This window comes from Noviherbaspirillum sp., from assembly GCF_035627455.1.
GTDB lineage: Bacteria > Pseudomonadota > Gammaproteobacteria > Burkholderiales > Burkholderiaceae_D > Noviherbaspirillum.
In genome coordinates this window covers 1-109,057 of sequence record NZ_DASPLS010000086.1, presented here as the reverse complement: position 1 = coordinate 109,057, position 109,057 = coordinate 1, and the positions used below count along the sequence as shown (strand labels likewise).

The window sequence follows — 109,057 nt, the reverse complement described above, 5'->3', positions numbered from 1 at the left end:
ATTCCGGCGCATCGAGCATGAACTTCGAGATCGGGTCGCCGCGATAGGTATCGACGCCGAGCGACACCACCAGCGCGTCCGGCGCGTAGCCGCGTATGCGCGCGCAGGCCGCCTCCAGCGCGTCGAACCACTGCGCATTGCTGCTGCCCTGCAGTCATAAGGAGAAGAAACTAATGAGCTTCACGAGAGCACTTTACTACCCATGGATTGAGATTCGTGATGAGCGCTGGCTTCGCTCGGCGTGCCTATATTGGGACAAGATTCACACAATAGTTCCCGCCAGCATCTCCAGTCCGTACTCAAAAAAGTTCTCTCGGGAACTTGAAGATGCAGGCGTTCTTGAGCCGTTAAGGGTCAATTCAAGACAACCGGAAATTGCCGCACTGACGAACGATGTGCTTGCCTTTCTTGAATCTCAAGAGGCCAGCGAACTACTGATCGGCAGAATTCCAGGTGCTTCAACGCCCATTCATCTTGACAAGCTCCCTCACGCGCTACGCGGGCTCTCCCGCATACATAACGAGAAATTTTCTTGGGAGCTAAGACATCGTCTCGAAGAACTTTGCCGCTCCGACGGTGAATGGCTCGAAATGAATGATGTGTTTTCTGACTACTACATGACGCTTTTAGCCAATCGATTGGCAGAGAGGAAGGGGCTTGGGTTACTAACCTCTTCATTCGCGGCGGACCGGCTCGTAAATTCCGCACGCTCTGGTAATAGAGCATGGGCGCGGGAACGCGGCTTTCGAGCAGCAAACTCTGCAAGCCTTCCGAGAACCCTAACTGAGGGAGCCGTCGTTGATTTACTGATCGGTGATCTATCGATCGCGCCGTCCGTTTCGCTGAAAACCTTGCTTGCCTTCCGTGAGAAGTATTCCGATGAGTTAGGACGCTTCCGGGCGAAGATTGGAGAACTAACATCTTCGATTCCAGACTCAGAGTCTTTCGAAGCTGCCAGGCAACATGCAAATGACTTGGTGGTAAACGAAATTCAACCTGCTCTAGCTGATTTGAAATCGGCGCTTAAAAGCAATCGCATAAGGACCATGACCGATGGGTTGCTCAAGGTGTCGTTTCTTTCGGCAGCGCCAACTTCGGCATTGGTTGCTGCTGGTTTGGCGCTTCCGACCGCACTTCTGGTCGGGGCTGGCATCTCTCTAACGGCAGCAACGGTGCTTCATTCGGAAGAGAGGAAGAAATTAAAGCGTGAGAATGCGTTCACCTATCTTCTGGCGCTTGAGCAAAATTTTTCATAGAGCTAGCCGTCGATGGCTAGCAATTATTTCACCAGACGGCCTCCAGCCACCGGTGGATTTCGCCGCTGAATCGCACGGCGAATGATCGCTATCGGCAAAGCTGATTGACCGGTTTGGGTCGGTATGGGACTCACCAGTGAATGTCACCAACGTCCGGTTGTCGGCCGCTTCCAGCCGTTGATACGAAAACTCAAAAATGCACCTCTTTTAGTAACGAAGGGCCAATTCGATGAACTGGCCCTTCGTTCTTCTTGGTGACCGGTTCCTTTTGGTAGGTTAGTCGCACGGACTATGTACTTCCAGTCACGGAACTTCGGCGTCAGTCACAGTTAATTTGGCGCCCTATGCCTGCATAAACAAAAAGCCCCTTTCGGGGCTTTTTGCGTTTATCACTTTCTGTGAAATTTAATTTTCACGTAAGTGACACATTTTGCATCTTCCATGAAACCCTACAGCGACGACAAGTTACACGTCAATATTCCCCGCCTGCAACGCATTACTCTCAATAAACGCCCGACGCGGTTCCACATCATCCCCCATCAGCGTCGTGAAAATCTGATCCGCCGCAATCGCATCCTCAATCTGCACCTTCAGCAGGCGCCGCACCGTCGGATCCATCGTGGTTTCCCACAGCTGCTCCGGATTCATCTCACCCAGCCCCTTGTAGCGCTGCTTGGAAACACCGCGCTCGGCTTCGTCGCGCAGCCAGCTCATCGCTTCGTGGAAGTCCTTGATCGCGATTTCCTTGGCCTTGTCGCCCTGGCCGCGGCGCACCAGCGCGCCCGGGCCGATCAGGCCCTTGAAGGTGGCGGCGGCGGCCGACAGCACCTGGTAGTCGGGGCCGTGGATGAAGTCGGCGTCGATGGTGCTGATCTTCATGTTGCCGAAGTGGCGGCGCTCCACGCGCAGCATGTGCTTGGCGGAGAGTTCGTCCGACTTGACGACGACTTCGACCGCCGGGTCGTTGATCGCCGTGGCCAGCGCCTGCGCGGAGGCGTCGGCGTTCTCGGCGTTGTCGAGGTTGAGCGTGACGCCGGTCATGATGGCCGACAGCGCCGCTTCGTCCATCGCGCGCGACAGGCGCATGATGATCGCGTTGGCGGTGTTGTACTGGCGGACCAGCTCGGCCAGCGCGTCGCCGACGATCGGTTGCGCATTCTCGGTCGGGATGATGGCGGCGTCGTTCAGCGCAACCTTCATCATGTAGCTGGCTTCCTCGACGTCGTCCTTCAGGTAGCGCTCGTCCTTGCCGTGCTTGACCTTGTACAGCGGCGGCTGCGCGATGTACACATGGCCGCGCTCGACCAGCGCCGGCATCTGGCGGTACAGCAGCGTGAGCAGCAGCGTGCGGATGTGCGCGCCGTCGACGTCCGCGTCGGTCATGATGATGATGCGGTGGTAGCGCAGCTTCTCGACGTTGAATTCGTCCGGGCCGATACTCGTTCCCAGCGTCGCGATCAGCGTAGTGATCTGCTCGGAGGACAGCATCTTTTCGAAGCGCGCCTTTTCGACGTTGAGCACCTTGCCGCGCAGCGGCAGGATCGCCTGGAACTTGCGGTCGCGGCCCTGCTTGGCGGAGCCGCCTGCGGAGTCACCCTCGACGATGTAGAGTTCGCACAGCGCCGGGTCCTTTTCCTGGCAGTCGGCCAGCTTGGCCGACAGGCCGAGGCCGTCCATCACGCCCTTGCGGCGCGTCAGTTCGCGCGCCTTGCGAGCGGCTTCCCGTGCGCGGGCGGCTTCGACGATCTTGCCGCAGATGATCTTGGCGTCGTTCGGCTTTTCCATCAGGAAGTCGGTGAGCGTCTTGGCGACGATTTCCTCGACCGGGCCGCGCACTTCGGAGGACACCAGCTTGTCCTTGGTCTGCGAGCTGAACTTCGGCTCGGGCACCTTCACCGACAGCACGCAGGTCAGGCCTTCGCGCATGTCGTCGCCGGAGATTTCGACTTTGGCTTTCTTGGCGAAGTCGTTTTCTTCAATGTACTTGTTGATGACGCGGGTCATCGCGGCGCGCAGGCCGGTCAGGTGGGTGCCGCCGTCGCGCTGCGGGATGTTGTTGGTGAAGCACAGCACCTGTTCGTTGAACGCGTCGTTCCACTGCATCGAGACGTCGACGCCGATCATCGTGCCCTGTTCGGAGACCTTCTCGCCGGTGGCCTGGAAGACGGTCGGGTGCAGCACGTTCTTGTTCTTGTTGATGTATTCGACGAAGCCGCGGGTGCCGCCTTCGAACGCGAAATCCTCTTCCTTGCCGGTGCGCTGGTCGGTCAGCTTGATGTGCACGCCGTTGTTCAGGAAGGAGAGTTCGCGGATGCGCTTGGCGAGGATGTCGTAGTGGAATTCGATGTGCGTGAAGATTTCTTCGTCGGCCCAGAAATGGACTTCGGTGCCGCGCTTGTCGGTTTCGCCGGTGACCTTGATCGGCGATACCTGCACGCCGTCCTGGAGTTCCAGTTCGCGGTTCTGCACCACGCCCTTGGCGAATTCCATCTGGTGCACCTTGCCGTCGCGGCGGATGGTCAGGCGCAGCAGCTTGGAGAGCGCGTTCACGCAGGACACGCCGACGCCGTGCAGGCCGCCGGAGACTTTGTAGGAGTTCTGGTCGAACTTTCCGCCCGCGTGCAGCTCTGTCATCACGATCTCGGCGGCGCTGCGCTTGGGGTCGTGCTTGTCGTCCCACTTGATGCCGGTGGGGATGCCGCGGCCGTTGTCGGTGATCGAGATCGAGTTGTCGGAGTGGATCGTGACGTGGATTTCGGTGCAGTGGCCGGCGAGAGCTTCGTCGATGGAGTTGTCGAGCACTTCGAACACGAGGTGGTGCAGGCCGGTGCCGTCAGACGTGTCGCCGATGTACATGCCGGGCCGCTTGCGGACTGCTTCGAGGCCTTCGAGGATCTGGATCGAGGATGCGCTGTAGCTGCTGGCTTGCTGCTCGCGGGGGGCTTCTTGAGGGAGTGCGGACATGGCTACCTTCTTAAAACGAAATGCGGCGAAAGAACGACTTGGCTGGCGGTCCCTTCCGTGTTGCGGAGAGGGTGGTGCGGATCTGCCGGATGGTTCGAGGACGTAGGGTGGGTAGCGTAGCGAAACGCACCAGACGCTCAACAGGCCGTGTTCGGTGGGTTTCGCTGCGCTCTACCCACCCTACAGTCCTTTATGCATCGCGGTTTTCCGGCCTATTCAGCGACCCTTCGGGCCGTTTGCCAAGAATTTTCAAATTCCCATAAATGCAGCAAAGGGGCTCGCCTTGACCACGGCTGCCCCCTTGCGGTTTCTGTTATCTGTTTAATCAAATACGCATCGGCATCACGACATACTTGAAGTCGGTGTTGTCCGGTACGGTGATCAACGCCGATGAGTTGGCGTCGCCAAGCGCGACGTTCACGCTGTCGCCCTTGAGGTTGTTCAGCACGTCGAGCAGGTAGGAGACGTTGAAGCCGATGTCGATGGAGTCGCCACCGTAGTCGATTTCGAGTTCTTCCACCGCCTCTTCCTGGTCGGCGTTGGTGGAGCTGATCTTCAGGCTGCCCGGGCTGATGATGCAGCGGACGCCCTTGAATTTATCGCTGGTCATGATCGCCGCGCGCTGCAGCGCGTGCAGCAGCGTCTGGCGGTCGATCGTGAAGTTGTTCTTGTAGCCCTTCGGGACCACCCGCGTGTAGTCCGGGAACTTGCCCTCGACCAGCTTGGAAATCAGTTCGATGTCGGCGAACGTGAGCTTGACCTGGTTGCTGGCGATCTCGACCTCGACCGGGTTGTCCTGGTCTTCCAGCAGGCGCTGCAGTTCGAGGATGGTCTTGCGCGGGATGATCACTTCCTGGCGCTGGAAATTCTGGTCGGTCTCGACCTGGCAGAACGCCAGGCGGTGGCCGTCGGTGGCGACCGCGATCACGTTCTTGCCGTCGACGACCAGCAAGAGGCCGTTCAGGTAGTAGCGGATGTCCTGCTGCGCCATCGCGAAGTGCACCATGTTGAACAGATGCTTGAGCGTCTTCTGCGGCAGCGTGACCTTCGCGTTGAAGTGCTCGGCCTGCGCGACCGTCGGGAATTCCTCGGCGGCCAGCGTCTGCAGCGCGAAGCGCGACTTGCCGGACTGGACCGTCATGCGCTTGTTCGCCAGCGACAGCGCGACGTCGCCGGAATCCGGCAGCGCGCGCAGGATGTCGAGCAGCTTGCGCGCGGCGACCGTGGTGGCGGCGACTTCGCCGCCGCTGCCGACATTGGCCGTCGTGGTGATCTGCACTTCGATGTCGGTGGACAGGAAGGAGACCTTTTCACCGTCCTTGCGAATGAGGATATTGGCCAGAATCGGCAGCGTGTGCCGACGCTCGACAATACCACTCACGATCTGCAGCGGTCGGAGAAGCGTGTCTCTTTGGGTTTTGACCAATTGCATGCTGTTGTCCTTATCGTGATCTGGTTTGAGACAGTGCTGAATCTGGTGAACAGGCAGGCCCCGGAAAGGTCGGAATCCGCCCTGGTCAAACTAAAAGCAAAACAACCTCTATTTTGACAGAAAAGGGGGGTTCCCAAGAAACCAAAGTGCAGGTTTTTTGCCTTCCTTGCAATCGACTGGGGGCGCCGCATTTATCCCTATGAATAATAGGGCCTTTCCGGCGCGCAAGCTTTGCTTGTTATTTGTGCAAACCCGCCTGCCGGGTTATCCACAAGCCGCTAGGCAGCTGTGGATTAGCGCGGATCAGCCCTTCAGGGTTTGCTCGAGCACGTGCAGCTCGTGGTTCACTTCCGGATTCTTGGAACGGTCGGCGGCGATCTTGCGCACCGCGTGCAGCACCGTGGTGTGGTCGCGGCCGCCGAACAGTTCGCCGATTTCCGGCAGGCTCTTCTGGGTCAGTTCCTTGGCCAGGTACATCGCGATCTGGCGCGGCCGGGCGATGTTGGCCGGGCGCTTCTTCGAGTACATGTCGGCGACCTTGATGTTGAAGAAGTCGGCGACGGTCTTCTGGATGTTCTCCACCGAGATCTGGCGGTTCTGCACCGACAGCAAGTCTTTCAGTGCTTCCTTGACAACATCGATCGTGATGTCCTTGCCGTGGAAACGCGAGTACGCAAGGATCTTGCGCAGCGCGCCTTCCAGTTCGCGCACGTTCGACCTTAAATGTTTGGCGACGAAGAATGCGACGTCGTCGTTCAGCACCACGCCTTCCGACGCCGCTTTTTTCAGCAGGATCGCGACCCGCATTTCCAGTTCCGGCGGCTCGACCGCGACCGTCAGGCCGGAGTCGAAACGGGAAATTAGGCGGTCGTCCATGCCGGTGATTTCCTTCGGATAGGTGTCGCTGGTGATGATGATCTGCTTCTTGGCGGCGATCAGCGCTTCGAACGCATAGAAGAATTCTTCCTGCGTGCGGCTCTTGCCGGCGAAGAACTGGATATCGTCGATCAGCAGCATGTCGAGCGAATGGTAGTAGCGCTTGAAGTCGTCGAAACCTTTGCGCTGGTAAGCGGTCACTACGTCGCGAACATACTGTTCAGCGTGGATGTAGCGGATGCGCACGCTTGGATTATCCTGCAGCAACTGGTTGCCGATCGCGTGGATCAGGTGCGTCTTGCCCAGGCCGACGCCGCCGTACAGGAACAGCGGGTTGTACGACACGCCGGGGTTGTTCGCGACCTGGATCGCGGCCGCGCGCGCCAGCTGGTTGGCTTTACCGGTGACGAAACTGTCGAAGGTCAGCGCCGGGTTGACCTTGCTGTGGTCGCGCTTCTTGGTTTCCTCGATGACGATATCGACGCGCTCGATCGGGTCCGGCATGTCGGCGAAGTCGTTGCCGCCGGCGGTCGCCAGCGCGGGCGCGGGCATGGCGGACGCGGCTGGCCGCTTCACCGCGTTGGTGCGCGGATCGAGCACGAACTGGACATCGATCGGTTCTTCCCAGTACTGGGAGGCGAGGGCGGTGATGCGGCTGGCAAACTGGGTCTTGACCCAGTCAAGCTTGAAGCGGTTGGGCGCTGCGATCCGCAGGCGTCCGTCCTCGAAGTCGAGCGGAACGAGCGGCTTGATCCAGGCACTGTACTGCTGAGGCGTGAGTTCCTGCTCCAGCATTGCGGAGCAAGTCTGCCAAAAATTTTCCATGAATTTTTCTATGTTTGATGTGTGGAAAATAACAAGCCCTGCGTCCTGCTCTCCTCCGGCAGTGCGCTGCGCAGCGAGCCCTCTTTGGCTTCGCGACTGCGCAGTGGGGTGCGGGAGCGGCATGCCGACGTCCAGGGCACATCCACACGGGACGGGTATTCTAACGCCGGGTCCGCCAGTTATCCACAGCCTTCGTCATTTTTCAGACATAAAAAAATGCTTGCAAATGTGGATAATTTGGGCTTAGGGAAGGATGCCGGGCTGGGTGATTACGGCGGGGAATTCTCGGACGCGGAAGCAAGCGGGCGCGGATGCGGCGCGGCATGAAGGCGGGCACTGACTTGCACCTCGTTAAGCCAATTTTCCCCGTCGTCCGCGCGCAGGCGGTGCCCATAATCCGGTAATGCAACCGGCAGAGTTGCCAGCGAAAAAGGATGTTTACGTTCAGCATGGATCCCCGCCTGCGCGGGGACGACGGGGCGAGGCTGGACTCAGCGCGGGCATTTCGGCCCGCCGGCGAGCAACACACCGCCTGCATCGGGTAGCGCTACGCGATGGCACGCCGAATTGCCGGGTTATGGGTCCCCGCCTGCGCGGGGACGAGGGGGTAAGGGTGGACGCATCGCGGGCATTCCCGCCCGCCGGCAAGCAGCACACCGCTTGCATCTGGTACCGCTACGCGATGGCACGCGACATTGCCGGGTTATGGGTCCCCGCCTGCGCGGGGACGACGGGGTGACGCCGGCAGGTATCGCGGCCATTCGCCGCCCGCCTGCGCCAGCCGCGGCAAACGCATCCGAACCACGACGCGACGGCGCGCGGCCGCATTGCCATTCCCGCACGCCTCTAAGTGATTGACATACAAGCAGAAATTAAGGTTTAATTGCGGGTTCACTGCCTGTCACGTTTTGTGGCCAAAACACGAAACAAGAATGGGCTGCGTGATGATCCCACCCATTTTTGCCGAATAAGCGAGACCAAAATGAAACGTACTTACCAACCTTCCGTCGTCCGCCGCAAGCGCACCCATGGCTTCCGCGTTCGCATGGCTACCCGCGGTGGCCGCGCCGTGCTGAATGCCCGTCGCGCCAAGGGCCGCAAGCGCCTGGCTGTCTAAGCCAAGCCTGCCCCTGAAGCTGCCGGCGTGAGCGAAGAACGTTCACACAACTACGCACGCACCCGGCGCATCGTGAAAACGGATGATTTTTCATCCGTTTTTCGTTTGCGGCCCGTGCAGCGGTCGGCGCATTTTGTGCTCTACGCGCGCCGCAACGAGTTGAGCCACGCCCGGCTGGGCATCGTCGCCGCCAAGCGCTTCGCGCCGCGCGCGGTGACCCGCAACACGATCAAGCGCGTCGCGCGCGAACTGTTCCGCCAATCCGTGCTGCCGCCAATCGACTGCATCGTCCGCCTGTCGCGTCCGGTCAATTCCCGGAGCGGTCCGGCGACCGGGGCCCGGCTCAAGGCGGAACTGCGCCAGGAGCTGGCGCAACTCATCGGCTCCCAAGCCGCACGCGCGGCCCCATCCACTCCGGAATCCCGCTGATGAAATCGCTTTTGCTGCTACTATTGCGCGCGTACCAGCTGGGCATCAGTCCTTTCCTCGGCCAGAACTGCCGTTTTTATCCGAGCTGCTCCACCTATGCCGCCGAAGCGATCCGCGAACACGGCGCGGCCAGGGGCGGCCTGCTCGCGGCGAAGCGGCTGTGCAAATGCCATCCCTGGCATCCGGGAGGGCTGGATCCGGTACCGAAAAAAGCGGCGGGCGGACAGCAGGATGCGGACTGCGCCTGCCAGCACCATTGAATTTCTGATTACTCAAGCACAATAAAGAGCTATGGATATCCAACGTACCATCCTGTGGGTCGTGTTCTCCCTGTCCCTGCTACTGCTGTGGGACAACTGGATGCGCTATAACGGCAAACAGTCGATGTTCTTCCCGACCCCGACCCAGCAGGAAGCCAGGCCGGGCGCCGCGGGCGCTTCGCCGGCGGCGAAGTCGGACGTGCCGCAGGCCACTGCCGGTGCGCAGGCGCCTGCCGCGGTTCCGGGGGCGGCCGCAGCGGTCAAGGGCGAAGTCGTGACCATCACCACCGACGTGGTGAAGGCGGAGATCGACACCGCCGGCGGCGAGCTCAAGCGCCTCGAGCTGCTCAAGCACAAGGACACCGTCGACCAGAGCAAGAACATGGTGCTGTTCGACGCCGGCACCAAGCATGTGTACCTCGCGCAGAGCGGCCTGATCGGCGGCAATTTCCCGAACCACAAGTCGCCGTTCGTCGCCAAGCCGGGTCCGCGCACGCTGGACGGCAAGGACGAGCTGCAACTGGTGCTGGAATCGGAGCAGGGCGGCGTCAAGCTGGTCAAGACCTATACCTTCCGCAAGGGCGACTACGCGATCGGCGTCAAGCATGACGTGGTCAACAACAGCGGCGCGCCGATCGCGCCGTCGGTGTACATGCAGCTGGTCCGCGACGGCAACAAGCCGGAAGGCGAGTCGCAGTTCTACAGCACCTTCACCGGCCCGGTGGTGTACACCGATGCCGAGAAGTACCAGAAGATGGAATTCGAGGACATCGAGGAAGGCAAGAACAAGCACGTGACCAAGGCCGCCGACGGCTGGGTGGCGCTGGTGCAGCACTACTTCGTGTCGGCGCTGCTGCCGCCGCAGAACGCGCAGCGCGAAATCTACACGAAGAAGGTCGACAACAACCTGTACTCGGTCGGCACCATCCTGCCGATGGGGACGGTGGCGCCGGGCGCGACCGGGTCGATGGCGGCGCAGCTGTACGCCGGCCCGCAGGAAACCGACCGCCTGGAAAAGCTGGCGCCGGGCCTGGACCTGGTGAAGGACTACGGCTGGCTGACCATTCTCGCCAAGCCGATCTTCTGGCTGATGGACCAGATCCACAAGGTGCTGGGCAACTGGGGCTGGACCATCATCGTGCTGACCATCCTGATCAAGCTGGCGTTCTTCCCGCTGTCGGCCGCGAGCTACCGCAGCATGGCGAAGATGAAGACGGTCACCCCGAAGATGCAGTCGATCCGCGAGCGCTACAAGAGCGATCCGCAGAAGATGAACCAGGCGATGATGGAGCTGTACCGCACCGAAAAGATCAATCCGCTCGGCGGCTGCCTGCCGATCCTGGTGCAGATCCCGGTGTTCATCGCGCTGTACTGGGTGCTGCTGGCATCGGTTGAAATGCGCAACGCGCCGTGGCTGGGCTGGATCCAGGATCTGGCGTCGCCCGACCCGTGGTACATCCTGCCGGTCGTGATGGCGATCTCGATGTTCATCCAGACCAAGCTGAACCCGACGCCGCCGGATCCGATCCAGGCCAAGGTGATGATGTTCATGCCGATCATCTTCTCGGTGATGTTCTTCTTCTTCCCTGCCGGCCTGGTGCTGTACTGGGTGGTGAACAACATCCTGTCGATCGCGCAGCAGTGGGTGATCACGAAGAATATCGAAGCCGGCAAGACGGCTTGATCTGCCTGAGAGTTCCGGGAAAGCCCGCGCGGTGCGCGGGCTTTTTTGTTTGTGGGCACATGCCCCGACGATAAGACCGTCCAGCGAATTCCGTCGATGTTGCAATTGCATCCGTGCCGCTAGTTTTCATTGCTCAGCAACCCTACCCAACCCTAGAATCCCCCCATGAACTACGACTCTTCCCCCATCGCCGCGATCGCCACCGCACCCGGGCGCGGCGGCATCGGCGTGGTGCGCGTGTCCGGCAAGGACATCAAGGCGGTGATGCAGGCGGTCTGCGGCAACGCCGGCCTGAAGCCGCGCTATGCGACCTACCTGCCCTTCCTGAACGCCGACGGCAGCGCGATCGACCAGGGCATCGCGCTCTACTTCAAGGCGCCGCATTCGTATACCGGCGAGGATGTGCTCGAGCTGCAGGGCCACGGCGGCCCGGTGGTGCTGCAGATGCTGCTGGCGCGCTGCCTGGAGGCGGGCCGGGAGATCGGCCTGCGCGTCGCGCAGCCGGGTGAATTCACGCACCGCGCATTCCTGAACGACAAGCTCGACCTCGCGCAGGCGGAGGCGGTGGCCGACCTGATCGAGGCATCGACCGAGGCGGCGGCGAAATCCGCATCGCAATCGCTGTCAGGCGTGTTTTCAAAAACCATCCATGACCTGGTCGACCAGGTGATCCACCTGCGCATGCTGGTGGAGGCGACGCTGGACTTCCCGGAGGAAGAGATCGACTTCCTCGAGAAGTCCGACGCGCGCGGCCAGCTCGCGCGCATCCGCGCCAAGCTGGAGGAAGTGTTCGCGCAGGCGTCGCAGGGCGCGCTGCTGCGCGAGGGCCTGAACGTGGTGCTGGCCGGGCAGCCGAACGTCGGCAAGTCGTCGCTGCTCAACGCGCTGGCCGGCGCCGAGGTCGCGATCGTGACGCCGATCGCCGGCACCACGCGCGACAAGGTGACCGAGACGATCCAGATGGAAGGCATCCCGCTGCACATCATCGACACCGCCGGCATCCGCGACGCCGGCGACGAGGTGGAACGCATCGGCATCGAGCGCACCTGGGGCGAAGTGTCGAAGGCGGACGTGATCGTGCACCTGCTTGACGCCAGCCGCGGACCGACGCGGGAGGATGAAGAGATCATTGAACGCTTCCCGCCGAACGTGCCGGTGCTGCGGATCTGGAACAAGATCGACCTGTCGGGCCACAGGCCGGCGGTGGACCGCATGCCGGATGCGACGCACATCTACCTGTCGGCGACCGACCGCCGCGGCATCGACCTGCTGCGCGCCGAGCTGTTGCGTGCGGCCGGCTGGCAACAGACCGGCGAGTCGCGCTTCCTGGCGCGCGAGCGGCACCTGCTGGCGCTGAAAGCGGCGCGCAACCACCTCGAGGTGGCCGCCGAACACATCGCGACCGACAGCGGCACCAGCGATCACGCGCTCGACCTGCTGGCCGAGGAATTACGAATTACGCAGGAGCGTCTGAACAGCATTACCGGAGAATTTTCGTCGGATGATCTTCTTGGCGTAATTTTCAGCCGTTTTTGCATCGGAAAATGAAGAATATTCGGACGCGTGCCGACTTCCAGTCTTTTGTTTTTTAAAAAAGCCGTGTAGTATTCGGCCACGAAATAAAGAAATCCTCTTCAGGATGATCGAAGGAGACACGAAAGCCCGCCTCGCGCAAGCCTGGCGGGCTTTTTATTTTCTGTTGTTATAACTTTCGTGAATGGTTGTCATCACGAGAATAAAGAGGAAATATTTGTTGCGGCGCGGTACTATTCTTCCTGTCTCCTCCAACTCTTCTTGAATTGGATTCGCCCGCTAACCGCAAGGTCAGCGGGCTTTTTTTTGCCCGTCGCCGGCGGACCCCTTCATCGCGTGCCGCCTCCATCCTGCCTTGCGCTTAATCAAACGCAACTTTCCCTGAAAATTCATCGACTTACGGTTGCCGGCCGGTGCTTGTCCACAGATTTAGCCACAGCAATTGTGGGTAAGGCGCAAGCGACCGCTGTCGCGCGCCGGCGTTCGCATCCCCGCCTTGCGCGCGGGCAGAAGCGCCGCCGCAGCTGCTTGAGGTGACACAAGATAGCAAAAAGACAATGGGATATACCTGTTACATCGCTACTACAGGAGTCCCACATGCACAGCCCGCTGCCTGATTTCGATGTATTGCTGGCGCTACACCGGCACGATCCCGAAGCGCTGGAGGATTTCCGCCGCCATGTGCTGCGCGAAGCGGTCGACTACGCGCCGCTGGAGCACCGCGCTTCGCTCGAACAACTGCTGGTGCGCATCGAGGAAGCGCGCAACGCGGCGGCAAGCCCGATGGAAGCGGCGGTTACCGCATTCCAGATGATGCAGGAATCGGTGACGAAGCTGCAGGGCGGCTGGGAACAGGCGCTGGAAGCCGTGGCCGGCCTGCAGACGACGCTGCTGCTGGAACGCCTGCGCGGTGCGGCCTGACCCGGCCTGCCTTGCGTTTCATCAAAGGAAAAATTCCTTTTTGAATCATTGAGTTGACGCGGCTTATACCGGGTTGTCCACAGTTTTGTCCACGGCAGATGTGGGCAAGTGGCGGCAGGCGGAAGGCAAGCGCCGGCGCTACTGCCGGCGCCGCTGTCACGCAGCGTCGGGATGACTGGCCGTGAACTGCGCTTCTTCTTCCGGCGTCATCGCATGGACCAGGAATACGCTGTCGGTCCAGACGGTTTCTGCATGGCCGCAGTGGGGACAGATAATGCTTTCCGCGTTGCCGCTGGATCGCCCGCCGAATTCGTTCACCTGGTACGGGCGGCGGCAGTCGGGATTGATGCAACGTTGGAAACGCATGGTCTTGCTCGCTAAGTGTTACCTGCGCGTCATGAATGCGGGGCGCAGGTATTGTAGGAGCAGTTTCTTCACGTGCACAGTCTTGGTGCGCGCATCCGCAATGGATGTTGAGAATTATCAATCCTGATACCGGCCGGTGGCGGCCTGGCATCGCGTGCGCCGGTCAGATGCGCTGCGCGCAGCGGCAGGAGAGCGCGCGCAAGGACCGGCAGCGCGCAGCCCGCACCTCCGTGCCGGCGGGCTCAGCGCACGTCGGCCAGGATGCGGTGCGCAAGCGCGACCGCCTGCTCCAGCGCCTGTTCCGGACTGTCCGATGGCGCGTCCACCGTATGCTGGCGGTCTTCGCTGCCGGCGCCGTTCTGGTGGCTGATCAGTACCACGCCGCGGAATTTGCCGTCTGCTTCTTCCTGGATGTCCGCCTGCGCGACCCAGTCTGCCTTGGTGTACTTGATGGCTGCCATGTTTCGCCCTCCTTCAGGCTGGTATGACTGCCGGACCCCGGGGATGTTCGCCCGCGCCTTGATTTTCATCAAGGCAAAAATGTCCTTGAGAATCATACAGATAGCCATGCTTTTCCCGGCTTGTCCACAGACTTGGGCACAGGAATTGTGGGCAATCCGGGCTAGGCTGCCGCCCGCCGCGCGTGGCCCAGCTGCGCGGCGACCCGCTCGAGCACGGCAGGCGGGCTGATCGGCTTGGTGATGTAATCGGCCGCGCCCAGCGCCCGGCCCAGTTGCATATCCTCCTCGCTGGCGCGGGAAGTCAGGAAGATCACCGGAATTGCCGCGGTGTGCGGCGCCGCCTTCAGGCGCCGGCAGGCTTCGTGGCCATCCATTTCCGGCATCACGACATCAAGCAGGATCAGGTCGGGCGGCGGCGAGGCCGATGCAATCTGCAGTGCCTTCGCGCCGCTGGTCGCGACCTTCACCCGGTAGCGTTCCTTGAGCAGGGCCGACAGCAGCGCGATGTTGTCCGGCGTGTCGTCCACCAGCAGGATCGTCGGCTTGCCCGGCGCCCGGTTTGCGTCAGTCATCAAAGCTCCTCTCCGGTTTCATATCCGGCTTCGGCGGCGCCGGCGCGCAGCAGCGCCAGCGCCGCGTCGAAGTCGTACTGGCGCGCGGCATGCGCGATCTCGGCAAAGACCGCCGCATCGAGCGCGCCGCTCAGCAGCTGTTCCGCCTGCCCGAGCAGGTCGGTGGCCTCGCTGTCGCTGTCGCGCAGCAGGAAGGCGAAGCGGCGGATCACCTCCTGCACCTGTTCGCGGCCTGCCTCGGGCGCAGCCGGCAGCTCGGGGGCCGCCGGCCGCTGCGCCGCCAGTGTGCGGTCGACTGCGCCAAGCACGATGGCCAGCGCGCCATCGAGTTCATCCACCAGCGGCTGCAATTGTTCCGGCGGCCGGCCCTCGTGCACGCCGGCTTCGACCTGTCCCGCCAGCGCCTGCACCGTCTTCGCACCGAGCAGGCCGGCGACGCCCTTGAGCGTATGCGCGAGGCGTTCGGCCAGCACCGCGTCCGACGCCAGCGCGGCGCGGATCGCCGCCGTGGTGTCGCGCTGGCCGTCGCGGAACCGATCCAGCATCTGCAGGTAGAAATCGCGGTTGCCGAGCGCCCGCGCCAGGCCGTCGCGCACGTCGATGCCTTCGATCTCGAGGTCCGGATGCGCCGGCGCCGCCGCTTCGGCGGGCTGCGCATCGTGCGCCAGGTACTGCGAACACCAGCGCGCGAGCGCCTCGTACAGTTCGCCCGGGTCGATCGGCTTGGCCAGGTGGTCGTTCATGCCGGAGGCGAAGCAGCGCTCGCGCTCTTCGACCAGCGCATGCGCGGTCATCGCCAGCACCGGCAGCACGTCGAAGCGTGCATTGGCGCGGATGCGGCGGGTCGCTTCATGGCCGTCCATTTCCGGCATCTGCACATCCATGAACACCAGGCCGTAGCGTTCCGGCCCGGCAAGCATCAGCTTGTCGAGCGCGATGCGGCCGTTGCCCGCGATGTCGACCTCGATCCCGGCCGCCTGCATCATTTCCTTTGCGATCTGCTGGTTGATTTCATTGTCCTCGACCAGCAACACCGTCAGGCCGCGGAAGCGCGGAATCTGCTCCGTTGCCGCCACGCGCGGGCTGCGGTGGCGCGGCATGAACAGCTCGACCAGCGCATCGACCAGCACCGAGGCGTTGACCGGCTTCATCAGGAAACTGTCGGGCCGCGCGCGCTCGATGCGGAAGCGCGCTTCCTCGCGGCCGTGCGAGCTGAGCAGCACCATGCGCGGCGGCGCGTTGAGCGCGGCGTCCGCCTTGACCGCGGCGATCAGGTCGACGCCGTCCATGCCCGGCATGTCGAGGTCGGTAAACACCACGCCGTAGGGACGCAACGCGTCCGCGCCGTGGATCATGTCGAGCGCCTCGCCCGCGCCGCACGCCAGGTCGACCTGCAGCGGCAGCGCGGCCAGGCTGTCGGCCAGCACCGCGCGCGCGCTCGGATTGTCGTCGACCACCAGCACCCGCATGCCGTTGATCGCATTGGGCGCAACCCGGCGCCGGTCCTGCCCTTCGGCCAGTCCGAACCAGGCGGTGAAGCGGATCACCGTGCCCACCCCGGGTTCGCTTTCCAGCCAGATGGTGCCGCCCATCAGTTCGACCAGGCGCTTGGCGATCGACAGGCCGAGTCCGGTGCCGCCGTATTTGCGCGTCGTCGATTCATCGGCCTGGCTGAAGGCGCGGAACAGTTTCGCGGTCTGCCCGGGCGTCATGCCGATGCCGGTATCGCGCACCACGAACTGCAGCAGCACGCGCTCGCCGGCCAGCTCGAGCCGGCGGCAGGCGACGTGCACTTCGCCGCGCTCGGTGAACTTGATCGCATTGTTGATCAGGTTGATCAGCACCTGCCCCAGGCGCAGCGGGTCGCCGACCAGTCCGCGCGGAATGTCGAGCGGCACCTGGAACAGGTATTCCAGCCGCTTTTCATGCGCGCGCGCGCCGGTGACGGCGGCGACGTTGTTCAGCACGTCGTCGAGGCTGAAGCTGACCTGCTCGATGTCGAGCTTGCCGGCCTCGATCTTGGAAAAGTCGAGAATGTCGTTGATGATGCCCAACAGCGACATCGCGGCGCTGCGGATCTTTTCGATGTAGTCGCGCTGCTTGGGATCGAGTCCGGTGCGCAGCGCGAGGTGGGCCATGCCGATGATCGCGTTCATCGGGGTGCGGATTTCATGGCTCATGTTGGCCAGGAACATCGACTTGGCACGCGTGGTTTCTTCCGCATGGCGGCGCGCCAGCTCGGCTTCCTTCAGCTCGGCCTGGATCTGCAGCGTCTCCAGCCGGATGCGCTCCGCCATGCTCTGCCTGAGGCTGTCTTCGAGGCGCTTGCGCTCGGTGACGTCGGTCATGAAGGACAGCGTCGCCGGCCGGCCTTCCCATTCGATCATCACCGCCGACAGCTGCACCCAGATCACCGCGAGGGTCTGCGCATTGACGATGCGGAACTGGTAGTACTGCTCGACCTGTTCGCCGCGCAGGCGGCGCATGTGGTGGTCGATCACCAGCGGCCGGTCGTCCGGATGGATCGGGGCCACGAACGGCAGCCGGGACAATTCTTCCTGCGAATACCCGGTCAGCTGCCGCAGGCGCGGATTGGAAAACACGATATGGCCGTTCTGCACCACGAAGATGCACTCGGTCACGTTGTCGACCACCTGGCGGTGGTGTTCTTCCGACTTGTTGAGCGCGATTTCCAGCTCGCGCCGCTTGGTGATGTCCATCACCACCCACACCGTGCCGCATGACAGGTCCTTCGGGTTCACCGCGCGGCCCGACAGGTAGGCCCAGAACAGGCTGCCGTCGCTGCGCCGCATCTGCAGCTCGCATTCGAAGGTCTCGCCGCGGCTGACCGCCGCTGCGACGGTCGCTCCCGTTTCCAGGTAGGCTTCGCGCGACGGATAGAGGAATTCGAGCGACATGCCGGCGGCGGTTGCGCGGTCGACGCCGAAGATCTGGTACATCGCGCGGTTGCCCCAGATCGCGCGGCCCTCGGCATTCAGGAACACGATGCCGACGATTGAGTTTTCCAGCACCGTTTCGCGTTCGGCCAGCGTCTGCTTGAGCTTGTCCTCGAGCGCCTTGCGCTCGGTAATGTCGGTGATGAAGGCGAGCGCCGCGGGACGGCCCTCCCACTCGATGGTGACGGACGCGATCTCGACCCAGATCGTATTGCCACTGTTCATGTTGATGACACGGAAGACAGCATTCTGGTCGACGTCCTCGCCGCGCATGCGCCGCTGGTAGCGCTCCATCACGCGCTCGCGGTCGTCCGGATGGAGGTCCTGGCCGAGCGGCCGTCCGATCATCTGCTCGCGCGTGTAGCCGGTCATCTTCAGCACCTGCCGGTTGGCGAACACGACGCAGCCGTCCTGCAGGACCAGGATGCCCTCGGTCGCATTGTCGACCACCTGGCGGTGGTGCTCCTCGGACTTGATCAGCGCTTCCTGCTGGCGGCGCCGCTCGGTCTGGTCCGACAAAAAGGCAAGCATCGCCGGCTGGCCTTCCCAGTCGATGCGCACCGCGCTCGACTCCACCCACACCACCTGTCCGCCGCGCTGCAGCACGCGGAACTGCGCGTACTGCCCGAGCGGCGCCGCACCGGTCAGGCGCCGTTCCAGGCGCTGCCGCAACGCGCCGATGTCTTCCGGGTGCACCAGCGCAGCAAACGGCAGCTGCAGCAGCTGGTCGAGCGCATAACCGGACAGCGTGACCGCGCGCGGGTTGCCGTAAATGATGCGCTCGCCCTGCAGCACGATGATCGCCTCGCTGACGTTTTCCACCACGTTGCGGTACAGGTCCTGGGACCGGCGCAGCGCGGTTTCCTGCGCCGCCTTGCGCGAATCGATGTCGGTGAAGGTCACCACCACGCGGCGCTGGCCGTCCTTGACGGTGATCGCCTTGAAGCTGATCAGCGCGGTCAGCAGGGTGCCGTTGCGCCGGCGCACGCGCCATTCATCGGGAAGGGCGGCATGTTCGGCGAACAGGGCGTCGATGAAACGCTGGCCGTACGCCGCCACTTCCGGCGGCGCCGTCATCGTCCACGGGCGGCCCAGGATTTCGCCGGCGGAATAGCCGAGCATGTCGCAGAATGCGCGGTTGACGCGCTGGTACACGCCGTGCTCGTCGAGGAAGCAGATCCCCAGTCCGGTGGCGTCGAATGCCGTGCTCAGCAGTTCGTAGTCGTCCTGCTCCGGCGGGGTTGTTATTGGATTGCCCGTCATCGTGCCGCCTGCTTGTTTGTTGTCTCCCGTGATTCCCGCAGCCGGCTTGCGACCGGCTGTTGAAACCAGGAAAAACAATAGCAGATTCGGCGCCGGCTGGCACCTAGAGGGTGTGATGGGCTAGGGAGGGGGGCGCGTTCGCTCGAGAAGGGCCCGACGCCCCGGGTGCAATGCGGCCGGGGGCGCCCCTCAACAGCTTATTGCGTGGTGAACGACCAGTTCCGGCTGACCGGGACGCCATCCACCGCCCCGGAGAACTGCACGTCGTAGACGGTGGTTGGGCGCAGCGGTTCGAGCGGGATGATTGCGGCGGCCGAGGACGGCGTGAGCGGGTCGGCGGTGCTCTGCAGCAGGCGCACCTGCAGCTGGCCGCCGCCGCGCGGCCGGATCGTGAAGCTCTGCACCTCGACTGTCGAGGTGATGTCGGCGTGGATGCTGACCGGGTAGCCGACTTCGTCGCGCGACGGCACCGGATCGGGGACCTCGTGGTCGCTGAAGAAGTTGCGCTGCACGCCCTGCTGGTTATCGAACGGGTAGACCACATACCGGCCTTTTCCGAGCCCGCTGTCGAGGCGTTGCGTGACGAAATTGGCGCTGAAGTAGGTCGCGCCGCGCGGCACCGTGGCGGCGCCGCCGCCGACCTGTTCGAAGATCGGATCGAAGATCACGAAGCGGTGGTAGATCGCGCCGATCAGGTCTTCCGCCGCGTTGAAGCCGGACGGATCGCCGGTGGCCGACAGGACCTCGCCGTACGCATAGCGGGTGACAAGCTGGTAGCCGGCGGCGACCAGCCGGTCGCGCACGTCCACGCCGGTGAAGCCGGGCGCGTCCGGATCCTGCTCGTGCGTGATGACGTCGTTGAGTTTCTCGTATTCCGAATGGCCTTGCGCGGCGGCGTCGGCGGCGGCGGTACGGGTCAGCACGCGCAGGCCGAGCTGCTGGCGGCGGAAATTGAACCAGTTCACGCCGTCGGTCGCCGTGTTGCCGGTCGCGGCCGGGCCGGTGGGCGCGGCCGCGACGACCGATGCGGTTTCCGGCCGGGATTCCGAACTGCTGCCGCCGCCCCCGCCGCCGCAGGCGGCAAGCGCCAGCGCGGCGATCAGCGCAAGCAAGGCCGAGCGAGAATGTCGCTCCATGTTGTGTCCTTTCGAGAATGGGCGGTGGCCGGGAAGCAACCGTGACGCCGAAAGCCGGTTTAGAGCCGGGCGGCGGCATTAGGTTGCAAGGCCAACACGGAAAGTTTCCGGGCGGTTGCAGGGCGCCCCGTTACGGAAACCTTACCCGGACTCGAGGCGCGCAGTCTTGCGCGCCGTCCAACAACACGATGCAATCAGATGCACAACCGCAATAACCAATGTAAGAACCGGGCGTCGTGAAGAGGGGCATCGCGATGGCAACCGGCAGAACAGGGCGCATGCGAAAAAAAAGGAGTGGCGTCGCCCGACACCACTCCAACCCCAGGAGCGGCCGGGGTGGAAGAGACGTTTCGACCCCAGCCGGCACTGCACCTGCATCGTAGGCGATTTACCCGGGGTCAATCCAATGCCATGTATGCATCGTTCCATGCATCGGCAGCATAACCGTGCGGGCGCTCGCCGGGACCTGCGTTAGTAGCCGACGGTGAAGCGGCGCCGCGCATGGGCCGGCTTTTCCAGTTCGTCGACCATTGCCACCGCATAGTCTTCCACCGAAATCCGGCTCTCTCCGGCGGCGTCGACCAACAGCTGGTCCAGGCCCAGCCGGAACCTGCCGGTGCGTTGGCCCGGCGCGATCGACGCCGAGGGGCTGAGCATGGTCCAGTTCAGCCACGCCTGTTCCCGCAGCAGCGCGAGCGCGTCGCGCGCGCCCTCCGCGGTCTGCCGCCACATCGCGGGAAAGCCGGGGCTGTCGAGGACCTGCACGCCGGGCGACACTTCCAGGCTGCCGGCGCCGCCTACAACCAGCAGGCGCGGCACGTCGGCCTGTTCGGTGGCGGCGATGATGCTGCGGATGCCGCGCATGTAGTAGTCGTAGGTGTCTTTCTGCGCGTGGCCGCTGAAGGCGGAAATCACGGCGTCGTGGCCTCTGAGCTGCGCCGCCAGCCGTTCGCGGTCGAGTACGTCGGCCGCGACGGCGACGAGATTGGGTGACGCCGCCAGCTTCTCCGGATGCCCGGCAAGGGCGGTGACGCGATGGCCGCGCGCGAGCGCTTCCTTCAGGATGGCGGAACCGATGAAACCGGTGGCGCCGACGAGTGCGATGTGCATGAGATCCTCCTTGGTCGTTGAATGGCACGCTTGCATCATCGCGAAATCGATTGATCAGATAAACAGCACAAGCAATAATTGATTGTTTTCCATTCCTAAACAATCGACATGCCCGTGCCAGAGATCGACCTGAACAGCCTGCTGGTGTTCGACGCGGTGGCGGAGGCCGGCAGCTTCACCGCGGCGGCGGAACGCCTCGGCACCGCCAAGGCCAGGGTCAGCATCCAGGTCAGCCGCCTCGAAGCGCAGCTCGGCGCGATGCTGTTTTCGCGCACCACGCGGCGCGTCGCGCTGACAGACGCCGGACGCCAGCTGCATGAGGAATGCAAGCCCTTGCTGCTCGGCCTGCGGGACGCGCTCGACCAGGTCGGGCAGGAGAACGGGAAGGATGGACTGACCGGCGTGCTGCGCGTGACCACCAGCGTCGACCACGCGGTGCAGTCGCTGGCGCCGGCGCTTGCGGCATTTGCGGGGCTGCATCCGCTGCTGCAGATCGACCTGCGCACCGGCGACCGGGTGGCCGACCTGGTGGGCGAAGGCATCGACCTGGCGATCCGGCTCGGCTGGCTGCGTGACTCGTCGCTGCGCGCGGTGAAGCTGGGTGAATTCGAACAGCTGCTGGTGGCCTCGCCCGCCTACCTGGAGCGCGCGGGCCGGCCGAAGCGCCCGGAAGACCTCGCGCGGCACGATTGGGTGGCGCTCACGCTGCTGCCCACGCCGCTTACCTGGAAATTCATGCGGCGCGGCGACACCCGCACGGTGCAGGTGAAGTCGCGCATGCGCGTCGATGCGCCCGGCGCGTTGCGCGTAATGCTGGGCGGCGGCGCCGGCATCTCGGTACTCGACCAGTACAGCGTCGAGGCGGACCTGAAGGGGGGACGTCTGGTGCGGCTGCTGCCGGACTGGTCGCTGCCGCGCGCCGGCATCCATGCGGTCTATCCGCCGGGACGGCACGTGGCGCCGAAGGTCAGGGCCTTCATCGATTTCTACCGGGACTGGCTGCGCCAGCGCTGACGGCCTCAGGAGAAGGACAGGCGCGCGCAGGCCCAGGCATCCGGTTCGGCGCGGCGGTGGCCGCGCGCGGCGGGTGCCCGCAGCGTCAGCCGGTCGAGGGAAAACTGGCGCAGGTGCCGCAACACGCTCTGGTTGATTCCCATCGCGGCCTGCATCACCAGCAGGTCGACGTCCCGCCGCGGCGCGTCCGGCATCGCCGGTTTCGCCGTGGCGCGCCGCCCGCGGGCCGCCTGCTCGGCGAGCACGCAGCGAAACGCATCTTCCAGCGTCAGGGTGCCAGCGGGGCATGCGAGCAGCCAGCTCTGCGCAAGGCCGGGCGCGGGGCGCAGCAACTGCTCGCGGCACAGCATCGCGCACAGGCGGAACAGTTCGCGCGCCGTGCGCCCGGTATGCCTTTCCAGCTGCGCGATGTCGACCGCGCGCGGCGAGCAGGAGACGAACTTGCCGAGGACCTCGGCCACCACGCACAAGCGTTCGTACAAGGGCCCGTTGCCGAGAATAGCGTCGGTCATGCCATCCCTCCGACAGCCGCGCGGGCAGCGCTGCCTGCGGCACGGCGCGCCGCGCCGCGCACAGGGGAAGGAATGGTGTCGGCGTCCAGCCTGGCGGTATCGTGCATGAGCAATCCTCGGTAAGGGTTAAATGCATCGGCGCCTGCGGGTAGAAAGCGGATGCATGCGCACGCAAACAGTGCGCCTCACCGCGCTTGCAATTTGCAGGCCAGCAATGTCCGCAGCGTCGCAGCATGACGACGCCGCAGTGCGTAGCGATTGCACTCGAACGCATCAAGCTGCGGGCCCCGCACGCGGCGAAGAAGACGTGGCGCGCCCGCACCTTTTTAGTGCTCGGCAGAAAGAGCTTGCGCACAGCTGGTGCGCGCAGGTGACGGGATGACGTTGAACAAATTGCCCTGGCGCTTGTCCCACTCGCTCGACAGGGAGCGCTTTCACAATGCCGGCGCCGTAAACGAGAATTCGTCACAGGCGGCGAGCGGCTTCTCATGCACCACCTTGCCTGCTGTTGTTCGCACCGGTGGAGTCATGCAGGTTTTCTTGTCGCCCTGTAACAGACAGGGAAAAGGCCTTCACAAAGACATCGCTGTCAAGACGTGATTTGTCCTCGTGAATGGTTTACAGTGTGTTGAACGCCTTGCGCACTGCCCTCCATAGAAGAGTGGCGGGAGCCTTTGCGTTCCGTGTCTTGAACCGGATAGTTTTACAGCCTGAAGTCTTGCCCATGAAACCCGTCGCACCCGGCACCGTCATCTTCCATCGCCATCGCGGCTATGGCGTCATCACCTCGGTCAATCTGCTCACCGGCTGGGTGTCGGCGCGCTTCGGCGACGAAGTGCGCACGCTGGACCTGAACCTGTCGCATGACGAACTGCAGCATGCCGACGGCGAGCCGATCCGGTTTCGCCGCGATGCGCCGGACCGCATGCCGCACGCGCGCCTGATGGCGATGGTGCGCGAACTGCACCGTGCCGGCTACGAGCGCCTGTATCTGTATTCCTGGCCCAAGCCCTCCGGGCTGCACTGGCGCTGGCATCTGTTTACCGGACAGCGCAACTGGATCGATCGCGCATGGCGCGAAGGCTGGTACGGCTCCGGCGCGGATTACAACTTCAATCCGGTACTGGGCTGGGGCGACCAGCCGGGCGCGAGCGCGCAGGAGCTGGCGAGCGCCTTCGCGCGCTTCGACCCGCATGGGCTGGCGCAGGCATTGCGCCGCGATGAAGACCATACCGCATGGTTCGACGCGGTGTGCGAAGCCTTGCTGCCGAACTATGCGTACACGCTGGGATGGGATCTGCGCGACGGCCCGGTGCCCGACCATCTGCCGGTGATTCCGGTGCGGCGCGGCGTGCCCGCGTATGCCGGTCCGCCGCTTCCCTGGCCGCCGGGCTGGACCAGGATCTGGACCGGCGGACGCGCGCTGGTGAAAACCAGTTTCAGAACAGGTCGCGCTGACGCCCCGTCCGGCGTCGTTCGTTGATCTGCGCGATCGACGTCTGGCGCGGGCCGGGCAACAGCACCACCGCATCGCCGGCCTGCAGCATCCCCGTTTCCACCACGCGCAGGTAGAAACCGCTGCAGCCCGCCTGCAGCATCATCTTCGCCGCGTGGGAAAAGCCCATCTTCGCATTGAACTTGAAGCAGGGCTGGCGCGGCTCCGTCACTTCGAGCAGCACGCCGCCCGGGCCGCCGATCTGCAGGCGGTCGCCGACCCACACCGCGCTCTCCGCAATGCCCTGCAGCGTCAGGTTCTCGCCCATCATGCCCCAGGGCAGCGGCTCCTCGCGCTTCAATGCGGCCAGCCGCTGCGTTGCCCAGAATGCATAGTGTTCCGACGGATACGCATAGACCGCCTTGTTCAGCCCGCCGTGCACGGTGAGGTCGGCCTGTTCATCGCCGTCGAGCCCGAGCCTGTTCACCTGTACCGGCCCCGGCACCGGCTGCTTGTGGATCCCGGTGACGATGCGGCGCGCGCGCCCGGATTGCGGGATGAACAGCTCTCCCGCCGTGGCGACGTTGACGCTCACGAGCTTCATGCCGCCTCCGCAAGACGGCGGCGGTTGGCCAGGCTGGACGCATACAGCGACACCGCGATCGCCGCGGCGATCGGCACCGCGCCGTAGAAGGACAGGTGCGCGGTGCCGGCGGTGGAAACGATCAGGCCGCCGATGAAGGCGCCGGCCGCCTGCCCGAGATAGATCGCGGAAGAATTGAGCGACACCGACGCGGACGCCAGCTGCGGCGCCATCGCCACCAGCCGCGCCTGCTGCGAGCCGTTCACCGCGAAACAGCCGAGGCCCCATACCAGCGTGAGGATCACGGTTGCCGGCAGCGAGCCGCGCGTCAGCGGCCACAGCGCGACCGCCACCAGCATGCAGCCCATCGCCGCCACGCCCACCCGCATCGGCCCGACGCGGTCCATCACGCGCGCGCCGATCACGTTGCCGAGCACGCCGGTGATGCCGAAGCAGAGGAACATCATGGAGATCACCGCCGGACTGGCGCCGATGAAATCCTTGAGCAGCAACGCCATGTACGAAAAGACGGTGAACATGCCGAGCGCCTGAATCGCGGTCACCGAGATCGCCAGCAGCAGCGGCGTGTCGGCGAACAGTACCTTCCACGCCGCGCGGTCCATCGGCGCGACGAACAGCTTCGGCGGGATCTGCAGCCATACCCCGGCGGCGAACAGGGCGGAGAGCAAGCCAACCAGCGCCAGCGTCGGGCGCCAGCCGATATGCGCGCCGAGGTAGGCGCCGAGCGGCGTGCCGACCACCGCGGCGATCGACCAGCCGAGGAAGACCAGGTTGATCGCCTTGCCGCGCGTCTCCGGCGGCACCATCAGTCCGGCGGTGGCGGCGGCCTGCGCGGTGAAGACCGCGGCGCCGATCGCGGTCAGCATGCGCGCCGCCAGCAGCACGTCATAGCCGGGCGCGAGCGCGGCAAGCAGATGCATGATCCCGTACAGCAGCAGCGACGCGGTGAGCAGCTTGCGGCGGTCGACCGCACTGGTCCATCCGGCAAGCAGGGGCCCGGTGACGCAGATCGTCATCGCGAACGCGGAAATCAGCAGGCCCACCCGGGCCGGCGACACCGCGAGATCGGCGCTGAGCTCGTTGAGCATGCCGGGGACGATCATCACCCCGGTGCCGATGGCGAAATTGCCGAGGGTCAGGGTCCAGAGTCTGGATTGCATGGAGGCTCACAGGATGGGCGAGCCTCTAGTGTAGCGAAAGTCGAACGGCTGTGCCGTGAACGGCGAGCCCACGGCGCACATGCCGCCGGGAATGCGTGATACCACCCCAAGCATTGGTGTATGTCCGTGCGCGCGACCCCAGCCGGGCAATGCATCCTACCCGCGCTGCAATACTTCCGGATTGAGCACGTTCCTCGGCGTGCCGTTGGCGAAGTCAGCGACGTTCTGGAACGCCGCGCGGAAATACAGCTCGTAGCTGTCCTTTTCCACATAGCCAAGGTGCGGCGTGGCAAGCACGGTCGGCATGCGCAACAGCGGAGCATCGGCCGGCAAGGGCTCGGTGTCGAACACATCGAGCGCGGCAAAGCCCGGCCTGCCGCGTCGCAGCGCCGCTTCCAGCGCGCCTTCGGCCACCAGCTCCGCGCGGCTGGTATTGACGATCAGCGCGTCCGGCTTCATGCGGCCGAGGTCTTCCGCCGTCACCGCGCCGCGCGTGGCATCGCTCAGGCGCAGGTGCAGCGACAGCACATCGGCCTGTTCGAACAATGCTTGCTTGCTGTCGGCGGCGCGGCAGCCGTCCTGCTGTGCGGCGGCGCGGCTGGCGTCGCTCCCCCAGACCAGCACGTCCATGCCGAACGCCTTGCCGTAGCCCGCCACCAGGCGGCCGATGCGGCCGTAGCCCCAGATGCCGAGCGTCCTGCCTTTCAGCACCCGGCCCAGCGTATTCAGCTCCGGGTTGATCGAGGCCATCTGCCACAGGCCGTCGCGCAGGTTCGCCGCATATTGGGGAATCTTGCGCGACGCCGCCATTACCAGCGCCCAGGTCAGCTCGGCCGGCGCGGTCGGGTCGCCGACGCCTTCGACGATCGCGATCCCCCGTTCCGAGGCCGCGGCGACGTCGATGTGACCACTCACCTTGCCGGTTTGCGAGATCAGCCTGAGGTTTGGCAGTTTGCCAAGCAGCTGGCGGCTGAACGCGGTGCGCTCGCGGATCAGGACCAGCGCGTCGAACTCCTTTAGACGCAGCGCAAGCTGTACTACACCTTTTGCGCCAGTCGTGAACACTTTGACATCATGCCCATCTAAAATGTGAAAGCAGTCGAGGTGACGCACGCGGTCCTGGTAGTCGTCGAGAATGGCGATTTTCATGCGAAATATGCTGGGGTCGTGGGAATTGCGTAGCAAAGATACGGATCTTCAGAGAAACCTGAAAGCCTTACTACATTACTCAACAAATATTCCTACAATTTTGTTGTAAATCATTGAGCGAAGGTATGGCGGGCGTGTACAATCTGAACCTATTTTTCACAACTCCCCCTCGGAGTTTGCAATCCCACCGACCCGAGCATTATTCCATTTTTCGGGACGCGCGGTCACACCAAGACGACCGCCTTCGACAAGACCGCCGTACCGCTAGACCACCACGCACTAGCCGAGCCAAAAGCTGACGACGATCCTGCCGTGCCGCCGGGACAAGACAGAATTCTTTATTGGCATTGGAGGTAGTTTTTATGAACCAGCCCGTTATGGGAGGCATTGCAGCATTGAATGCACCAACTTACGTCAAGCACCAGAAGCTGATCAGCTGGGTATCGGAAATCGCTGCGCTGACCAAGCCGGACCGCATCTACTGGTGCGACGGGTCGCAGGAAGAGTATGACCGCCTGTGCGCCGACATGGTCGCCGCCGGCACGATGAAGAAGCTGAACGAGGCCAGGCGCCCGAACAGCTACCTGGCCTGCTCCGATCCGTCGGACGTGGCGCGCGTCGAAGACCGCACCTTCATCTGCTCGGCGAAGCAGGAAGACGCCGGCCCTACCAACAACTGGGTCGCCCCGGCGGAAATGCGCGTGACGCTCAACGGCCTGTTCGATGGCTGCATGCGCGGGCGCACCATGTATGTCGTGCCGTTCTCGATGGGCCCGCTCGGCTCGCCGATCGCGCACATCGGCATCGAGCTGTCCGACTCCCCGTACGTGGCGGTCAACATGCGCATCATGACCCGCATGGGCAAGGCGGTGTATGACGTGCTGGGCGCCGACGGCGAGTTCGTGCCCTGCGTGCACACCGTCGGCAAGCCGCTGCAGCCGGGCGAGAAGGATGTGCCGTGGCCGTGCAACCCGACCAAGTACATCGTGCATTATCCGGAAACCCGCGAAATCTGGTCCTACGGTTCCGGCTACGGCGGCAACGCGCTGCTCGGCAAGAAGTGCTTCGCGCTGCGCATCGCGTCGACCATGGGCCGCGACCAGGGCTGGCTGGCCGAGCACATGCTGATCCTCGGCGTGGAATCGCCGGAAGGCAAGAAGCACTATGTCGCCGCGGCCTTCCCGTCCGCCTGCGGCAAGACCAACTTCGCGATGCTGATCCCGCCGAAGGCATTCAACGGCTGGAAGGTCACCACCATCGGCGACGACATCGCCTGGATCAAGCCGGGCGCCGATGGCCGCCTGTACGCAATCAATCCGGAAGCCGGCTATTTCGGCGTGGCGCCGGGCACCAATACCGCGACCAATTCCAACTGCATGGCGTCGCTGACGGCCAACACCATCTTCACCAATGTCGCGCTGACCGATGACGGCGATGTCTGGTGGGAAGGCATGACCAAGGAACCGCCGGCGCATGCGATCGACTGGCAGGGCAAGGACTGGACACCGGAAATCGCGAAGGAAACCGGCCGCAAGGCTGCGCACCCGAACGCGCGCTTCACGGTTGCCGCCACCCAGAACCCGGTGATCGACCCTGCGTGGGACGATCCGGCCGGCGTGCCGATCTCGGCCTTCATCTTCGGCGGCCGCCGTTCCACCACGGTGCCGCTGGTGACCGAGGCCCGCAACTGGGTTGAAGGCGTGTACATGGCCGCGACCATGGGTTCGGAAACCACCGCTGCGGCTGCCGGCCAGCAGGGCGTGGTGCGCCGCGACCCGTTCGCGATGCTGCCGTTCATGGGTTACAACATGAGCGACTACTTCCAGCACTGGCTCAACATGGGCAAGAAGATTGCGGCATCGCCGGCCGAGCTGCCGAAGATCTTCTGCGTGAACTGGTTCCGTACCGACGAGAACGGCAAGTTCGTGTGGCCGGGATTCGGCGACAACATGCGCGTCTTGAAGTGGATGCTCGACCGTATCGAAGGCAAGGCCGGCGGCACCGAAAACATTTTCGGCGTCACCCCGCGCTACGAAGACCTGCAGTGGGACGGCCTGGAATTCACGCAGGAGCAGTTCGACCGGATCACCTCCATCGACAAGGCGGCCTGGGAAGCGGAATTGGCGCTGCACGCGGAGCTGTTCGACAAGCTGAAGTATCACTTGCCGACGGAGCTGGAGTCGACCAAGGCGCAGCTGGAGAAGCGGCTGGCAGCATAAGCGGCACATCATGGTCCCGCTTTGGCGGGACGCCAGCAAAAAGCGCGGCAGGGCGACCTGGCCGCGCTTTTTTTGTTACGTGGTGCAAACGCCACATTGTGCGCAACCGTTTTTTTCACGATGTAAAAACGGAAAGACCTGATAACGCGCACTCCTTGCGCCTGAAGCGGGCGCTTACCGTATCCCCCGGCTTATCAATATTGCCAGAAGGAAAGTAACCTTTCCTTACAATTCGCTAGTTGCCGTACGGCAATATCCTGCCACAATACCTGCATGCCTGTGATTTACTGAGGGCAAATCTCTTTACGCGACATGTGGCAACGCCATGGACTCCATTTCACATCACGACGACGCCCCAGGCGCCAACCCGATCCCGCCCTCGTTGCGGATCGAGGTGCTGCAGGCGCTCGCCGATACGGCGGGGAACCTGGCCAACAAGCAGATTGACAGCTTCATCACCCGGCTGTCCGATGCCTTGTTCGAAGCATCGAAAAAGGCGGCCGATCCGCAGGAAGCGAAGCTGTGCGCCGCCTCCGCCGCCCTGCTCAAGCGCAATCGCTATCCCTTTTACTACGTGGTGTCCGAAAAGCTCGGCACGCTGCTGCACAACGAAGTGCTGGCCGCCGAATATCCTGGAACCGAACAGGAGAGCGACGCCGCGCCGGCGTCCCTGCCGCCGGATCTGGAAGTCGACAAGAAGCTATGCCTGATCAAGGCGTCGCGCGCGATCGAAGGCGAAAACGCGACCCGGTTTACCGCATTGAACGTGCGGCTCGCATCTCTGCTCGGGCGCGACCAGCTGCCGACGGCGCAAAACCCGTTCCGGCCGCAGGTGTTCCTGACCGCCGTGCATGACGCCTGGTGTGAATTCCAGCCCGATACCAGTACCCATCACCTGGTGTACCGCCTGCTCGGCCCGTCGCTATGCATCGACCTCGCGCCGATCCTGCATGCGCTGAACATGGCGCTGATCAAGCGCGGCATCGTGCCGCACCTGGCAAGCGCAGCGCCGGCCGCTGAACCGGCCGCTGCCCCGGCACCGGAAGACACGGCGGTCGACCCGGTCATCCAGCAGTTGCGCCGCTTGTTCCCGTTTGAAGAGAAGCCGGCTGCGAAACCGGCGGAACGCAGGCTGGAATCCGACTTCCCGTCGCTGTTCGCCGGCGACGCCGTGCAGGCCACCGCCGCCCGCAACGAGCTGGTTGGCTATCTGGCTGCGGTGCAGCGCAGTGTGAACGGCCATTTGCCGGCGGCAGGCAGGAACGCGGTGCCGTACTACGTGGAGCTGCTGGACAAGATCAGGAAGGAAGCGCCGGCCGGCGCGCTGAGCGCGGCCGACAACAGCGTGTTCGACCTGCTGAAGAACATCTTCCGCATGGTATTCGACAACGAGCACATCGCCGACGAAATGAAAGTGATGATCGGGTCGCTGCAGGTGCCGGTGCTCAAGCTTGCCGTGCTGGACAAGGATTTCTTCTTCAAGCAAAGCCATCCGGCGCGCCGGGCAGTCGAGCTGCTGGCCCGGCTGGCGGTTGCCTGGGATACCCGCAAGGCGGACGCCGACCCGGTCTACGCCCTGATCCAACGCAGCGTCCGCCGCATCCTGCAGGAATCCGACCAGCATGCGTCGGTGTTCGCCGACGTCGCGCAGGAGCTCGAAGCGATGATCCGGCGCGACGAAACCGCATTCGAACAGGCGCACGCGGAACCGATCGGCAGCGCGCTGCAGCAGGAAAAGCACCAGCAGTGCGAGCAGGCCGCGAAAAACGAGGTGGCGCTGCGCATCGGCACCGGCGAGGTGGTCGCCTTCGTCGAGACCTTCCTCGAAGACAAATGGGTTCCGGTGCTCACGCTCGCGTACGGCGTGAAGGACGAGAAACCGCAGGCAGTCGACAGCGCGCTCAGGACCATGGACGACCTGTGCTGGAGCGTGAAACCGAAGATCACCGCCGCCGAGCGCAAGGAACTGCTGGCCAAGCTGCCGCCGATGATCGCGATGCTCAACAAGTGGCTCGACCTGATCCATTGGCAGGGCAAGGAGCGCGAGCGCTTTTTCAAGGAACTGTCGGAGTGCCACGCGTCGATCGTGCGCGCACCGCTGGAGTTGTCGCCGGAGCGCCAGATGCAGATCGCGCTGGCGGTCGCCAAGCGCGCCGCGGAACGGCGCCAGCAGCGCCAGGCAATGCAGCAGCCGCAGCCCGAGCCGGACGAATACGACCGCATGGTCGGCGCCATCGAACGCGGCGCCTGGGTGGAGTTCCGGCGCAAGGACGGCGTGGCGATGAAGGTGAAGCTGGCCTGGGTCAGCCCGATGCGCAGCCTGTTCCTGTTTTCGGCGCGCGGACGGCAGGAGGCCTTGTCGATTTCCGCCGAAGGCCTGGCGCAGGCGCTGCGCGAGCGGCGCGCGCAGATCGTATCGCAGCCGGGACTGGTGAGCCGCGCGCTGGCCGCCGCGTTCGGTGCCAACGACGCAATGCTGGAAGCGAAGTCAGCGGCTTGACGCTGCTTTCCCCACGGCGCGACCGCATCCCTGGTCGCGCCCTTTTTTTGCCTCGGCGGGCCGTCCTGCGCCGTCCCGGCCAGCCTTCGGCCGGGATCAGGCAGAGGCGGTTTAGAAGCTTTCCTGGACGCCATTTCCAGCGTTCCGCGCGATCAACAAGATCGGGTTTCCATCGGCCCCACCCCCGCCCCTTTCGTCAACAGTTGCGGATTGCGGCCGCGCCGGAAACGGTCGGGCACGGTCGCGCGGAACTGATGTCACGCCGGCGCACCTAAACAACGCGTTGCACCGCAACGCGTGCGTATGGGAGACCGGGTTTGACGCAACAGGAGGGCCGCAAGGGCATCACGCTCGACGACTTGCTGGAACGGGTGGAAGCCGCGGCGCGCGCCATCGAACACTTGCGAGCGGCCAACGCCGATCTGGCGCGGCAGTTGCGCGCAACGGAAGCGGCGGCGCAGGCGGATGCGCAGGACAAGTCACGGAAAATCGAAGCGCTGGAGCAAGAGCTCGCCGCGTTGCGCCACGACGCGGCGTGGTGCCGCTGGTTCCGCAACAAGTACCAGGATTCGACGTTCTACTCGCATATCGAACGCGACTTCCGCAAGGAGTACCTCGGCGAGGATGTCAGCGGCGAAGAGTGATCATGAGGGGATCATGAGCGGCCGCCGGCGGCACGCATCGGCTTCGGCTTCGGCTTCGGCTTCGGCTGGGCGGCCGGCGCCGGCGCGCCGAATGCGATCGGCGCCGCGCAATCCGGGCGCATGCCGCGGCAACCGCGATACGCCTCGCGCAGGCTGGCCAGATCCGTAGTGTAGTCGCCGGTCAGCATCAGATAGGTCACCAGCCGCACTTCCTTCGTCGCATAGTCGAAGCCGGCCAGTCCCACCGGCACGCCGGCGGTCAATGCGATGTGATAAAAGCCGCTGCGCCATGCATCCCGGTATTTGCGGGTGCCCTCCGGCGCCAGTGCCAGCCAGCATTCTTCCTCTGCATTGATTTGCTGCGCCAGGCGCTCGATCGCGCCGGTGCTGGCGCCGCGCTCGACCGGCACGCCGCCCCAATAGCGGAACAGGGGACCGAGCAAGGCGCCGCAGACGCCCTTGAACAGCGCTTCCTTGCCGAGCCAGCGGAAACGGATCCCGATCGCCCATTTCGCCAACAGGCCGATGACGAAATCCCAGTTCGAGGTGTGCGGATAGACGATCACGACGCCGCGCGGCCCGGGCAGGGGCGCGAAGTTCACGCGCCAGCCGAACAGGGCGAGCAGGCGTACCGCGCAACGCTGCTTCCTTGTCGCGACGTTGCGGGATGTCAGGTAATGGTCAGGCATGGTGTGGGGTACGGAGGCCCTGTTCTTTTCAAATGGAGCCCGTGTTGATTTGTGGAAACGAATGTTACCTGAAGGCGAAGACAGATGCGGCAATTCGTGACCCGCTATACTGCTTCATGATTCAATCGACAATCAGACAACTTTTTAAAGGATTGCCACATGGCCGGAGCCAGCCTGTTAGCCCTGCTTGACGATATCGCCACCATCCTCGACGACGTGTCGGTGATGACCAAGGTCGCCGCCAAGAAAACCGCCGGCGTGCTGGGCGACGACCTGGCACTGAACGCGCAGCAGGTGGCCGGCGTGCGCGCGGAACGCGAACTGCCGGTGGTGTGGGCGGTGGCCAAGGGTTCGGTGAAAAACAAGGTGATCCTGGTGCCGGCCGCGCTGGCCATCAGCGCCTTCGCACCGTGGGCGGTGACGCCGCTGCTGATGATCGGCGGCGCCTTCCTCTGCTACGAAGGTTTCGAGAAGCTGGCGCACCGTTTCCTGCACCGCAAGGAAGAAGACCAGAGCCATCACGCGGAGCTGGTCAGCGCGCTTGCCGATCCCTCGGTCGACATGGTCGCGTTTGAAAAGGAAAAGGTGCAGGGCGCGGTACGCACCGATTTCATCCTGTCTGCCGAGATCATCGTGATCGCGCTGGGCACCGTGGCCGACGCCACGTTCGCGCAACAGGTCGCGGTGCTGGTCGGCATCGCGGCGATCATGACCATCGGCGTATACGGGCTGGTAGCCGGCATCGTGAAGCTCGACGACGGCGGGCTCTATCTCACGCAGCGCAGCAGCGGCATGGCGCAAGCACTCGGCAGGGCGATCCTGCGCATCGCGCCGTACCTGATGAAAACGCTGTCGGTGGCGGGCACTGCGGCGATGTTCATGGTGGGCGGCGGCATCCTCGCGCACGGACTGCCGGCGGTGCATCATGCGGTGGAAGGATTCGCGCATGCCGCCGGCGCGCTTGGCCCGCTGGTGTCGGCGCTGGGCAGCGCGGTGGTCGGCATCGTCGCCGGCGCGATCGTGCTCGGCGTGGTCACGGCCGGGCAGCGCATGCTGGGCCGCCTGAAGCGCGCCTGAGGCTACGCCGGTTGACCCGGGTGCACACCGGCGCTAACCTGAAGCCCCTCCTGCCGCCGATCCGCCATGCACGCACCCGCCGCTTTTCCACTCGCCGCCGTTCTTTTCCTCGCCCTGCTGCCGCTGAACGCCTCGGCAGCGCAGCCGGTTGTCCATGAAAACACGCTGGGCATGCAGTTCGTGCTGGTGCCCGCCGGCGAATTCCTGATGGGCAGCGACGAAACACCGGAAGCGCTGGCGCGTGCTTATCCGCAGTATGATCCCGCGCGCTTTGCGCAACTCGGCGATGAAGCGCCGGTGCACAAGGTGCGCATCACCCGCGCGTTCTATCTCGGCCGGCACGAAGTCACGGTCGGCCAGTTCCGCCGCTTCCTCGACGCCTCCGGCTACCGGCCCGAATCCGAGGCGGACGGCACCGGCGGCTACGGCTACAACCCGCAATACGATCCGGCGCAATCGGCGCGTGGCGACGCGTTCGAAGGGCGCAGCCCGGCCTATTCCTGGCGCAACCCGGGCTTTACCCAGGGCGACGACCATCCGGTCACCAACATCACCTGGAACGACGCGGCGGCAATGGCGCGCTGGCTGAGCAAGACCGAAGGCAAGACCTATCGCCTGCCAACCGAAGCCGAATGGGAATACGCGGCGCGCGCCGGCACCCGCACCCGCTATCACAGCGGCGACGATCCGCAGTCCCTGCTGCAGTCGGCGAATGTGTTCGATGCGTCGGCCAGGGGCAACTGGGAAAAGTGGGCGGCGTTCGCGCTCGATGGCAGCGACGGCTACCCGTTCACCGCGCCGGTGGGCAGCTTCAGGCCGAATGCCTTCGGCCTGCACGACATGCACGGCAACGTGTGGGAATGGTGCGCCGACTGGCATGACGACGATTACTACGCGCGGTCGCCGGCGGAGGACCCGAAGGGGCCGGACAGCGGCAAGGTGCGCGTGCGGCGCGGCGGGTCCTGGCATACCTGGGCGTTCTATGCGCGCGCCTCCTATCGCAACTGGAACCATCCAGGCACGCGCTACACGCTGGTCGGCATGCGGCTGCTGCTGGAAAAACCCTAGCCGGGGCGCGACCGAGGCACGGCGAGCAGATCAGGGTTTGGCACCTGGAGGATGGCAGGGTGGTAGAGCCGCAGGCGAAACCCGCCGTTTTGACTTCGTCCATCGAGGCGCACGGTGGGTTTCGCTCGCGCTCTACCCACCCTACATTCCTCTACGTGTTAAAACCATCTGGATGATCTACTAGCGCCAGGCGCCGGTCGCGTCGAGATGCGGGGAGGGCTCGACCAGCGTCCAGCGCAAGGGCAGCGCATGCGGGCGCAGCACATGACGCAACGTGCGGAACCGGAGCAGGCGTTTCGCGCCGGGGAAAGCATCCACCTCCGCACCGCGCCACACCACTTCCGCATGCCCGCTCAGCTGCAGCAGATGGCCTTGCTCGAAATCGATGAACAGCAGTCCGGCACGGCCGTCGGCGAGCAGGTTGCCGATGGTATTGAAGAAGTTGTTGCCCTGGAAATCGGGCCAGGACAAGTCACCCGATGCCGCTGCCTGCACGAAGCCTGGCCGGCCGCCGCGGTGCGACACGTCGACCCCGTGCGCGGTGCCCGCCGCCGCCTCCGCCGCCGTGGCAATGAAGAAGGTATCGGCACGCGCGATCAGCGCCAGCGCCGCCGGCGGCAGCAATGCGCCGCCGGACCGGTCGGGCAATGGCGCCGGCAGCGCGCCTGGCACCCGCAGCTCGCGCTTCTGGATGTACTTCGGGCAGTTGCCGAAGCTTTGCCGCAGCGCGAATGCAAAACCGGCGTCGTCGACGGCGACGATGCTGCCGTTGGCGCGGTTGCGCCGCCGGGTCTCGAACTGCAGCCCGAGCAAGCCGACCTGCGCGCCGGGCGACAGCGCCGCGGCGAGCGGGTCGTGCGCATCGAAGCGCGCGTCGATGCGCAGCGACACGGGGTCCGGCGAGCGGATGAAGCCGGGGCGGCCGCACAGCATTGACGCCCACAGCCTGCCTTCGCCGTCCTGCGCGCCGGCAAACAAGGTCGGCAGTAAGGGGAAGAATTCGCGGTGCTGCTCCGGCATGTAGCCGCGCAATACCGCCGCGCCGACCCTTTCCATCTGCGCCCTGACGCCGGCGCGCTCCTGCGCATCGCGCTCTCCCGCATGGAAGGCTGCGGCAAGCGCCGTCTTTTGGCCGTCCATGCTTACGCCGCCTGCGCCGGCGGCGCCGGCAGTTCGATCATCGGCACGAAGCGCGGCAGTGCCTCGATGCGCGCCAGCCAGGCGCGCAGTGCCGGATAGGGATCGAGCGCAATCCCGCCTTCCGGCGCGCGCGCAATGTAGCTGTAGCCGGCGACGTCGGCGATGGTGATGTGTTCGCCTGCGAGCCAGGCGCGCGACTGCAACTCCTGCTCCATCACCGTGAACAGCCGCGCGGCGCGCTGCGTCGCGGCCTCCATGTCGACCGGCCGGCCGAAGCGCATGCCGAGGCGCGCCAGCGCCGGGCCGAACGCGATGTCGCCGGCGGCAACCGACAGCCAGCGCTGTACCGCGGCCGCGCCGGCCGCATCGCGCGGCAGCCAGTGCGCGTCGCCATAGCGCAGTGCCAGGTAGACCAGGATCGCATTCGAGTCGGCGACCACGGTGCCATTGTCATCGATCACCGGCACCTGGCCGAAGGGATTGCGCCGGAGGAATTCCGGCTTCTTTTGTTCGCCAGCGCGCAGGTCGACGTCGATCGCGGTATAGCGCAGGCCGAGCAGGGACAGGAACAGCTCGACCCGGTGCGCATGGCCGGACAGGACGCTGCGGTACAGATCGATGGGAGCGGCTGCTTGCATGAGGGTCTCCTTGTTGTGCTGGGGGAGTAGCGATTGTGCGCGCTGCGGATTGCTGAATAAATAGTATGAGACAAAGAAGATTCCTCCATAATATTGAGGAATTTGCCACGCTCCGACGCACATGACATGGACAAACTCCGCGGCATCCAGACCTTCATCGAAATCGCCGACCGCGGCAGCCTGACCGCGGCCGCGCATGCGCTCGACACCTCGCTGCCGACCGTCGTGCGGCGTCTCGCGGAGCTCGAAGCCGCGCTTGGCGTGCGGCTGTTCAACCGCACCACGCGCCGCATCCACCTTACCGACGAGGGCCAGCGCTACCTGGCGATCTGCAAGAATGCGCTGGGGCAGCTGGAGGAGGCGGAAGACACGTTGTTCGATACCAGGGCGGAACCGGCCGGCAAACTGGTGGTAACCGCGCCAGTGCTGTTCGGCAGGCTGCATGTGGCGCCGCTGTTGCGCGAGTTCATGCGCTTGCATCCCCGGCTCACGGTGGAGATGCTGCTGCTCGACCGCAACATCGACCTGATCGAGGAGGGCGTCGATGTGGCGGTGCGCATCGGGACGCCCGCCGAGTCGAGCCTGCATGCGGTGCCGGCGGGCCTGCTGCGGCGCGTGATCTGCGGCAGTCCGGCCTACCTGAAGCGGCACGGCACGCCGCGCCACCCGTCCGAACTGCGCTCCCATGCCGGCATCCGGTTTACCGGCCGCGGCGTGCTCAGCGAATGGCAGTTCTGCGAGAACGGCCGGATCTTCGGCATGCCGGTACCGGCGCATCTCACTACCAACTCGGTGGAGGCCGCGGTCGATGCCTGCCGCGACGGGCTCGGACTCGGCGCATTCCTGTCCTACCAGGTGCAGCTGCCGGTGCAGGCGGGCGAGCTCAAGCCGGTGCTGCGCAAGTATGAAACCGAACCGGTGCCGGTCACGCTGCTGTACCCCCATTCGAAACTGATGTCGACCCGGGTGCGGGCTTTCATCGACTTTGCGGTGCCGCGCTTGCGCGCCTGCGATTTCATGAAGCTGTAGCAGCCGCAAGTGTAGATTTCTTGCAACGCCGAATTTCTCATTTGAAATAATTGTCTTGTTACCGGACGCTTTCGTTTGAGAAATATCAATCGAATATGATTTCGTCAACTTTTACTACTCGTTGACAAGGTTTTCCTCGTAGCATCTAAAGGTCTCGTCCCTTCCGCGAGGAATAGCTTGTCGTCTCACTTTTCACGCAAGCCGGTATCCGCCGTCGCCCTGCTGGCACTGGGGGCGGGCCTCGCGTTTACCGGCACCCTGTGCGTGTGGCTGGTCAATGCGGAAGCGGACCGGCGCGCGAAAGTGCTGGAGCGCGCGGCCGACCTGCGGCAGGCGGCGTTCGAGGAGGAATTCAAGGACGCGGTAGCCGGCCTCACCATACTCAACCGGTTCGTGTCCGGCTCGGGCCAGCCGCAGCGCCAGCAATTCCAGGAACTCGCGACGCAGATGGTGGAACTGCATCCGTACATACAGGCGTTTTCCTTCGTGCGCGTGGTGCCGGACGCGCAGCGGCCGTCGTTCGAAGCCGCGATGCGCCGGCTGAGACCGGATTTCGCGATCAGCGAAATGCGCGACGGCGTGAGCGTGCCTGCGAAAAGCCGGCCGCATTATCACGTGATCGACCAGATCGCGCCCTTTGCCACGAATACCGCCGCGTTCGGACTGGATGTCGCGTCCCTGCCGGGGCAGCAGCGGGCACTGGCGCGGGCGGCCGGCACCGGTCTGCCGAGCGCCACCGGCATGTTCGACCTGTTTTCCGGCTCCAGCCCGGAGCGCGCGTTCGCGCTGGTGATGCCCGTCTACCGGCCCGGTTCCCAAGGACGCAACGCAGCGCAAAGCGAGGGCGCGATCCTCGGCTATACCGCGGCCGTATTCCGGGTCGAGGCGTTGATGCAGCACGTACTGCAACGCGCGACGCTGCTGCATCCGGCCGACGTCGAGCTGCGCGTCTATGTCGAGAACGGCGACAATCCGGAACTGCTCTACCGCAGGGGCGACGGCGAAAGCCGCGCGCGACGGTGGCTTTCGGCCGCCGGCCCCGTCAGCCAAACCCGCAGCGTCGACGTCGCCGGCCTGCGCTGGCAGATTGTTGCCGTCCATGACGGAGACATGTTCAACGACACCCCGGCTTCGGCCTGGCTGGCGCTCGCCTCCGGCGCGGTCGTGACCGCGCTGCTTGCGCTCTACCTGCAGTCGCTGGGCGTGCGTGCTTCCGAACTCGCGCAGGCGAATGCGCGCTTGCGTGAAGACATCGCCGAGCGCGAGCGCATCGAAGCAGCGCTGCGCGCGAGCGAGGAACGCTTTCACCGCCTGGCGGACCTGTCTTCCGACTGGTACTGGGAACAGGATGCCGCCCTCCGGTTCACGTATATCAGCGCCGAAATCCTGTTCGACACGCCAACCTCCCTGCTGCTCGGGAAGACACGTCGGGAACTGCCGCTGGAAATCGCCGGCGGCCTGCGCGCTCACCAGGATCGGCTCGACACGCACCAGGCATTCGCCGACGTCGAATACCGGGTGCGCACGGCGCATGGAATGGTGTACTGGATACAGGTGAGCGGCGAGCCGCTGTTCGATGCGGCCGGCGGGTTCCTCGGCTATCGCGGCACGGCCAAGGACATCAGCGCGCGCAAGCTGGCGGAGGAAGCGCTATGGCAGTCGCAGGCGGAACTGCGCGAGCTTGCGGCGCACCAGGCGCGCGTGAAGGAAGAAGAACGCAAGTGGATTGCGCGCGAGATCCATGACGAACTCGGCCAGAACCTGCTGGCGCTGCGCATCGATGTCTCGCTGCTGGACGAGGCGACCCGCCGCAACCATCCGGCGCTCAATGGACGCGTGCACGCGCTGCTGGACCAGGTCGACGGCGTCATGCGTTCGGTGCGCGCGATCATCAACCACCTGCGTCCGAGCGTGCTCGACCTGGGGCTGCATGCGGCGATCGAATGGCAGGTGAACCAGTTCAGGCAGCGCTGCGCGGTCGCCTGCTCGCTGGAGATCGAAGGCACCGATATCGACGAGGTGCTGGAGGAAGAAGTGGCGACCTCGGTGTTCCGCATCCTGCAGGAAGCGCTGACCAATATCGCCCGCCATGCACGCGCCACGCAGGTGGACATCCGCCTGCGCCTGCTCGATGCCGCGCTCGAGGCGACCATCTCGGACAACGGCATCGGCGCCCTGCCGCATATGCTGAACAAGCCGGCATCGTTTGGGCTGATGGGCATGCGCGAGCGGGTTTTCGCGCTTGGCGGCGAGTTCAGCATTGAGGGCGCGCCGGGGAAAGGCACTACCCTGCGGATTTCCATTCCCACCGCCGCACCGGCCGCGTCGCCCGCCATCCCGGCGTGAGGCACTCCGGGGAAAGGTCAGAACTCTTCCCAGTCGTTGTCGCGGGTCGTGGCATTCAGGCGTTTCGGCACGGGGGCGGGTACGGCGGCCGCGCGCGCGGCCGGCAAGGCGGCTGCCGGCGCGGTTGGCATCCGTGGCCCCCTTGGCGTGTTTGGCGCCGCGGGCGCCGCCGCCTGCGCAGCATCGAGCTTGAACACGCTGACCGCATCGGAGAGATGGACGGCCTGGTCGTGCATGGCCTGCGACGCGGCGGCCGCCTGTTCGACCAGCGCCGCGTTCTGTTGCGTCGCCTCATCCATGTGCGCCACCGCCTGGTTGATCTGCTCGATGCCGGCTGTCTGTTCCTGGCTCGCCGCGGTGATCTCGCCCATGATGTCGGTCACGCGCCGGACGCTGTCGACGATCTCCTGCATCGTCGCGCCGGCCTCATCGACCAGCCGCGCGCCGCTGCCGACCTTTTCCACCGAATCGTCGATCAGCGCCTTGATTTCCTTTGCCGCGGCGGCGGAACGCTGGGCCAGGCTGCGCACCTCGGCCGCCACCACCGCGAAGCCGCGCCCCTGTTCGCCGGCGCGCGCCGCTTCCACCGCCGCGTTCAGTGCCAGGATATTGGTCTGGAACGCGATGCCGTCGATGACGGAAATGATGTCGACGATTTTCCTGGACGATTCGTTGATCGCTCCCATGGTCTCGACCACCTGCGCCACCACCTGGCCGCCTTTGCCGGCAACGTCCGAGGCGGACGAGGCGAGCTGGTTCGCCTGGCGCGCGTTGTCGGCATTCTGCTTTACCGTCGAGGTCAGCTCTTCCATCGAGGATGCGGTCTCTTCCAGCGAACCGGCCTGCTGCTCGGTGCGGGTGGACAGGTCGCGGTTGCCGGACGCGATCTCGCTGGACGCGGCAGCGATCGCCTCGGTGCCGGTGCGCACCTGGCTGACGATGCCGACCAGGCTGTCATGCATGTTCTTCAGTGCCTGCATCAGGCGGCCGGTTTCGTCCGCGGACTTCACCACGACCTTGCGGGTGAGATCGCCGGCGGCGATGGCGCCGGCGATCTCCACCGCTTCATTGAGGGGATTCAGGATCGAGCGGATCAGCCAGTAACCGACGCCGGCTGCCATCAGCAGCCCGAGCAGCAGGCCCGCGGTACAGGCGTTGCGCACCAGGCGGTAGGTCGACTGGGACGATTCGAAATCGCTCCTGGCCACCTCCAGCTGCAGCTGGATCAGCGCGTTGATGTCACCGCGCACCGGCTCGAACAGCTTCTCCATCGGGCCGTGCAGCAGTTCGGTCGCGCGCCTGGCGTCCTGTGCGCGGATCGCTTCCACTGCGGGCTTGAGCGCTTCCGTGACGAAGGCCTTGCGCGCTTCGGCGAACTTCTCGGCGAGCTTGCGCTCCTCGGGCGTCAGGTAGGTCGCCATGTAAGCATCCCAGACCTTGTTGACGGTCTCCATGTTCTTGTCGACCCCGTCCATCACCTGGCGGGCCTCGGCCGGGTCATCCGTGGTTGCCTTGGCGATCTGCAACTGGTTGAGCGTCAGCAGGCGCACGACCTGGTCGAGCTGGCCGAGCGCTACCAGCCGGTCGTCGTACAGCGAGCGCATCGCATCGTTGGCGCGGCCGAGTGCGCCGATACCGATGCCGGCGCCGACGATGAGCTGGACGGAAAGGAAAACGAGGACGAAAATCAGGCGCGAACGGATCGTGATGTTTTTGAACATGGTCTACCCTTTAGCCAGGGCCGCTGTCCGTTCGGCTTGCTCGCGCTGGGGGAAGACCGCACGCCGCACCGTGGAACCGGCCTTTGTTGGTATCAATGCGGCGCGTCGCTTTCCAACGACCGCGAACCGATGCTAATGGTGACGCATAGCAATAAGAATTGATTTAAGTCAAAGTTTGCGAAACCCGCGTGCCGTCCGCAATCCCGGATACCGACGCCGTCCTACACGAAGCCAGCGAGGACGCCTGCAGCAAGGCATCACCGGGCCGCGCGGGCAATGCGCTTGAGGTGCATCACGCGGATTTTCCTTGCAATCCGCTACGCTCGCTGCATAACAATCACAGGGAGGTGTCATGACCATACTGATTCTCGGACTCGCGATGTTCCTCGGCATTCACCTGCTGCCGGTGCTCGCCGGCTTGCGCGATGCGCTGTACGACCGGCTTGGTGAAAAGGGCTACAAGGGAATGTTTTCGGCGGTGTCGGCAATCGGCCTGGTGCTGATCGTGATCGGGTATGCACGCGCGCCGTCCGCGCCGCTGCTGTTCCAGCCGTTCCGCGCCGCCATCCTGCTGGCGCCGCTGGCGATGATCATCAGTTTCGTACTGTTCGCGTCGGCGAACATGCGTACCCATATCCGTCGCCGGCTGAAGCATCCGATGCTGCTCGGTCTGGGCCTGTGGTCCGGCGTCCATCTGCTCGCCAACGGGGAGCTCAGGGCGACGCTGCTGTTTGGCGCCTTCCTCGCCTATGCCGCGATCGACCTGCTGTCGGCGGTGCAGAGAAACGCGATCAAGACCTTCGCGCCGGTGGCACGGCAGGACATGATGGCGGTTGGCGGCGGCATCGTGCTGGCGTTGCTGGTGATGGCCTTCCACCGCCACCTGTTCGGCGTGCCCGCCGTGCATTGGGGGCTGTGAACGGCGGCGGTCCTCAAACCCCGGAACCGCTGCCCCTGCGCAAGGTCACAGCTATAAATGACAAGAACTGCGGTGGGCGGATTACTTTTCCGGGAGATGCTGTGCCGAAGCGCGCGTTACTTATCGTCAACCGAAAGAGCCGCAACGGCGCCGGCGATATCAACGTCTTCACCGAGCACCTGGCCAGCCGTGCAGTGGAGGTTCTGCTGCGGATGACGGAACGGCCGGACCAGATACCCGCGCTCATCGAACGCCACGCAACCGACGTGGATTGCGTGATCATCGGGGGCGGCGACGGTTCGCTGAATGCCGCCGCGGGCGCGCTGGCGGCTGCCCGGCTGCCGCTGGGCGTGCTGCCGCTCGGTACCGCCAATGATCTTGCGCGCACGCTGAAGATCCCGGTCGAACCGGCGGAGGCGGGCAAGGTGATTACCGACGGCATACTGCACCGGATCGATCTCGGGCGGGTAAACGACCGCTTTTTTTTCAATGTCGCCCACATCGGCCTCGGCGTGCGCGCGCGGGAGCACCTGTCGGGCGACGTGAAGCGGCGCTGGGGCGCGCTCAGTTACGCGCGCGCGCTGTTCAGGACGCTCGGGTCGTTCCGGCCCTTTCATGCTGACATCGAGTGCGACGGGCAGACCAGCCGCCTGCCTTCCATCCACATTGCAGTCGGCAACGGGCGGCACTATGGCGGCGGCATGACCGTTTCGGAGAACGCAAGCATCGACGACCGCCTGCTTTTTCTGTACAGCATAGAGCCGCTCGGCGCGTGGCAGTTGCTTAAATGCCTGCCGGCGCTGCGTACCGGTCGATTCGAGGAATGGCATCCGGTCGTGATCGCGCAGGGACGCCGGATCAGGATTGCCACCCGCAGGAAGCTCAATGTCAGCGCCGACGGCGAAGTCGTCAGCTCGACGCCGGCCACATTCGACCTGATTCCCGGCGCGATCAGCGTCTTCGTGCCGGAGGCCTATTTCGAGAGCAGGAAGGACATGACGAATGTTGCTCAGGGATGAAAGACAGACGGCGCTCAATGCCGTCGAAAAGCTGTGCCTGGAAACGGCGCACCGTTACGAAACCGCCGTGAAGGACCTCGCGGACGACCCGTTGTCCGGGGTATGCCTTACCCTGTCCGAAGAGAGGAAGCGCCTGTGGGATGAACTGGCTGTGCATATCCGGGCGCTGGACGACCTGCCGCAGACGCCCGACCCGGACCGCGAAGCCGCGGTGCATCTGCTGTCCGCGATCAAGGGGCTGCTGACGGGCGACGCGCGCGCGGCGCTGCTCGCCGACTGCGCGCGCCTGGAGGAAGCGCTCGCGGACGCGATACGCGCAGCGCTGGAACAGGACCTGGGAACGGAACCGCGGGATACGTTGCAGCGCCTGCTTGCGCACACGGACAAGGCACGCCGGGAGTTGCATGCGACGGGCGACTGAGCGGCGGCCGCCGCTCAGGACTTGGCCATTCCCAGTCCGCGCGCCAGCCGCCACAGGCGGTTTACCAGGCGGCCAGCGAAGCTGTCGCGGCGGCGCACCGTCCGTATCCACACGCGCGCGCGGCGCAGCGCCGCGTGCGCCGCATGCTGCACGACCAGTTTCCCATGCAACAGCATGTGCAGATGGGAGCGATAGATCACCAGATCGTCGAGGTCGCGCTGCACGCCCAGCAGCCGGGTCTTGTAGTCGTCCTGCCCCCAGAGGAAATGGTATTCGGCGCCGCGCCGCGCGATGCATTCGCAGATGGTCAGGTAGCAGCACAGGGTGCCGAGCCGGTAATCGTCGTAGGCCGGATCATGCGCCAGGGTTTCGAGAAAGTAGTTGCCGCCGACGCGGTAGTTGATCGAGCCGGCGCAGATGCGCCCGTCCACCAGGATCACGCCGACCGTTCCGCATTCGCGCGCCATCGCCGCGATGCGCCGCGTCGTGTCTTCGTCATTGATCGATTCCTTGCCCTTGCTCGCCATGCGCAGGTGGTTCAGGCTGATGATGTGGCGGATCACGTCTTCGCTTGCTGCTTCCGCGGTCAGCACACGGAATTCGAAGCGCGGAAAGTCGCGCTTCAACTTGTTCATGTAGCGATGGATGTAGCTGCGCGTGGAGCGCCCGAGACTGGCGTGATAACTCTCGGGGCTGCTGGGCAGCGTGAGCACCATGTCTTCGAGGCAGTTGAAACGCTGGTAGGGCAACCCCAGCTCCGCCAGGTGCGGACGCACCGCATGGAAGGAGATTGCCTTCACCGAGGAATAGCGGCCGAAGATATAGGCGGCGAAACGCGCAAGGTCGTCCTCGTCGACGCGGATGCCTTCGTTAATGACCCGCACCGTATTGCGGTGGCGGCGAAACAGCCACGCGCAGACGATGGATTTGCCGTCGCGGACGACAAACACGCTGGCGTTGTCGGCGCCGCCGAAGATGCGGTAATAGGAAAGCGAGGAAAACAGATTGCCGTACAGCTTTTCCAGCACGCCGCCGATAAACGGGGGAACGTCTTCTTCATAGCACTGGATGGAGATGTCGGACCACGGCGCCACCTGCATCGCGACCGCATTGTTCGGCGCTTTTTCGATGGATTGTTCTTGTCTGCTGCTCATCGTATTCATTCCCTAAATCGGTACACGGAGCGGAACAGCAGGACGGGTCCGGCCCGCGGGAACGCTCATCCCGTTCGCACTCACTCGGTTTTGATTGGGATCCGAACAAGAGTTCAGTGCGCGCATGCCGCAGTGCGCAACTTTTTTGTGTGAACGCAAAGGCGCGCACAGGGGCCCCACGAGCGCAAGCCGGGCGTGCTGTCAGGATGTTTCCTGCTGCGCAGGACAATGCCGTCCGCACTGGCAGCGCATCAATCTTCTTCGGCAGCACGCAGCCACGCTTGCGCGAACGCATCGAAAGGCACCGGCTTGCCGAACAGGTAGCCCTGCACCTCGTCGCAGCCGTTCTCCAGCAGGAAGAGCCGCTGCTCCTCCGCCTCGACGCCTTCGGCCACCACCCGCAGGTTGAGAATGTGCGCAAGCGAGATCACTGCTTTCACAATGGCTGCATCATCCTGGTCGGTGGCGACGTCACTCACGAACGACCGGTCGATTTTAAGCGTGTCTACCGGGAAGCGCTTGAGGTAGTTCAAGCTCGAATAGCCGGTGCCGAAATCGTCGATCGATGCTTTCACGCCCAGCTCCTTGAGCTTCCTGAGTGTAGCCAGCGACTGATCGACGTCGCGCATGACGACGGATTCGGTGATTTCCAGCTCCAGGCAATGCGGGGCGAGCCCGCTCTCGCGCAGTGCCGCGGCGACCAGCTCCACTACATCCGCGCGAGCGAGCTGGCGCGGCGACAGGTTGACCGATACCGGGATCGCCGGGTAGCCGCACTGCTGCCACGCGACGTTCTGCGCGCAGGCGGTGCGCAGCACCCATTCTCCGATCGCGATGATCATGCCGCTTTCCTCGGCCAGCGGAATGAACGCGGCCGGCGGAACCAGCCCGCGCGCCGGGCTGCACCAGCGGATCAGCGCTTCCGCGCCGACCACGCGGCCGCTCGCGAGGTCGACCTTGGGCTGGTAGTGCAGCACGAATTCATTGTTGGCGATCGCATGCCGCAGGTGGTGCAGCATCTCCAGCCGAGCGGTGGCATGCAGGTTCATCTCCGCCGCAAAATACTCGAAGTGGTTGCGCCCGAGCTCCTTGGCCTTGTACATCGCGGAGTCGGCATGCCGCAACAGCATCCGGGCATCCTGGCCGTCCGCGGGATACAGGCTGATGCCGGCGCTGCAGGTCACCTGCAGCTCGATGCCGTTGATCGACCATGGCTCGGCGACCAGCGCGATCAGACGGCGCACGGTGTCGGTCACCGCTTCGATGCTTCTCTGGCTGCCGAGCACGACCACGAATTCATCGCCGCCCTGGCGCGCGACGGTATCGGTGGCGCGCAGGCAGGAAGTCAGGCGGGCCGACACCACCTTCAGCAATTCGTCGCCGGTCTGGTGGCCGAGGCTGTCGTTGACGAACTTGAAGTGATCGAGGTCGATGAAGGCGACGGCGACGATGCTGCCGTCGCGCTGCGCCTGGTGCATCGCCTGCTGCAGCCGGTCCGAGAGCAGGTTACGGTTGGGCAGGCCGGTCAGCGCGTCATGCGTGGCCTGGTAGCGGATCGTCTCTTCGTACGCCTTGCGCACCGTGATGTCGACCACCGTGCCTTCGTAGAACAGGATGTCGTTGCCTACCCCGCGCACCGCGCGTGCGTTTTCCGAGATCCAGATCACGTTGCCGTTGCGCTGGCGCACCTCCGATTCGAAGTTGATCACCTGGTCGTGCGCGGCCATCAGTCGCAGGAATTCGGCGCGGCGCCCGGGATCGACATAAAGCTGGTGCTCGATGTCGCGCAGCATCGCGGTCATCTGCTGCGGCGAGTCGTAACCGTACATGCGCGCCAGCGCCGGATTGACCGCCAGGTAGCCCTTGTCCGGCGTGGACTGAAAGATGCCTTCCACCGCATTCTCGAAGATGCTGCGGTAGCGCCGCTCGGCCTCGTGCAGCGCCTGTTCCGCCGCGCGGCGCAGGGTGATGTCCTGCACGAAGCCTTCCAGCGCGCTGCAGGCGCCGTCGCTCCCGAGCACGCCGCTGCCGTGCTCGGCCACCCAGCGCTCGGCCCCATTGCGGCGCCGCAGGCGGTATTCGATGCGGTAACGGCGCCCGTCCGCGAGCGCCGCGTGAATCGCGGCGCGCGTCGACCGCCAGTCGTCGGGATGCACCAGGTCTGCCAGGCGGACGCGGCCCGCCGCGAATTCGACGGCGGCATGGCCGGTCAACGCCAGACAGCCGGCACTGACGAACTGCAGCGACCAGCCGTCGTCGGGCCGGCAGCGGTAGATCATGCCGTCGAAATTCGCCAGCAGACCGGCGGGCGCAGCGGCGGCGGGACAGTCGGCCGGCAGGCAGGCGCGGGCATGGGCAAGATGTCGCATGGGGGGATTCCGGTATTTGCGGCAGCGGCAGGAAACGGCTGACCAGTCAGCAAGCATTGCAATCATGCAAGTACGATGCCTGCTTGCATTGGTCTGGCAAGGCGAAGATGGGCAGGAATGCGGGCGGCAGCGCACCATGAGGGTGCAAGCCGCCGTTCCCGCGCCGGCTTTCCTGTCCCGTCGCAGTGCAGAGGCGGGCGATTCCGCAGGGCGTGACCGCGTGCGCAAGGAGCACCGGACACCGGCCTCATAGCCCGTGTTGCGTCGCCCCGACGCACCCGCCGGACAGAATCGATCTGCGCTACACTTGTCCCATATTGATGGGAGCAGCCCCTCGCAGGTGAGGCGGCGTACCGGGGATGGAATGATACGCAAATTGACCTTGGCGCTGTTCTTGCCGCTCTGCATTGCTGCGCCGGCAAGCACCGCGCAGGTTTCCGCGGCGCCGAACACGATGCTTCTGGCCAGCCTGGAATGGCTGCCCTATGTCGGCGCGCAGCTGGATCAGGAAGGCTGGTCCGGCTTCGTGGCTGACCTTGCCGCGCGCCAGTTCGGCTACCGCACGAAAATCGAATACTTTCCGTGGACACGGGCCATGCAGCTCGGCATGAAGGACCCGCAGTACGCCGGCTACTTCCCTGCGTATTACACCGAGGAGCGCGCGCGCCAGTGCCATTTCTCGGCTCCCATCGGCAGCAGCACGGTCGGCTTTGCCTACCTGCGGAACGCGCCGCTGCAATGGAACGCGCTGCAGGACCTGGCGTCGCTGCGCGTCGGCGTGGTCGCCGGCTTCTCCAATGGCCCGGCCTTCGACAACGCGGTACGCGACGGCAAGCTGAACCCGGACGCATCGCCCAGCGACATGCTCAACCTGCGCAAGCTGCTGGCCGGCCGGGTCGATGCGGTGGTGATCGACAAACTGGTGCTGCGCTACCTGCTGGCGACCGAGCCGAGCCTGGCGCGCGACCGGCATCAATTCGTCTTCCACGAAAAGCCGCTGGCGGAGCTGTCGCTGCACGTCTGCTTCCAGCATACCGAACGGGGGCGCGAGTTGCAGAAGGCGTTCGATCGCGCCTTGCAAGGCATGCAACTGCGCAAGCTTGAATCCGAGTACTTCCAGCAACTCGACCGGCGGCAATGATGCAACAGCGCGTCGATTGCGCTATTGCACTTTCCACCGCTGACGTAAAATGCAACAAAAAGCGCCGCGCCCTCCTTGCGCGGCGATAACCATTCCCTTTCCCGGACAGCGCATCGTGATACAGCGGCTTCGCTCAGTCGTGAACAAACCTGTGCAGCTCACGCACCGGTCGCTGCGCGGCCTGTGGGCGCTGCAAAACCGCGAACGCGAACGCCTGTGGAACGAAATATCGGGCATGCGGGGCCTGATGCAGCTGCTGATGAAGCAGCGCAACGGCGAGGAATGGACCGATGCCGACCGGCGCGCGCTGCGCCAGCAGCTGCGCAGGCTGGCCTCCCTCAGTCCCTACGTGGTGCTGTTCGTGTCGCCCGGCGGATTTCTTGCGCTGCCGGCACTCGCCTGGTGGCTGGACCGGCGCCGTCAGAAGCGCGGCGCGCGCGGGCACCAGCCGGCAGCCGATTGAGGTCGCCCGGCATGCACCACCATCCGGCGGCGAATACGGCTCTGGACAAGCCGGTGCCGAACCCGCATCTCTATCCTGACGCGACGCCAGCAGCGGCTGATGCGCGCTCTGCCCGTATCGCGCGCGCGGCGGCGCGGCAGGTGGGCATGCCGCTCGCCTGCCTCGCGGTCGAAGGCCCGGGCACACCGGCGGCGTTGCGCCGGCTGCCGCGGGACGCGCAACTGCCCCTGATTTTCATGACGGCGAAGGTCCAGGCCGCGGAGATTGCGCATTACCACACCCCGGGTGCGATCAGCACGATCCGGGAACGCAAAGGACAGGGACATGCATGAGAAGAACGCGGCGGCGGACGCCGACCTCGACGCGGCGCTGCGCGCCATCGAAGAAGCCTATGTCGCCGCCTTGCCGGGCCGCCTGCAGGACATCGGCAGCAACCTGAACCGCTGCCGCGCGGAGCGGCAGACAGCGCACTTCGATGCGCTGCTGTTGCAGCTGCATTCCCTTGCCGGATCGGCCGGCACCTTCGGCTTCGCCGAACTGGGAATGCGCGCCACCGACCTCGAGATCCGCCTCGGGGCGGCGCGCAAGGACGCCGCGGCCGGAGCGGCGCTCGACGAGGTGCTGCATGATGTCGAGGCCTTCCTGCAATGGGCGGCCGCGGCAGTCCGCTGATCGCCCGCCGCAATATCATTCCCGCGGACCGTCACGTCCGGCGGCGCAGGGCGTGACAAATCGACAACTCGCGGCGCATGCTGTCGCCACACCACATCATCCCCGGGCAAAATTGACCCAAATCAATGAATTATTCGGCAGGGTGGCCGAGCATCGCGGTTAAGCACGGCTTACTACCAGCGGTATCGGACCGGTAGTGCCTGGCCAAATTCCGCCAATCCCTTTGACCGAGCCGCTGTCTCTATGGCCACGACTGCAGCGCCCCCTTTTTCACGCCGCATCCTGCTTGTCGACGACGATACCATCACGCTCGACCTGCTGTCGCACCTCTTCCATCACGCTGGCTTTGCCACCGGCAAGGCGGCGTCGGGTGAAGCCGCGCTGGAAGCGCTGGCGCAGCAGGCATACGATCTGGCGCTGCTGGACGTGAACATGCCGGGCATGTCCGGGCTCGAACTGGCGAAGCGGCTGCAGGCGGACAGCCAGCTGCCGTTCATGTTCCTGTCCAGCAACAATGACATCAAACTGGTGCGGCAGGCGGCCGACTATGGAGCGGTCGGCTATCTGGTCAAACCTTTCGAGCACGGGCAGATCGTGCCCGCGGTCGAAGCCGCGCTCGCACGCGCCGACGAGATTCGGCAGTTGCGCCGCACCGAAGCGAACCTGACTGCGGCGCTGGCAGCCGGCCGCGAAACCAGCATGGCCGTGGGCCTGCTGATGGCCCGGCTGCAGACCGACCGCAACACGGCGTTCGAAGTGATGCGTGACTATGCGCGCGCCAACCGCTGCAAGCTCAACGAGGTCGCGCAGGAGTTGCTCGCGGCGGAAGAAAAGATCGGCGTGTTCAAGACCATGGTCGCCAACATGCGCAACAAGTCGGCCTGATTCGAAAGGAAGTCCATGCCCGTCCCCAAGCGCGCCGCCGCTCCCGACGACCTCCCGCCCGTCAGCGAGGTTCCGGCCGCGCTGCAGAAACTGGAAGCGAATATCGCGTCGGTCTTCCTGGCCCGCCTGGATGGGTTGTTCGCGCCTGACGCGCTCGGCCTGGGCGGCGGCACGCCGCGCGAGGACAGCTTCCTCGGCCGTATCGGCAAGCCGGCGTTCTGGACCTGCGCGCTGTGCAAGAAAGACCAGGTTCGCTACAGCCCGGCGGTGCAATTCCATCTGCAGCGCCTGTTCTCCGCCGATGGTCCGATGAGCTTCCATGACTATTGCCAGGTCTGGGGCCAGAGCTTTTACGCCGCGCGCCACGACGGCGACAGCGCGCGTGACCTGCTGCTGCTGTTCCTCGACCAGAACCTGCGCAGCCTGAAGGAGCTGTATATCCTCGAACAGCCGCACAACCAGGACCTGACGCCGGAAACGCGCGCGGTGCAGCGCTGCCTAGAGGCGTCGGCCAACGCGATGCTGTTCGTCGGCGACCGTTTCTCGCGCTGGGTGCTGGATGACTGGCTGCCGTTCCACCTGCGCTATGTCTGCTGCCGCGGCTTCAATGCGCCGCGCGGCACGCCATTGCCCGAGTGCGGCTGCAGCGTGCTCGGCGGCGTTTCCGTCACCTGGAACTAGCTGCGATGTGCCGGTGCGCGATCGCACCGGCCCGGATTATTCGGCCGCGCCCCCTGGCGCTGCCAAGCGGCTGATATCGGGCACGTCGAAGAAATCCACCTCGCCGGATTCGAGCGAATATTCCGCGCCCACCACCAGCAGTTGCCCGCTGCGGATGCGCTGCTCGATGATTTCCGAGCCGTGCCGCAGATGGCTGGCGGTCGACCGCACGTTGGCGCGCACCGCATGGTGCAGCAGCGCCTCGGGGTCGTTGCGCAGCTCGGTCGCCAGCAGCTGCTCGACCGCCGGCCGCACGCGTTCGACGATGGAGCGCAGGTGGCGCGACTGGTTCTGCATCGGGCGCACGATTTCCTCGAGGGTCGCGGACACCGCGCCGCAGTGCGAATGCCCGAGCACCACCACCAGCGGCGTGCCGAAGCGCTCGGCCGCGAATTCCACGCTGCCGATCTGCGACGGCGCGACGACATTGCCGGCAATGCGTATCACGAACAGATCGCCCAACCCCTGGTCGAAGATCAGCTCCGCCGGCACGCGTGAATCGGAACAGCCGAGGATGATCGCGAACGGCTGCTGCCCGGCGACCAGTTCGCTGCGCCGCTCCGGACTCAGCAAGGTATGGCTGTTTGCGGTACCGGACATGAACCGGCGGTTGCCTTCCTTCAGGCGTTCAAGTGCTGTCAGTGCATCGCTCATTACTGCCTCCTTTATTCTCTTGGACGGCAAGTGTATCCGACTGCCGCAGGCGCGCAACTGCGTTGCCGCATTCGGTGCGGCGAAGACCGCCATGGCCCCCGGCACGAATACCGGGTAGCCGCAGAAAATGTCAGTCGGGCAACAGCGCGGCGCGGCCGGGAAGCGCAATCGAACGACCGTTCGCGAAAAAATCGAAACTGGACTAGTATTAGGTCCTGTTGCCGTAGTTGAACCCGCCACTTGCCGCAGCCCCTGCCCGACGATTCCAGATGACCGCCTTGCCAGACATCGATTCCGTGCTCGAACAAAGCTTCGACACCATCCCGCAGCTGGTCCGCCTGCATGCGCAGGCGCGGCCGGCGCATGCCGCCCTGGTGCAGGACGGCGTCACCATGACGTATGCCGAACTCGACGCGCAGATGGACCGGGTGGCGGCGGCGCTGCAGCGCGACGGCGTGCAGCCGGGCGCGGCGATCGCGGTGTGCGCGGCGACCTCGATCGCGTACGCAGCGCTGTTTCTCGGCAGCCTGCGCGCGGGTGTCGCGGTGGCGCCGCTGGCGCCCTCGTCCCCCCCAGAGAGCCTGATGGCGATGGCCAGGGATGCGGGCGCGCGCCTGCTGTTCGTGGACGACGCGGTGGCGCAGGCGCTGGCGGCGGTCCGCGCTGCCGGCGACGCGCCGCTGGTCGCGCTCGACGACGGCAACGCCGGCACGCGCTTTTCCGGCTGGCTCGCGCCCGCCGGCACGAGCGCGGCGCCGGTCGCCATCCAGCCCGACTGGCCGTTCAACATCATCTATTCCTCCGGCACCACCGGCGCGCCCAAGGGCATCGTGCAGCCGCATTCGATGCGCTGGACCCATGTGCAGCGGGCCCGGGTGAACGGCTATGACCCGGATGCAGTGTCCCTGGTTTCCACGCCACTCTATTCGAACACGACGCTGGTGTGCTTCTTCCCGACCATCGCGCTTGGCGGCACCGTGGTGATGATGGCCAGGTTCGATGCCGGCGCCTGGCTGGCGCTGGCCGAACGCCACCGCGCCACCCACACCATGCTGGTGCCGGTGCAGTACCAGCGCATCATGGCGCGCGAGGATTTCGGTCGCTACGACCTGTCGTCGTTCCGCATGAAGTTCTGCACCAGCGCGCCGTTCTCCGCGGCACTGAAGGCGGATATTTTGAAGCGCTGGCCGGGCGGGCTGATCGAGTATTACGGCATGACCGAGGGCGGCGGCACCTGCGTGCTGGCCGCGCATGAGCATCCGGACAAGCTGCACACCGTCGGCCAGCCGGCGCCGGGCCACGACATCCGCCTGATCGACGACGCCGGACGCGAGGTGCCGCAGGGCGAACTCGGCGAAGTGGTCGGGCACTCGCCGGCAATGATGGCGGGCTACCACAACCAGCCGCAGAAGACGGCCGAGGCGGAATGGCGCGACGCCAGCGGCAAGCGCTTCATCCGCACCGGCGACATCGGCCGCTTCGACCAGGACGGCTTTCTCACGCTGATGGACCGCAAGAAGGACATGATCATCTCGGGCGGCTTCAACATTTATCCGAGCGACCTGGAAGCGGTGCTGGCGCAGCATCCCGGCGTGGCCGAAGCAGCGGTGGTCGGCGTGTCTTCGGAGCGCTGGGGAGAAACGCCGGTCGCCTTTGTGGTGCCGAAGCCGGGCGTGGAATTGCAGCCGCAGGAAGTGCTCGACTGGGCCAATGCGCGGCTGGGCAAGACGCAGCGGCTGGCGTCGGTGCAGCTCACGCCGCTGTTGCCACGCAGCGCGATCGGCAAGGTGCTGAAGCGCGAGCTGCGTGAAATCCTGACCAGCACACAGAATTCCCTTTGAGCGGCAATGCCGCTGTTTTCTCAACAAACGATACAACGATGGTGGACGATACTCTTTTCAATACGCAGGAAATCCTCGACCTGCTCACGCTCGAACAAACCGGCGACGACCGCTTCCGCGGCCAGAGCCATTTCATGGGCAGCCCGAACGTGTTCGGCGGCCAGGTGCTGGGCCAGTCGCTGTACGCGGCGGCGGTGACGGTGCCGGGGCGGCGCGTGCATTCGCTGCATTCGATGTTCCTCCTGGCCGGCAATCACCAGCTGCCGATCGACTATGAAGTCGAGCGCGTGCGCGACGGCGGCAGCTTCAGTACCCGGCGCGTGGTCGCCTACCAGGAAGGGCGGCGCATCTTCGTGATGTCGGCATCGTTTCAGCAGGTCGAGCAGGGGCTGGAACACCAGCGCGCGATGCCCGCCAACCCCGATCCGGAGTCGCTGCCGTCGAGCATCGCCGCCTGGAAGAAGATAAGCGAGGGCGGCAAGCGCCCGTTCCGCCCGGTGCCGGTGGACTTCCGCGCCGACCATGCAGGCGACATCTACAGCGGCCACAAAGGCCAGCCGGGAAAGCTGGTATGGACGCGCTCGCCGCTGGCGCTGCCGCACGACACGCTGGCGCACGAGACCATGTTCGCCTACGTGTCCGACTACGGATTGCTGTGGACATCGCTGCAGCCGCACGGCATCCGGATGGGCGACCCGCGCCTGCAGATCGCCAGCCTCGACCATACGGTCTGGTTCCACCGCCCGTTCCGCATGGATGAATGGCTGCTGTTTGCGATGGAAAGCCCGAATGCGTCCGGCGGCCGGGGGCTGTGCTTCGCGTATGTGTACAACCAGAAGGGCGAACTGGTGGCGACCGTCGCGCAGGAAGGCCTGATCCGGATCCGGGAAAAGAAGGCGTAGCGCATAGCGCATGCCGAATCGGCATTGGCAGGATGCGCGCGCTTCCGCTAGCATCGTGCTCCTGCGTTTTTCCCAAGAGGATAAAGATGGATCTCATGTTGTCGCCGGAAGTCCTCGCGATGCTGTTCGCCGCCGCGGCCATTGCCGGTTTTGTCGATGCGATCGCCGGCGGCGGCGGGCTGATCACGATCCCGGTGCTGCTGCTGGCGCAGGTGCCGCCGATCCAGGCACTCGCCACGAACAAGTTCCAGGCCAGCTCCGGTTCGTTCACCGCGTCGCTGATGGTGATCCGGCGCGGGCTGGTGCGGGTGCCCGAGGTGCGGCCGCTGTTCATCGCGTCTCTGGTCGGTTCGGCCGTCGGCACGCTGCTGGTGCAGTTCGTCAATGCGCAGACCCTCGACCTGCTGATCCCGATCGTACTGGTCGGCATCGCGCTGTATTTCCTGCTCGCGCCGAATGCCGGCGCCATCGAGCGCAAGCCGCGCCTCTCCAAAAGCCTGTTCCAAGGCACCGTGGTGCCGGGCATCGGCTTTTACGACGGCATGTTCGGGCCAGGCACCGGTTCGTTCTTTTCGCTGGCCGGCGTCGCGCTGCGCGGCCAGAACCTGGTCACCGCGACCGCGAATGCGAAGGTGCTCAACTTCGCCAGCAACATCGCGTCGCTCACCGTGTTCATCCTGGGCGGCAAGGTGCTGTGGCTGGCCGGCGCGGCGATGATCGCCGGCCAGGTGATCGGCGCATGGAGCGGCTCGCATGCGATGGTGCGCGGCGGGACGAAGCTGATCCGGCCGATGATCGTGACCGTGTGCGTGGTGATGCTGGGCAGGTATTTGTGGCAAAAGGGCTTTGTAGCCTTGTAGCAAGCCGTATCCGCGGCCGGAATGGCAGACAGAAAACGCTGTCCAACCTACAATCCGCTCGCACCACGTCAAATCCGCCATGAAACAATTCAAGGACATCCCGCTCAGCATCCTCGACCTTGCGCCGATCCAGCAAGGCGGCACCGCGGCCGACGCATTCCAGCGCACGCTGGACCTGGCGCGGCATGCGGACCGCTGGGGCTACCATCGCTACTGGCTGGCGGAACATCACGGCATGCCCGCAATCGCCAGCGCGGCGACCGCGGTGGCGATCAGCTACGTCGCGGCGGGCACCACGCGGATCCGCGTCGGCGCCGGCGGCGTCATGCTGCCCAATCACGCGCCGCTGGTGGTTGCCGAACAGTTCGGCACCCTCGAATCCCTGTATCCCGGGCGAATCGACCTCGGCCTCGGGCGCGCCCCGGGCTCGAACCAGCTGGTCGCGCGCGCACTGCGGCGCGGCCTGCAAGCCGACGGCGAGGAATTCCCGCAGCTGCTGGCCGAGCTGCGCGGCTATTTCCGGCCGCGCGGCACCGATTCCGGCGCCGCCCGGGTACGTGCGGTGCCGGGCGAAGGCTTGTCCATCCCGATCTGGCTGCTCGGTTCCAGCGACTTCAGCGCCCGGCTTGCCGGCCATCTCGGGCTGCCCTTCGCCTTCGCCGGGCAGTTTTCGCCCGCCTACCTGCAGGAGGCGCTGGCGCTGTACCGCCACTGCTTCCAGCCGTCGGACGCGCTCCAGAAGCCGCATGTGATGGTCGGACTGAACGTGTTCGCCGCCGATAGCGACGAGGAAGCGCGCCGCCTGTCGACCACCCACCAGCAGATGCATGTGAACCTGATCCGCGGGCTGCCCGGGCAGATGCCGCCGCCGGTCGACAGCATGGATGGCCTGTGGTCGCCGCTGGAACAGGCATCGGTCGAAGCCACCCTGCGCGTCTCGATCACGGGCGCGCCCGACACCGTCAGACGCCGGCTGCAGGCGTTCATCGACGACACCCAGGCCGATGAGCTGATTGTCAACACGATGATCTTCGACCACGCCGCCCGGCTGCGCTCCTATGAAATCCTGGCGCAGCTCGCGCACAGCTGACGGAGGAACGCGATGTACATGGTGTACTGGACCGAGGCGGAAGACGGCGGCAACCGCGCCTGCAGCCAAGAGTTCGCGTCGGCCGACATGAGCGGTGCGATGCAATTCATGGAAAGCTTGCGCAGGCGGCAGCGCGAAGGTGACGCCGTGTGCTTCATCACCCTGTGCTCGGAAAACCCGGACTCGGTCGGCCCGCCCGGTGTCGCCGATCCCGCGCCCGACTACAACTGGAAGAAGCGGCGCAGGCAGTAGGTGTCCGTCCTACACGCGGCCAAACCGTCTGGCCGTCCATCCACGTTCTGTGACACACTTGCAGTCCTGCGCCGGCGCCGGCGCCTGTACCGTCATCAGAACTCGTAACGTGGAAGCCCAACACTCCTTACCCTATCTGCGGGAAACCCTGCTGTTTCTCGGACTTACCGGCATCCTGATCCCGCTGCTGCAGCGCTGGCGGGTCAACCAGATCCTGGGCTTTCTCGCCGTAGGCACGCTGATCGGCCCGTTCGGACTCGGCCTGTGGGCGAATGACGTGCCGTGGCTGGCGTATTTCACCTTTCCGCAGCTCGACGGCGTGGAAGCGCTGGCCGAACTCGGCGTGCTGTTCCTGATGTTCATGATCGGACTGGAACTGTCGGCGGAAAAGCTGTGGATGCTGCGCGGCTGGGTGTTCGGCGCCGGCAGCGCACAGGTGTACATCAGCGCCGCGATCATCGGCTCGATCGCCTATGCTTTCGGCAACACGCTGGAGGCCGCCGCCATTCTCGGCTCGGTGCTGTCGCTGTCGTCCACCGCGGTGGTGATGCAGCTCATGAACGAGCGCCGCACCCTGGGCACGCCGCTCGGCCAGGCCGGATTTTCGATCCTGATGCTGCAGGACCTGGCCGTGGTGCCGCTGCTGATCCTGATGGGCGTGCTTGCCAGCGGCAGCCGCGACGGCCTGCTTGAACTGGCCGGCATGACGCTGGCCAAATCGGTCGGCGCGATCGCATTGATCTACCTGCTCGGCAGGCGCGTGATCCGGCCGCTGTTCCATTCCTTCACCCAGCAGCGCCAGCCGGACGTGTTCATGGCGCTTACGCTGCTGGCCACGCTGGGCATCGCCGCATTGACCGAGCTGGCCGGCCTGTCGCTGGCGCTCGGCGCGTTCCTGGCCGGCCTGCTGCTGGCGGAAACCGAGTTCAAGCATGAAGTCGAAGTCACCATCGAGCCGTTCAAGGGCCTGCTGATGGGATTGTTCTTCATGTCGGTCGGCATGGGAATCGACGTGCGCGAAGTGGCGAAGTCGCCGCTGTGGCTGCCGCTGTCGGTGATCGGCCTGTTTGCGATCAAGACGGCGGTGATCAGCGTGATCCTGCGCATCGGCGGCTTCAACTGGGGCCGCGCGATCGAAGGCGGGGCGCTGCTCGGGCAGGGCGGGGAATTCACCTTCATCGTGGTCGGCTATGCGATTTCCTCCCGGCTCATGCCGGAGGACATCGGCCAGTTCATCATGCTGGTGGTCAGCCTGAGCCTGTTCGCGACGCCGATGGTGGCCAAGGCCGGCCATACGTTCGGCGAGTGGTGGGAAGGGCGGCACGGCGAGCGGCCGGCGGGCAGCCTGGACGACGCGGTGGTGGAACCGAGCGCGAGCCATGTGATCATCGCCGGCTTCGGCCGCGTCGGGCAGTTGGTGTCGCAGATGGTGTCCGCGCAGAATGTGCCGTACATCGCGTTCGAGACCAACGCGCGCCTGGTGGGCAAGTTGCATGCGGCCGGCCTGCCGGTGTATTTCGGCGACGCCGCGCGCGTGGAGCTGCTGCAAAAGGCGCACGCGGAGCGGGCGGCGGCAATCGTGTTGACGATGGACCATCCGGCGTCGGCGCTGCATGCGGTCAAGGCGATCCGGCGTGCCTATCCGCATGTCCCGCTGTTTGCGCGTTCGCGCGACGAAAAGCATGCGCAGGCGCTCAAGCAGGCCGGTGCCTCCCATGTCATTCCGGAAACACTCGAAGCCGGCCTGCAACTGTCCGCCTTCGTGCTGCAGTCGCTCGGCGTGTCCGAAGGCAGCGCGGCGCATACGATTCAGGTCGAACGCGACAGGCGCATCGCCGAATTGCATGGTTAAATAGCAGATTGACAAAGCCCATCCATATCAAAAAAAGGAGGTCCTATGAAGATCGTCAACGATGTCACCCAACTGATCGGCAATACGCCGCTGGTGCGGATCCGCAAGCTGGCTGCCGAGGCCGGCGCCGAGGTAGTCGCCAAGCTGGAGTTCTACAACCCGGCGCATAGCGTGAAGGACCGCATCGGCGTAGCGATGATCGATGCGGCGGAGCAGGCCGGGCTGATCAAGCCGGACACGATCATCGTCGAGCCGACCTCCGGCAATACCGGCATCGCGCTGGCAATGGTATGCGCCGCGCGCGGCTACCGCTGCGTGCTGACGATGCCGGAAACCATGAGCAAGGAACGGCGCATGCTGCTGCGCGCCTACGGCGCGGAACTGATCCTCACGCCGGGGCCGGAAGGCATGGCCGGCGCGATCAAGAAGGCGGAGGAACTGGTCGCGTCCGACCCGCGCTACCTGATGCCGCAGCAGTTCAAGAACGCGGCCAATCCGGAAATCCACCGCAAGACGACCGCCGAGGAAATCTGGCGCGATACCGACGGCAAGGTCGACATCCTGGTGTCGGGCATCGGCACCGGCGGCACCATTACCGGCGTGGGTGAAGTGATCAAGGCGCGCAAGCCATCCTTCCAGTGCATCGCGGTGGAGCCGGATGCGTCCCCGGTGCTGTCCGGCGGGCAGAAGGGTCCGCACCCGATCCAGGGCATCGGCGCCGGCTTCGTGCCGGACATCCTGAATACGAAGATCTACGATGAAGTGGTGCGCGTGAAGAACGAAGACGCGTTCGACTTCGCTCGCCGCGCCGCAAGCGAGGAAGGCCTGCTGGTCGGTATTTCGTCGGGCGCCGCGCTGTGGGCGGCGGCGCAGGTGGCGCGCCGGCCGGAGAACAAGGGCAAGCTGATCGTGACCATCATCCCGTCCTTCGGCGAACGCTACCTGAGCACGCCGCTGTTCGCGAACCTCGCGGATTAAAGCGTTGCAGGGTGCGCGCTAGCGCGCCAGGATCGATTGCGCGACCCGGCGCGCGCTCGGCAGAAAGCGCGCGATCGTGGTCAGCAGTTCATCCTCGGCGACCGGCTTGCCGAGGTAGGCGTCGCAACCGGCCCAGCTGCCGCGGAACTTGTCGAAGGCGGACGACTTGCTGCTCAGCATCACTACCGCCGTATCCTTCGTCGCGGCGCTGGACTTGATCCGCTTGCAGACCTGGTAGCCGTCCATGCCGGGCATCAGGATGTCGAGGAAGATGCAGGTGTAGTTCTTGGCCTGCGCCATGTCTACCGCCATCTCGCCGGTCTCCGCATAGTCGATATCGAAGCGAAAGGGCGCCAGCCGCGTGCGCATGAAGGCGCGCACCGTCGGGCTGTCGTCCACCACCAGCACCGACTCGTTACGCGGCTGCACCGGCGTAACCGGCCGCAGCGGCGGCAGGTTCCTGTCGGCGGCGCGGCGGCGGGTGCGGCCGTCCCAGGCAGGGCCGGCCGCCGGCGCGCGGCGTGCGCGCTCGCGCAATGCGACGCCCATCTGGCGGTCGAGCTGCTCGAACAGGCGCATCCAGTGGATCGGCCTGTGCACCACCGGCCACTCGCATGCCGCCGCGGCGTTTGCGATCACGACCGCCGGCGCATGCACGTTCGGCGCACGCGCGCGCAACTGCGCCATGCCGTCGGCGCTGTCTCCATTGACGAGGTAGATGTCGGCGCGCTCGCCCGGCGCAACCGCTTCGCCATAGCTGAAAGTGCGCCGCCCGGTGAGGCGGAAGGTGGAATGCAGCATGCTCTTTTCCGCTTCCGTGAAGCCGAGGATTTCGAGCACGAACCGGCGGCTGCCGGGCGAGGCGTTTTCAATGGAAATTGCCGTATTCATCGTCGCGAAGTCAATGACAGGGAATCGCCGCCGGAGCAGGATGCATTGGCGAAAATGATAACAGATGCCGGTCCATTCTATGGAGCATGTGTCAACGCTGCAACGACGCTTCGCGAGCGGGTTCGGGCCGTCGCCGTCGCGGTTTTCGCAAAACGCCGATAATGGCGGATCCGGATTTTCTTGTTGAGGCAGAGATGAGCGATTTTCGCAGTGATACCGTGACCCGTCCGACGGCAGCGATGAAGCAGGCAATGATCGATGCGCCGCTCGGCGACGACGTGTTCGGGGACGACCCGAGCGTCAACCGCCTGCAGCAGAGCGCGGCGGAGATGCTCGGCTTCGAGGCGGCGCTGTTTGCGCCGAGCGGCACCCAGACCAACCTGATCGCGCTGATGACGCATTGCCAGCGCGGCGAGGAAGCGATCGTCGGCCAGCAATGGCACACCTACCGCTGGGAAGCGGGCGGCATGGCGGTGCTCGGCTCGGTCCAGCCGCAGCCGCTGGAACACCAGTCCGACGGCAGCCTCGCGCTGGCCGACATTGAGGCGGCGATCAAGCCGGACGATCCGCATTTCGCGAAGACCCGGCTGGTGGTAATGGAAAACACCACCGGCGGCAAGGTGTTGCCGGCGGCGTACATGCAAAGCGTGAGCGCGCTCGCGAAGGCGCGCGGGTTGCGCTGCCATATCGACGGCGCGCGGCTGTTCAACGCGGCAGTGGCGCTGGCGCAGCAGGACGGCGGCGACCCGGTTGCATGCGCGCGCGACATCTGCGCCGGCTACGATTCGGTGTCGGTCTGCCTGTCGAAAGGACTGGGCGCGCCGGTCGGCTCGCTGCTGCTGGGGTCGAAGGATTTCATCCAGCAGGCACGCCGCATGCGCAAGATGCTCGGCGGCGGCATGCGGCAGGCAGGCGTGCTGGCGGCCGCCGGCCTGCATGCGCTGCAGCACCATGTGCACCGGCTGGCGGAGGATCATGCCAATGCCGCCGCGCTGTCGGCGGGCCTGGCGAAAACGGTCGCGTCCCATCCGAAACTGGAAGGCAAGGCGGTCGCGCATGCGGCGCAGACCAATATCGTGTTCTTCGACGTCGATGCCGGCATCGCCGATGCCTTCCTGCAGCATCTCGCCGCACGCGGCATCAAGGTGACCAGCAGCGCGCAGCGCGCGCAGGACCGTGCGATCCGGCGCATCCGCTGGGTCACGCACCTGGATGTGGACGCCGCCGACGTGGCACGCGCAATCGAGGCAGTCGCGGCGTTCTGACGCGCGGCGTGAGTGCAATTTAGCGGCGGCCCGCGGCCAGCCAGTCGCGCAGGCGTGCATACACCTGCGCATTGCACAAGAGGTCGAGGTGGCCGACGCCTTCCGCGACCCAGGTGTGCGACGTGGGAAACGCGAGCCGGCGCGCCGGCTCGTCGTGCCGCCCGAGCGCGCTGTCGACCGTCACCAGCCCGTCTCCGGCCTTGCCGCCGATGCCGCCCAGCCGCCCCGCGATCGCATAGCTGCGCGCCCGCGGCGGCAGCGCAAGCGGGCTGCGCAGGTCCGGCGCGCGCGCGAAGCGGTCCACCCCGTCCCAGTCCTCGTCGGTCAGATTGCCGTGGCGCAGGTCGGTAATGCCGGCGCTGCGCAGCATGCCGAGACCGGCCAGCGGCGCTGCATAGGGCAGCGCTTTCAAGGCGTTTTCAATCCAGTTGCCGATGCGCTCCAGCGGCGCGCCGTGATGCGGCGTGCCGAGGAACACGATGCCGGCGAGCCGCGCCGGCCAGTCGTGCCCCGCCTCGATGCCGTAGTGGCAGGCACTGCGCGCGACCAGGCCGCCCATGCTATGTCCGATGATCACCAGTTCCTCGACCGGCTGCGGCCACGCGGCGACCACCGCCTGCAGCCGTTCGGCAAACTCGCGGCCGTTGACCGAAATATGCCGGCCGCTGTTGTAATGCAGGTAAAGCGCGGTATAGCCGAGCTCGCGCGCAAGCGCGGCGCCGTGGCTGTGCCCGGCGCGCACCCACTGCAGGTCGTTCATGCACAGCCCGTGCACCAGCACCAGGAGGCGGCGGCCGGCATCGGGCAGCAGGGCGGGCAGGGCCGGCTGCTTGCAGCGGGGCAGGCGGCCGCCGGGCTGCAACTGCATCGGGATCGCCAGCGGGTTGCCGGTCGCCTTCAGGTAGTCGCCGAGCACGCCGTTTGCCGCCGCCAGCACCGCTTCGCGGCGCGGCGAGGTCGGTCGCTCGCCGAGCAGCGGGACAATCTGGCCCAGGACGGCATCGGCGGCCATGCCGGCGGTACGGGTAATGCCGCGCACCGAGCGGTACGCGAGGCCGGCGACGCCTTTGGTGCGGGCATGCGCGGCGGCGCCGATGAGCGGCACGCGCGCAATCGTGCCGTGCATGGATTCCACCATGTCGGTCAGGCCGAGTACGGCATCGGTGGCGAGGCGCGCGATTGCGCGGACGTCGGCGGGATGGACCGGGCTGTTTTTTCTCATCGGCATAACTCGTATCGTTCTTTCGATCGCACGGTAGCACGGACGCTACGCGGCGACGCTTCCCGCCGCGCCAAAACACATCACCGTTGATCAGGATTAAACGTCTTTCATTTCTTCCCGAAAATGTTTCCTGCCCGGTTGGCGATTTCTGCATGCCGCAGGAAAAGAATGGAACCGGGCAAGACATCTGAAGTCCTAAGCGCCTGTACGCAGAGCAATTTTGCGTTGCTGAAATTACTTCTCCTTGGCACTTTGGACAGGAATCAGATCGTGAAGACACTCCTCGCAGCGCTCGCCCTCTTCGCCGGCTTCATCTGTACGACCCACGCGCAATCACAGTCGGAAATCGGCATCAGCGGCCACGTCGGCACCACCGGTGTCGGCGCCCACATGAGCGTGCCGGTCGCACCCAACGTCAATGTGCGTCTCGGCCTCGGCTACCTCGGCTACAACTACAAGGGCAGCACGAACGGCCTTGCCTACGATCTCGACCTGAAAGCCAATACCTACGATGCGTTGATGGACTGGTATCCGACGCAGGGCAGCTCGTTCCGCGTGACCGGCGGCCTGACCTATAACGCCAACCGCATCAATGCGCGCGGGCGGCCGAATGCGGCCGGCCAGTACGTGATCCAGGGCCGCCTGTACAACGCGTCGGACATCGGCAGCGTGAACGGCAAGGTCGACTTCAACAAGGTCGCCCCCTACCTCGGCATCGGCTGGGGCAGGCAGTTGAAGGATGAAAAGGGCTGGTCATTCTCGACTGATATCGGCGTGCTGTTCCAGGGCTCGCCGAAGACCTCGCTGAGCACGAGCGGATGCAGCGCTCCGGCGGCGGTCTGCAATCAGTTTGCGTCCGACATTGCGCGCGAGAACGCCGCCTTCCAGAGCGAAGTGAAAAAGTTCAAGCTGTACCCGGTGCTGCGCATCGGCGTCAGCTACAAGTTCTGAGCCGCATAGGCGATCCCTATCGATTTCCTTGTTTAAATCAATTTGCTCTATAAAATGCGAATCATTACCATTTGAATCGTCAAACGCAAACAGGGAAACCGCCATGGTCACCGCCGCCAGAACCACCAGCCAGCTTCTCCTCCACATGGGCGTCGCGTTCGCGACGATGTATGTGGTGACCGGGTCGGTCGCGTTCGGCGGACTGGCGGCGATCCTCGAACCGGTCTGCAATGTGATCCTGTTGCCGTTGCATGACCGCGTCTGGGAGAGGATCCGCGCCCGGATCGAACACCGGTCCCCGGTGCCGGTTGCGGGACGCGCCTCGCGCCCACACCGCGCCGCGGCATAAGCAGTTGCTTATTGCTCCAGCAACGACCGCAACATCCACGCGGTCTTTTCATGCACCTGCATGCGCTGGGTCAACAGGTCGGCGGTCGGCTCGTCGCCGGCCTGGTCAACCGCCTTGAACATCATGCGGGCGGTCTTCACCACCGTTTCCTGATCCCGCACCAGCTGCCGGATCATCTCCTGCGCCGACGGCACGCCGTCCGGCTCCTTGATCGCGGTTAGCGCGCTGAACATCGAATACGTGCCCGGCGCCGGGCTGCCGAGCGCGCGAATGCGTTCGGCGATCAGGTCGACAGCATCGGCCAACTCCGTGTATTGCGTCTCGAACATCAGATGCAGCGTCTGGAACATCGGCCCGCTGACGTTCCAGTGAAAGTTATGCGTCTTCAGGTACAGCGTGTACGTGTCGGCGAGCAGGCGGGACAGGCCGTCGACGATGCCGCGCCGGTCCTGGTCGGAAATGCCAATGTCGATTTCCATAGTCACGACTCCATCCATGGTGGTTGTGGAAACCGTTAGATCGCGCGACCCGGGCAGCATCGAATGATGCAGATCAATGCTCATCGCAGTCATCCTGTTAAAAATTCTCCCATGCAACTAATTGCCTAGAAGATACTCTCCCCCTTACACTGTCGGCTTGTCGGTCCAGCAACTCCTGTGGCCGATTTTCCAACAGCGGGGAGAGCAGATTTGGGCGACGTCACACAATTACGCAGCACCGGAAACAGCAGCCAGCGGGTCGATCTGGTCATCGTTGCCGAAGGCTACACCGCCAACGAGCGCGCCAAGTTCCTGGCCGACGCAGAGCGGCTGATGAATTACATGTTCGAGGCGTCGGACCAGCGGCTCAACGATCCCTTCTCCGCCTACAAGAATTTCTTCAACGTCAACGCGCTGTTCGTCGCGTCCGCGCAATCCGGCGCCGACCGGCCGAACCAAGGCCTTTCCGTCGACACCTATTTCGACGCCTCGCATTACGGCGGCGACGAACGCCTGCTGTACGGCGACGAGTATGCGGTGCGCAGCTACGTGGCATCGAACGTGGGGTCCAAAGCCGATGAGCTGGTCATCGTGCTGGTCAATACCGACGTCTACGGCGGCGCCGGCGGCGGCATCGCGTGGGCGGCGGCCGGCAACCCGAGCAGCTTCGAAGTCGCGCTGCACGAGATCGGCCACAGCTTCGCCGGCCTGCAGGACGAATACGCCGACCCGTCGCTGGTATCGACCTTCCTGCTCACCGATTCCACCTTCCGCAGCAGCGTGCACGTCACCGATTCGACCTCGCGCATCCCGTGGTCGGCCTGGCTCGGCTACACCGACGAACTTGGCACCGTCGGCACCTACGAAGGCGGCTACTACCGCAGCGAGGGCGTGTGGCGCGCGACGCCGACGTCCAAGATGCTGCAGCTGGGCGTGCCGTTCAGCGCGCCCGAACGGGAAGCCTTCGTGCTCAAGTTCTACGAGGCGATGGGTGACTACGCCGGCATCAGCTCGCCGGTCGCCGGCATACTGAAGGCGGAAGTGCCGGACGCCGGGATGTTCCGGTTCGACTGGTCCTACGACGGCAAGACCGCAAGCGGCGCGGACGGCGCCTACCTCGACCTCGGCGCCGGAGCATCCTCGCTGTCAGGCATCGTGTCGCTGCGCACGACCGACGGCAGCGGCTACGTGCGCAGCGGGCTCGCATCGACTTCCGACAGCGTCAGCCAGTCGCTCGCACAGGCAGTCGCCAGTCCCGCGGAGCAAAAGCTGACCCTCAATTCAGCCGGCACCGTCTACCGTCTTTCCGCCGCCGACAACGAGATCACGCTCGGCAGCGGCGCTGCCGGGTGCTACATCGACGGCGGCGCCGGCAGCGACACGCTGGCGTGGAACGCGGCGATCGCCGGCACCCACAAGAACCGGCTTTCGACCGGCACCATCCTGGTGGAGCAGGGCGGGGCGCCGGCGCTGGCGCTGCGCAACATCGAAAAGATCCGGTTCAGCGACGCCTCGCTGGACCTGACGGTGAAGGACAAGGCTGCGACGATTTCGGCCGCCGACCTGACGGCGATCGAAGAACTCTACGTCGCCTACTTCAACCGCATTCCGGATGCCTCGGGCATCAGCTACTGGATCGACGCCTTCCGTTCCGGCCAGACGCTGGAGCAGATCGGCAATTCCTTCTATAGCGCGGCGGTGCTGCCGCAGTATGCGCCGCTGACCGGCTATTCGGCGACGATGACCAATGCCGACTTCGTCAGGACCGTGTACCGGAACGTGCTCGGCCGCGCCGAGGTGGACGACGCCGGCCTGAACTACTGGACCTCGGCGCTCGCCTCCGGCACCGAGACCCGCGGCTCGCTGGTCAAGACCATCCTGGCCTCCGCCCACACCTTCAAGAAGGACCCGGCCTACGGGCAGGTGGCCGACCTGCTCGACAACAAGCTGGCGCTGGCGCATTACGCGGCGGTGCAGAACGGGTTCGAGTATGTGGGGGATGCGGCGACGACTTATGGGAAGTATGTGGCGCTGACGGCGGCGGTTACCGCGACGGATACGGGGGCGGCGGTGGCGTTGATGGGGGTGACGGATTCGGCGTTTATGCTGTAGCCGCCGAGTGTCGTTCCCGGGCAGGCGGGAACCCATAGGGAGGTTATTGCGTATTCTCTCCGGTGATGCAACGCTGCCTGTTCTTCGTAGAGGCCTGCCGGGACTGGCGCCGGCGGGCCACTTACCTTTTTACTTCGCCCAGAAAGGTAAGCCAGAAAGACGCCCCTGTAGGTGTCAACCACACAGGTAACAAAAAAGTCTAATCACATGGGTTACACCTTCAAGTTCAGGTAACCGCGTTCCCCGCCTTTGCGTTCATTAAATCGGCCCAGTGCGACCGGGCCGAAATGCACCTGCCACACACCATCCCCAATCGCTTCTATTCCAGCCTGCTCGCCGGCGAGCAGGTTGCCGATATGGATTGTCAGGCTGCGCCAATAGACCGCACCGCTTCCGCGCACCTTTGCCAGGTCGAGCAGCTTGGATACTCCAGTTCCGGCAAGGCACCACGGAGCACAAACCGAATTGAATCTCCGAAGAGAACACCAAAGCCCCCGATTATCAACAACCAAGAAACAGTATCATTCCCAACAACCCATTTATCCCCCCCGCAGGCCGCAATACAATGACTTCGTCCTAACACGAACAGTCCCCGCACGAAGCATGAACGACCTCACCGCCACCCGCTGCAACAGCCTGCGCCTGCCCTCCATGGCGCGCGAAATGACGCAGGCATGGCATGCCTTCGAGCAGTTTGCGACCCGCCAGCTGCGCGAGCAGGGCCTCACGCCGGCCCAGTTTTCGGTGCTGTCGGCGCTGGCCGGCGAGGCGACGCTGTCGTGCAAGGCGCTGGGGGAACAGGCGTCCATCACCAAGGGCAGCCTGACCGGCGTCGTGGACCGGCTGGAACAGAAGGGCCTGGCGCGGCGCATGACGTCGCCGCAGGACCGCCGCTCCAGCACCGTCAACCTGACCGACGAAGGCCGGGCGACCTTCGAACGGGTGGCAAGCACGCATTTCGCCTGCCTGCAAAAGGCGTTCGAGGGCATCGATCAGGCCGAACTCGCGCATATCGAAGCCGGTCTTCGCCGCATTCGCCAACTTTTCAACCATGCATCTCGCTAAAGGAACCGCAACCATGACCATCACCCGCTCCCTCCTCGTCGCCGCCGGCCTCGCGCTGTCCGCATCCGCCTTCGCCAATGCGCCGGCAGGCAACTACAAGATCGATCCGTCCCACTCGGTCGCGTATTTCGAAGTCGGCCATGCCGGCGGCGTGTCCCGCTTCATGGGCCGCTTCAACGACATCGGCGGCGACCTCGTGGTCGATACGCCGGAGAAGAGCAAGGTCAAGGTCGACATCAAGACCGACAGCATCGACACCAAGCATGAAGGCCTGGACAAGCACCTGAAGAGCCCGGACTTCTTCAACGCGGTCCAGTTCCCGGTGATGAACTTCACCTCCACCGGCGTGACGCTGAACGCCGCCGGCGAAGGCACGCTGACCGGCAACCTCAGCCTGCACGGCGTGACCAAACCGGTCACCTTCAAGCTGAAGTTCATCGGCACCGGCCCCGGCATGAAGGGCGAAACCCGCGCTGGCTATGTCGCGACCTCGACCATCAAGCGCAGCGATTTCGGCATGAGCTACGGCGTGCCGAAGGCGGCAACCGACGAAGTCGACCTGCGCATCAACATCGAAGCGATCAAGCAGTAAGAACTGCCCGCGGGCGCTGCCCCACGGCGCCGCCCGCCGCCCCATCCTCCAGGAGCCCGCCATGCCCGATCCGTCCCTCTTCCTTCCGCTGGTGCTGCAAAGCGCCGTCGTGCCGTTCTGCGTGGCGCTGGCGGTCATGTTCGCGCTGCGCCGCGCGCTGTCGGGCGTCGCGCCCGCCGCGGCGCTGGCGGCAGCCTTCATCGCCGCCTACTTTGCCGTCTTCCACGCGCAATGGTCGCTGGTGCCGCACACCGCGCTCGACTGGATGCCGCATATCGCGCTGTTCGGCATGGCCGGCGCGCTCGCCGCGGAAAGCGCTCCCGGCGCGGCCGCGCGCGTGTTCGCGCGGCTGGTGATGGTGCTGGTGGCAGCAACCGTGATCGTCTGGCCGGCGCTGGCCAGCCTTGGCGCCGCGAAGGCGGTGCTGGTCACCGGCATCGCCGCTGTCCTGGTGACCGGCGCCTGGTCCTGGCTCGCGCAGGCGAGCATCAGCCGGCCCACGCCCGCTCCGCTGCTGATGGTGACCGCCGGCGGCAGCGCGCTGGTGCTGATGCTCGACGCCAGCGCGGCGCTCGGCCAGGCGACCGGCGCGCTCGCATCGGCGCTTGCCGCCTGCGTGCTGTTCAACCTGCCGCGCGCGCGGGCCGCCTTCTCCCCCGCGGCTTCCGGTGTCGCGGTGCTGTTGCTCGGGACGCTGCTGCTCAATGCCTGGCTGTATGCGGGCCTGTCGGCGGGGTATGTCGCATTGCTCGCCGGCGGCCTGCTGTCCGACCCGCTGGTGGCGACCGCCAACCGCATGCGCGGCCGCAGCGGCGGCGCCGGGTCCTGGATCACGGCCAGCGTGCTGACCGCGCTGCCGGTGCTGGCCACCGTCGCGTTCGCGGTCAAGACGATGCAGGAATCGGGCGGGTATTGAAAAGGAGCGTAGGTGCGGCGCGCCGCACCTACCACTCGCTCTTCAGATCGAAGGCTGCCGCGACAAAATCGACGAAGCTGCGCACCTTCGCCGGCAGATGCTTGCGGCTCGGGTAGACCGCATAGATCCCGAGCTCGTCCGCGCGGTACTCGCGCAAGACTTCCACCAGCCGTCCATCGCGCAAATCCCCGGCGCACAGGAAGGTCGGCTGGCGGATCAGGCCGACGCCGCCGAGCGCCGCCAGCCTCACCATATCGCCATTGCTGGCGCGCAGGCTTCCCGACACTTTCACGACGTGCACGCCGCCGGGCCCGGTCAGCTTCCATTCATCGCCAGCCGCCGCGTAGGTATAGAGCAGGCAGTTGTGGTGCGCGAGGTCGGCCGGCGTGCGCGGCGTACCGTACTGCTTGAAGTAGTCCGGCGCGCCGCAGATGACGACGCGGTCGGAAGCCAGCTTCTTTGCCACCAGCCCGGATTCCGTCAGCGCGCCGATCCGGATCGCCAGGTCCAGGCCTTCCTCCAGCAGGTCGACCCGGCGGTCGGTAAGCAGGATATCGACCTTCACTTCGGGATACTGCTTCATGTACTCCGACACCACCGGTCCCATGTGCAGGATGCCGAAGGATACCGGCATCGTCACGCGCAGCGTGCCGCGCGGGTTTTCATTCAGGTGCAGCGCGCCTTCCTCGGCTTCGCTGATGTCGGCGAGAATCTGCACACAGCGTTCGTAGTAGGCGCTGCCGGACTCGGTCAGGGTCAGCCTGCGCGTGGTGCGCTGGAGCAGGCGGGTGCCGAGATGCTCTTCCAGGTGGGCAACATATTTTGATGTCATCGCACGCGACATGTCGAGCCTGTCGGCGGCGGCGGCAAAACTGCCGGTGTCGACCACGGCGGTGAAAACCTTCATGCTGGTGAGCGTGTCCATGGGATAACGTCGGAAAAGTGCGTGCAGGCATCTTGCCATGGCCGGGTAGCGGCGGCAATGTGGTCGAGCGATCGTGCCGGTGCTATTCTCGCTGCATGGAAGCCATCGTCGCCCGCGGCCTTTGCATACGCCCGTTGCGCCTGCGCGATGCGGATGCGTTCGCGCTGGCGGTGCGCGAATCGGCGCTGACGGTCGGCCGCTGGCTGCCGTGGTGCCGCGCGGATTACAGCCGCAAGGATGCGCGCACCTGGATCGCGCAGTGCACGGTGCGGCTGCAGATGCGCGTGTCCTGCGACGTCGGCATCTTTTCCGAGGATGGCGAAATCTTTTACGGCGGCATCGCCGTCAACCAGATCGAACCGGCGCACAACATGGGAAACATCGGCTACTGGGTACGGCCGTCGATGCAGCGCCAGGGGATTGCGACGCGGGCGGCACGCACGATCGCCGAGAGTGCGTTCGACACGCTGAAGCTGACCCGCCTGGAGATCATCGCGGCAGAAGAAAACCGGGCCAGCCGCGCGGTCGCGGAAAAGCTCGGCGCCACCTTTGAATGCGTCGCGCGCAACCGGCTGGTGATCAAGGGGACGCCGGTGGCGGCGGCGGTGTATTCGCTGGTGCCGGGCGACCTCCGGGCCGATCCTTCATAGTGCGGCCGCGCGCGCCCATGCCCTCACATCACTGCCCCACCTCGGGAAACAGCAGGTCGCCGGCGCCCGCGCCGCCATTGCCGCGGCCCTCCGAAGCGCCGCTGCTGTTATCGGGGCGGGCGCCGGTTGCCGGATCGCGCCCCAGCCCGCTCAGGAAACGGCCGAGCTCGTCGCCCGGCATCGTCGAAACCGCATCCTCGCTGCCGCGCGCATGCCGGCCGCGCTCCACAGTGCGCGTCCCGTCGGGACCGATCAGCACCTCGCTGTCGTCGCGCGTGATCACGCCATAGCCTGAGGGCACGGTGGTCGCAGCGTCCTCGGGAGTCTTCACGATCAGCGGCGGCGGCCGCTTCGGCTGCGGGAACTTCGCCTTGACATCGATCAGCTTGGACTTCAGCGTGCCGCGGAAGAAGTCGCCGACCAGCAGGATCGCGTTATGCCCGCCCTGGCCCCAGTGGTCGCTGCGCATCGTCACGCGTGAGTCGTTGAAGCCGACCCAGGCGCCGGCAACCAGCCGCGGATGCATCAGGATGAACCAGCCGTCGGTGTTGTTCTGCGTGGTGCCGGTCTTGCCCGCGATGTCGGCCGCGATGTTGAAGCGGTTGCGCACCTCGGTGCCGGTGCCGCGCCGGACGACGCCGCGCATCATGTCGATCAGCTCGACTGCGGTCTCTTCCGACATCACGCGCTGCGGCGCGGCGTCGAACTCCGCCAGCACATTCCCCTCGCGGTCGGTGATCTTCGTGATGAATACCGGCTTGCGGTATTCACCGACCTTGGCGATGGTGGAATAGGCGCTCACCATTTCCAGCAGCGTCACCGGGCTGGTGCCGAGCGACAGCGAAGGCACCGGGTCGAGCCGGCTCTGCTTGACGCCGACCGCGCGCGCAAGGTCGATCACCTGGGGCAGGCCGACGTCCTGCATCACCTGCGCGGTGATGGTGTTCTTCGAAAAGATCAGGCCCTCGCGCATGGTCATCATGCGGCCGCTGAAGCCGGACATGTCGGTCGGCCGCCACACGCTGCCGTCGGCGGCGCGGATTTCGACCTGGCCGTCGGGATAGGTGCGGTCGGGGCCGAGGCCCTGTTCCAATGCCGCGCCGTAGACGATGGGCTTGAAGGTGGAGCCGGGCTGGCGTTCCGCCTGGCCGACATGGTCGAACTGGTCGCGCTCGAAATTGCGGCTGCCGACCCAGGCTTTCACTTCGCCGGTAGTCGGGTCCATCGCCACGAAGCCCGCTTCCAGCCGCGTCTTGCTGTCGCGCAGGCGTTGCATGAAGGCGTCGTCGGCCTTCAGCTTGGCCAGCGTGGCTTTGTCCGAGCGCCCGGCGGCGATTGCCCTGCGGTATTCCGGCGTTTCGCGCACGAAGGCATCGAGCAGGTCGGCGCGCGCACTCCAGAAATAGCGGAACGGCTCCACCTTCTTGCGCAATGCCGCATAGGCGGACGGGGTATGCGATGCCACCTTTTCGGTGCTGCGTCCCCATTCGACGTCGGCGATGGTCTGCAGCACCTCGGACTGCCGTTCCACCGCGGCGGCGGCAGCTTCCTGCAGCCGGTCGTCGAGCGTGCTGTGCACGACCAGTCCGTCGGTGTAGAGGTTGTAGTCGTTCGCATCGGCCCATTCCACCAGCTGCCGCCGCACGTATGCGGCGAAATGCGGCGCGATATGACCAAGCGGATCGGGCTGGCGGGTCAGCGTGACCTGCAGCGGCTGCTCGCGCAGCGCGCGGAACACCTCATCGTTCAGCATGCCGTACTTCACCATCTGGCCGAGCACTACATTGCGCCGCTTGCGCGCGCGGTCCGGATTCTGCACCGGGTTGTAATAGCTGGTGCCCTTGAGCATGCCGACCAGCGTGGCGCTCTCGAGCAGGTCGAGGTCGGCGGCGGACTTGTCGTAATAGGTGCGCGCGGCCATCTCGATACCGATTACGTTGTAGAGGAAAGGCACGCTGTTGAGGTAGGTTTCAAGGATCTGGTCCTTGGTGTAGGCCTTTTCGATCTTCAGCGCGGTGATGATCTCGCGCAGCTTGCGGTCGACGGTGCGCGCCCGGCCTATCTCCTCGGGAAACATGTTGCGCACCAGCTGCTGGGTAATGGTGGAGCCGCCCTGCGCATCGCCGCGCAGCGTGCGGTAGATCGCCGACGCGGTGCGGGTGAGGTCGATGCCGCGATGGTCGTAGAAGCGGTGGTCCTCGGTGGCGATCAGCGCCCGGATCACGTGCGGCGAGATGCGGTCCAGCGTCACCTGTTCCTGCTGGCCGCGCGCGAAGGTCGCCAGCAGCGTGCCCCCGGCCGACAGCAGCACGCTCGGCTGCGCGGCGCGCGCTTCGAGCATGTCTTCCGCGTCCGGCGTGTCCGGCTCGATCTTTGACAGGTAGGAGGCCGCGTAGAACACGCCGCCGAGCAACAGTACCGTCGACAGCACGAAGCAATACAGCAGGAAGCGCACGAACGGGTGAATGCGGGCTGGTGCGCCGGCAGCATCGCGGGTATCCGGTTTGGTTTTCTTCGGGTTTTTGTTGTGCACTGTCTTACCCTTTTCTGTTTCGCCACAAGTTGGACAAGAAGGCAAGGGTTTGGTTTTGCACCGCCGGCATGCGAGGAGTCACCTTGCCTTGCGGTAGCGCGCGCCGCGCGCACGAACCATCGCTTGGGCGATATCAGAATGGGGCCGCGCCGGAGTGTTTAAATCGGTATCAAGCGGCTATGCTGCGGTATCGACTTTCGCAATGCGCCGCGATGGCCCTGATCCTGTCCTGTTATTTCCTCGACGAACCGCTCGACGATGACGAGCTGCAATTCGTACGGCAGACGCTGATCGGCCCTTGGGCAAGGTTTCGCACCGGCGCGTCCGGGCTGGTGCAGAAACGCGTGCCTTCCGTGCTGCCGCTGCCGGATGCCGATGGCATCTTTGCGCAGAGCAAGGAGCAACGGGCCGGGCGCATCTGTGCCAACCTGCGCCACGCCGGCATTCATGCCGATGCGGGCAGGCAGGTGATCTGGGTCATGCCGCGCGACCCCGAGTGGGACGCCATTTTCCAGTTCGCGATCCGTGAGGAAACCGGCTATGCGCCGTATGTCGCGCAGCGCTGGTTCGAGGAAAACGGACTGCTGGTGCGAGGCCGGGTCAGGGTGGTCGATACCAACATGCTGCTGCGCGGCTTGTGACCAAGACTGCAGACAAGGAGTGCGCAATGACGACCAAGGTAAAAGCGGTTCCCGACGGCTACCATACGCTGACGCCCTACCTGACGGTACGCAACGCGACGGCGGCGCTGGACTTCTACAAGCAGGCGTTCGGCGCCGACGAAACCTTCCGTATCGCGAGCCCGAACGGCAAGATCGGCCATGCCGAGATCCGCGTCGGCGACTCGGCAATCATGCTCAGCGACGAATTTCCCGAGATGGGCGCGCAGAGCCCGGAAGCGATCGGCGGATCGCCGGTGATGCTGCACCTGTATGTGGAAAACGTCGACGCGCTGGTCGAGCGCGCCGTCCACGCCGGCGCCAGGCTGGAGCGGCCGGTCGCCGACCAGTTCTACGGCGACCGCGGCGGCATGATTACCGATCCCTTCGGCCACAAGTGGTGGATTGCCACCCATGTGGAAGACGTGCCGCCGGAGGAGCTGGAACGGCGTTCCAAGGCGGCCTTCGGCGGTTGATACGGCAGCGCGGCGCGTCCCCGGAAACACGCGGCGCGTTGCGACCCGCGTGACTGCCGGATCCCGCCCGCTCGCGGGCGCATTCCTTTGCCGGGGCGGCAAGCTGCGCGTTCGCCGGATCGGTCGGTGCCCGGCTGCACTATTCCTCAAGCAATATTGAACTCCGGCAAATCTTCCCGGACTAACGCTCTTTCGGCGGACCGCTGCGCGGTCGGACAATTATCCCCGGGAGGACAAACCATGAAAACTCGACACATTTTCGCTGCGCTATTGCTCGCTTGCGGCCTTGCCCAGCACGCCTTCGGCCAGGAGCCGAAGCTGTCGGAAACACAACAGGAAGCGCAGCAGGCGCCTGCAATGCAGGACGCCATGCAGCACGACGGCGCCGAGGAAAAGGCCGCGCCGGCTGCCGCGCCATCCGTGCCTGCCGCAGTCCAGCCCGAGAAGCAGAGCGTACCGGAGGCGCCCGCGGCCTTGGTGCCGCGCGCCGATTCCTCCCTGCTCGACGTGAAAATCACCGATGTCCTGATCGCGCTGTTCACCGGCCTGCTGGTGCTGCTCGGTTGGACGCTGGCGCGCCGCACGGGCGAAGCGACCGCCGCGGCAAGAGACAGTGCGGCCGTCGCCGAAAAGAGTGCGCGCGCGGCCGAAGAGGCGCTTGTCGCCGGCCAGCGCGCATTCATGTTCATCCGCGAAATCAAGACCATCCTGCACCAGGACCCGGAGACCGGGAAATACCACTGGACCATCCATCCGGTCTGGGCCAACAGCGGCAATACGCCGACCCGCGGGCTGTCGATTCATACCAGCTACCGCCTGCTCGATGCGCCGCTGACGAAGGATGACGGCTTCCACGATTCGCATGGCGAACGGATGCCGACCGTGGCTGGACCGCGCAGCATGGTCGAGGCGTCGCCGGGCACGATCAGCAGCGACGACCTGGAAGCGGTCCAGAACGGAACGAAATTTTTCTATATCTGGGGCTGGGCGGAATACCACGATATCTTCGAAGGCACGAAAAAGCGGCTCACGCGCTTCTGCAACCAGCTGGTACAGGTGGACGGCGATCCCGCCGCGCCGGCGAACGAGCACAATCCGGTGCAGATGATGTTCGCCTTCCACGCCGAAAACAACTACGCTGACTGAGCCTGACCGGCCAGCCGGCGGCCCTGGCATGCTCCGTGCAGTTTTGCCCGCGCCACGACAATGCATGGCGTGCGTTTCATCGGTTTTTGTCAATGAATGAGCGACGCAGCGCGCTAGTGCGTTGCCTGCGACTGGAAGCGGCTGTAGCGCTCCATCACCATCGGCACATACTTGATGGTTTCCGCATAGGGCGGAATCTGCCTGCCGTGGCGGATCACCGCGTTTTCGCCGGCGTTATACGCGGCCACTGCGAGGCGCACATTGCCGTTGAACAGCGCGAGCAGGTCGCGCAGGTAGCGGGCGCCGACATCAAGGTTCTGTTCCGGCGAATACAGGTCGAAACGGCCGTAGCGGGCGGCGGTCGCCGGCATTACCTGCATCAGGCCGACGGCGCCCTTGGGCGAGCGCGCCTGCGCGTTGAAGCCGGATTCGACTTCGATGATCGCCTTGAGCAGCGCCGGCTGGATGCCGTGGGCGGCGGCGGCACGCTGCAGCAGCGGTTCCAGCGCGCTGCGCCGGGCCGACAGCTGCGGCAGCGAGACCGGGCCGGTGCCGGCGCGCGGCCAGAGATAGGTGCCGTCGAAGCTCGCGTACAGCTGCGAACTGCGGTTGAGCGGGCGGTCGGAAAAGGTGGGTCTGCCGGAGGCGTCGTAGGAGCGGTAGATCCGGGTCTCCTGCGCATGCGCGGCAGCCGCGTATAGCATCATCGCCAACAAGATCCGCCGTGCGGCGGTGCTGCCTCCCATAATGGAGTTCATTGTTTCCTCCCTGCTGAAGGGTACGATACGCGCGCCGGTTATTTCCGGCAAGCATCAGCCGCGGAGAAAGCAACAATTCATCATTGCAACGGGCCTGGAAAGGAGTTCAGCTTGACGACGACAGTTCACAACGGACAGGAAAAGCGCGTGGCGCGCCTGGCGTGCGCGGCCTGGCTCGCGCTATGGTGCGTCGGCGCTGCGGCCGCGCCGCAGGCGGACGCCGATGCGCGTTATCGCAGCGAGCGCGCGGCATGCGCGCAGATCGAGGAGGGCGAAAGCCGCGCGAACTGCCTGCGCGACGCGGCAGCGGCACACAATGCAGCGCAGCGCGGAGAACTCGATGAGGAGCAAGCCGCTTACGCAAAGAACGCACTGGCGCGCTGCGATGCGTTGCCACCGGCGGACCAGGACAGTTGCCGGCGCCGGACGCGCGGAGAAGGCGAAACGCATGGCAGCGTCGGTTCCGGCGGCGTGCTGCGCGAATACCGCGAGCTGACGCTGCCATCAGTGACGAATCCGTGATGCGGCCGGGTCTTTCCGCCGGGCTGCTTGAGAAATCGTAAATAACGAGGGAATTCGGGTCCGCACAATCTTGTCTATCTCTCATCGCGGAGGAAGACATGATGCTGGATTTGCTGCAGCGCCTGCCCGTCAACCAGGACGTGGACGCCGAATTCTCTTACTGGAAAGCGCAGTTTCTGCTCGCAGCCGGACTTGCGCTCGCCTTTACCGCCGCCGGCGGCGCACTGATCGCATTCTGGCCCGAGGGCAGCGGCAGTGCCGCGGTGCGCGCTTTCGTGCGCGAGATGTGGACGCTGTTCATCGAGCTCGCATTCTGGCTTGGCTTTGTCGTCGGCCTGCTATGGGCCGCCGCCAAGCGCATCGGCGCCAGTATGGCCGGCACGCTGCCGTGGCAGCCGGCGCAGCGCCTGTCGCCACGGGTATCGGCGGCCCGGCTGCTCGGCCAGACGGCCTGCTGCCTGGCTTTCGGCGGCGTCCTCCTGTGGTTCACGCAACAACTGGCGCGTTTCGGCGATGCGGCAGTGGCGGCATGGCTGCACGGGTTGTCGCCGCTGACCCAGGGCTGTTTCGCCGCCGCCGTGGTATTGACGGTGATGGCGCTTGCGCTGCGTCCGCAGTCGGGGCGCTGACGAACGCTTACTACGCCACGTCGCGCAGGTCCGCCACCGGGAGCTGCCCGAAACCGTCACCGAGCAGGTAGTCGACCAGGCGCCGCGCGCACACCGCCGGATCGGCGAGGCTGCCGTCCCGCTTCAACGCATCGAAGCGCTCGCGCAGCGGAAACTGTTGCAGCGACGTCGCGCGGATTTCCGCCTGCATGTCGGTGTCGATCACGCCCGGCGCCAGGCTGCAGATGCGTATCCCCGGCGCCGCATCGAGCGCCACCGCCCGCGCGTGATGGTCAAGCGCCGCCTTGGTCGCACAGTACACGCTCCAGCCGGGATAGGCATTGCGTCCGGCGCCGCTGGACACATGCAGGATGCGCCGTTCCGCGGGCGCGGCGTCGGCGGCGACGGCCGCCGCCAGCATCAGCGGCGCTGTCACGTTCAACGCGATCGCGCGCGCGATCGCGGCCGGCTCCTGCAGCGGCAGCGGTCCCACCGGCTGCACGACGCCGGCGTTGTTGATCAACAAAACGGTCTTGCTGCCGGAAACGAAATGCCGCAGACATCCGCCGGCGAGCCATTGTTCTACCGTCGCCGCTTCGGCCAGGTCGAGCTCTTCCTGCCGCAGCGCGGGGCCGAAGCGCTCGGCAAGCGCGGCGTTGCGATGGCGCGCAATCGCGAGCACGGGGATGCCGCGCGCGAGCAGGTCTTGTGCGATGGCGGCGCCAAGGCCGCGCGAGTGTCCGCTCAGGATCGCTTTCATTGTTGGTATCCGGCAGGGGGCAAGCGCCCATTATCCGTGATTTCCGCGCTATTTCCCGCGGCGGTCCTGCTGGCGGCGTTCCACCATGTCCCAGCCGATTTCCTGCCGGATCTGCTCCGGGCCATGCAGCGGTGAACGTGCATTCTGGCGGCGCTCGACCTGGCGGCGTTCCATGTATTCGCGCACCTTTTCCTTCGCTTGATCGGGCTGGTTCGGGGATGGCATGGCGGTCGTCGGTACTGTCAGTCTCTACAGGTTAGGAACCAGGTTACGGAGCGGCTTGATGCGGCACAAACGCAACCGCGGCGTCAAGCGCACGGACGCGCCGGCGCTCATGCCTCGCCCGGCACCGGATACTCCTGCGGCGTGGTGTCCGGAATGATTTCCGGTCCCTGCGGTGTTCCCGGGTCATAGGTGTCCGGGGGCAGCGCCGGCACTTCCGGCTGCGGACGCGACGGCTCGATTTCCGGGCCGGGCCAGGTGACCGGTGGAACCTCGGGTGGCGTGTGCGCCGGATTCTGGTCGGGGGGTGTCTGTATCATCTCAGCTCCTACATCGGCAACCGTTCCTGCATGCCGGACGTGCCCATCTGTCCGACATGCATACCCGAACCGTGGACCATGCGGCGGCAGCTTTCCATGCAGCTGCGGCAGGCTTGCACGCATTCGTCCATGTCGCCGGTGCGTTCGCAGCTGTCCGCGCATGCCTGGCAGACCTCCGCGCATGCGGCGCAAGTGACCGTGTGCAGCGGCGAATTCGAGAGCATGAATTCGGCGCTGGTGCGACAGATGCCGGCGCAGTTCATCATCAGGCGGAAATGCTCGGGCTCGGTGTGCGGTCCGCCTGCCTCGAGGCAATGGTTCATCGCCATCTGCAGACAGGTGCGGTAACAGTGGAGGCATTCGTCGACGCATTGCTGCATCGCCGGGTGCATGGATGCGGATTGCATGATTTACTCCTTCGTCTGAAAAATGTCGCAGGCGGAGCAACGTCCAGTGCACCGGAACGCCAGCCCGACGCTTGGACATCGGACGCTGCAACATCCATTCCAGCCGGCCGCGACATCAGGGGTTGATCGATGCCGGCCGCCACTCCTGGATACGCTCGAAGCGGCAGGGCTCGGGCGGTTCCGTATCGGGGAAGTAAAACACCCAGTCTTCCCTGCTCCACCAGACTTCGCGCTGCGAACCGTCCTGCAGGACGGCAATGCAGCGTTCATGGTCGTACAGATGCGATAACGCGCTGTCGGCTCGCATTTTTTCCTCCTTTCCGTGCGCCGCCGCGCCTGCAGCGGCGCTCCATGCGCAACTTGTTCCGCAACTTGTGCTCTGACACCGTAAGCGCGCGCTGCCGCGCGACATGGACAAACGCATCAGCCGCAACAAGGACGGAGATTCATCATGGCAAGGATTCAGCAATCGATAGAAATCGGTGTTCCGGCGCACATCGCGTATAACCAGCTCACGCAGTTCGAAGACTATCCGCGCTTCATGCACGATATTGAAAACGTGCATCAGCTCGACGACACCCACCTGCACTGGTCTGCGCGCATGGCTTACCAGCAGATGGAGTGGGACTCGGAAATCACCGAGCAAATTCCCGATCAATGCATCGCGTGGCGCAATGCCGGCGGGCCGATCGACGCCGGCAAGGTCGAGGTGCAGCCGGTCGGGCAGGACAAGGCGCGCGTGACGCTGACGATGGAATGCGACCCGGACCGGCTGCCGGCGCAGGCGGGCAACGTGCAGGATGTGCTGGCGCGGCAGATCGGCGACGATCTGGCGCGCTTCAAGGAATTCATCGAAACGCGCGGCAGCGAAACCGGGGCGTGGCGCGGCGAGGTGCACGACGCGCAGACCGGCGGCGACGGTGGCGAGGGCGGCGAGGGCATCGGCAAGACGATAGGCCAGACCGCCCAGGAGCGGCGTGACGCGGCGGCGTCGGCGCAGCCGCTGCAGGCGGACGAGACGATGCAGTCGGCGCCGTCGATGTCGCAGTCGGCCGACGACGACAGCGAGGACGGCCGCTATTCTGTCGCGGAAGAACAGAACTTCGACCAGCAGTCCGATCAGGCGCGGCGCGTCGGGCAGATGCCGCTGGACTTCGGGCCGGAAGAAGCGCGCGCCGGCGAAGCGATGGCGAAGTCGATGAAGCAGGGCAAGCGCGGCAAGAAAGGCGGCGGCGACCTGGAGCAATCGATCGAGCGCGCGGTGCCGCCTTCGGAATGACGGTCGGCGGCGTGCGTTCCGGGCCATGGAGCAGGTAAGCAAGTAGAATCGCTGCTTCCCCCGCTTTCGTCCTGCCGCGCCATGATCATCGCCACCCACTCCGGAAAATTTCACGCCGACGACGTGTTTGCCGTCAGCGTGCTTGACATCGTCTTTCCCGGCTGCGAGCTGATCCGTACCCGTGATCCGGCCCGGCTCGCGCAGGCGGACTTCAATGTCGATGTCGGCGGCATGTGGGATCCGGCGACGGGACGTTTCGACCACCATCAAAAGGGCTTTGCAGCGGCGAGGCTGTCGGGTGTGGTGTATGCGAGCGCGGGGCTGGCATGGAAGACGCACGGCGCGCAGTGTGTCGCCGCGCTGGCCGCGCGCGACCTGCGGCACGCGCTGTCGGACGATGAAGCGCGCCAGATCGCGTATGCGATCGATGCCGACCTGGTGCAATACCTCGACATGTCCGATACCGGCGCGGCGAAGAATGCACCCGGCGGCTACGGCTTGTCGGCGGTAATCTCGGGATTCAACATCACCTGGCTGGAGGAACAGCTGGCGGGCAGCGCGGCGGCGGCCGAGTCGCTGCGGCTGCAACGCTTCCGGCGCGCGGTGGAATTCATGCAGGAAGTGCTGGCCAACCAGGTGAAATACCGGGTGGGCAGCCTGCTTGCGCTGGCGCAGGTGCGCGGTGCGCGCGTGCTCGAGGATGGCCGCGTGCTGGTGCTGGAAAACGCCGCGCTGCCGTGGACGCATGTGGTGCGCAACGAGATGCCGAAGGTGTTGTTCGTGATCGCCTACAGCATCGCCGACGACCGCTACATGCTGAGCACCGTGCCTGCCGCCGCCGACAGCTTCGCGGCGCGCGCCGACTTGCCTGCGGCGTGGGCCGGACTGCAGGGCGACGCACTGGCGGCGGTGACCGGCGTTGCCGACGCCGTGTTCTGCCACAATAACCTGTTCGTCGCCGCCGCCCGCTCGTTCGAGGGCGCGCTGAAGCTCGCGCGGCAGGCCCTGTATCACGCCATCGCGTAGCGCATCCCGCGCTTTCCGTCAGCGGCGCGGCAGGCGCAGCGGATCGAGCAAGCCCTTCAGGTTGTTGTGGTCGAGCTCGTACATCAGCGCCAGCAGCCGGCCCAACTCTCCCGGCGGAAATCCTTCCCGCGCGAACCAGCCCAGGTAATGTCCCGGCAGGTCCGCCAGCAGCCGGCCCTTGTATTTACCGAAGGGCATGGTGCGCGACACCAGCAATTCCAGCAGCTGCGGATCGAGCGGCTGCACGGCTTACTCGTCCATGTCGCCGGTTTCGTCGTCGGCCAGCGCGGAATCGTCGAAGTAGCGTTCCACCAGCGCGAAGAAGCGCTCATAGAACTGCTTGTTGGAGATGGTTTCGCTCGCCACCCGCACCAGCGAGTCGTCGCTGCTGCCGAACGGCAGCGACAAGGAGCCGACGCCACCCACGCCGAGGCTTGCCGAGTTGCTGCTCTTCTTCAGCGAATACCGGTCGCGCACCGCGTTCGCAAACGCGGTGGTGCTATTGCTGCCTTTGCTGTCGGGTGCGCAGACAACGTGGAATTCGATCTGCACGTGCACATCCGCGCCCGGCTGGAAGTTCTTGCGGCCGCGCACGGTGGACGCGTTCGCTTCCTGGATCACGTAGCCCTGGCTGAGCAGCGCGCGCCGCGCGGCTTCACAGGTCGCCTTGTCGTTGCCCGGAAAACTGTGCGCAAAGGTATCGGTTGACGCAAAGTCTTCCTGCACAGTGACCTTGGTCGCGCTCGAGCAGGCGGCGAGGAACAGGGCCGCAGGCAGCCACGGCAGCAGGCGGAGCATGGAAGCTGGAATCTTGCGCATTGATGGCGTCTCCCGACAGAACATGACAACGACCGGGTGCGTGCACCCCTCGGGCGACAGTTTATCGCGAGATTCGCGTCCAGAAAAAAGCCCCGCGGCACGATGGCTGGCGGGGCGAATCCTTCCTTAGGAGGGAGGAGGAGACAACAGGTGTTCTTACACCGCGCTGAAGTCGTTTGCCGGCTTCAGTCCGCGCAGAACCGGGTAACCGTGGCGTGCCGTCACGCGCTGCGACACGTCGGCGATATCGGCGAACGCAAGGCCGCCGGTGGACGATGTACGCGCAGCCGGCGCCGAAGTTGCGGCGCTCAGCCTGGAGACCAGGGGGCCGACCACATACGCAACCGGAAACGCGATCGGCCAGGCGGTCAGCCAGCTTTCGATCCAGCGTCCGTCGATACCGCTCCACATCAGGTGCATCACGCCGGTGATTACGAAGGTCATCACGCCGCTCGACAGCAGCGCAGGCAGCATCGAGGCGAGGCTGCGCGAGCGTCGAACACGCTGCACCAGGAAAGTCAGCGGTGCCGGGCCGGAGCGATAAGCTAAAGTGGTCATGTTTGGTTCGCGATCGCGGGATTAGTTCACGTTGCTTGACTGCTTAATTGCGTGCTGCGAGCGCGCGCAATTCATTGGCCAGACCGGGCTGGGTGCGGTCGAGGTCGCGGGCCATCCGGTTGAGCATCATCACGCTTTCCAGCATGCTGCGCGCAGCACGCTCTTCCAGCGACTTGCGTGGCTTGACGACCAGCAGCGCGGCGCGCAGCAGGCCCACCAGCAGGGGCTTGAACATCACCATGACTGCGGCCAGCACGCCGAGACCGAGCAGCGGACGGGAAATCGCCATCGCGTGGGCGATAATGGCTTCGGCAGGAATGGCAAGTGAAAGCGCGGACATGGTTTACTCCCTGGCAATACTGAATCGCGAAAATGCTTTGTTGCACTGCAGTATATGCACAGGTCAGTTATAAAACCAATTTCCTTTGAGCATATCAGCTATAATTCCTGTGAATACCAGGAAATATTTTACTTTTATTAATCAATGCCTTACGGTGGATCATGAGTTTTCTGACGCTGGACTTGAACCTGCTGCGCGTCTTTGACGCCGTCATGACCGAACAGAACCTGACCCGAGCCGCCAACCGGCTGGCGATGACGCAGCCGGCGGTATCGAACGCGCTGCGCCGCCTGCGCGACGCGCTCAACGACGACCTGCTGATCCGCACCGCGCATGGCGTGAAGCCGACGCCGCGCGCGGAAAACCTGTGGCCGGCGGTGCGGCGGGCATTGAGCGAGCTGGAAGAAGCGATCGCGCCGGAACAGAATTTCGACATCGCGCACGCGCAAAACACCTTCCGCATGGCGATGGCGGACGCGACCGCCGCGTTGTGGCTGCCGGCGCTGGTGCGCTCCATCGAGCGCGACGCGCCGAAGCTGACCATCCGCATGGTGCCGCTGACAACGCGCGAACCGCGGCCGATGCTGCTGCGCGGCGACATCGATCTCGCAGTCGGCTTCTTCCCCGGCGTGGTGGCCCAGCTGGCAGGCGGGCAGGGCGCCTCGGTGTCGCCGATCCGGCATGAGCAGCTGTATTCGGGACGCTACGTCTGCGTGATGCGCAAGGACCACCCGCTGGCCGACAAGGAACTGACGGTGGACAGCTACTGCGCGGCGAATCACCTGCTGGTGAGTTTTTCCGGCCGCGCGCACGGCCTGGTGGACGAGGCGCTGGCCAAGATCGGGCGCGAGCGGCGCATCCTGCTGACGGTGAACCAGTTCTTCACGGCGGGCCGGGTGGTCGCGACCTCCGACCTGATCACCGTGCTGCCGCGCCACCTGATCGCGTCCACCGGCATTACCGGCGCCCTCATCACGAAGGAACTGCCGTTCGACCTGCCGGACGTGCATGTGGACATGCTCTGGCATGAGCGCGATACCCGCAGCCCCGCGCACAAGTGGCTGCGGTCGCATCTGAGCGGGACATCGAGCGAGACGTTTGCGAAGGCGGGGATCATCCGCTAGCAGATCGTCCAGATGAACCTGTAGGGTGGGTGGGGCCGCCGAGGTAAAGCCGCAGGCGAAACCCGCCGTTTTGGCTACGCCCGTCGAGGCACTTGGTGGGTTTCGCTCCGCTCTACCCACCCTACCTGTTTATCAAATTCATCTGGATGGCCTACTAGGGCTTATGCGGTGACAGGATCGGCGGCATGCGCACCGCGCGCCGGACCGACAGGCCGGAAGCGACTTCACGTTGCAAAAAAAATCCCTCCCCGCAAAGGGGAGGGCAAAGTTGGAGATCCTTTTCGCCTCTTGGCTCAGCCCACTAGGACAGGCCTCCGCCGACCGTCCCACCGTCATCCTTCGTAATCACGATGGTCGCCGAGCGCGGGCGCGCATTTCCCCCATCCGGCCAGTGGCTGCCGAAGCTGCCGGGATTGTTGAAATCGGGCGCACTGTCTTCGCCCGGGTGCTGGATGTTGACGAACAGTGCCTTGCCATCCGGCGTTTCCGCGATGCCGGTGATTTCGCATTCCTTCGGGCCGACCAGGAAGCGCCGCAGGTTGGTTTCGCCGAGCGCCGCGCCGACATAGGTATCCACCGACCTGCTGTTGCTGCCGTCGACATTCGTGATGGTCTTCCTGGTGCCGTCGCCGACCTTGCCCGCCACCGCCGCCAGCAGCATGCAGTTGGTGACATCGGTATAGGCGCCGTCGTCGGTCTGTATCCACAGCAGTCCGGTGGACTGGGAGAACCACAAGCCGTCCGGGCTGGAAAAATCGTTGGCCGAGGTCAGGTTGGAGACGTTGATGCTGGCCGCGTCGGCAGTAGCGCGCGCGCCGAACAGGAACACATCCCACTTGAACCCGGTCGCCGCCACATTGCCATCGTTTTCCGCCCAGCGGATGATATGGCCGTTCGGGTTGCCCTTCTGCGCGGTGCCGGCGCTGCCCTTCGGATCATTGTAGAACCGGGGGTTGGCGGCGTCCGCGTTGGCGAGCGTGCGGTTGGACGAATTGTTGTTGGTCAGGGTCATGTAGACCTCGCCGTTGGCCGGATTGACCGCGCCCCATTCCGGGCGGTCCATCTTCGTCGCGCCGGCGGCGTCGGCGGCCAGGCGGGTGTTGACCAGCACGTCGGCCTGATCGGCGAACGGATAGGCCGCATTGGCGCCGGTGATGCCGTTGCTGCCGAATTGCAGTTCTAGCCACTGGCCGCTGCCGTCGGCATTGAACTTGGCCACATACAGCCGGCCGTCGTCGAGGTACTTGTCGCCCGCTGCCATGCCCTTGTTGGCATCGCTCGGGTCCCAGGCCTTGTTCGACACGTACTTGTAGATGTATTCATTGCGCGAGTCGCAGCCCATGTACCAGACCAGCGGCTTGCCGGGCACGACCGGGCCGGGCCATGCGCCCTCGTGCGCAAAGCGGCCCAGGGCGGTGCGTTTCTTCGGTGTCGACGCCGGATTGAACGGGTCGATCTCGACCACCCAGCCGAAGGTATTGGCGACGTTGCGGAAGTCGTCGCTGCCGTCTGCCGAGCTGCCGGTCTTCATCGCATTCCAACGCGAAAACGATGTATCGCCGGCGGCCGCCGCCGCTGCCGTCGCCCACAGCTCGCGTCCCGTTCCCGCCACGCCGTAACGCGCGAACGATGCCAGCTCCTTCGCGCTGCGATTGGGGTTGTCGGTGGCCGCGATGCGCCGGAAATAGCCGGCCCAGTTTTCTTCGCAGGTGAGGTAGGTGCCCCACGGCGTGTAGCCGTTGGCGCAGTTGTTGACGGTGCCGCGCGTTTTCGATCCGTCCGGGGAATACGCAGTGACCATGTATGGCGTGCGGGCGGCCGGTCCCGACATCGTCATCTCGGTGAAGGTGGTGATGCGGCGGTTGTATGCGGAGTCCCTGCGGTAGCTGATGCGATTGCCGTCGCGGCGAACCTCGATGATGCTCACGCCGTGCGCGTTCAGTTCCTTGATCACTTCGTCGGCGACGGTACGCGTCATCGTATTGGTGATCGCCGACGGGTACCTGCTCAGCGCGGCGCCGTCGATGGTCACGCCATTCTTGTGCAGATAGGCCGGCGTGATCGCTTCGTGGTTCATCACCAGCAGGCCGCGATCGCTTGCAGAGGGGCTGTACTTGCCGTCGGCGCCGAGGCCAAAGAAATGCATCCCGTCATGATGGTCACCGGCGCGCTGCGCGAACGACGCGCCGCTGTCGGTGCCGTCATTCCTGTAATCGGGGACGGCGGCGGCGATCGGGTCGCCGAGACGGTACAGCACGCTCGCGGTATAGCCGGCGGGCACGGTCACCGCATCGGCCACGCTCTTGGCGACCGCATTGAAGCTGAGCTTCAGGGTCTTCGATTCCACAGCGCCGGCGGATGCCACCGCATTCCCGGTGCCGCCGCAGGCGGCCAGGCTGCCGCCGAAGAAAACCGTGGTCGCTGCGCCGAACGTGCCCTTGAGCAGCGAGCGCCTGGAGAGGCGCGCGTTGAGCACGCTCTCGAAGCTGGGATTGGCGGAATCGTTGGTGCCGACATCTTCCGGGTCGGTCAGCAGGTCGTGCCGGGTGAAATCATTCATTAGGCTATCCTTGTTGTAGTGGGCTTGTATGTGGCCATGGCAATCAGCATCGATTGAGCGGAAAGCGCTTCGCGCCCTTTCCGACCACATAGCCGGTGCGCGTTTTCACCACCGTCACCTTGCCCTCCCCCCTGACTTCGACTTCGATTTCCCCTGAAAGGCGCAGCACATTGGCCAGCCGAAGATGGCCGTGCAGCAGACGATATCCGTCGCCGTCGCGCACGATCACGATGTCGGGATTCACGAGATCGATTCCGGAGAAATGCAGGGATGCCTTGTCCACGGCCGGCATCCTACGTTGCGTTTGTGACGCCGCAATGACGGCCATGTGAAACTTCGATGACCGTCGCCGGATGAATCTCTATTGCAGGGCCCGCCTTTCCGCCCGGCCGCCGCGATACCAGGCGGCGAACTCGTTGGCCGCCATTGGCCTGCTGAAGTAATATCCCTGCGCCTCGTCGCAGCCATGCGCGCGCAGGTAATCGACGACCTCCCCGGACTCGATCCCTTCCCCGACCACCTGCAGGTTGAGAGAACGCCCGAGCGCGAGCACGCTGTCGGCGATCACCTGGCTCTTCGCATCGCGGCCAATGCCGTTGACGAAGGACTGGTCGATTTTCAACTTGTCCAGAGGCAGGCTGCTCAGCAGGCGCACGCTGGAATAACCGACACCGAAATCATCGAGCGCGACACGGATGCCGAGCGCGCGGATCTCCTCGAGGGCGGCGATGGTGTCGTGCACATCCTCGAGCACGGTGCTTTCCTTGAGCTCAATTTGCAGGCAGGAAGGGTCCATGCCGCTGTGCTGCATGCTGTGCGCTAGATAGGCGATGAAGGAGCGCTGGCGGAACTGCTGCGCGGCGACGTTGATCGCGACGCTTATCGGCGGCAGCCCGTCCTCGCGCCAGCGCTGGTGCTGGCTGCACGCTTCCTGCGCGACCCATTCGCCGATCCGGTTGATCAGTCCGGCCGCTTCCGCCACGTGCAGGAACTGCTCCGGCACCAGGTCGACGCCGTCGCCCATCGGCAGGCGCAGCAGCGCCTCGACGCCGGCGATCGCACCGGTCCCCAGATTCATCATCGGCTGGTACAACAGCAGCAGTTCTCCGTGCTCGACCGCGTCGCGCAAGCGCAGTTCGAGCTGCATGTACGGGTCCTGGCCGTGCTCGAGCGCCGGCGTATAGAACCGGTAGCGCTTGCGTCCGGCTTTCTTCGCCTCGTACATTGCCGCATCGGCGCATTTGATCAACGCGTCCAGGTTGTCGCCGTGGCGCGGATACAGGCTGATGCCGATCGACGGCGACAAATGCAGCTGCAGTTCACCGACATGGTAGGGTTCGCTGATCCGCTCCACCAGGTGGCCCGCCACCGTGGCCGGGCCGTGCACGTCGTCGGGATGCGGCAACGCGACCACGAATTCGTCGCCGCCGAGCCGGCCGACGACATCTTCCTGCCGCGTGCATGCGGTCAGCCGCTGCGCCACCTGCCGCAGCACCTGGTCACCGACGTCGTGGCCATGGGTGTCGTTGATCGGCTTGAAGCGGTCGAGATCGATGAACAGCAGGGCGCCGCTGCTTCTGGTGCGCTGCGCGATCGCCAGCAGGTGTTCGCAGTATTCGAACAGCAGCGCCCTGTTCGGCAACCCGGTCAGCGTGTCGCGGCGCGACGCATCCCGGATGCGCTGCTCGGCCAGCTTGCTTTCGGTGATGTCGAGCGTGGTGCCGACAAAACGCGTGGTACCGTCCCGGTCCTGCAGCGATTCGCCGTTCACCTTGAGCCAGCGCTCGGCGCCGTCGTTCTGGCGGATGATCCTGTATTCGGTAAACAGGCGCCCGGTGCTGCCGCGTACCGTAAAGCGGCGTGCCACCCGGTCGACCCGCTTGCGGTCGTCCGGGTGGATGCGGTCGATGAATTCCTTGTAGCTGACCGGCCCCTGCAGCGGCACGCCATAGGCGCGCCGCGTGGTTTCATCCCATACCAGCTCGCCGGTCTCGGTGTAATACTCCCACAGGCCGAGGCCGGTCAATTCCGCGGCAAGCCGCAATGTTTCCTGGCTGCGCAGCAGCGCTTCACCGGCGCGGCGGATGTCGTCGATATCGGTCGAGGAACCGTACCAGGCAAGGATATCTCCCTGCGCATTCTTGAGCGGCACGCCGCGCGTCAGGAACCAGCGATAGCTGCGGTCCGCGGCGCGGCCGCGGTGCTCGATGCGGAACTCGGCGCCGGTGCGCATTGCTTCCGCCAGCACGGCCTCGGTATGGGCAAGGTCGTCCGGGTGCACCGGCTGCGATGCCTTGGCGTCGGTCCCAAACTCGACGGCGGCGCCGACGTATTGGCGGAAACGCTCGTTGATATAGGTGATCTTTCCTTTGGGTGACATGATCCACACCAGCTGCGGCATGGAATCGGCGATCAGGCGGAAGCGCTGCTCGCTTTCGGCCAGTGCCTGCGCGGCTTCGAGCCGCGCAGTGACGTCACGCGCAAAAAACACCTGGCCGGTTTCACCGCCGAGATCAACCGGAATGCAGGTGCAGGATAGCGTGACGAAGATGCCATCCTTGCGGATGAAGGAAGCAATGCAGTCATTGACGGCCGCGCCCGTGACACAGGCGCGGTAGAGCGGACAGGCGTCGCGCGGAAAGGGACGGCCGTCGGGATGCTGCCCGTGCAGCATGTCATGCAGGACCTTGCCCGCAAGCTCTTCCCGCGAGAATCCGAACAATTGCAACGCCGCCGGGTTTGCATAGGCTGCTCGACCCTGGCTGTCGCTCACGAAGATGGGATCGACAGCCTGTTCGACGATCAGCCGGTAGATATCAATGGTCGGCTCCACAGGATCTCCTTGCCGGGATGCGGAGACAAAGCAGGCACGCTCTTTTCCGCCGCCTGCCTGGTTCGACTGGTGCCGGTCACCAAGGTTCTGGCGGAAAGCAGCGTGGACGCGTGACCGCCCGTATTGCTCAGCGTTCTACTAAAGAATCAAATCGCATCAGGCAAAGCGGCCGCCCCTTCAGGTATCGGTTTAACGTGTCAAACAGAAATTACGAGCAGCGCCAGCAGTTAAGGATGAACCGCGCGCGCCGCTAGCGGCGCTCCGGCGGAACCGCCGCGATCCTTTCAGCAAACATGCGGTGCGCCTGCGGATCGACCGGCTTGTGAACGGTGCGGCTTCCGGCGGGATATCGCGCAAGGCAGTTTCCATTCTTCAGGTCGGCCTGCGGGCGGACCGGCCGCGGTGCAAAGCCGCCCCCGCAGTTCGGGCAGACATTGCCGAGGACGGTATGCACGCAGTCGCGGCAAAAGGTGCATTCGAAGCTGCAGATCATCGCGTCGGTGGAATCCGGCGGCAGCGCCGCGTTGCAGTGTTCGCAGGTGGGCCTGAGTTCGAGCATCGGGTTCTCCTTTCTTTCCTGCATTGTAGGCAGCGTCGGCGTGGCGGGAATGACAGAAAGAAGATAAATTCTGCCAATGCGCGTCACGCTTGCCATTTTCGTGTTCGACGGTGTCCAGATCCTGGACGTGACCGGACCGGCCGCCGTATTCGCGGCGGCCAACGATTGCTGCGCCTCGCCGTACTACGATGTCCGCATCGTGTCGGCGAATGGCGGTTGCGTCGGCAGCAGCAGTGCAGTGCAGGTAGCGTCGCAGCCGCTGGCGGGCGTGGCGCCCGGTTCCATCGACATCCTGCTGGTGGCCGGTGGCGACGAGGCTGCTCTGCAGCGGCTGGCGCAGGACTGGGCGGTGGCACGCTGGGTGACGCAGGCAGGCCGGGCGGCCTCGCGTATCGGCTCCATCTGCACCGGGGTATTCCTGCTCGCGCCGCTCGGCGTGGTCGCCGGAAGGCGGGTGGCAACCCATTGGTCGGCCTGTGCCCGGCTGGCGGATTCCTATCCTGACCTTGAGGTGGATGCCGATTCGCTGTATGTGGAAGACGGCCGGGTGTGGACCTCGGCAGGCGTCACGACCGGCATCGACATGTGTCTGGCGATGGTCGAGCGTGATCTCGGCAAGGCGGTCGCGCAACGCATCGCGGAGCGTCTCGTGCTGTATGCGCGCCGGCCCGGTTACCAGTCGCAATTCAGTCCGGTACTGCAGGCGCAGGCGAGGGCCGGCACGCCGTTCGCCGCGCTGGTCGAGTGGATGGGCGCGCACCTGCATGAACCGCTCGACGTGCCGCAGCTGGCGGCGCACATGGCGATGTCGGAGCGCAGTTTCTACCGCAAGTTCAGCGCCGAAATGGGCCAGACGCCCGCGCGCTTCGTGGAAGTGCTGCGGCTGGACCGCGTGCGGCAGCTGCTGGTAACGGGAAAAAGCTTGAAGGAGATCGCCGCGCAGACCGGCTTTTCCGGCACGGCGCCGCTGTCGAAGGCATTCGAGCGCCGCTACGGCGTGACGCCGCGGCTGTTCCGGCAGACGCGCGCCTGATTACCTGATCGGCAGCTTGGTGGTGTTCTTCACTTCTTCCATCACTGCATAGGTGTGCGTCTCACGCACCCCCTTCAACTGCAGCAGCGACTTGCCGAGGAATTCGCGGTAGGCGTTCATGTCCTTCACGCGCGCCTTGACCAGGTAATCGAAGCCGCCCGCGACCATGTGGCATTCCTGCACTTCCGGAATGACCTGCACGCTGCGCTTGAACGCCTCGAACACTTCGGGCGTGGTGCGATCGAGCACCACTTCGATGAACACCAGCAGGGACACATCGAGCAATTGCGGGTTCAGCGTCGCCGAGTAGCCGAGGATGTAGCCGGCTTCCTGCAGCTTGCGCACCCGCTCCAGGCAGGCGGCCGGCGACAGGTTCACGCGGGAAGCCAGCTCGACATTGCTGATACGGCCGTCGTTCTGCAGTTCGGAAAGGATTTTCTTGCTGATTTTGTCAAGCATGGCGTCTGACGGATGAGAATTTTGTTCGGCGCGATTGTCCCACAAAATACAAAATTTTGATACCAACCTGTAATTCCAGAATTAATCCATAAAGAACCTCACTACAATCGGAACATCATTTTTTCAATGAGTAATCCCTTTTTGTCATGCTGACCGCTACCCGTGAATTTTCCGCCGCTGCAACGACCCCGTTCAGCGCATTGCATGCCGACGTCGACCACAAGCCGACGCCGTTGCGTGCCGCCATCACTTCCGCCTATCGCCGCGATGAAACCGAAGCGGTGCAATGGCTGTTGTCCCAGATCAAGCCGCATGCCGCCGCGCACGAGCAGGCGCAGAGCCTGGCGCGGAGCCTGGTGCAGGCGGTGCGCGAAAAGCGCACCCGTGCCTCCGGCGTCGATGCGCTGATGCATGAATTTTCACTGTCGTCCGAGGAAGGCGTGGCGCTGATGTGCCTGGCCGAGGCGCTGCTGCGCATTCCGGACCACCAGACCGCCGACCGCCTGATCGCCGACAAGATCAGCAAGGGCGACTGGCGCAAGCATCTGGGCGAATCGCCGTCGCTGTTTGTCAATGCGGCCACCTGGGGCTTGCTGATCACTGGCAAGCTGGTCGGCACCAACAGCGAGCAAGGGCTCGGCTCGGCGCTCACGCGCCTGATCGCCAAAGGCGGCGAACCGCTGATCCGCAAGGGCGTGGACCTGGCGATGCGGATGCTGGGCAACCAGTTCGTGACCGGGCAGACGATCGCCGAAGCGCTCGACAACAGCCGCAGCAACGAGGCGCGCGGCTACCGCTATTCGTACGACATGCTGGGCGAGGCGGCGCTGACCGAGGAAGATGCGGCGAAGTACTACGCGGCCTATGAGGCCGCGATCCATGCGATCGGCGCCGCATCGAGCGGCCGCGGCATCAAGGACGGTCCGGGCATTTCGGTGAAGCTGTCGGCGCTGCATCCGCGTTATTCGCGCGCGCAGCGCAAGCGCACGATGGAAGAACTGCTGCCGCGCGTCAAGCAGCTGGTGCTGCTGGCAAAGCAGTACGACATCGGCCTGAATATCGACGCGGAAGAAGCCGACCGGCTGGAACTCTCGCTCGACCTGATGGAAGCGATGGCCTTCGATCCCGAGCTGGCCGGCTTTAACGGCATCGGCTTCGTGGTGCAGGCTTACCAGAAGCGCTGCCCGTTCGTCATCGATTACCTGGTCGACCTCGCGCACCGCAGCAATCGCAAGTTCATGGTGCGTCTGGTCAAGGGCGCGTACTGGGATGCGGAAATCAAGCGCGCGCAGGTGGACGGCATGCCGGGCTATCCTGTGTATACGCGCAAGGTCTACACCGACGTGTCCTACCTCGCCTGCGCGCAAAAGCTGCTGGCGGCGACCGACGTGATCTATCCGCAGTTCGCGACCCACAATGCGCACACCCTCGCATCGATCTACAGCTGGGCCAAGGTGCACGGCGTGACCGACTATGAATTCCAGTGCCTGCACGGCATGGGTGAAACCCTGTACGACCAGGTTGTGGGCGCCGACAAGCTCGGCAAGCCCTGCCGCATCTATGCGCCGGTCGGTTCGCATGAAACCCTGCTTGCCTACCTGGTACGCCGCCTGCTCGAGAACGGCGCTAATTCCTCCTTCGTCAACCAGATCGTCGACGAAAACGTGCCGATCGATGCGCTGGTCGCCGACCCGCTGGCGGTGGCCAAGAAACTGGGCGGCGAACCGCATCCGAACATCCCGCTGCCGCGCCACATGTTCGGCGCCGAACGCGAGAACTCGGCCGGCGTCGACCTCGCCAATGAAAACACGCTGCGCGAACTCGACGCGCAATTCCAGTCGCTCGCCAGCAGGCAGTGGCAGGCCGCGCCGCTGCTGGCCGGCAGCACCGTGATCGCGGCCAAGGCTGCCGAGATCCGCAATCCGGCCGATCGCCGCGATCTGGTCGGCACGGTTATCGAAGCCGGCGCCGAAGATGTGGAGAGCGCGCTCGCCGCCGCATCCGCGTATGCGCCCAACTGGCAGAACACGCCGCCGGCTGCCCGGGCGGCAGCACTGGCGCGCGGCGCCGACCTCTTGGAACAGCACCTGCCGGAACTGATGGCGCTGACCATCCGCGAAGCTGGCAAGACGCTGCCGAATGCGATTGCCGAAGTGCGGGAAGCGGTGGATTTCCTGCGCTATTACGCCGCGCAGGTACAGGCTGGCCCGGACGCGCAGACCTTGGGTCCGGTGGTATGCATCAGTCCCTGGAATTTCCCGCTGGCGATTTTTGTCGGCGAAGTGAGCGCGGCGCTGGCCGCAGGCAATGTGGTCCTTGCCAAGCCGGCGGAACAGACGCCGCTGATCGCCGCGCGCGCGGTGCAATTGCTGCATGAAGCCGGCGTGCCGCGCGGCGCGCTGCAATTCCTGCCGGGCACCGGCGAAACCGTCGGCGCGAAGCTCACCGCCGATGCGCGGGTGTGCGGCGTGATCTTCACCGGCTCGACCGAGGTCGCGCAACTGATCAACCGCACCCTGGCGAAACGCGCGATCGCGGAAAAGCGCGAGATCCCGCTGATCGCCGAAACCGGCGGACAAAATGCAATGATCGTCGATTCCAGCGCGTTGCCGGAACAGGTGGTGCAGGATGTGCTGAGCTCGGCATTCGACAGCGCGGGCCAGCGCTGTTCCGCGTTGCGCGTGCTGTGCCTGCAAGAAGATATCGCCGACAAGACAATCAGGATGCTCAAGGGTGCGATGCAGGAACTGCGCATCGGCAATCCCGACCAGCTCTCGATCGACGTCGGCCCGGTGATCGATGCCGAGGCGCAGCAGAACCTGCTGGGCCATATCGAGCGCATGAAGGCGCAGACGGACAAGGTATTCCAGCTGCCTTTGCCGGCGGGCTGCGAGCACGGCACTTATGTGCCGCCGACGGTGATCGAAATCGAATCGATCGCGCAGCTGCAGCGCGAAGTGTTCGGGCCGGTGCTGCATGTGCTGCGCTACCGGCGTGAAGACCTGGCGCAGCTGGTCGATGCGATCAATGCGACCGGCTACGGCCTCACGCTGGGCGTCCATTCGCGGATTGACGAGACAATCGACTTCATCACCGCGCGCGCGCATGTGGGCAACATCTACGTCAACCGCAACATCGTCGGCGCGGTGGTCGGCGTGCAGCCGTTCGGCGGCGAAGGCAAGTCCGGCACCGGACCGAAGGCAGGCGGGCCGCTCTACCTGAAGCGCCTGCAGCGCAATGCGGTCGTCACCCGTGCCGCGCATACCATCCATGCCGAACAGCATGCGGTGCTGCCTGCTTTCGACGCGCTGATGACCTGGGCCGGCATGCATGGCCATGCGCGCGTGGCGTCGCTCGGCGAGAACTATGTGCACGCAAGCCTGCTGAATACCGCGCAGGTATTGCCCGGCCCGACCGGCGAACGCAATACGCTGCGTTTCGCGCCGCGCGGCGTCGTGCTGTGCGTTGCATCCCGGGTCGAGGTGTTGCTGAACCAGCTGGCCGCCTGCTTTGCCACCGGCAATATCGCGGCGATGACAACGCTGACCGCCGCTTCGCTGCCGCCCGGGCTGCCGGCCGCGGTACGCGAGGCGATCGCGACGATCGAGGAAAAGGAACTGGCGTCCCGCTCGCTGCAGATGGCGCTGGCCGATGAAGAGCAGGCGCCGGAACTGGCGCAGCGGCTGGCAGCGCGCAGCGGCGCGCTGGTGCAGGTCATCACGACGAGCGACAGCGGAGCGATTCCGCTGTGGCGGCTGGTTGCAGAGCGCGCGGTCTGCGTCAATACCACGGCCGCGGGCGGCAATGCGAGCCTGATGACGCTGGGCGGCTGACATGACGGGGGGCATCGAGCTGGACAATGCCCTGCTGCATGACCAGCTGTGCGTGGCCTCCTGCGTGCTCGCCGAGCTGCTGCGCCAGGCGCCGCGCACGGTAAGCATGGCGCAGCTGGAAGCGGTTGCCAGCCATCCCGCGCCGGAGGTCGAACAGGTCTGCCGCAAGCTGTGGCAAAGCGGCATGCTGCGTCCGGATCCGGCGATGCAGGGCTACTGGGGGCTGGCGGCGGCGCCGGACCGCATGACGCTGGCCGACCTGTTTGCGGCGTTGCTCGCGGTACGGCACTAAGGCGCAAGTCCCACTGGAATTCCGGCTCGCAGCCGAAGGCTGGGGGAGTCGCGCATGCCGAAGCTGCGCTCCCTGCCTTCGCTGTTACGCTCGTAACAGCGCGTAACAGCACCACAGAGCTGCGCCTTGACGCAGCTCGCAAGAATTTCGGATAGCGGATTGCGCAGCCTGAACTCTTGCATGAAGGCCAAGTCTTACCGACATGGCCCGTGCATCAAAAATCGCGGCATGGAGCGCCGGCAGCATCGTGCTGCTGATCGCCATCCTGGTGGCGGTACTCGCGGCGTTCGACTGGAACCGCGTCAAACCCTGGATTAACAACCGTGTCAGCGAAGCGACCGGGCGCCCGTTCGCGATCAACGGCGACCTGTCCCTGACCTGGCATGCGCCGGAGGGTGAAACCGGCTGGCGCGCCTGGATTCCGTGGCCACGGCTGAATGCGCGGGATGTCGTGTTCGGCAATCCGGAATGGGCAAAGCACGCGCAAATGGCCGAGGCCGAACAGGTCACCGTTTCCATCAGTCCGCTGCCGCTTCTGCAAAAACGCATCGCCATCGCATCGCTGGCGCTGGATGCCCCGCGCGTCGCGCTCGAGCGCCAGAAGGACGGCCGCAACAACTGGACGTTTCAGTCCGATTCGGAAAAGAAGTCGGAATGGACGCTCGACGTGCAGCAGCTCGTGCTCAACAAGGGCACGCTGCAGCTCGAGGATGCGATCAAGCGCGCGAACCTGAAAGCCGACATCGATACACTGGGGCAGGGCAACGGCGATTACCGGATCGGCTGGCGCGTTGGCGGCACCCTGAACGGCGAGCAGGTGACGGGCAACGGCCGCGCCGGCGCCGTGCTGTCGCTGCAAAAGAAGCATACCGATTTCCCCATTGACGCCGACCTGCGCGTCGGGAAGACCGCGGTCAGCGTCAGCGGCATCCTGACCGACCCGCGCAACCTGGCCGCGCTGGACCTGAAGCTGAAGGTTTCCGGCGTCAGCATGGCGCATCTCTATCCGCTGACCGGCGTGGTGCTGCCGGAAACCCGGCCGTTCTCCACCGAAGGCCGCCTGATCGGCAAGCCGGGTGCGGCGGGCGGCGACTGGACCTATGAAAAATTCAGCGGGAAGATGGGCGGCAGCGACTTGCGCGGCTCCCTTCGCTATCAGGCCCGCGAACCGCGCCCGCTGCTGGAAGGCACGGTGGTGTCGAACTACCTGAGTTTCGTCGACCTGGCGCCGCTGATCGGTGCCGATTCCGCCAAGAGCCGGGAGGAACGCGGCGTGAAGACGGTGCAACCGGAAAACAAGGTCTTGCCGGTCGAGAAATTCAAGACCGACCGCTGGACCAGCATCGACACCGATGTGCAATTCACCGGCAACAAGATCGTGCGCAAGGAAGAACTGCCGATCAACAATCTGGTCACCCGCGTGAAGCTGGATGACGGCGTGCTGTCGCTGGCGCCGCTGAAGTTCGGTGTGGCCGGCGGCAGCCTGGTGTCAACCATCCGGCTCGACGGCAAGTCGAATCCGGTCAAGGCGGAGATGAAGCTCTCCGCGCGTCACCTGAAGCTCAAGGACCTGTTCCCGACCTTAGACGTGATGCGCACCAGCCTCGGCGAAATCAATGGCGATGCGGCTCTCACCGCGTCCGGCGATTCGCCGGCAGCCTTGCTCGGTGCATCGACCGGCGAGATCCGCGCAGTGATCAACCAGGGCACGATCAGCAAGTTCGTGCTCGAAGCGATGGGCTTGAACATCGGCAGTGTCGTCGTCACCCAGCTGTTCGGCGACAAGCAGGTCCAGCTCAATTGCGCGGTGGCCGATTTCGAGGTGAAGAAAGGCGTGATGCAGAGCCGCGCGTTCGTGGTCGATACTGAGGATGCGACGATTTATGTGAACGGCAACATCAACCTGGAGCAGGAAAAGCTGGCGTTGACGGTCCTGCCCGAAAGCAAGGGCGTGCGCCTGATCTCGCTGCGTGCGCCGCTGTACGTGAACGGTCCGTTCAAGAAACCCGACGTGGAAGTGGACAAGGGCGTGCTGGCGGCCAAGGCCGGCAGCGCGATTGCGCTCGGCGCGCTCGCGCCGGTGGCCGCCGCGCTGCTCCCTCTGGTCAATGTCGGACCGGGCGAGAAAAGCGAATGCGGCACGCTGCTGGCCCAGTTCAGCGAAAAACCGGCGGTCACGGCCGGAAAAAACCAGAACAATACCAGCGGAAAATAAGCGTCAGCGGGCCGCGCACAGCCGCTTGACGGTGCCGAACGCATAGCGCGCCGCGACGCCGTCGATGAATTGCATGAAATCGTGCGGCGACGCTTCGTTTGCGCCGTCCGAGATGGTGCGGATCACCGAGAACGGCATGCCGAACTCGAAACACACCTGAGCGACCGCCGCGCCTTCCATTTCCACCGCAAGCAATCCCGGGAATGCCGCCTTCAACTCCCGGTGCCGCTGCGCAGTGTGGATGAACTGGTCGCCGCTGGCAATCAAGCCGCGATAGACGCGCGGTGACGACAGGCGGAAGCGATCCCTGTCCTGCGCCGGCACGCTGGCATCCAGGTCGTGCCCGAGGAAGTCGTTTGCGGCGCCGGCCAGCATCTCGGTCAGGTGAACGTCGGTGGCGAAATGCGACTGCCCGAGCAAGGGTACTTCATGGCGTGGAAAAAGCGGTGTTGCATCAATGTCATGCTGCACCAGCGCATCGGCGACTACGATATCCCCAATCTGCACATCGCTGTCCACAGCCCCGGCAACGCCGGTAAACACGATATGCGAAACCCCGAAGCGTTCAATCAAAGTGGCCACCGTTGCCGCAGCGGCGACCTTGCCGATCCGTGACAGCACGCATACGGTCTCGATCCCCCACAAGCTGCCGCATACGTAGTCGCGCATGCCGCGTGTAACTGTTTGCTTGCCTTGCATGGCTTCAATGAGGCCGGCTTGTTCCTGGTGCAGTGCGCTGACGAGCCCGAGACGGGTGATTTGTTGAGACATCGACAATATTTCTTTGAGAAGATCAAAAAACCTGCCGGTAAAGCGGGCATCACCGATAGCGTATTGCCTTTCGATACCTTGGTGCAACTGCGACGGATAAGGTTTGCGGGGTTTTTTATATTGGGTTTGATATATAAGATTGGTAGTAGTGTTAACAACTGCCGTTTTCTGTGGATAACCCGGTAAACCAATAAAGAATCAATCGCTTAAGGCCTGTATAAAAAGCGGGATAACGGGTGTATGCGAAAAGGACAGTTTTTGAATAAAAAGCGGGCTGTGAACATCTGCCTGCCTTTTCCCCAACTATTCAAGCTGCTATCCAACGAGTTATCCACATAGGCTGTCGCGGCTTTCCAACAGCGGCTTGTCAGAATGTCCAGAATCGGCCGACGTTTTTTTCGAAACCGGTCAGTCAAACCATTTCCTTTTTTTTAACCGGCAGAGACAGGCGCGGCAGCGCCGTATGCGACGCCGAAGGTTTTCCGGTTTTTGATCTAGGGTTTATATATATGGATAGTAGTAAGAGTTAACGTCGTACGGTTTACGTGGATAAGCGGGTAAACGTTAATCTGATCAAGCAGTTAGCCGCGGGATAACACCTGAATAAGCACTGTATGCTGCAAGGAAAGATCTTGGATAAGAAACGCCTGTGCACAGCGATCGGTGTTTACTCCCAAACAAATCACGCGTTATCCCGGGACTTATCCACAGGCTGCTGTTCATCCATGCCACAAAGATTGCATTAATGAAAACACGGCAGCAATTGTCGGCTCGTTCCTGCGCTTGGCCAGTGCAATGAAGGACAGTTCGGTCGACAGGCTGACGGTGTCGGCGATCACCAGGCCATGCGCATGGGCTTCGCGCAACGCGATCGACTCGCGCACCAGCGACAGGCCGACGCCGGATTTCACCAGGTCGAGCATCGAGGGTTCCTGGTCGACCAGCGCGACCTTGTTTGGCATGACCTTGTATTGGGCGAAGGTTTTTGTCAGCAACCGGTGGTGCGCCGATTCCGGCGGCGTCCAGATCCAGGGCAGCTTCGCCAGCGCCACCCAGTCCTTGCCTGTCACCCGGTTGCGCCAGCCTTGCGGCGCCACCACGCTGTACGTGAATGAGGTCAGCGCCAGGTGATGGAATTCGCGACCGGGGGTACCGAGGTAGTAGCCGACGTCGAGGGCACCCGCCTTTACCTGCTGCAGCACCCAGCCCGACATGCCATGTTGTAATTGCGTCGCCAGCTGTGGATAGGTTTCCACCAGCCGTTTCAGGAACGCGCCGAGGCGGATGAATTCCGGATCGAGGATGGTGCCGATCGACAAGGTACCGGACAGGGTGGTGTGCAGCGCTGCCACCCCTTCGCGCAGTTCCGCCAGCGCTGACATCACCCGTTCCGCGTACGGCAGCAGCTTGGCGCCGTCGTCGGTCAGCGACATGCCGGCCGGCGTGCGGATAAACAGCACCAGGTCAAGACTGGCCTGCAATGCCTTGATCTGCAGGCTGACCGCAGGTTGGGTCAGGTGCAGCCGTTCGGCCGCGCGCGTCAGGTTGCCTTCGCGCGCGACGGTCACGAAAGCGCGCAGCTGGGTCAGGTCCATGGCGTACTCCCCGTTAGGTCTTTCATTATAAGCATTGCTAATATTGAAGTTGATAAGAACTCATTGGATTCCTCGCAAAGGCAAGGATATGCTGTCTAAAATCGTCAAACTGCCAAGGAATTCTTATGACGCAGCTCATCCAGCATTACATCGGCGGCCAGGTCGTCGAATCGACCAGCGGCCGCAAGCAGCCTGTGTACAATCCCGCAACCGGTGAAGTCAGCGCCGAAGTGGTGCTGGCCAGCGTCGAGGAAGTGAATGCCGCGGTCGATGTGGCGCGCGCCGCCGCGCCGGCCTGGGCCGACACCGCGCCGCTCAAGCGCGCACGCGTGCTGTCGAAGTTCAAGGAATTGATCGAGAAGCACCATGACGACCTGGCCGCGGCGATCACGCGCGAGCACGGCAAGGTGTTTTCCGATGCGAAGGGCGAAGTGGTGCGCGGCCTGGAAGTGGTGGAATTCGCGACCGGCATCACGCAGCTCATGAAGACGCAATTCACCGACAACATCGGCGGCGGCATCGACAACTGGCAGCTGCGCCAGCCGCTCGGCGTCACCGCCGGGATTACGCCATTCAACTTCCCGTTCATGGTGCCGATGTGGATGGCACCGATCGCCATCGCCACCGGCAACAGCTTCATCCTGAAGCCCTCCGAACGCGACCCGTCGCCGTCGCTGATGATCGCCGACCTGTTCAAGCGCGCCGGCCTGCCGGATGGCGTGTTCAACGTGGTGCAGGGCGACAAGGTAGCGGTCGACACGCTGCTGCATCATCCGCAGGTCAACGCGATTTCCTTCGTCGGCTCCACCCCGATCGCGGAATACATCTATACCGAAGGCGTCAAGCGCAAGGGCCGGTATCCGATGCGGGTGCAGGCGCTGGGCGGCGCGAAGAACCATCTGGTGGTGATGCCGGATGCGAATCTCGAACAGGCGGTCGACGCGCTGATCGGCGCGGCCTACGGCTCCGCCGGCGAGCGCTGCATGGCGATCTCGGTCGCGGTCGCGGTCGGCGCGGTCGCGGACAGGCTGGTCGAAGCGCTGATCCCGCAGGTGAAGGCACTGAAGGTCAAGAACGGCATGGAAGCCGATGCGGAAATGGGCCCGGTAGTCACCGCGCAGCACAAGGACAAGATCGAAGGCTATATCGAGGACGGCGTGCGCGCCGGCGCCAAGCTGGTGGTCGACGGCCGCGGGCTGAAGGTGGCGGGGCACGAGAACGGCTTCTTCCTCGGCGGTTCCCTGTTCGACCATGTGACGCCGGACATGAAGATCTACAAGGAAGAGATTTTCGGACCGGTGCTTTGCGTAGTGCGGGTGCCCGACTTCGCGTCGGCGGTCGAACTGATCAATGCGCATGAATACGGCAACGGCGTAGCGCTGTACACTGCGGACGGCAATACCGCGCGCGAATTTTCGCGCCGCATCGAAGTGGGCATGGTCGGCGTCAATGTGCCGATCCCGGTGCCCATGGCCTGGCATTCCTTCGGCGGCTGGAAGCGTTCGATGTTCGGCGACCTGCATGCGTACGGCGAGGAAGGCATCCGTTTCTACACCCGCTACAAGTCGGTGATGCAGCGCTGGCCGGATTCGATCGCGAAGGGCGCGGAGTTCACGATGCCGGTCGCGAAGTGACGGCGGCTTCCAGGCGCGCGGCGCCTGGAGACGCTGTCGTCATCCCCGCGCGGGCGGGGATCCAGCCAGGACCGGCGTATCGACATCCGCTAGCCGGTGGCAGATGAAGCTCGGTCGACACGAAGAGAAGGACAACCCATGGAATCCGCAGGTAAATACGATTACATCATCATCGGCGCCGGCACTGCCGGCTGCGTGCTGGCGAACCGCCTGGCGCAGGACGCCGGGGTCTCCGTGCTGTTGCTTGAAGCGGGGCGCAAGGACGATTATCTCTGGATCCATATTCCGGTCGGCTATCTCTACTGCATCAACAATCCCCGCACTGACTGGCTGTACCGCACCGAAGCCGACGCCGGCCTGAACGGCCGCAGCCTGATTTATCCGCGTGGCAAGGTGATGGGCGGCTGCTCGTCGATCAACGGGATGATCTACATGCGCGGCCAGGCGCGCGACTACGACCTGTGGGCGATGCTGACCGGCGACGACAGCTGGCGGTGGGACAATGTGCTGCCGGTGTTCAAGAAGACTGAAGACCATCACCTGGGAGCAAGCGAATTCCACGGCGCGGGCGGCGAATGGCGGGTCGAGAAGCAGAGGCTGTCGTGGGAAATCCTCGATGCCTTCCGCGACGCGGCGGCGCAGTGCGGGATTCCGAAGACCGACGATTTCAACCGGGGCGACAACGAGGGTTGCGGGTATTTTGACGTGAACCAGAAGAAAGGCTTGCGCTGGAATACCGCCCGCGCATTCCTGAAATCCACAGAAGGCCGCAAGGGCCAGCTCGACATCATGACCGGCTGCCATGTGAAGCGGCTGCGGATCGAAGCGTCGGCGCAAGGACCGGTCTGCAAGGGCGTGGAATTCACCGGCGGCGGTACCGAATGGTTCGCCGAGGCAGCGCGCGAGACGATCTCGACGGCCGGCGCGATCGGCTCCCCGCAGATCCTGCAGCTGTCCGGCATCGGGCCGGCGGCGCTGCTGCAAAAGCATGGCGTGCCAGTTGTGGTCGACTTGCCGGGGGTGGGCGAGAATCTGCAGGATCACCTGCAATTGCGCATGGCATTCAAGGTGCATGGCGTCAGGACGCTGAACACGATGGCCAACAGCTGGTTCGGAAAGATGCAGATCGGCATGCAGTACGTGTTCACGCGCAGCGGACCGATGTCGATGGCGCCGTCCCAGCTTGGTGCGTTTACCCGCTCCGATCCGTCGCAGCAAACGGCGAATGTCGAATACCACGTACAGCCCCTGTCGCTGGAAAAGTTCGGCGAGCCGCTGCACCCCTTCCCAGCATTCACCGCCAGCGTGTGCAACCTGCGCCCTACCGCGCGCGGCCATGTGCGCATCGCCTCCGGCGATCCGTTTGCCGCGCCCAAGATCACGCCGAATTACCTGAGCACGCCGGAAGACCGCAAGGTCGCTGCGGATTCCCTGGCGCTGACACGCAAGATCGTCGCGGCCCCGGCATTAAAGAAATACGCGCCGGAAGAATTCAAGCCGGGCATGCATTACCGCACCGATGAGGAATTGGCGAAAGCGGCCGGCGATATCGGCACCACCATCTTCCATCCGGTCGGCACCTGTAAGATGGGGCGCGCGGATGATCCGTCCGCAGTGGTCGACAGCCGGATGCAGGTGCGCGGCGTGAAGGGCTTGCGGGTTGTCGATGCGTCGGTGATGCCGACTATCACCTCCGGCAATACCAATTCTCCCACCATCATGATCGCCGAGAAGGCGGCAGCATGGATACGCGCGGCGCGCAATGCGCCGGGCGAGGTTGTGCAGCGCGAGGTGCTGCCGGTTACGGAAACCGCATAGGTTTATGCATTAAATGCATACTTCAATGCCAACAAAGCATTGGATTTGTCACATGACATTCTACTAACCTGCGGTTTTGGTGGTCTGCCTTCCGGCCTGCGCATGCGTCGCTTTGCTGGCGTGAGCATGCGTTGCCAGGCTGCAGTCGAGTGCAGGACTCTTCGCGTCCCGCATCTGGACGGACCGGGAGGAGCCAGACCATGTCTCTCCGCGCGCAGGTGAACGCATGTCCCGACACGAAGAATTCATCCTTGGTAACGCCACCTTGCATCTGCAACTGTCGACAGCGCTCGCGGTGATGACGCAACTGGTCTGCAACGCATCGTGTCCGCCGACCGCGCAACAGCTGTCGGATTCCCTGAATGTGTCGCTGCGCTATCTGCGCAAGCTGTTGCGCGCGCTTGCCGCAGGCGGATTGCTCGAGCCGCATCCGCGCCGTGCGGATACCTGGATCTGTACCCGGCCGCCGCACACCGTGTCGCTTGCGGACATCTATCATTCGCTGGCCGTGGAAGACAAAGACACGCCGGCACCTTTCATCCCTGTTGCGCAGCCTGACGCCAGCACATCGACGGCCGAGCTGTTGATGATGCAGGCAACAATGGCGATCAACCAGGTCGTGCTGCAGCATCTGCAGCGCTTCGATCTCGGCCGGCTGAAGATTGCCGAGTCGGCGCAACTGTACACGGCATCGTTGCAGGAGAAGGCGATGCGCAGCGTTGCAGCACTTTCGGAGGAGCGCGCGGACCTTGGCGCAAACTTCGAAAGCGGTACTGACCGGTTTCCTGCTCCACGTGGTGCACGAGCGTTGCACCCGCCATCTTCGCCGGGCTGCAGCGGCTTGACTTAACCACAAGCAATTATTTTTTCTTCATGCTAACATCGCGCGGGTGCCTGCCATTCGTGCGAGTCATGTATTGATGCAGGCCAAACAATCGGCGGATGCGCAGTCCGCTGTATTGCCACCCCCCTAGTCGTACTGTGTACTGTGCATCAGCGTAATGCACGTTCTTTGGTTATTGGCCGCAAGACTTGGTTTGCGGCGGCAGGGAGCGCGAAGCGCTTTCCCTCTACAGTCAACAGGGAGAACCCATGGCGGATGTGGTTTTGGAGACGCGGCAGCTGACGAAGGAATTCAAGGGATTCACTGCCGTCAACAATGTCAGCCTGCAAGTGCAGCGCGGGCATATACATGCATTGATCGGCCCTAACGGCGCCGGCAAGACAACTTGCTTTAATTTATTGACCAAGTTCCTGGTGCCGACGTCGGGCCAGATACTTTTCAATGGCAAGGACATCACGATGGCAAAGCCGGCGCAGATTGCGCGGCAAGGCATCATTCGTTCCTTCCAGATTTCCGCGGTGTTTCCGCACCTCTCGGTACTCCAGAATGTGCGCATCGGGCTGCAGCGGCCGCTCGGCAATTCTTTCCATTTCTGGGCCAGCGAAAAGAAGCTCAATGCGCTCAATGACCGCGCGATGCAGCTGCTGGCCGAGGTCGACCTGGAAAAATTTGCGGACACCATCACGGTGGACCTGCCCTACGGCCGCAAGCGCGCGCTCGAAATCGCGACCACGCTGGCGATGGAGCCGGAACTGATGCTGCTCGATGAACCGACGCAGGGCATGGGGCACGAAGACGTGCATCGCGTCACCGAGTTGATCAAGAAAGTATCCACTGGACGGACTATCCTGATGGTGGAACACAACATGAGCGTGATTGCCGGCATCAGCGACCGCATCTCCGTGCTGCAGCGCGGAGCAGTGCTGGCCGAAGGCACGTATGACGAAGTATCGAAGAACCCGCAGGTGATGGAAGCCTACATGGGCACCACCACCGGCGCACTGGAAGGAGCGCATTGAATGGCTGGATCAGCAGCGGCATTGGAAATCGCCAACCTGCACGCCTGGTACGGCGAGTCGCACATTCTGCATGACGTGAATTTCTCGGTGAACCAGGGCGAGGTCGTCACGCTGCTCGGACGTAACGGCGCCGGCCGCACCACGACGCTGCGCGCGATCATGGGATTGACCGGCGCGCGCAAGGGCTCCATCAAGATCAACGGCACGGAAGCGATTGCCATGCCCACTCACAGGATTGCCCATCTCGGCGTCGGCTATTGCCCGGAGGAACGAGGTATTTTTTCGTCGCTGTCGGCCGAGGAAAACTTGATGCTGCCGCCTGCAGTGTCAAAGAACGACCGCGGCATGTCAGTCGAGGAAATCTACGACATGTTTCCCAATCTCGCCGAGCGCAAGGCCAGCCAGGGTACCCGCCTGTCCGGCGGCGAGCAGCAGATGCTGGCAGTGGCGCGCATCCTGCGCACCGGCGCACGCCTGCTGCTGCTCGACGAGATTTCCGAAGGCCTGGCGCCGGTGATCGTGCAGGCGCTCGCGCGCATGATCACCATGCTCAAGGCCAAGGGCTACACCATCGTGATGGTGGAGCAGAATTTCCGTTTCGCCGCGCCGCTGGCCGACCGTTTCTATGTGATGGAGCACGGTCAGATCGTCGAGACTTTTGCCGCGTCCGAACTGGATAACAAGATGCCCGTGCTGCACTCGCTGCTCGGGGTATAAGCAAGCCACTAAGTTGGTCTGTAACCTAGGAGATCGTAATGAAATTGAAAGCCATTGCACTTGCAGTATCCGCCACCTGCGCCTTTGCTTCAGGAAACGCGTCCGCGCAGATTTCGGGCGATGTGATCAAGATCGGCCTGCTTACCGACATGTCCGGCCTGTATGCCGACATCGACGGCCCGGGCGGCGTCGAAGCGGTGAGGATGGCGATCGCCGACATGGGCGGCGCGATCAACGGCAAGAAGGTCGAGTTCATCTATGCCGACCACCAGAACAAGGCCGACATCGCCGCCTCCAAGGCGCGTGAATGGTTCGACCAGCAGGGCCTGGACATGCTGCTGGGCGGCACCAACTCCGGCGCCAACCTGTCGATGGCAAAAGTCGCCGCCGAAAAGAAGAAGCCCTTCATGTCGATCGGCGCCGCATCCGCCCGCCTGACCAATGAAGAGTGCTCGCCGTATACGGTGCACTATGCGTATGACACCGTCGCGCTGGCCAAGGGCACGGGGGCGGCAATCGTGAAGCAGGGCGGCAAGAGCTGGTACTTCCTGACCGCCGACTACGCGTTCGGCGCATCCCTCGAGAAAGACACGGCCGACGTGGTGAAAGCGGCCGGCGGCAACGTGGTCGGCAGCGTGAAGCATCCGCTGTCGGCATCCGACTTCTCGTCCTTCCTGCTGCAGGCACAGTCGTCCAAGGCGCAGATTCTCGGCCTGGCCAATGCCGGCGGCGATACCGTCAACTCGATCAAGGCGGCCAACGAGTTCGGCATCAACAAATCGATGAAGCTGGCCGGCCTGCTGATGTTCATCAACGACGTGCACGCACTCGGTCTGAACCTGACGCAAGGCATGTACCTGACCGACGGCTGGTACTGGGACCTGAATGACGACACCCGTAAGTGGTCCAAGCGCTACTTCGAGAAAATGAAGAAGATGCCGTCCATGCTGCAGGCAGCGGACTATTCCGCAACGGTGCATTACCTGAATGCGGTGAAGGCCGCCGGTACCGACGATGCCGACAAGGTGATGGCGCAGATGAAGAAGACCAAGATCAGCGACTTCTTCGCGAAGAACGGCGAGATCCGTCCGGACGGCCGCATGGTGCACGACATGTACCTGATGGAAGTGAAGAAGCAGGCCGAGTCGAAGTATCCGTGGGACTACTACAAGGTGGTGCAGACCATCCCCGCAGCGCAGGCGTGGACCACCAAGGCCGAATCGAAGTGCGCCTTGTGGAAGTAGTTTGACGTGACCCGGATGGCGCACGCCGCCATCCGATCGCATCAATCGCAGCAAGCATTCCCTTCCCGGCGACGGGTGGGGAATGGCGAGCGCGGTCCGTCTCCGCGCTTCGCCTTTCTTTCAGCAGCAACTTATTCTTACTGTGCCTATGGAAATATTCGGCGTCCCCCTGCAGGCCATGCTGAGCCAACTGCTGCTCGGCCTGGTCAACGGTTCATTCTATGCGATGCTTTCGCTTGGCCTCGCAGTCATCTTCGGCCTGCTCAACGTCATCAACTTCGCGCACGGCGCGCTGTACATGATGGGCGCCTTTTTCGCGTGGATGGGACTGAATTATTTCGAGATCAATTACTGGGTG

The 109,057-nt window shown here is 64.5% G+C and carries 102 protein-coding genes; 59 read left to right on the top strand and 43 right to left on the bottom strand.

The features are described from left to right. Positions 1 to 173: 173 nt before the first annotated feature. Positions 174 to 1,256, top strand: a complete 1,083-nt coding sequence (locus tag VEC01_RS17055) for a DUF6236 family protein (RefSeq protein WP_324902107.1) — start codon at positions 174 to 176, stop codon at positions 1,254 to 1,256. Positions 1,257 to 1,721: 465 nt separating this feature from the next. On the opposite strand, the gene gyrB is transcribed toward VEC01_RS17055, so the two are convergent. The 3 genes from gyrB to dnaA form a co-directional block, all read right to left on the bottom strand. Then, positions 1,722 to 4,220 (bottom strand): DNA topoisomerase (ATP-hydrolyzing) subunit B, encoded by a 2,499-nt coding sequence (gyrB, locus tag VEC01_RS17050; RefSeq protein ID WP_324902106.1) that lies wholly within the window; start codon positions 4,218 to 4,220, stop codon positions 1,722 to 1,724. 325 nt (positions 4,221 to 4,545) lie between these two features. Beyond that, complete coding sequence (dnaN, locus tag VEC01_RS17045; RefSeq protein ID WP_324902105.1) at positions 4,546 to 5,652, bottom strand: DNA polymerase III subunit beta; 1,107 nt, start codon at positions 5,650 to 5,652, stop codon at positions 4,546 to 4,548. A 303-nt stretch (positions 5,653 to 5,955) separates the two neighbouring features. Continuing rightward, the gene (gene dnaA / locus VEC01_RS17040) at positions 5,956 to 7,353 is read right to left on the bottom strand and encodes a chromosomal replication initiator protein DnaA (RefSeq protein WP_324902104.1); all 1,398 of its coding nucleotides are present in this window, start codon (positions 7,351 to 7,353) and stop codon (positions 5,956 to 5,958) included. Positions 7,354 to 8,335: 982 nt separating this feature from the next. On the opposite strand from dnaA, the gene rpmH reads away from it, so the two are divergent. From rpmH to VEC01_RS17010, 6 genes are all read left to right on the top strand, one after another. Further along, positions 8,336 to 8,470: a 50S ribosomal protein L34 gene (rpmH, locus tag VEC01_RS17035; RefSeq protein WP_040041456.1), complete on the top strand. Its 135-nt coding sequence runs from the start codon at positions 8,336 to 8,338 to the stop codon at positions 8,468 to 8,470. A 27-nt stretch (positions 8,471 to 8,497) separates the two neighbouring features. Then, entirely contained in the window at positions 8,498 to 8,899 is a 402-nt protein-coding gene (rnpA, locus tag VEC01_RS17030; protein WP_324902103.1) for a ribonuclease P protein component, read from the top strand. Further along, positions 8,899 to 9,159, top strand: coding sequence for a membrane protein insertion efficiency factor YidD (yidD, locus tag VEC01_RS17025; RefSeq protein ID WP_324902102.1), 261 nt, complete (start codon positions 8,899 to 8,901; stop codon positions 9,157 to 9,159). The genes rnpA and yidD overlap by 1 nt, the downstream gene beginning before the upstream one ends. Before the next feature lie 31 nt (positions 9,160 to 9,190). Next, on the top strand, positions 9,191 to 10,843 hold the full coding sequence (gene yidC, locus VEC01_RS17020) for a membrane protein insertase YidC (RefSeq protein WP_324902101.1): 1,653 nt from the start codon (positions 9,191 to 9,193) through the stop codon (positions 10,841 to 10,843). Positions 10,844 to 11,008: 165 nt separating this feature from the next. Beyond that, positions 11,009 to 12,391, top strand: coding sequence for a tRNA uridine-5-carboxymethylaminomethyl(34) synthesis GTPase MnmE (gene mnmE / locus VEC01_RS17015; protein WP_324902100.1), 1,383 nt, complete (start codon positions 11,009 to 11,011; stop codon positions 12,389 to 12,391). Between the two features lie 582 nt (positions 12,392 to 12,973). Further along, positions 12,974 to 13,297, top strand: a complete 324-nt coding sequence (locus tag VEC01_RS17010) for a DUF3135 domain-containing protein (protein ID WP_324902099.1) — start codon at positions 12,974 to 12,976, stop codon at positions 13,295 to 13,297. Positions 13,298 to 13,453: 156 nt separating this feature from the next. Here the strand turns inward: VEC01_RS17010 and VEC01_RS17005 are convergent, their stop codons facing one another. The 6 genes from VEC01_RS17005 to VEC01_RS16980 all read right to left on the bottom strand — a co-directional run bounded on the left by VEC01_RS17005 (position 13,454) and on the right by VEC01_RS16980 (position 21,162). Then, entirely contained in the window at positions 13,454 to 13,663 is a 210-nt protein-coding gene (locus VEC01_RS17005) for a hypothetical protein (RefSeq protein WP_324902098.1), read from the bottom strand. Between the two features lie 242 nt (positions 13,664 to 13,905). Further along, entirely contained in the window at positions 13,906 to 14,124 is a 219-nt protein-coding gene (locus tag VEC01_RS17000; protein WP_324902097.1) for a hypothetical protein, read from the bottom strand. Positions 14,125 to 14,285: 161 nt separating this feature from the next. Beyond that, positions 14,286 to 14,696, bottom strand: coding sequence for a response regulator (locus VEC01_RS16995; protein ID WP_324902096.1), 411 nt, complete (start codon positions 14,694 to 14,696; stop codon positions 14,286 to 14,288). Next, positions 14,696 to 18,916 carry a PAS domain S-box protein gene (locus VEC01_RS16990; RefSeq protein ID WP_324902095.1) on the bottom strand — a complete coding sequence of 1,407 codons (4,221 nt, stop codon included), beginning with the start codon at positions 18,914 to 18,916 and terminating at the stop codon, positions 14,696 to 14,698. The genes VEC01_RS16995 and VEC01_RS16990 overlap by 1 nt, the downstream gene beginning before the upstream one ends. 197 nt (positions 18,917 to 19,113) lie before the next feature. Next, the gene (locus VEC01_RS16985) at positions 19,114 to 20,052 is read right to left on the bottom strand and encodes a CAP domain-containing protein (RefSeq protein ID WP_324902094.1); all 939 of its coding nucleotides are present in this window, start codon (positions 20,050 to 20,052) and stop codon (positions 19,114 to 19,116) included. Positions 20,053 to 20,523: 471 nt separating this feature from the next. Further along, positions 20,524 to 21,162 carry an NAD(P)-dependent oxidoreductase gene (locus tag VEC01_RS16980; protein ID WP_324902093.1) on the bottom strand — a complete coding sequence of 213 codons (639 nt, stop codon included), beginning with the start codon at positions 21,160 to 21,162 and terminating at the stop codon, positions 20,524 to 20,526. 108 nt (positions 21,163 to 21,270) lie between these two features. Between VEC01_RS16980 and VEC01_RS16975 the strand changes: the two genes are divergently transcribed. Continuing rightward, entirely contained in the window at positions 21,271 to 22,176 is a 906-nt protein-coding gene (locus VEC01_RS16975) for a LysR family transcriptional regulator (RefSeq protein WP_324902092.1), read from the top strand. Between the two features lie 5 nt (positions 22,177 to 22,181). On the opposite strand, the gene VEC01_RS16970 is transcribed toward VEC01_RS16975, so the two are convergent. Continuing rightward, entirely contained in the window at positions 22,182 to 22,688 is a 507-nt protein-coding gene (locus VEC01_RS16970; RefSeq protein WP_324902091.1) for a hypothetical protein, read from the bottom strand. Between the two features lie 724 nt (positions 22,689 to 23,412). Between VEC01_RS16970 and VEC01_RS16965 the strand changes: the two genes are divergently transcribed. After that, the gene (locus VEC01_RS16965; protein WP_324902090.1) at positions 23,413 to 24,171 is read left to right on the top strand and encodes an L-asparaginase; all 759 of its coding nucleotides are present in this window, start codon (positions 23,413 to 23,415) and stop codon (positions 24,169 to 24,171) included. Here VEC01_RS16965 and VEC01_RS16960 read toward each other — a convergent pair. The 3 genes from VEC01_RS16960 to VEC01_RS16950 form a co-directional block, all read right to left on the bottom strand. Beyond that, complete coding sequence (locus VEC01_RS16960) at positions 24,128 to 24,727, bottom strand: MOSC domain-containing protein (RefSeq protein ID WP_324902089.1); 600 nt, start codon at positions 24,725 to 24,727, stop codon at positions 24,128 to 24,130. The genes VEC01_RS16965 and VEC01_RS16960 overlap by 44 nt on opposite strands. Next, positions 24,724 to 25,887: an MFS transporter gene (locus VEC01_RS16955; RefSeq protein ID WP_324902088.1), complete on the bottom strand. Its 1,164-nt coding sequence runs from the start codon at positions 25,885 to 25,887 to the stop codon at positions 24,724 to 24,726. Before VEC01_RS16955 ends, VEC01_RS16960 begins: the two co-directional genes overlap by 4 nt. A gap of 156 nt (positions 25,888 to 26,043) precedes the next feature. Continuing rightward, on the bottom strand, positions 26,044 to 27,036 hold the full coding sequence (locus VEC01_RS16950; protein ID WP_324902087.1) for a D-2-hydroxyacid dehydrogenase family protein: 993 nt from the start codon (positions 27,034 to 27,036) through the stop codon (positions 26,044 to 26,046). Between the two features lie 362 nt (positions 27,037 to 27,398). Here VEC01_RS16950 and VEC01_RS16945 point away from each other — a divergent pair, with 362 nt between their 5' ends. From VEC01_RS16945 to VEC01_RS16935, 3 genes are all read left to right on the top strand, one after another. Next, entirely contained in the window at positions 27,399 to 29,255 is a 1,857-nt protein-coding gene (locus VEC01_RS16945) for a phosphoenolpyruvate carboxykinase (GTP) (RefSeq protein WP_324902086.1), read from the top strand. A 325-nt stretch (positions 29,256 to 29,580) separates the two neighbouring features. Then, positions 29,581 to 31,755 carry a DUF1631 family protein gene (locus VEC01_RS16940; RefSeq protein WP_324902085.1) on the top strand — a complete coding sequence of 725 codons (2,175 nt, stop codon included), beginning with the start codon at positions 29,581 to 29,583 and terminating at the stop codon, positions 31,753 to 31,755. 317 nt (positions 31,756 to 32,072) lie between these two features. Next, complete coding sequence (locus tag VEC01_RS16935) at positions 32,073 to 32,399, top strand: hypothetical protein (protein WP_324902084.1); 327 nt, start codon at positions 32,073 to 32,075, stop codon at positions 32,397 to 32,399. Positions 32,400 to 32,410: 11 nt separating this feature from the next. On the opposite strand, the gene VEC01_RS16930 is transcribed toward VEC01_RS16935, so the two are convergent. Next, positions 32,411 to 33,088, bottom strand: coding sequence for a 1-acyl-sn-glycerol-3-phosphate acyltransferase (locus tag VEC01_RS16930; RefSeq protein ID WP_324902083.1), 678 nt, complete (start codon positions 33,086 to 33,088; stop codon positions 32,411 to 32,413). 159 nt (positions 33,089 to 33,247) lie between these two features. Here VEC01_RS16930 and VEC01_RS16925 point away from each other — a divergent pair, with 159 nt between their 5' ends. After that, entirely contained in the window at positions 33,248 to 34,165 is a 918-nt protein-coding gene (locus tag VEC01_RS16925) for a DUF808 domain-containing protein (RefSeq protein ID WP_324902082.1), read from the top strand. Positions 34,166 to 34,231: 66 nt separating this feature from the next. Further along, complete coding sequence (locus VEC01_RS16920; protein WP_324902081.1) at positions 34,232 to 35,233, top strand: formylglycine-generating enzyme family protein; 1,002 nt, start codon at positions 34,232 to 34,234, stop codon at positions 35,231 to 35,233. A gap of 180 nt (positions 35,234 to 35,413) precedes the next feature. On the opposite strand, the gene VEC01_RS16915 is transcribed toward VEC01_RS16920, so the two are convergent. Then, positions 35,414 to 36,373, bottom strand: a complete 960-nt coding sequence (locus VEC01_RS16915) for a pyridoxamine 5'-phosphate oxidase family protein (RefSeq protein ID WP_324902080.1) — start codon at positions 36,371 to 36,373, stop codon at positions 35,414 to 35,416. A gap of 2 nt (positions 36,374 to 36,375) precedes the next feature. Beyond that, entirely contained in the window at positions 36,376 to 37,011 is a 636-nt protein-coding gene (locus VEC01_RS16910; RefSeq protein ID WP_324902079.1) for a glutathione S-transferase, read from the bottom strand. Between the two features lie 126 nt (positions 37,012 to 37,137). Between VEC01_RS16910 and VEC01_RS16905 the strand changes: the two genes are divergently transcribed. Together VEC01_RS16905 and VEC01_RS16900 are read left to right on the top strand one after the other, a co-directional pair. Next, positions 37,138 to 38,040, top strand: coding sequence for a LysR substrate-binding domain-containing protein (locus VEC01_RS16905; protein ID WP_324902078.1), 903 nt, complete (start codon positions 37,138 to 37,140; stop codon positions 38,038 to 38,040). A 177-nt stretch (positions 38,041 to 38,217) separates the two neighbouring features. Further along, a complete protein-coding gene (locus tag VEC01_RS16900) occupies positions 38,218 to 40,386 on the top strand; it encodes a CHASE domain-containing protein (protein WP_324902077.1) in 2,169 nt (722 codons plus the stop codon). A gap of 17 nt (positions 40,387 to 40,403) precedes the next feature. Here the strand turns inward: VEC01_RS16900 and VEC01_RS16895 are convergent, their stop codons facing one another. Beyond that, a complete protein-coding gene (locus tag VEC01_RS16895; RefSeq protein WP_324902076.1) occupies positions 40,404 to 42,107 on the bottom strand; it encodes a methyl-accepting chemotaxis protein in 1,704 nt (567 codons plus the stop codon). 352 nt (positions 42,108 to 42,459) lie between these two features. Here VEC01_RS16895 and VEC01_RS16890 point away from each other — a divergent pair, with 352 nt between their 5' ends. The 3 genes from VEC01_RS16890 to VEC01_RS16880 all read left to right on the top strand — a co-directional run bounded on the left by VEC01_RS16890 (position 42,460) and on the right by VEC01_RS16880 (position 44,466). Beyond that, complete coding sequence (locus VEC01_RS16890; RefSeq protein WP_324902075.1) at positions 42,460 to 43,026, top strand: NnrU family protein; 567 nt, start codon at positions 42,460 to 42,462, stop codon at positions 43,024 to 43,026. Positions 43,027 to 43,127: 101 nt separating this feature from the next. After that, complete coding sequence (locus tag VEC01_RS16885; RefSeq protein ID WP_324902074.1) at positions 43,128 to 44,045, top strand: lipid kinase; 918 nt, start codon at positions 43,128 to 43,130, stop codon at positions 44,043 to 44,045. After that, positions 44,029 to 44,466, top strand: coding sequence for a hypothetical protein (locus tag VEC01_RS16880; RefSeq protein WP_324902073.1), 438 nt, complete (start codon positions 44,029 to 44,031; stop codon positions 44,464 to 44,466). The genes VEC01_RS16885 and VEC01_RS16880 overlap by 17 nt, the downstream gene beginning before the upstream one ends. 14 nt (positions 44,467 to 44,480) lie before the next feature. On the opposite strand, the gene VEC01_RS16875 is transcribed toward VEC01_RS16880, so the two are convergent. Continuing rightward, the gene (locus VEC01_RS16875; protein WP_324902072.1) at positions 44,481 to 45,620 is read right to left on the bottom strand and encodes a GNAT family N-acetyltransferase; all 1,140 of its coding nucleotides are present in this window, start codon (positions 45,618 to 45,620) and stop codon (positions 44,481 to 44,483) included. A gap of 251 nt (positions 45,621 to 45,871) precedes the next feature. After that, positions 45,872 to 47,989 carry a putative bifunctional diguanylate cyclase/phosphodiesterase gene (locus VEC01_RS16870; protein WP_324902071.1) on the bottom strand — a complete coding sequence of 706 codons (2,118 nt, stop codon included), beginning with the start codon at positions 47,987 to 47,989 and terminating at the stop codon, positions 45,872 to 45,874. A 364-nt stretch (positions 47,990 to 48,353) separates the two neighbouring features. On the opposite strand from VEC01_RS16870, the gene VEC01_RS16865 reads away from it, so the two are divergent. The 6 genes from VEC01_RS16865 (at position 48,354) to VEC01_RS16840 (ending at position 51,831) form a co-directional block, all read left to right on the top strand. Continuing rightward, positions 48,354 to 49,130, top strand: a complete 777-nt coding sequence (locus VEC01_RS16865; RefSeq protein WP_324902070.1) for a transporter substrate-binding domain-containing protein — start codon at positions 48,354 to 48,356, stop codon at positions 49,128 to 49,130. Between the two features lie 139 nt (positions 49,131 to 49,269). Then, positions 49,270 to 49,593: a hypothetical protein gene (locus VEC01_RS16860; RefSeq protein WP_324902069.1), complete on the top strand. Its 324-nt coding sequence runs from the start codon at positions 49,270 to 49,272 to the stop codon at positions 49,591 to 49,593. A gap of 11 nt (positions 49,594 to 49,604) precedes the next feature. Next, the gene (locus VEC01_RS16855; RefSeq protein ID WP_324902068.1) at positions 49,605 to 49,925 is read left to right on the top strand and encodes a hypothetical protein; all 321 of its coding nucleotides are present in this window, start codon (positions 49,605 to 49,607) and stop codon (positions 49,923 to 49,925) included. Continuing rightward, the gene (locus VEC01_RS16850) at positions 49,918 to 50,265 is read left to right on the top strand and encodes an Hpt domain-containing protein (RefSeq protein ID WP_324902067.1); all 348 of its coding nucleotides are present in this window, start codon (positions 49,918 to 49,920) and stop codon (positions 50,263 to 50,265) included. Before VEC01_RS16855 ends, VEC01_RS16850 begins: the two co-directional genes overlap by 8 nt. A gap of 243 nt (positions 50,266 to 50,508) precedes the next feature. Further along, positions 50,509 to 51,150, top strand: a complete 642-nt coding sequence (locus VEC01_RS16845; protein WP_324902065.1) for an ANTAR domain-containing response regulator — start codon at positions 50,509 to 50,511, stop codon at positions 51,148 to 51,150. Positions 51,151 to 51,165: 15 nt separating this feature from the next. Then, positions 51,166 to 51,831, top strand: coding sequence for a hypothetical protein (locus VEC01_RS16840; protein ID WP_324902064.1), 666 nt, complete (start codon positions 51,166 to 51,168; stop codon positions 51,829 to 51,831). 36 nt (positions 51,832 to 51,867) lie between these two features. On the opposite strand, the gene VEC01_RS16835 is transcribed toward VEC01_RS16840, so the two are convergent. Continuing rightward, positions 51,868 to 52,524, bottom strand: a complete 657-nt coding sequence (locus VEC01_RS16835) for a carbonic anhydrase (RefSeq protein ID WP_324902063.1) — start codon at positions 52,522 to 52,524, stop codon at positions 51,868 to 51,870. Positions 52,525 to 52,793: 269 nt separating this feature from the next. On the opposite strand from VEC01_RS16835, the gene VEC01_RS16830 reads away from it, so the two are divergent. The 7 genes from VEC01_RS16830 to cysK all read left to right on the top strand — a co-directional run bounded on the left by VEC01_RS16830 (position 52,794) and on the right by cysK (position 60,299). After that, positions 52,794 to 54,365, top strand: a complete 1,572-nt coding sequence (locus VEC01_RS16830) for a class I adenylate-forming enzyme family protein (protein ID WP_324902062.1) — start codon at positions 52,794 to 52,796, stop codon at positions 54,363 to 54,365. Between the two features lie 38 nt (positions 54,366 to 54,403). Then, entirely contained in the window at positions 54,404 to 55,267 is an 864-nt protein-coding gene (locus tag VEC01_RS16825; protein WP_324902061.1) for an acyl-CoA thioesterase II, read from the top strand. An 86-nt stretch (positions 55,268 to 55,353) separates the two neighbouring features. Continuing rightward, positions 55,354 to 56,127: a TSUP family transporter gene (locus tag VEC01_RS16820; RefSeq protein ID WP_324902060.1), complete on the top strand. Its 774-nt coding sequence runs from the start codon at positions 55,354 to 55,356 to the stop codon at positions 56,125 to 56,127. A 79-nt stretch (positions 56,128 to 56,206) separates the two neighbouring features. Then, positions 56,207 to 57,217 carry an LLM class flavin-dependent oxidoreductase gene (locus VEC01_RS16815; RefSeq protein WP_324902059.1) on the top strand — a complete coding sequence of 337 codons (1,011 nt, stop codon included), beginning with the start codon at positions 56,207 to 56,209 and terminating at the stop codon, positions 57,215 to 57,217. Between the two features lie 12 nt (positions 57,218 to 57,229). Continuing rightward, positions 57,230 to 57,469: a hypothetical protein gene (locus tag VEC01_RS16810; protein WP_324902058.1), complete on the top strand. Its 240-nt coding sequence runs from the start codon at positions 57,230 to 57,232 to the stop codon at positions 57,467 to 57,469. 109 nt (positions 57,470 to 57,578) lie between these two features. Beyond that, positions 57,579 to 59,321 carry a cation:proton antiporter gene (locus VEC01_RS16805; RefSeq protein WP_324902057.1) on the top strand — a complete coding sequence of 581 codons (1,743 nt, stop codon included), beginning with the start codon at positions 57,579 to 57,581 and terminating at the stop codon, positions 59,319 to 59,321. A gap of 45 nt (positions 59,322 to 59,366) precedes the next feature. Next, entirely contained in the window at positions 59,367 to 60,299 is a 933-nt protein-coding gene (gene cysK, locus VEC01_RS16800) for a cysteine synthase A (protein WP_324902056.1), read from the top strand. A gap of 18 nt (positions 60,300 to 60,317) precedes the next feature. Here cysK and VEC01_RS16795 read toward each other — a convergent pair whose 3' ends face one another. Next, positions 60,318 to 61,190: a response regulator gene (locus VEC01_RS16795; RefSeq protein ID WP_324902055.1), complete on the bottom strand. Its 873-nt coding sequence runs from the start codon at positions 61,188 to 61,190 to the stop codon at positions 60,318 to 60,320. A 194-nt stretch (positions 61,191 to 61,384) separates the two neighbouring features. On the opposite strand from VEC01_RS16795, the gene ltaE reads away from it, so the two are divergent. Continuing rightward, positions 61,385 to 62,455, top strand: a complete 1,071-nt coding sequence (gene ltaE, locus VEC01_RS16790) for a low-specificity L-threonine aldolase (RefSeq protein ID WP_324902054.1) — start codon at positions 61,385 to 61,387, stop codon at positions 62,453 to 62,455. Between the two features lie 19 nt (positions 62,456 to 62,474). Here the strand turns inward: ltaE and VEC01_RS16785 are convergent, their stop codons facing one another. Then, positions 62,475 to 63,677, bottom strand: coding sequence for an alpha/beta hydrolase (locus VEC01_RS16785; RefSeq protein WP_324902053.1), 1,203 nt, complete (start codon positions 63,675 to 63,677; stop codon positions 62,475 to 62,477). 270 nt (positions 63,678 to 63,947) lie between these two features. Here VEC01_RS16785 and VEC01_RS16780 point away from each other — a divergent pair, with 270 nt between their 5' ends. Then, the gene (locus VEC01_RS16780; RefSeq protein WP_324902052.1) at positions 63,948 to 64,628 is read left to right on the top strand and encodes a hypothetical protein; all 681 of its coding nucleotides are present in this window, start codon (positions 63,948 to 63,950) and stop codon (positions 64,626 to 64,628) included. A gap of 103 nt (positions 64,629 to 64,731) precedes the next feature. Then, positions 64,732 to 64,977, top strand: a complete 246-nt coding sequence (locus VEC01_RS16775) for a DUF2061 domain-containing protein (RefSeq protein WP_324902051.1) — start codon at positions 64,732 to 64,734, stop codon at positions 64,975 to 64,977. Positions 64,978 to 64,985: 8 nt separating this feature from the next. On the opposite strand, the gene VEC01_RS16770 is transcribed toward VEC01_RS16775, so the two are convergent. After that, positions 64,986 to 65,474, bottom strand: coding sequence for a Dps family protein (locus tag VEC01_RS16770; protein ID WP_324902109.1), 489 nt, complete (start codon positions 65,472 to 65,474; stop codon positions 64,986 to 64,988). Positions 65,475 to 65,666: 192 nt separating this feature from the next. Here VEC01_RS16770 and VEC01_RS16765 point away from each other — a divergent pair, with 192 nt between their 5' ends. Continuing rightward, positions 65,667 to 67,568 carry a M64 family metallopeptidase gene (locus VEC01_RS16765; protein ID WP_324902050.1) on the top strand — a complete coding sequence of 634 codons (1,902 nt, stop codon included), beginning with the start codon at positions 65,667 to 65,669 and terminating at the stop codon, positions 67,566 to 67,568. A gap of 212 nt (positions 67,569 to 67,780) precedes the next feature. Here the strand turns inward: VEC01_RS16765 and VEC01_RS16760 are convergent, their stop codons facing one another. Next, on the bottom strand, positions 67,781 to 68,080 hold the full coding sequence (locus tag VEC01_RS16760; protein WP_324902049.1) for a hypothetical protein: 300 nt from the start codon (positions 68,078 to 68,080) through the stop codon (positions 67,781 to 67,783). 91 nt (positions 68,081 to 68,171) lie between these two features. Here VEC01_RS16760 and VEC01_RS16755 point away from each other — a divergent pair, with 91 nt between their 5' ends. From VEC01_RS16755 to VEC01_RS16745, 3 genes are all read left to right on the top strand, one after another. Continuing rightward, entirely contained in the window at positions 68,172 to 68,633 is a 462-nt protein-coding gene (locus tag VEC01_RS16755; protein ID WP_324902048.1) for a MarR family transcriptional regulator, read from the top strand. 13 nt (positions 68,634 to 68,646) lie between these two features. Next, complete coding sequence (locus VEC01_RS16750; protein ID WP_324902047.1) at positions 68,647 to 69,225, top strand: YceI family protein; 579 nt, start codon at positions 68,647 to 68,649, stop codon at positions 69,223 to 69,225. Between the two features lie 61 nt (positions 69,226 to 69,286). Beyond that, positions 69,287 to 70,141 carry a hypothetical protein gene (locus tag VEC01_RS16745; RefSeq protein WP_324902046.1) on the top strand — a complete coding sequence of 285 codons (855 nt, stop codon included), beginning with the start codon at positions 69,287 to 69,289 and terminating at the stop codon, positions 70,139 to 70,141. A gap of 28 nt (positions 70,142 to 70,169) precedes the next feature. Here the strand turns inward: VEC01_RS16745 and VEC01_RS16740 are convergent, their stop codons facing one another. Then, the gene (locus VEC01_RS16740; RefSeq protein ID WP_324902045.1) at positions 70,170 to 71,066 is read right to left on the bottom strand and encodes a LysR family transcriptional regulator; all 897 of its coding nucleotides are present in this window, start codon (positions 71,064 to 71,066) and stop codon (positions 70,170 to 70,172) included. 95 nt (positions 71,067 to 71,161) lie between these two features. On the opposite strand from VEC01_RS16740, the gene VEC01_RS16735 reads away from it, so the two are divergent. Beyond that, positions 71,162 to 71,716 carry a GNAT family protein gene (locus VEC01_RS16735; protein WP_324902044.1) on the top strand — a complete coding sequence of 185 codons (555 nt, stop codon included), beginning with the start codon at positions 71,162 to 71,164 and terminating at the stop codon, positions 71,714 to 71,716. A gap of 28 nt (positions 71,717 to 71,744) precedes the next feature. Here the strand turns inward: VEC01_RS16735 and VEC01_RS16730 are convergent, their stop codons facing one another. Then, positions 71,745 to 74,249 (bottom strand): PBP1A family penicillin-binding protein, encoded by a 2,505-nt coding sequence (locus tag VEC01_RS16730; protein ID WP_324902043.1) that lies wholly within the window; start codon positions 74,247 to 74,249, stop codon positions 71,745 to 71,747. A gap of 212 nt (positions 74,250 to 74,461) precedes the next feature. Between VEC01_RS16730 and VEC01_RS16725 the strand changes: the two genes are divergently transcribed. The 3 genes from VEC01_RS16725 (at position 74,462) to VEC01_RS16715 (ending at position 76,530) form a co-directional block, all read left to right on the top strand. After that, entirely contained in the window at positions 74,462 to 74,890 is a 429-nt protein-coding gene (locus VEC01_RS16725) for a hypothetical protein (protein ID WP_324902042.1), read from the top strand. Positions 74,891 to 74,916: 26 nt separating this feature from the next. After that, on the top strand, positions 74,917 to 75,384 hold the full coding sequence (locus VEC01_RS16720) for a VOC family protein (protein ID WP_324902041.1): 468 nt from the start codon (positions 74,917 to 74,919) through the stop codon (positions 75,382 to 75,384). A 240-nt stretch (positions 75,385 to 75,624) separates the two neighbouring features. Next, positions 75,625 to 76,530, top strand: coding sequence for a hypothetical protein (locus VEC01_RS16715; RefSeq protein ID WP_324902040.1), 906 nt, complete (start codon positions 75,625 to 75,627; stop codon positions 76,528 to 76,530). A gap of 113 nt (positions 76,531 to 76,643) precedes the next feature. Here the strand turns inward: VEC01_RS16715 and VEC01_RS16710 are convergent, their stop codons facing one another. Next, positions 76,644 to 77,237: a lytic transglycosylase domain-containing protein gene (locus tag VEC01_RS16710; protein WP_324902039.1), complete on the bottom strand. Its 594-nt coding sequence runs from the start codon at positions 77,235 to 77,237 to the stop codon at positions 76,644 to 76,646. 162 nt (positions 77,238 to 77,399) lie between these two features. Here VEC01_RS16710 and VEC01_RS16705 point away from each other — a divergent pair, with 162 nt between their 5' ends. Both VEC01_RS16705 and VEC01_RS16700 read left to right on the top strand, forming a co-directional pair. Then, a complete protein-coding gene (locus tag VEC01_RS16705) occupies positions 77,400 to 77,810 on the top strand; it encodes a hypothetical protein (RefSeq protein ID WP_324902038.1) in 411 nt (136 codons plus the stop codon). 98 nt (positions 77,811 to 77,908) lie between these two features. Next, positions 77,909 to 78,439: a hypothetical protein gene (locus tag VEC01_RS16700; protein WP_324902037.1), complete on the top strand. Its 531-nt coding sequence runs from the start codon at positions 77,909 to 77,911 to the stop codon at positions 78,437 to 78,439. A 10-nt stretch (positions 78,440 to 78,449) separates the two neighbouring features. Here VEC01_RS16700 and VEC01_RS16695 read toward each other — a convergent pair whose 3' ends face one another. The 5 genes from VEC01_RS16695 to VEC01_RS16675 form a co-directional block, all read right to left on the bottom strand. Beyond that, entirely contained in the window at positions 78,450 to 79,178 is a 729-nt protein-coding gene (locus tag VEC01_RS16695; protein ID WP_324902036.1) for an SDR family oxidoreductase, read from the bottom strand. A gap of 48 nt (positions 79,179 to 79,226) precedes the next feature. Beyond that, entirely contained in the window at positions 79,227 to 79,403 is a 177-nt protein-coding gene (locus VEC01_RS16690; RefSeq protein WP_324902035.1) for a hypothetical protein, read from the bottom strand. A gap of 107 nt (positions 79,404 to 79,510) precedes the next feature. Further along, on the bottom strand, positions 79,511 to 79,720 hold the full coding sequence (locus tag VEC01_RS16685) for a hypothetical protein (RefSeq protein ID WP_324902034.1): 210 nt from the start codon (positions 79,718 to 79,720) through the stop codon (positions 79,511 to 79,513). A gap of 8 nt (positions 79,721 to 79,728) precedes the next feature. Then, positions 79,729 to 80,127, bottom strand: coding sequence for a four-helix bundle copper-binding protein (locus VEC01_RS16680; RefSeq protein ID WP_324902033.1), 399 nt, complete (start codon positions 80,125 to 80,127; stop codon positions 79,729 to 79,731). A 115-nt stretch (positions 80,128 to 80,242) separates the two neighbouring features. Next, on the bottom strand, positions 80,243 to 80,434 hold the full coding sequence (locus VEC01_RS16675; protein ID WP_324902032.1) for a hypothetical protein: 192 nt from the start codon (positions 80,432 to 80,434) through the stop codon (positions 80,243 to 80,245). Positions 80,435 to 80,578: 144 nt separating this feature from the next. Here VEC01_RS16675 and VEC01_RS16670 point away from each other — a divergent pair, with 144 nt between their 5' ends. Beyond that, positions 80,579 to 81,406 carry an SRPBCC family protein gene (locus VEC01_RS16670; RefSeq protein ID WP_324902031.1) on the top strand — a complete coding sequence of 276 codons (828 nt, stop codon included), beginning with the start codon at positions 80,579 to 80,581 and terminating at the stop codon, positions 81,404 to 81,406. Between the two features lie 81 nt (positions 81,407 to 81,487). Further along, on the top strand, positions 81,488 to 82,432 hold the full coding sequence (locus tag VEC01_RS16665) for an MYG1 family protein (RefSeq protein ID WP_324902030.1): 945 nt from the start codon (positions 81,488 to 81,490) through the stop codon (positions 82,430 to 82,432). 18 nt (positions 82,433 to 82,450) lie between these two features. Here VEC01_RS16665 and VEC01_RS16660 read toward each other — a convergent pair whose 3' ends face one another. The 4 genes from VEC01_RS16660 to VEC01_RS16645 all read right to left on the bottom strand — a co-directional run bounded on the left by VEC01_RS16660 (position 82,451) and on the right by VEC01_RS16645 (position 84,149). Further along, positions 82,451 to 82,678 (bottom strand): DUF3820 family protein, encoded by a 228-nt coding sequence (locus VEC01_RS16660; RefSeq protein ID WP_324902029.1) that lies wholly within the window; start codon positions 82,676 to 82,678, stop codon positions 82,451 to 82,453. Between the two features lie 3 nt (positions 82,679 to 82,681). Beyond that, a complete protein-coding gene (locus VEC01_RS16655; RefSeq protein ID WP_324902028.1) occupies positions 82,682 to 83,251 on the bottom strand; it encodes a DUF2242 domain-containing protein in 570 nt (189 codons plus the stop codon). A gap of 156 nt (positions 83,252 to 83,407) precedes the next feature. Next, positions 83,408 to 83,809: a DUF2798 domain-containing protein gene (locus VEC01_RS16650; protein ID WP_324902027.1), complete on the bottom strand. Its 402-nt coding sequence runs from the start codon at positions 83,807 to 83,809 to the stop codon at positions 83,408 to 83,410. 43 nt (positions 83,810 to 83,852) lie between these two features. Beyond that, a complete protein-coding gene (locus tag VEC01_RS16645; protein ID WP_324902026.1) occupies positions 83,853 to 84,149 on the bottom strand; it encodes a hypothetical protein in 297 nt (98 codons plus the stop codon). A gap of 161 nt (positions 84,150 to 84,310) precedes the next feature. Here VEC01_RS16645 and VEC01_RS16640 point away from each other — a divergent pair, with 161 nt between their 5' ends. Then, positions 84,311 to 85,273, top strand: a complete 963-nt coding sequence (locus VEC01_RS16640) for a LysR family transcriptional regulator (RefSeq protein ID WP_324902025.1) — start codon at positions 84,311 to 84,313, stop codon at positions 85,271 to 85,273. Between the two features lie 301 nt (positions 85,274 to 85,574). On the opposite strand, the gene VEC01_RS16635 is transcribed toward VEC01_RS16640, so the two are convergent. The 4 genes from VEC01_RS16635 to VEC01_RS16620 all read right to left on the bottom strand — a co-directional run bounded on the left by VEC01_RS16635 (position 85,575) and on the right by VEC01_RS16620 (position 91,225). After that, positions 85,575 to 87,833 carry a PhoX family phosphatase gene (locus VEC01_RS16635; RefSeq protein WP_324902024.1) on the bottom strand — a complete coding sequence of 753 codons (2,259 nt, stop codon included), beginning with the start codon at positions 87,831 to 87,833 and terminating at the stop codon, positions 85,575 to 85,577. Between the two features lie 43 nt (positions 87,834 to 87,876). Next, positions 87,877 to 88,116, bottom strand: a complete 240-nt coding sequence (locus tag VEC01_RS16630) for a hypothetical protein (RefSeq protein WP_324902023.1) — start codon at positions 88,114 to 88,116, stop codon at positions 87,877 to 87,879. A 78-nt stretch (positions 88,117 to 88,194) separates the two neighbouring features. Further along, positions 88,195 to 90,666 carry a sensor domain-containing protein gene (locus VEC01_RS16625; RefSeq protein ID WP_324902022.1) on the bottom strand — a complete coding sequence of 824 codons (2,472 nt, stop codon included), beginning with the start codon at positions 90,664 to 90,666 and terminating at the stop codon, positions 88,195 to 88,197. A 250-nt stretch (positions 90,667 to 90,916) separates the two neighbouring features. Further along, the gene (locus VEC01_RS16620) at positions 90,917 to 91,225 is read right to left on the bottom strand and encodes a DUF1272 domain-containing protein (protein ID WP_324902021.1); all 309 of its coding nucleotides are present in this window, start codon (positions 91,223 to 91,225) and stop codon (positions 90,917 to 90,919) included. A 76-nt stretch (positions 91,226 to 91,301) separates the two neighbouring features. Here VEC01_RS16620 and VEC01_RS16615 point away from each other — a divergent pair, with 76 nt between their 5' ends. After that, entirely contained in the window at positions 91,302 to 92,258 is a 957-nt protein-coding gene (locus VEC01_RS16615) for a GlxA family transcriptional regulator (RefSeq protein WP_324902020.1), read from the top strand. Here the strand turns inward: VEC01_RS16615 and VEC01_RS16610 are convergent, their stop codons facing one another. Further along, complete coding sequence (locus VEC01_RS16610; RefSeq protein WP_324902019.1) at positions 92,259 to 92,717, bottom strand: Lrp/AsnC ligand binding domain-containing protein; 459 nt, start codon at positions 92,715 to 92,717, stop codon at positions 92,259 to 92,261. Between the two features lie 146 nt (positions 92,718 to 92,863). Between VEC01_RS16610 and putA the strand changes: the two genes are divergently transcribed. The 3 genes from putA (at position 92,864) to VEC01_RS16595 (ending at position 99,057) form a co-directional block, all read left to right on the top strand. Further along, positions 92,864 to 96,550, top strand: a complete 3,687-nt coding sequence (gene putA / locus VEC01_RS16605) for a trifunctional transcriptional regulator/proline dehydrogenase/L-glutamate gamma-semialdehyde dehydrogenase (RefSeq protein ID WP_324902018.1) — start codon at positions 92,864 to 92,866, stop codon at positions 96,548 to 96,550. A gap of 1 nt (position 96,551) precedes the next feature. Continuing rightward, positions 96,552 to 96,842, top strand: a complete 291-nt coding sequence (locus VEC01_RS16600) for a hypothetical protein (protein ID WP_324902017.1) — start codon at positions 96,552 to 96,554, stop codon at positions 96,840 to 96,842. A 202-nt stretch (positions 96,843 to 97,044) separates the two neighbouring features. Further along, positions 97,045 to 99,057, top strand: coding sequence for an AsmA family protein (locus VEC01_RS16595; RefSeq protein ID WP_324902016.1), 2,013 nt, complete (start codon positions 97,045 to 97,047; stop codon positions 99,055 to 99,057). Positions 99,058 to 99,060: 3 nt separating this feature from the next. Here VEC01_RS16595 and VEC01_RS16590 read toward each other — a convergent pair whose 3' ends face one another. Next, positions 99,061 to 99,828, bottom strand: coding sequence for a 5'-methylthioadenosine/adenosylhomocysteine nucleosidase (locus VEC01_RS16590; protein ID WP_324902108.1), 768 nt, complete (start codon positions 99,826 to 99,828; stop codon positions 99,061 to 99,063). Between the two features lie 719 nt (positions 99,829 to 100,547). After that, on the bottom strand, positions 100,548 to 101,423 hold the full coding sequence (locus tag VEC01_RS16585) for a LysR family transcriptional regulator (protein WP_324902015.1): 876 nt from the start codon (positions 101,421 to 101,423) through the stop codon (positions 100,548 to 100,550). A gap of 125 nt (positions 101,424 to 101,548) precedes the next feature. Here VEC01_RS16585 and VEC01_RS16580 point away from each other — a divergent pair, with 125 nt between their 5' ends. The 7 genes from VEC01_RS16580 to VEC01_RS16550 form a co-directional block, all read left to right on the top strand. Continuing rightward, positions 101,549 to 103,057 (top strand): CoA-acylating methylmalonate-semialdehyde dehydrogenase, encoded by a 1,509-nt coding sequence (locus tag VEC01_RS16580; protein WP_324902014.1) that lies wholly within the window; start codon positions 101,549 to 101,551, stop codon positions 103,055 to 103,057. 138 nt (positions 103,058 to 103,195) lie between these two features. After that, entirely contained in the window at positions 103,196 to 104,875 is a 1,680-nt protein-coding gene (locus tag VEC01_RS16575) for a GMC family oxidoreductase (RefSeq protein ID WP_324902013.1), read from the top strand. A 226-nt stretch (positions 104,876 to 105,101) separates the two neighbouring features. Continuing rightward, complete coding sequence (locus VEC01_RS16570; protein WP_324902012.1) at positions 105,102 to 105,725, top strand: Rrf2 family transcriptional regulator; 624 nt, start codon at positions 105,102 to 105,104, stop codon at positions 105,723 to 105,725. A 242-nt stretch (positions 105,726 to 105,967) separates the two neighbouring features. Then, entirely contained in the window at positions 105,968 to 106,738 is a 771-nt protein-coding gene (locus VEC01_RS16565; RefSeq protein ID WP_324902011.1) for an ABC transporter ATP-binding protein, read from the top strand. Then, positions 106,739 to 107,455 (top strand): ABC transporter ATP-binding protein, encoded by a 717-nt coding sequence (locus VEC01_RS16560; RefSeq protein ID WP_324902010.1) that lies wholly within the window; start codon positions 106,739 to 106,741, stop codon positions 107,453 to 107,455. A gap of 38 nt (positions 107,456 to 107,493) precedes the next feature. After that, positions 107,494 to 108,699, top strand: coding sequence for an ABC transporter substrate-binding protein (locus tag VEC01_RS16555; protein WP_324902009.1), 1,206 nt, complete (start codon positions 107,494 to 107,496; stop codon positions 108,697 to 108,699). 148 nt (positions 108,700 to 108,847) lie between these two features. Next, a partial coding sequence (locus VEC01_RS16550) for an ABC transporter permease subunit (protein WP_414691467.1) occupies positions 108,848 to 109,057 on the top strand: 210 nt, incomplete at its 3' end.

What these genes read in the sequence shown, in the direction of transcription:
- VEC01_RS17055 (WP_324902107.1), top strand. Translation starts at nt 174, where the DNA reads ATGAGCTTCACGAGAGCACTTTACTACCCATGGATTGAGATTCGTGAT.
- gyrB (WP_324902106.1), bottom strand. Translation starts at nt 4,220, where the DNA reads ATGTCCGCACTCCCTCAAGAAGCCCCCCGCGAGCAGCAAGCCAGCAGC.
- dnaN (WP_324902105.1), bottom strand. Translation starts at nt 5,652, where the DNA reads ATGCAATTGGTCAAAACCCAAAGAGACACGCTTCTCCGACCGCTGCAG.
- dnaA (WP_324902104.1), bottom strand. Translation starts at nt 7,353, where the DNA reads ATGGAAAATTTTTGGCAGACTTGCTCCGCAATGCTGGAGCAGGAACTC.
- rpmH (WP_040041456.1), top strand. Translation starts at nt 8,336, where the DNA reads ATGAAACGTACTTACCAACCTTCCGTCGTCCGCCGCAAGCGCACCCAT.
- yidD (WP_324902102.1), top strand. Translation starts at nt 8,899, where the DNA reads ATGAAATCGCTTTTGCTGCTACTATTGCGCGCGTACCAGCTGGGCATC.
- yidC (WP_324902101.1), top strand. Translation starts at nt 9,191, where the DNA reads ATGGATATCCAACGTACCATCCTGTGGGTCGTGTTCTCCCTGTCCCTG.
- mnmE (WP_324902100.1), top strand. Translation starts at nt 11,009, where the DNA reads ATGAACTACGACTCTTCCCCCATCGCCGCGATCGCCACCGCACCCGGG.
- VEC01_RS17010 (WP_324902099.1), top strand. Translation starts at nt 12,974, where the DNA reads ATGCACAGCCCGCTGCCTGATTTCGATGTATTGCTGGCGCTACACCGG.
- VEC01_RS17005 (WP_324902098.1), bottom strand. Translation starts at nt 13,663, where the DNA reads ATGCGTTTCCAACGTTGCATCAATCCCGACTGCCGCCGCCCGTACCAG.
- VEC01_RS17000 (WP_324902097.1), bottom strand. Translation starts at nt 14,124, where the DNA reads ATGGCAGCCATCAAGTACACCAAGGCAGACTGGGTCGCGCAGGCGGAC.
- VEC01_RS16995 (WP_324902096.1), bottom strand. Translation starts at nt 14,696, where the DNA reads ATGACTGACGCAAACCGGGCGCCGGGCAAGCCGACGATCCTGCTGGTG.
- VEC01_RS16990 (WP_324902095.1), bottom strand. Translation starts at nt 18,916, where the DNA reads ATGACGGGCAATCCAATAACAACCCCGCCGGAGCAGGACGACTACGAA.
- VEC01_RS16985 (WP_324902094.1), bottom strand. Translation starts at nt 20,052, where the DNA reads ATGGAGCGACATTCTCGCTCGGCCTTGCTTGCGCTGATCGCCGCGCTG.
- VEC01_RS16980 (WP_324902093.1), bottom strand. Translation starts at nt 21,162, where the DNA reads ATGCACATCGCACTCGTCGGCGCCACCGGTTTCATCGGTTCCGCCATC.
- VEC01_RS16975 (WP_324902092.1), top strand. Translation starts at nt 21,271, where the DNA reads ATGCCCGTGCCAGAGATCGACCTGAACAGCCTGCTGGTGTTCGACGCG.
- VEC01_RS16970 (WP_324902091.1), bottom strand. Translation starts at nt 22,688, where the DNA reads ATGACCGACGCTATTCTCGGCAACGGGCCCTTGTACGAACGCTTGTGC.
- VEC01_RS16965 (WP_324902090.1), top strand. Translation starts at nt 23,413, where the DNA reads ATGAAACCCGTCGCACCCGGCACCGTCATCTTCCATCGCCATCGCGGC.
- VEC01_RS16960 (WP_324902089.1), bottom strand. Translation starts at nt 24,727, where the DNA reads ATGAAGCTCGTGAGCGTCAACGTCGCCACGGCGGGAGAGCTGTTCATC.
- VEC01_RS16955 (WP_324902088.1), bottom strand. Translation starts at nt 25,887, where the DNA reads ATGCAATCCAGACTCTGGACCCTGACCCTCGGCAATTTCGCCATCGGC.
- VEC01_RS16950 (WP_324902087.1), bottom strand. Translation starts at nt 27,036, where the DNA reads ATGAAAATCGCCATTCTCGACGACTACCAGGACCGCGTGCGTCACCTC.
- VEC01_RS16945 (WP_324902086.1), top strand. Translation starts at nt 27,399, where the DNA reads ATGAACCAGCCCGTTATGGGAGGCATTGCAGCATTGAATGCACCAACT.
- VEC01_RS16940 (WP_324902085.1), top strand. Translation starts at nt 29,581, where the DNA reads ATGGACTCCATTTCACATCACGACGACGCCCCAGGCGCCAACCCGATC.
- VEC01_RS16930 (WP_324902083.1), bottom strand. Translation starts at nt 33,088, where the DNA reads ATGCCTGACCATTACCTGACATCCCGCAACGTCGCGACAAGGAAGCAG.
- VEC01_RS16925 (WP_324902082.1), top strand. Translation starts at nt 33,248, where the DNA reads ATGGCCGGAGCCAGCCTGTTAGCCCTGCTTGACGATATCGCCACCATC.
- VEC01_RS16920 (WP_324902081.1), top strand. Translation starts at nt 34,232, where the DNA reads ATGCACGCACCCGCCGCTTTTCCACTCGCCGCCGTTCTTTTCCTCGCC.
- VEC01_RS16915 (WP_324902080.1), bottom strand. Translation starts at nt 36,373, where the DNA reads ATGGACGGCCAAAAGACGGCGCTTGCCGCAGCCTTCCATGCGGGAGAG.
- VEC01_RS16910 (WP_324902079.1), bottom strand. Translation starts at nt 37,011, where the DNA reads ATGCAAGCAGCCGCTCCCATCGATCTGTACCGCAGCGTCCTGTCCGGC.
- VEC01_RS16905 (WP_324902078.1), top strand. Translation starts at nt 37,138, where the DNA reads ATGGACAAACTCCGCGGCATCCAGACCTTCATCGAAATCGCCGACCGC.
- VEC01_RS16895 (WP_324902076.1), bottom strand. Translation starts at nt 42,107, where the DNA reads ATGTTCAAAAACATCACGATCCGTTCGCGCCTGATTTTCGTCCTCGTT.
- VEC01_RS16890 (WP_324902075.1), top strand. Translation starts at nt 42,460, where the DNA reads ATGACCATACTGATTCTCGGACTCGCGATGTTCCTCGGCATTCACCTG.
- VEC01_RS16880 (WP_324902073.1), top strand. Translation starts at nt 44,029, where the DNA reads ATGTTGCTCAGGGATGAAAGACAGACGGCGCTCAATGCCGTCGAAAAG.
- VEC01_RS16875 (WP_324902072.1), bottom strand. Translation starts at nt 45,620, where the DNA reads ATGAGCAGCAGACAAGAACAATCCATCGAAAAAGCGCCGAACAATGCG.
- VEC01_RS16870 (WP_324902071.1), bottom strand. Translation starts at nt 47,989, where the DNA reads ATGCGACATCTTGCCCATGCCCGCGCCTGCCTGCCGGCCGACTGTCCC.
- VEC01_RS16865 (WP_324902070.1), top strand. Translation starts at nt 48,354, where the DNA reads ATGATACGCAAATTGACCTTGGCGCTGTTCTTGCCGCTCTGCATTGCT.
- VEC01_RS16855 (WP_324902068.1), top strand. Translation starts at nt 49,605, where the DNA reads ATGCACCACCATCCGGCGGCGAATACGGCTCTGGACAAGCCGGTGCCG.
- VEC01_RS16850 (WP_324902067.1), top strand. Translation starts at nt 49,918, where the DNA reads ATGCATGAGAAGAACGCGGCGGCGGACGCCGACCTCGACGCGGCGCTG.
- VEC01_RS16845 (WP_324902065.1), top strand. Translation starts at nt 50,509, where the DNA reads ATGGCCACGACTGCAGCGCCCCCTTTTTCACGCCGCATCCTGCTTGTC.
- VEC01_RS16840 (WP_324902064.1), top strand. Translation starts at nt 51,166, where the DNA reads ATGCCCGTCCCCAAGCGCGCCGCCGCTCCCGACGACCTCCCGCCCGTC.
- VEC01_RS16835 (WP_324902063.1), bottom strand. Translation starts at nt 52,524, where the DNA reads ATGAGCGATGCACTGACAGCACTTGAACGCCTGAAGGAAGGCAACCGC.
- VEC01_RS16830 (WP_324902062.1), top strand. Translation starts at nt 52,794, where the DNA reads ATGACCGCCTTGCCAGACATCGATTCCGTGCTCGAACAAAGCTTCGAC.
- VEC01_RS16825 (WP_324902061.1), top strand. Translation starts at nt 54,404, where the DNA reads ATGGTGGACGATACTCTTTTCAATACGCAGGAAATCCTCGACCTGCTC.
- VEC01_RS16820 (WP_324902060.1), top strand. Translation starts at nt 55,354, where the DNA reads ATGGATCTCATGTTGTCGCCGGAAGTCCTCGCGATGCTGTTCGCCGCC.
- VEC01_RS16815 (WP_324902059.1), top strand. Translation starts at nt 56,207, where the DNA reads ATGAAACAATTCAAGGACATCCCGCTCAGCATCCTCGACCTTGCGCCG.
- VEC01_RS16810 (WP_324902058.1), top strand. Translation starts at nt 57,230, where the DNA reads ATGTACATGGTGTACTGGACCGAGGCGGAAGACGGCGGCAACCGCGCC.
- cysK (WP_324902056.1), top strand. Translation starts at nt 59,367, where the DNA reads ATGAAGATCGTCAACGATGTCACCCAACTGATCGGCAATACGCCGCTG.
- VEC01_RS16795 (WP_324902055.1), bottom strand. Translation starts at nt 61,190, where the DNA reads ATGAATACGGCAATTTCCATTGAAAACGCCTCGCCCGGCAGCCGCCGG.
- ltaE (WP_324902054.1), top strand. Translation starts at nt 61,385, where the DNA reads ATGAGCGATTTTCGCAGTGATACCGTGACCCGTCCGACGGCAGCGATG.
- VEC01_RS16785 (WP_324902053.1), bottom strand. Translation starts at nt 63,677, where the DNA reads ATGAGAAAAAACAGCCCGGTCCATCCCGCCGACGTCCGCGCAATCGCG.
- VEC01_RS16775 (WP_324902051.1), top strand. Translation starts at nt 64,732, where the DNA reads ATGGTCACCGCCGCCAGAACCACCAGCCAGCTTCTCCTCCACATGGGC.
- VEC01_RS16770 (WP_324902109.1), bottom strand. Translation starts at nt 65,474, where the DNA reads ATGGATGGAGTCGTGACTATGGAAATCGACATTGGCATTTCCGACCAG.
- VEC01_RS16755 (WP_324902048.1), top strand. Translation starts at nt 68,172, where the DNA reads ATGAACGACCTCACCGCCACCCGCTGCAACAGCCTGCGCCTGCCCTCC.
- VEC01_RS16750 (WP_324902047.1), top strand. Translation starts at nt 68,647, where the DNA reads ATGACCATCACCCGCTCCCTCCTCGTCGCCGCCGGCCTCGCGCTGTCC.
- VEC01_RS16745 (WP_324902046.1), top strand. Translation starts at nt 69,287, where the DNA reads ATGCCCGATCCGTCCCTCTTCCTTCCGCTGGTGCTGCAAAGCGCCGTC.
- VEC01_RS16740 (WP_324902045.1), bottom strand. Translation starts at nt 71,066, where the DNA reads ATGGACACGCTCACCAGCATGAAGGTTTTCACCGCCGTGGTCGACACC.
- VEC01_RS16735 (WP_324902044.1), top strand. Translation starts at nt 71,162, where the DNA reads ATGGAAGCCATCGTCGCCCGCGGCCTTTGCATACGCCCGTTGCGCCTG.
- VEC01_RS16725 (WP_324902042.1), top strand. Translation starts at nt 74,462, where the DNA reads ATGGCCCTGATCCTGTCCTGTTATTTCCTCGACGAACCGCTCGACGAT.
- VEC01_RS16720 (WP_324902041.1), top strand. Translation starts at nt 74,917, where the DNA reads ATGACGACCAAGGTAAAAGCGGTTCCCGACGGCTACCATACGCTGACG.
- VEC01_RS16715 (WP_324902040.1), top strand. Translation starts at nt 75,625, where the DNA reads ATGAAAACTCGACACATTTTCGCTGCGCTATTGCTCGCTTGCGGCCTT.
- VEC01_RS16710 (WP_324902039.1), bottom strand. Translation starts at nt 77,237, where the DNA reads ATGATGCTATACGCGGCTGCCGCGCATGCGCAGGAGACCCGGATCTAC.
- VEC01_RS16700 (WP_324902037.1), top strand. Translation starts at nt 77,909, where the DNA reads ATGATGCTGGATTTGCTGCAGCGCCTGCCCGTCAACCAGGACGTGGAC.
- VEC01_RS16695 (WP_324902036.1), bottom strand. Translation starts at nt 79,178, where the DNA reads ATGAAAGCGATCCTGAGCGGACACTCGCGCGGCCTTGGCGCCGCCATC.
- VEC01_RS16690 (WP_324902035.1), bottom strand. Translation starts at nt 79,403, where the DNA reads ATGCCATCCCCGAACCAGCCCGATCAAGCGAAGGAAAAGGTGCGCGAA.
- VEC01_RS16685 (WP_324902034.1), bottom strand. Translation starts at nt 79,720, where the DNA reads ATGATACAGACACCCCCCGACCAGAATCCGGCGCACACGCCACCCGAG.
- VEC01_RS16680 (WP_324902033.1), bottom strand. Translation starts at nt 80,127, where the DNA reads ATGCAATCCGCATCCATGCACCCGGCGATGCAGCAATGCGTCGACGAA.
- VEC01_RS16675 (WP_324902032.1), bottom strand. Translation starts at nt 80,434, where the DNA reads ATGCGAGCCGACAGCGCGTTATCGCATCTGTACGACCATGAACGCTGC.
- VEC01_RS16670 (WP_324902031.1), top strand. Translation starts at nt 80,579, where the DNA reads ATGGCAAGGATTCAGCAATCGATAGAAATCGGTGTTCCGGCGCACATC.
- VEC01_RS16665 (WP_324902030.1), top strand. Translation starts at nt 81,488, where the DNA reads ATGATCATCGCCACCCACTCCGGAAAATTTCACGCCGACGACGTGTTT.
- VEC01_RS16655 (WP_324902028.1), bottom strand. Translation starts at nt 83,251, where the DNA reads ATGCGCAAGATTCCAGCTTCCATGCTCCGCCTGCTGCCGTGGCTGCCT.
- VEC01_RS16650 (WP_324902027.1), bottom strand. Translation starts at nt 83,809, where the DNA reads ATGACCACTTTAGCTTATCGCTCCGGCCCGGCACCGCTGACTTTCCTG.
- VEC01_RS16645 (WP_324902026.1), bottom strand. Translation starts at nt 84,149, where the DNA reads ATGTCCGCGCTTTCACTTGCCATTCCTGCCGAAGCCATTATCGCCCAC.
- VEC01_RS16640 (WP_324902025.1), top strand. Translation starts at nt 84,311, where the DNA reads ATGAGTTTTCTGACGCTGGACTTGAACCTGCTGCGCGTCTTTGACGCC.
- VEC01_RS16635 (WP_324902024.1), bottom strand. Translation starts at nt 87,833, where the DNA reads ATGAATGATTTCACCCGGCACGACCTGCTGACCGACCCGGAAGATGTC.
- VEC01_RS16620 (WP_324902021.1), bottom strand. Translation starts at nt 91,225, where the DNA reads ATGCTCGAACTCAGGCCCACCTGCGAACACTGCAACGCGGCGCTGCCG.
- VEC01_RS16615 (WP_324902020.1), top strand. Translation starts at nt 91,302, where the DNA reads ATGCGCGTCACGCTTGCCATTTTCGTGTTCGACGGTGTCCAGATCCTG.
- VEC01_RS16610 (WP_324902019.1), bottom strand. Translation starts at nt 92,717, where the DNA reads ATGCTTGACAAAATCAGCAAGAAAATCCTTTCCGAACTGCAGAACGAC.
- putA (WP_324902018.1), top strand. Translation starts at nt 92,864, where the DNA reads ATGCTGACCGCTACCCGTGAATTTTCCGCCGCTGCAACGACCCCGTTC.
- VEC01_RS16600 (WP_324902017.1), top strand. Translation starts at nt 96,552, where the DNA reads ATGACGGGGGGCATCGAGCTGGACAATGCCCTGCTGCATGACCAGCTG.
- VEC01_RS16595 (WP_324902016.1), top strand. Translation starts at nt 97,045, where the DNA reads ATGGCCCGTGCATCAAAAATCGCGGCATGGAGCGCCGGCAGCATCGTG.
- VEC01_RS16590 (WP_324902108.1), bottom strand. Translation starts at nt 99,828, where the DNA reads ATGTCTCAACAAATCACCCGTCTCGGGCTCGTCAGCGCACTGCACCAG.
- VEC01_RS16585 (WP_324902015.1), bottom strand. Translation starts at nt 101,423, where the DNA reads ATGGACCTGACCCAGCTGCGCGCTTTCGTGACCGTCGCGCGCGAAGGC.
- VEC01_RS16580 (WP_324902014.1), top strand. Translation starts at nt 101,549, where the DNA reads ATGACGCAGCTCATCCAGCATTACATCGGCGGCCAGGTCGTCGAATCG.
- VEC01_RS16575 (WP_324902013.1), top strand. Translation starts at nt 103,196, where the DNA reads ATGGAATCCGCAGGTAAATACGATTACATCATCATCGGCGCCGGCACT.
- VEC01_RS16570 (WP_324902012.1), top strand. Translation starts at nt 105,102, where the DNA reads ATGTCCCGACACGAAGAATTCATCCTTGGTAACGCCACCTTGCATCTG.
- VEC01_RS16565 (WP_324902011.1), top strand. Translation starts at nt 105,968, where the DNA reads ATGGCGGATGTGGTTTTGGAGACGCGGCAGCTGACGAAGGAATTCAAG.
- VEC01_RS16560 (WP_324902010.1), top strand. Translation starts at nt 106,739, where the DNA reads ATGGCTGGATCAGCAGCGGCATTGGAAATCGCCAACCTGCACGCCTGG.
- VEC01_RS16555 (WP_324902009.1), top strand. Translation starts at nt 107,494, where the DNA reads ATGAAATTGAAAGCCATTGCACTTGCAGTATCCGCCACCTGCGCCTTT.